The organism is Mycobacterium sp. SMC-2, from assembly GCF_025263485.1.
GTDB lineage: Bacteria > Actinomycetota > Actinomycetes > Mycobacteriales > Mycobacteriaceae > Mycobacterium.
Genome location: NZ_CP079863.1, coordinates 5,603,097 through 5,718,011, shown reverse-complemented (window position 1 = coordinate 5,718,011; position 114,915 = coordinate 5,603,097). Strand labels below are relative to the sequence as shown.

103 protein-coding genes and 3 pseudogenes (2 of these 106 running past the window's edge) are annotated in these 114,915 nt (G+C 65.2%); 59 read left to right on the top strand and 47 right to left on the bottom strand.

Going from position 1 to position 114,915, the window contains the following annotated elements; all coding sequences use genetic code 11:
* The 7 genes in view from KXD96_RS26845 to KXD96_RS26815 are tightly spaced (at most 41 nt apart) and all read left to right on the top strand, a layout consistent with a single transcriptional unit that may run on beyond the window.
* A protein-coding gene (locus tag KXD96_RS26845) for an alpha/beta fold hydrolase (RefSeq protein WP_225601062.1) crosses the window boundary here: on the top strand, positions 1–755 show its 3' portion. The gene continues 154 nt to the left of window position 1, outside the view; 755 of the gene's 909 nt are visible here — the last part of the coding sequence; its start codon lies beyond the left edge, outside the window; it ends in the stop codon at positions 753–755.
* Between the two features lie 10 nt (positions 756–765).
* On the top strand, positions 766–1,623 hold the full coding sequence (gene hpaH / locus KXD96_RS26840; protein ID WP_225601166.1) for a 2-oxo-hept-4-ene-1,7-dioate hydratase: 858 nt from the start codon (positions 766–768) through the stop codon (positions 1,621–1,623).
* Positions 1,620–2,390 (top strand): aldolase/citrate lyase family protein, encoded by a 771-nt coding sequence (locus KXD96_RS26835; protein WP_225601061.1) that lies wholly within the window; start codon positions 1,620–1,622, stop codon positions 2,388–2,390. The genes hpaH and KXD96_RS26835 overlap by 4 nt, the downstream gene beginning before the upstream one ends.
* Before the next feature lie 41 nt (positions 2,391–2,431).
* Positions 2,432–3,604: an acyl-CoA dehydrogenase family protein gene (locus KXD96_RS26830; RefSeq protein ID WP_225601060.1), complete on the top strand. Its 1,173-nt coding sequence runs from the start codon at positions 2,432–2,434 to the stop codon at positions 3,602–3,604.
* Between the two features lie 10 nt (positions 3,605–3,614).
* A complete protein-coding gene (locus tag KXD96_RS26825; RefSeq protein WP_225601059.1) occupies positions 3,615–4,637 on the top strand; it encodes an acyl-CoA dehydrogenase family protein in 1,023 nt (340 codons plus the stop codon).
* The gene (locus KXD96_RS26820) at positions 4,634–5,779 is read left to right on the top strand and encodes an acetyl-CoA acetyltransferase (protein ID WP_225601058.1); all 1,146 of its coding nucleotides are present in this window, start codon (positions 4,634–4,636) and stop codon (positions 5,777–5,779) included. Before KXD96_RS26825 ends, KXD96_RS26820 begins: the two co-directional genes overlap by 4 nt.
* A complete protein-coding gene (locus KXD96_RS26815) occupies positions 5,776–7,215 on the top strand; it encodes a class I adenylate-forming enzyme family protein (RefSeq protein WP_225601057.1) in 1,440 nt (479 codons plus the stop codon). Before KXD96_RS26820 ends, KXD96_RS26815 begins: the two co-directional genes overlap by 4 nt.
* A 53-nt stretch (positions 7,216–7,268) precedes the next feature.
* Here the strand turns inward: KXD96_RS26815 and KXD96_RS26810 are convergent, their stop codons facing one another.
* Positions 7,269–7,910: a TetR/AcrR family transcriptional regulator gene (locus KXD96_RS26810; protein ID WP_225601056.1), complete on the bottom strand. Its 642-nt coding sequence runs from the start codon at positions 7,908–7,910 to the stop codon at positions 7,269–7,271.
* A gap of 125 nt (positions 7,911–8,035) precedes the next feature.
* Between KXD96_RS26810 and KXD96_RS26805 the strand changes: the two genes are divergently transcribed.
* The 3 genes from KXD96_RS26805 (at position 8,036) to KXD96_RS26795 (ending at position 10,723) form a co-directional block, all read left to right on the top strand.
* On the top strand, positions 8,036–9,262 hold the full coding sequence (locus KXD96_RS26805) for a cytochrome P450 (protein WP_225601055.1): 1,227 nt from the start codon (positions 8,036–8,038) through the stop codon (positions 9,260–9,262).
* A complete protein-coding gene (locus tag KXD96_RS26800) occupies positions 9,262–9,462 on the top strand; it encodes a ferredoxin (RefSeq protein ID WP_225601054.1) in 201 nt (66 codons plus the stop codon). Before KXD96_RS26805 ends, KXD96_RS26800 begins: the two co-directional genes overlap by 1 nt.
* Before the next feature lie 151 nt (positions 9,463–9,613).
* A complete protein-coding gene (locus tag KXD96_RS26795) occupies positions 9,614–10,723 on the top strand; it encodes an 8-amino-7-oxononanoate synthase (RefSeq protein ID WP_225601165.1) in 1,110 nt (369 codons plus the stop codon).
* Between the two features lie 294 nt (positions 10,724–11,017).
* Here the strand turns inward: KXD96_RS26795 and KXD96_RS26790 are convergent, their stop codons facing one another.
* From KXD96_RS26790 to KXD96_RS26775, 4 genes are read right to left on the bottom strand one after another with little or no spacing between them, the layout of a single operon-like run.
* The gene (locus KXD96_RS26790) at positions 11,018–11,944 is read right to left on the bottom strand and encodes an SDR family NAD(P)-dependent oxidoreductase (RefSeq protein ID WP_225601053.1); all 927 of its coding nucleotides are present in this window, start codon (positions 11,942–11,944) and stop codon (positions 11,018–11,020) included.
* Entirely contained in the window at positions 11,941–12,366 is a 426-nt protein-coding gene (locus KXD96_RS26785; protein ID WP_225601052.1) for a Zn-ribbon domain-containing OB-fold protein, read from the bottom strand. The genes KXD96_RS26790 and KXD96_RS26785 overlap by 4 nt, the downstream gene beginning before the upstream one ends.
* 2 nt (positions 12,367–12,368) lie before the next feature.
* Complete coding sequence (locus KXD96_RS26780) at positions 12,369–13,166, bottom strand: enoyl-CoA hydratase/isomerase family protein (RefSeq protein WP_225601051.1); 798 nt, start codon at positions 13,164–13,166, stop codon at positions 12,369–12,371.
* Positions 13,163–14,413: a cytochrome P450 gene (locus KXD96_RS26775; RefSeq protein WP_225601050.1), complete on the bottom strand. Its 1,251-nt coding sequence runs from the start codon at positions 14,411–14,413 to the stop codon at positions 13,163–13,165. Before KXD96_RS26775 ends, KXD96_RS26780 begins: the two co-directional genes overlap by 4 nt.
* A gap of 166 nt (positions 14,414–14,579) precedes the next feature.
* On the opposite strand from KXD96_RS26775, the gene KXD96_RS26770 reads away from it, so the two are divergent.
* A complete protein-coding gene (locus KXD96_RS26770) occupies positions 14,580–15,668 on the top strand; it encodes a Gfo/Idh/MocA family protein (protein WP_225601049.1) in 1,089 nt (362 codons plus the stop codon).
* A 33-nt stretch (positions 15,669–15,701) separates the two neighbouring features.
* Here KXD96_RS26770 and KXD96_RS26765 read toward each other — a convergent pair whose 3' ends face one another.
* Together KXD96_RS26765 and KXD96_RS26760 are read right to left on the bottom strand one after the other, a co-directional pair.
* Positions 15,702–16,835: an NDMA-dependent alcohol dehydrogenase gene (locus KXD96_RS26765; protein WP_225601048.1), complete on the bottom strand. Its 1,134-nt coding sequence runs from the start codon at positions 16,833–16,835 to the stop codon at positions 15,702–15,704.
* Positions 16,836–16,853: 18 nt separating this feature from the next.
* Positions 16,854–18,314, bottom strand: a complete 1,461-nt coding sequence (locus tag KXD96_RS26760) for an aldehyde dehydrogenase (RefSeq protein ID WP_225601047.1) — start codon at positions 18,312–18,314, stop codon at positions 16,854–16,856.
* Between the two features lie 80 nt (positions 18,315–18,394).
* Here KXD96_RS26760 and KXD96_RS26755 point away from each other — a divergent pair, with 80 nt between their 5' ends.
* The 3 genes from KXD96_RS26755 to KXD96_RS26745 are packed head-to-tail and all read left to right on the top strand — an operon-like array spanning position 18,395 to position 20,637.
* On the top strand, positions 18,395–18,829 hold the full coding sequence (locus KXD96_RS26755) for a MaoC family dehydratase N-terminal domain-containing protein (protein ID WP_225601046.1): 435 nt from the start codon (positions 18,395–18,397) through the stop codon (positions 18,827–18,829).
* Positions 18,826–19,284, top strand: coding sequence for a MaoC/PaaZ C-terminal domain-containing protein (locus KXD96_RS26750; RefSeq protein WP_225601045.1), 459 nt, complete (start codon positions 18,826–18,828; stop codon positions 19,282–19,284). The genes KXD96_RS26755 and KXD96_RS26750 overlap by 4 nt, the downstream gene beginning before the upstream one ends.
* A gap of 12 nt (positions 19,285–19,296) precedes the next feature.
* Positions 19,297–20,637 (top strand): TetR/AcrR family transcriptional regulator, encoded by a 1,341-nt coding sequence (locus tag KXD96_RS26745; protein ID WP_225601044.1) that lies wholly within the window; start codon positions 19,297–19,299, stop codon positions 20,635–20,637.
* Between the two features lie 16 nt (positions 20,638–20,653).
* Here KXD96_RS26745 and KXD96_RS26740 read toward each other — a convergent pair whose 3' ends face one another.
* Positions 20,654–21,868 (bottom strand): CaiB/BaiF CoA-transferase family protein, encoded by a 1,215-nt coding sequence (locus KXD96_RS26740; protein ID WP_225601043.1) that lies wholly within the window; start codon positions 21,866–21,868, stop codon positions 20,654–20,656.
* Positions 21,869–21,931: 63 nt separating this feature from the next.
* On the bottom strand, positions 21,932–22,792 hold the full coding sequence (locus KXD96_RS26735) for a 3-carboxyethylcatechol 2,3-dioxygenase (protein WP_225601164.1): 861 nt from the start codon (positions 22,790–22,792) through the stop codon (positions 21,932–21,934).
* A gap of 82 nt (positions 22,793–22,874) precedes the next feature.
* Here KXD96_RS26735 and KXD96_RS26730 point away from each other — a divergent pair, with 82 nt between their 5' ends.
* Positions 22,875–23,027, top strand: coding sequence for a hypothetical protein (locus KXD96_RS26730; protein WP_260741917.1), 153 nt, complete (start codon positions 22,875–22,877; stop codon positions 23,025–23,027).
* Between the two features lie 69 nt (positions 23,028–23,096).
* Here the strand turns inward: KXD96_RS26730 and KXD96_RS26725 are convergent, their stop codons facing one another.
* Both KXD96_RS26725 and KXD96_RS26720 read right to left on the bottom strand, forming a co-directional pair.
* Positions 23,097–24,440 (bottom strand): IS110 family transposase, encoded by a 1,344-nt coding sequence (locus KXD96_RS26725; RefSeq protein WP_225601042.1) that lies wholly within the window; start codon positions 24,438–24,440, stop codon positions 23,097–23,099.
* Between the two features lie 291 nt (positions 24,441–24,731).
* Positions 24,732–25,322: a TetR family transcriptional regulator gene (locus KXD96_RS26720; protein ID WP_225601376.1), complete on the bottom strand. Its 591-nt coding sequence runs from the start codon at positions 25,320–25,322 to the stop codon at positions 24,732–24,734.
* Positions 25,323–25,496: 174 nt separating this feature from the next.
* Between KXD96_RS26720 and KXD96_RS26715 the strand changes: the two genes are divergently transcribed.
* Entirely contained in the window at positions 25,497–26,669 is a 1,173-nt protein-coding gene (locus KXD96_RS26715; protein WP_225601375.1) for a cytochrome P450, read from the top strand.
* A 468-nt stretch (positions 26,670–27,137) separates the two neighbouring features.
* On the opposite strand, the gene KXD96_RS26710 is transcribed toward KXD96_RS26715, so the two are convergent.
* The 8 genes from KXD96_RS26710 to KXD96_RS26675 form a co-directional block, all read right to left on the bottom strand.
* A complete protein-coding gene (locus KXD96_RS26710; protein ID WP_225601374.1) occupies positions 27,138–28,058 on the bottom strand; it encodes a TIGR03619 family F420-dependent LLM class oxidoreductase in 921 nt (306 codons plus the stop codon).
* Positions 28,059–28,515: 457 nt separating this feature from the next.
* Positions 28,516–29,331 (bottom strand): SDR family NAD(P)-dependent oxidoreductase, encoded by an 816-nt coding sequence (locus tag KXD96_RS26705; protein ID WP_225601373.1) that lies wholly within the window; start codon positions 29,329–29,331, stop codon positions 28,516–28,518.
* 131 nt (positions 29,332–29,462) lie between these two features.
* Entirely contained in the window at positions 29,463–29,705 is a 243-nt protein-coding gene (locus KXD96_RS26700; protein WP_372459462.1) for a hypothetical protein, read from the bottom strand.
* A gap of 56 nt (positions 29,706–29,761) precedes the next feature.
* Positions 29,762–30,772, bottom strand: coding sequence for a DUF2889 domain-containing protein (locus KXD96_RS26695; protein WP_225601378.1), 1,011 nt, complete (start codon positions 30,770–30,772; stop codon positions 29,762–29,764).
* Between the two features lie 361 nt (positions 30,773–31,133).
* A complete protein-coding gene (locus tag KXD96_RS26690; protein ID WP_225601372.1) occupies positions 31,134–31,343 on the bottom strand; it encodes a hypothetical protein in 210 nt (69 codons plus the stop codon).
* A 5-nt stretch (positions 31,344–31,348) separates the two neighbouring features.
* Positions 31,349–31,804, bottom strand: a complete 456-nt coding sequence (locus tag KXD96_RS26685; RefSeq protein WP_225601371.1) for a Zn-ribbon domain-containing OB-fold protein — start codon at positions 31,802–31,804, stop codon at positions 31,349–31,351.
* Entirely contained in the window at positions 31,801–33,000 is a 1,200-nt protein-coding gene (locus KXD96_RS26680; protein ID WP_260741905.1) for a thiolase C-terminal domain-containing protein, read from the bottom strand. The genes KXD96_RS26685 and KXD96_RS26680 overlap by 4 nt, the downstream gene beginning before the upstream one ends.
* 4 nt (positions 33,001–33,004) lie before the next feature.
* Positions 33,005–34,144: an amidohydrolase family protein gene (locus KXD96_RS26675; RefSeq protein WP_225601369.1), complete on the bottom strand. Its 1,140-nt coding sequence runs from the start codon at positions 34,142–34,144 to the stop codon at positions 33,005–33,007.
* Positions 34,145–34,287: 143 nt separating this feature from the next.
* Here KXD96_RS26675 and KXD96_RS26670 point away from each other — a divergent pair, with 143 nt between their 5' ends.
* On the top strand, positions 34,288–34,974 hold the full coding sequence (locus KXD96_RS26670; protein WP_225601368.1) for a TetR/AcrR family transcriptional regulator: 687 nt from the start codon (positions 34,288–34,290) through the stop codon (positions 34,972–34,974).
* Here KXD96_RS26670 and KXD96_RS26665 read toward each other — a convergent pair.
* A complete protein-coding gene (locus tag KXD96_RS26665; protein WP_225601367.1) occupies positions 34,971–37,430 on the bottom strand; it encodes a CaiB/BaiF CoA-transferase family protein in 2,460 nt (819 codons plus the stop codon). The genes KXD96_RS26670 and KXD96_RS26665 overlap by 4 nt on opposite strands.
* A gap of 1,009 nt (positions 37,431–38,439) precedes the next feature.
* Here KXD96_RS26665 and KXD96_RS26660 point away from each other — a divergent pair.
* Together KXD96_RS26660 and KXD96_RS26655 are read left to right on the top strand one after the other, a co-directional pair.
* Positions 38,440–39,114: a CAP domain-containing protein gene (locus tag KXD96_RS26660; protein ID WP_225601366.1), complete on the top strand. Its 675-nt coding sequence runs from the start codon at positions 38,440–38,442 to the stop codon at positions 39,112–39,114.
* A gap of 258 nt (positions 39,115–39,372) precedes the next feature.
* Positions 39,373–39,726 carry a DUF732 domain-containing protein gene (locus KXD96_RS26655; RefSeq protein WP_372459463.1) on the top strand — a complete coding sequence of 118 codons (354 nt, stop codon included), beginning with the start codon at positions 39,373–39,375 and terminating at the stop codon, positions 39,724–39,726.
* Positions 39,727–39,849: 123 nt separating this feature from the next.
* On the opposite strand, the gene KXD96_RS26650 is transcribed toward KXD96_RS26655, so the two are convergent.
* The 6 genes from KXD96_RS26650 to KXD96_RS26625 form a co-directional block, all read right to left on the bottom strand.
* The gene (locus KXD96_RS26650) at positions 39,850–40,170 is read right to left on the bottom strand and encodes a lipoprotein LpqH (RefSeq protein WP_260741894.1); all 321 of its coding nucleotides are present in this window, start codon (positions 40,168–40,170) and stop codon (positions 39,850–39,852) included.
* 246 nt (positions 40,171–40,416) lie between these two features.
* A complete protein-coding gene (gene istB, locus KXD96_RS26645) occupies positions 40,417–41,232 on the bottom strand; it encodes an IS21-like element helper ATPase IstB (RefSeq protein WP_260737101.1) in 816 nt (271 codons plus the stop codon).
* Positions 41,229–42,779: an IS21 family transposase gene (gene istA / locus KXD96_RS26640; RefSeq protein ID WP_260737107.1), complete on the bottom strand. Its 1,551-nt coding sequence runs from the start codon at positions 42,777–42,779 to the stop codon at positions 41,229–41,231. Before istA (KXD96_RS26640) ends, istB (KXD96_RS26645) begins: the two co-directional genes overlap by 4 nt.
* A gap of 265 nt (positions 42,780–43,044) precedes the next feature.
* On the bottom strand, positions 43,045–43,857 hold the full coding sequence (gene istB / locus KXD96_RS26635) for an IS21-like element ISMyma9 family helper ATPase IstB (protein ID WP_225601307.1): 813 nt from the start codon (positions 43,855–43,857) through the stop codon (positions 43,045–43,047).
* Complete coding sequence (gene istA / locus KXD96_RS26630) at positions 43,857–45,074, bottom strand: IS21 family transposase (RefSeq protein ID WP_225601309.1); 1,218 nt, start codon at positions 45,072–45,074, stop codon at positions 43,857–43,859. The genes istB (KXD96_RS26635) and istA (KXD96_RS26630) overlap by 1 nt, the downstream gene beginning before the upstream one ends.
* Positions 45,075–45,503: 429 nt before the next feature.
* Positions 45,504–46,130, bottom strand: a complete 627-nt coding sequence (locus KXD96_RS26625; protein WP_260741892.1) for a TetR/AcrR family transcriptional regulator — start codon at positions 46,128–46,130, stop codon at positions 45,504–45,506.
* A 1,433-nt stretch (positions 46,131–47,563) separates the two neighbouring features.
* Between KXD96_RS26625 and KXD96_RS26620 the strand changes: the two genes are divergently transcribed.
* The 10 genes from KXD96_RS26620 (at position 47,564) to KXD96_RS26575 (ending at position 58,503) form a co-directional block, all read left to right on the top strand.
* Positions 47,564–48,322 carry an ABC transporter permease gene (locus tag KXD96_RS26620; protein WP_225601308.1) on the top strand — a complete coding sequence of 253 codons (759 nt, stop codon included), beginning with the start codon at positions 47,564–47,566 and terminating at the stop codon, positions 48,320–48,322.
* Positions 48,319–49,200: an ABC transporter permease gene (locus KXD96_RS26615; RefSeq protein WP_225601305.1), complete on the top strand. Its 882-nt coding sequence runs from the start codon at positions 48,319–48,321 to the stop codon at positions 49,198–49,200. The genes KXD96_RS26620 and KXD96_RS26615 overlap by 4 nt, the downstream gene beginning before the upstream one ends.
* Positions 49,201–49,206: 6 nt before the next feature.
* Positions 49,207–50,676, top strand: coding sequence for an MCE family protein (locus KXD96_RS26610; protein WP_225601304.1), 1,470 nt, complete (start codon positions 49,207–49,209; stop codon positions 50,674–50,676).
* 34 nt (positions 50,677–50,710) lie between these two features.
* Positions 50,711–51,739, top strand: a complete 1,029-nt coding sequence (locus tag KXD96_RS26605; RefSeq protein ID WP_225601303.1) for an MCE family protein — start codon at positions 50,711–50,713, stop codon at positions 51,737–51,739.
* Positions 51,736–53,058 carry an MCE family protein gene (locus KXD96_RS26600; RefSeq protein WP_225601302.1) on the top strand — a complete coding sequence of 441 codons (1,323 nt, stop codon included), beginning with the start codon at positions 51,736–51,738 and terminating at the stop codon, positions 53,056–53,058. Before KXD96_RS26605 ends, KXD96_RS26600 begins: the two co-directional genes overlap by 4 nt.
* On the top strand, positions 53,055–54,413 hold the full coding sequence (locus KXD96_RS26595) for a virulence factor Mce family protein (RefSeq protein WP_225601301.1): 1,359 nt from the start codon (positions 53,055–53,057) through the stop codon (positions 54,411–54,413). Before KXD96_RS26600 ends, KXD96_RS26595 begins: the two co-directional genes overlap by 4 nt.
* Entirely contained in the window at positions 54,410–55,570 is a 1,161-nt protein-coding gene (locus KXD96_RS26590) for a virulence factor Mce family protein (RefSeq protein WP_225601300.1), read from the top strand. The genes KXD96_RS26595 and KXD96_RS26590 overlap by 4 nt, the downstream gene beginning before the upstream one ends.
* Position 55,571: 1 nt before the next feature.
* Entirely contained in the window at positions 55,572–57,047 is a 1,476-nt protein-coding gene (locus KXD96_RS26585) for an MCE family protein (RefSeq protein ID WP_225601299.1), read from the top strand.
* Positions 57,011–57,739, top strand: coding sequence for an Mce protein (locus KXD96_RS26580; protein WP_225601298.1), 729 nt, complete (start codon positions 57,011–57,013; stop codon positions 57,737–57,739). Before KXD96_RS26585 ends, KXD96_RS26580 begins: the two co-directional genes overlap by 37 nt.
* A gap of 62 nt (positions 57,740–57,801) precedes the next feature.
* Positions 57,802–58,503, top strand: a complete 702-nt coding sequence (locus KXD96_RS26575; RefSeq protein WP_225601297.1) for a hypothetical protein — start codon at positions 57,802–57,804, stop codon at positions 58,501–58,503.
* A gap of 132 nt (positions 58,504–58,635) precedes the next feature.
* Here KXD96_RS26575 and KXD96_RS26570 read toward each other — a convergent pair whose 3' ends face one another.
* Positions 58,636–59,403 (bottom strand): SDR family oxidoreductase, encoded by a 768-nt coding sequence (locus tag KXD96_RS26570; RefSeq protein WP_260741881.1) that lies wholly within the window; start codon positions 59,401–59,403, stop codon positions 58,636–58,638.
* Between the two features lie 57 nt (positions 59,404–59,460).
* Complete coding sequence (locus KXD96_RS26565; RefSeq protein ID WP_225601295.1) at positions 59,461–60,288, bottom strand: mycofactocin-coupled SDR family oxidoreductase; 828 nt, start codon at positions 60,286–60,288, stop codon at positions 59,461–59,463.
* A 244-nt stretch (positions 60,289–60,532) separates the two neighbouring features.
* Between KXD96_RS26565 and KXD96_RS26560 the strand changes: the two genes are divergently transcribed.
* The 7 genes from KXD96_RS26560 to KXD96_RS26530 all read left to right on the top strand — a co-directional run bounded on the left by KXD96_RS26560 (position 60,533) and on the right by KXD96_RS26530 (position 67,496).
* Positions 60,533–61,582, top strand: a complete 1,050-nt coding sequence (locus KXD96_RS26560; RefSeq protein WP_225601294.1) for a spirocyclase AveC family protein — start codon at positions 60,533–60,535, stop codon at positions 61,580–61,582.
* Between the two features lie 365 nt (positions 61,583–61,947).
* Positions 61,948–62,313, top strand: a complete 366-nt coding sequence (locus tag KXD96_RS26555; RefSeq protein ID WP_225601293.1) for a DUF4286 family protein — start codon at positions 61,948–61,950, stop codon at positions 62,311–62,313.
* Positions 62,313–62,921, top strand: a complete 609-nt coding sequence (locus KXD96_RS26550; RefSeq protein ID WP_225601292.1) for a nitroreductase family protein — start codon at positions 62,313–62,315, stop codon at positions 62,919–62,921. The genes KXD96_RS26555 and KXD96_RS26550 overlap by 1 nt, the downstream gene beginning before the upstream one ends.
* 30 nt (positions 62,922–62,951) lie before the next feature.
* On the top strand, positions 62,952–65,096 hold the full coding sequence (locus KXD96_RS26545; protein WP_225601291.1) for an acyl-CoA dehydrogenase: 2,145 nt from the start codon (positions 62,952–62,954) through the stop codon (positions 65,094–65,096).
* 15 nt (positions 65,097–65,111) lie between these two features.
* Positions 65,112–66,248 carry a thiolase C-terminal domain-containing protein gene (locus tag KXD96_RS26540; RefSeq protein WP_260741876.1) on the top strand — a complete coding sequence of 379 codons (1,137 nt, stop codon included), beginning with the start codon at positions 65,112–65,114 and terminating at the stop codon, positions 66,246–66,248.
* The gene (locus KXD96_RS26535) at positions 66,245–66,655 is read left to right on the top strand and encodes a Zn-ribbon domain-containing OB-fold protein (RefSeq protein WP_225601289.1); all 411 of its coding nucleotides are present in this window, start codon (positions 66,245–66,247) and stop codon (positions 66,653–66,655) included. Before KXD96_RS26540 ends, KXD96_RS26535 begins: the two co-directional genes overlap by 4 nt.
* Positions 66,656–66,674: 19 nt before the next feature.
* On the top strand, positions 66,675–67,496 hold the full coding sequence (locus KXD96_RS26530) for a mycofactocin-coupled SDR family oxidoreductase (RefSeq protein ID WP_085242810.1): 822 nt from the start codon (positions 66,675–66,677) through the stop codon (positions 67,494–67,496).
* 31 nt (positions 67,497–67,527) lie between these two features.
* Here the strand turns inward: KXD96_RS26530 and KXD96_RS26525 are convergent, their stop codons facing one another.
* The 4 genes from KXD96_RS26525 to KXD96_RS26510 all read right to left on the bottom strand — a co-directional run bounded on the left by KXD96_RS26525 (position 67,528) and on the right by KXD96_RS26510 (position 71,069).
* Complete coding sequence (locus KXD96_RS26525) at positions 67,528–68,646, bottom strand: ecdysteroid 22-kinase family protein (RefSeq protein ID WP_225601288.1); 1,119 nt, start codon at positions 68,644–68,646, stop codon at positions 67,528–67,530.
* Between the two features lie 579 nt (positions 68,647–69,225).
* Entirely contained in the window at positions 69,226–69,843 is a 618-nt protein-coding gene (locus KXD96_RS26520) for a TetR/AcrR family transcriptional regulator (RefSeq protein ID WP_225601287.1), read from the bottom strand.
* A gap of 372 nt (positions 69,844–70,215) precedes the next feature.
* The gene (locus tag KXD96_RS26515; protein ID WP_260741861.1) at positions 70,216–70,482 is read right to left on the bottom strand and encodes a hypothetical protein; all 267 of its coding nucleotides are present in this window, start codon (positions 70,480–70,482) and stop codon (positions 70,216–70,218) included.
* An 83-nt stretch (positions 70,483–70,565) separates the two neighbouring features.
* Positions 70,566–71,069 carry a hypothetical protein gene (locus tag KXD96_RS26510; RefSeq protein WP_225601285.1) on the bottom strand — a complete coding sequence of 168 codons (504 nt, stop codon included), beginning with the start codon at positions 71,067–71,069 and terminating at the stop codon, positions 70,566–70,568.
* Between the two features lie 115 nt (positions 71,070–71,184).
* Between KXD96_RS26510 and KXD96_RS26505 the strand changes: the two genes are divergently transcribed.
* Complete coding sequence (locus KXD96_RS26505; RefSeq protein ID WP_260741857.1) at positions 71,185–71,367, top strand: WSD1 family O-acyltransferase; 183 nt, start codon at positions 71,185–71,187, stop codon at positions 71,365–71,367.
* Positions 71,364–72,233 carry an alpha/beta hydrolase gene (locus KXD96_RS26500; RefSeq protein WP_260741855.1) on the top strand — a complete coding sequence of 290 codons (870 nt, stop codon included), beginning with the start codon at positions 71,364–71,366 and terminating at the stop codon, positions 72,231–72,233. The genes KXD96_RS26505 and KXD96_RS26500 overlap by 4 nt, the downstream gene beginning before the upstream one ends.
* A 262-nt stretch (positions 72,234–72,495) precedes the next feature.
* Here the strand turns inward: KXD96_RS26500 and KXD96_RS26495 are convergent, their stop codons facing one another.
* On the bottom strand, positions 72,496–75,972 hold the full coding sequence (locus KXD96_RS26495) for an indolepyruvate ferredoxin oxidoreductase family protein (RefSeq protein WP_225601282.1): 3,477 nt from the start codon (positions 75,970–75,972) through the stop codon (positions 72,496–72,498).
* Between the two features lie 157 nt (positions 75,973–76,129).
* Here KXD96_RS26495 and KXD96_RS26490 point away from each other — a divergent pair.
* Positions 76,130–76,630, top strand: a pseudogene (locus tag KXD96_RS26490) (Lrp/AsnC family transcriptional regulator); the annotation flags it as partial.
* 238 nt (positions 76,631–76,868) lie between these two features.
* Here the strand turns inward: KXD96_RS26490 and KXD96_RS28840 are convergent.
* Positions 76,869–77,096: pseudogene (locus KXD96_RS28840) on the bottom strand (DUF2889 domain-containing protein); the annotation flags it as partial.
* A gap of 263 nt (positions 77,097–77,359) precedes the next feature.
* Between KXD96_RS28840 and KXD96_RS26485 the strand changes: the two are divergent.
* Positions 77,360–78,514 (top strand): acyl-CoA dehydrogenase family protein, encoded by a 1,155-nt coding sequence (locus KXD96_RS26485; RefSeq protein WP_225601281.1) that lies wholly within the window; start codon positions 77,360–77,362, stop codon positions 78,512–78,514.
* Between the two features lie 429 nt (positions 78,515–78,943).
* Here the strand turns inward: KXD96_RS26485 and KXD96_RS26480 are convergent, their stop codons facing one another.
* Together KXD96_RS26480 and istA (KXD96_RS26475) are read right to left on the bottom strand one after the other, a co-directional pair.
* The gene (locus KXD96_RS26480) at positions 78,944–79,720 is read right to left on the bottom strand and encodes an ATP-binding protein (protein ID WP_225601280.1); all 777 of its coding nucleotides are present in this window, start codon (positions 79,718–79,720) and stop codon (positions 78,944–78,946) included.
* Positions 79,717–81,236, bottom strand: a pseudogene (gene istA, locus KXD96_RS26475) (IS21 family transposase). The gene KXD96_RS26480 and the pseudogene istA (KXD96_RS26475) overlap by 4 nt, the downstream one beginning before the upstream one ends.
* Before the next feature lie 450 nt (positions 81,237–81,686).
* On the opposite strand from istA (KXD96_RS26475), the gene istA (KXD96_RS26470) reads away from it, so the two are divergent.
* Together istA (KXD96_RS26470) and istB (KXD96_RS26465) are read left to right on the top strand one after the other, a co-directional pair.
* Positions 81,687–83,237: an IS21 family transposase gene (istA, locus tag KXD96_RS26470; protein ID WP_260737107.1), complete on the top strand. Its 1,551-nt coding sequence runs from the start codon at positions 81,687–81,689 to the stop codon at positions 83,235–83,237.
* Positions 83,234–84,049 carry an IS21-like element helper ATPase IstB gene (istB, locus tag KXD96_RS26465; protein ID WP_260737101.1) on the top strand — a complete coding sequence of 272 codons (816 nt, stop codon included), beginning with the start codon at positions 83,234–83,236 and terminating at the stop codon, positions 84,047–84,049. The genes istA (KXD96_RS26470) and istB (KXD96_RS26465) overlap by 4 nt, the downstream gene beginning before the upstream one ends.
* A gap of 65 nt (positions 84,050–84,114) precedes the next feature.
* Here the strand turns inward: istB (KXD96_RS26465) and KXD96_RS26460 are convergent, their stop codons facing one another.
* On the bottom strand, positions 84,115–84,567 hold the full coding sequence (locus tag KXD96_RS26460; RefSeq protein WP_225601234.1) for a nuclear transport factor 2 family protein: 453 nt from the start codon (positions 84,565–84,567) through the stop codon (positions 84,115–84,117).
* A gap of 132 nt (positions 84,568–84,699) precedes the next feature.
* Here KXD96_RS26460 and KXD96_RS26455 point away from each other — a divergent pair, with 132 nt between their 5' ends.
* Entirely contained in the window at positions 84,700–85,743 is a 1,044-nt protein-coding gene (locus KXD96_RS26455) for a diacylglycerol kinase (RefSeq protein WP_225601233.1), read from the top strand.
* Positions 85,744–85,775: 32 nt separating this feature from the next.
* Here the strand turns inward: KXD96_RS26455 and KXD96_RS26450 are convergent, their stop codons facing one another.
* Both KXD96_RS26450 and KXD96_RS26445 read right to left on the bottom strand, forming a co-directional pair.
* Positions 85,776–86,858 (bottom strand): dihydrodipicolinate reductase, encoded by a 1,083-nt coding sequence (locus KXD96_RS26450; protein ID WP_225601232.1) that lies wholly within the window; start codon positions 86,856–86,858, stop codon positions 85,776–85,778.
* A 23-nt stretch (positions 86,859–86,881) separates the two neighbouring features.
* Entirely contained in the window at positions 86,882–87,703 is an 822-nt protein-coding gene (locus tag KXD96_RS26445; protein WP_225601231.1) for an SDR family oxidoreductase, read from the bottom strand.
* A 193-nt stretch (positions 87,704–87,896) separates the two neighbouring features.
* Between KXD96_RS26445 and KXD96_RS26440 the strand changes: the two genes are divergently transcribed.
* From KXD96_RS26440 to KXD96_RS26430, 3 genes are all read left to right on the top strand, one after another.
* On the top strand, positions 87,897–89,426 hold the full coding sequence (locus KXD96_RS26440; protein ID WP_225601230.1) for an aldehyde dehydrogenase family protein: 1,530 nt from the start codon (positions 87,897–87,899) through the stop codon (positions 89,424–89,426).
* A 223-nt stretch (positions 89,427–89,649) separates the two neighbouring features.
* Positions 89,650–90,444: an alpha/beta fold hydrolase gene (locus tag KXD96_RS26435; RefSeq protein ID WP_225601229.1), complete on the top strand. Its 795-nt coding sequence runs from the start codon at positions 89,650–89,652 to the stop codon at positions 90,442–90,444.
* Positions 90,428–91,117 (top strand): TetR/AcrR family transcriptional regulator, encoded by a 690-nt coding sequence (locus tag KXD96_RS26430; protein WP_225601228.1) that lies wholly within the window; start codon positions 90,428–90,430, stop codon positions 91,115–91,117. Before KXD96_RS26435 ends, KXD96_RS26430 begins: the two co-directional genes overlap by 17 nt.
* Before the next feature lie 18 nt (positions 91,118–91,135).
* Here KXD96_RS26430 and KXD96_RS26425 read toward each other — a convergent pair whose 3' ends face one another.
* Together KXD96_RS26425 and KXD96_RS26420 are read right to left on the bottom strand one after the other, a co-directional pair.
* On the bottom strand, positions 91,136–92,347 hold the full coding sequence (locus KXD96_RS26425) for a CaiB/BaiF CoA-transferase family protein (RefSeq protein WP_225601237.1): 1,212 nt from the start codon (positions 92,345–92,347) through the stop codon (positions 91,136–91,138).
* 43 nt (positions 92,348–92,390) lie between these two features.
* Entirely contained in the window at positions 92,391–93,152 is a 762-nt protein-coding gene (locus KXD96_RS26420) for an SDR family oxidoreductase (protein ID WP_244275311.1), read from the bottom strand.
* A 175-nt stretch (positions 93,153–93,327) separates the two neighbouring features.
* On the opposite strand from KXD96_RS26420, the gene KXD96_RS26415 reads away from it, so the two are divergent.
* The 8 genes from KXD96_RS26415 to KXD96_RS26380 are packed head-to-tail and all read left to right on the top strand — an operon-like array spanning position 93,328 to position 101,310.
* On the top strand, positions 93,328–94,326 hold the full coding sequence (locus KXD96_RS26415; protein WP_225601226.1) for a dihydrodipicolinate synthase family protein: 999 nt from the start codon (positions 93,328–93,330) through the stop codon (positions 94,324–94,326).
* Between the two features lie 15 nt (positions 94,327–94,341).
* Positions 94,342–95,460, top strand: a complete 1,119-nt coding sequence (locus KXD96_RS26410) for an acyl-CoA dehydrogenase family protein (RefSeq protein WP_225601225.1) — start codon at positions 94,342–94,344, stop codon at positions 95,458–95,460.
* Entirely contained in the window at positions 95,457–96,452 is a 996-nt protein-coding gene (locus tag KXD96_RS26405) for an acyl-CoA dehydrogenase family protein (protein ID WP_225601224.1), read from the top strand. The genes KXD96_RS26410 and KXD96_RS26405 overlap by 4 nt, the downstream gene beginning before the upstream one ends.
* The gene (locus tag KXD96_RS26400) at positions 96,449–97,264 is read left to right on the top strand and encodes an enoyl-CoA hydratase/isomerase family protein (RefSeq protein WP_225601223.1); all 816 of its coding nucleotides are present in this window, start codon (positions 96,449–96,451) and stop codon (positions 97,262–97,264) included. The genes KXD96_RS26405 and KXD96_RS26400 overlap by 4 nt, the downstream gene beginning before the upstream one ends.
* Entirely contained in the window at positions 97,264–98,004 is a 741-nt protein-coding gene (locus KXD96_RS26395; protein WP_225601222.1) for an SDR family NAD(P)-dependent oxidoreductase, read from the top strand. The genes KXD96_RS26400 and KXD96_RS26395 overlap by 1 nt, the downstream gene beginning before the upstream one ends.
* Before the next feature lie 2 nt (positions 98,005–98,006).
* Positions 98,007–99,644: an AMP-binding protein gene (locus KXD96_RS26390; RefSeq protein ID WP_225601221.1), complete on the top strand. Its 1,638-nt coding sequence runs from the start codon at positions 98,007–98,009 to the stop codon at positions 99,642–99,644.
* On the top strand, positions 99,641–100,474 hold the full coding sequence (locus KXD96_RS26385) for an acyl-CoA thioesterase II (RefSeq protein ID WP_225601220.1): 834 nt from the start codon (positions 99,641–99,643) through the stop codon (positions 100,472–100,474). The genes KXD96_RS26390 and KXD96_RS26385 overlap by 4 nt, the downstream gene beginning before the upstream one ends.
* Positions 100,471–101,310, top strand: a complete 840-nt coding sequence (locus KXD96_RS26380; protein ID WP_225601219.1) for an enoyl-CoA hydratase — start codon at positions 100,471–100,473, stop codon at positions 101,308–101,310. Before KXD96_RS26385 ends, KXD96_RS26380 begins: the two co-directional genes overlap by 4 nt.
* Positions 101,311–101,985: 675 nt before the next feature.
* On the opposite strand, the gene KXD96_RS26375 is transcribed toward KXD96_RS26380, so the two are convergent.
* From KXD96_RS26375 to KXD96_RS26365, 3 genes are read right to left on the bottom strand one after another with little or no spacing between them, the layout of a single operon-like run.
* Positions 101,986–103,617 (bottom strand): class I adenylate-forming enzyme family protein, encoded by a 1,632-nt coding sequence (locus tag KXD96_RS26375; protein ID WP_225601218.1) that lies wholly within the window; start codon positions 103,615–103,617, stop codon positions 101,986–101,988.
* Positions 103,617–104,861 carry a cytochrome P450 gene (locus KXD96_RS26370; RefSeq protein WP_225601217.1) on the bottom strand — a complete coding sequence of 415 codons (1,245 nt, stop codon included), beginning with the start codon at positions 104,859–104,861 and terminating at the stop codon, positions 103,617–103,619. The genes KXD96_RS26375 and KXD96_RS26370 overlap by 1 nt, the downstream gene beginning before the upstream one ends.
* 1 nt (position 104,862) lies before the next feature.
* On the bottom strand, positions 104,863–106,047 hold the full coding sequence (locus tag KXD96_RS26365) for an amidohydrolase family protein (protein WP_225601216.1): 1,185 nt from the start codon (positions 106,045–106,047) through the stop codon (positions 104,863–104,865).
* 224 nt (positions 106,048–106,271) lie between these two features.
* Between KXD96_RS26365 and KXD96_RS26360 the strand changes: the two genes are divergently transcribed.
* Both KXD96_RS26360 and KXD96_RS26355 read left to right on the top strand, forming a co-directional pair.
* Positions 106,272–107,297, top strand: a complete 1,026-nt coding sequence (locus KXD96_RS26360) for an acyl-CoA dehydrogenase family protein (protein ID WP_225601215.1) — start codon at positions 106,272–106,274, stop codon at positions 107,295–107,297.
* Positions 107,298–107,301: 4 nt separating this feature from the next.
* Positions 107,302–108,468, top strand: coding sequence for an acyl-CoA dehydrogenase family protein (locus KXD96_RS26355; protein ID WP_225601214.1), 1,167 nt, complete (start codon positions 107,302–107,304; stop codon positions 108,466–108,468).
* A gap of 41 nt (positions 108,469–108,509) precedes the next feature.
* On the opposite strand, the gene KXD96_RS26350 is transcribed toward KXD96_RS26355, so the two are convergent.
* Positions 108,510–109,304 (bottom strand): SDR family NAD(P)-dependent oxidoreductase, encoded by a 795-nt coding sequence (locus KXD96_RS26350; RefSeq protein WP_225601213.1) that lies wholly within the window; start codon positions 109,302–109,304, stop codon positions 108,510–108,512.
* A 12-nt stretch (positions 109,305–109,316) separates the two neighbouring features.
* The gene (locus KXD96_RS26345; protein WP_225601212.1) at positions 109,317–110,081 is read right to left on the bottom strand and encodes an SDR family NAD(P)-dependent oxidoreductase; all 765 of its coding nucleotides are present in this window, start codon (positions 110,079–110,081) and stop codon (positions 109,317–109,319) included.
* Between the two features lie 152 nt (positions 110,082–110,233).
* Between KXD96_RS26345 and KXD96_RS26340 the strand changes: the two genes are divergently transcribed.
* Genes KXD96_RS26340 through KXD96_RS26330 form a run of 3 tightly spaced genes read left to right on the top strand, consistent with a single transcriptional unit; the run spans position 110,234 to position 114,269 of the window.
* Positions 110,234–111,904 carry a thiolase C-terminal domain-containing protein gene (locus tag KXD96_RS26340; RefSeq protein ID WP_225601211.1) on the top strand — a complete coding sequence of 557 codons (1,671 nt, stop codon included), beginning with the start codon at positions 110,234–110,236 and terminating at the stop codon, positions 111,902–111,904.
* A gap of 16 nt (positions 111,905–111,920) precedes the next feature.
* Positions 111,921–113,120 carry an acyl-CoA dehydrogenase family protein gene (locus tag KXD96_RS26335; protein WP_225601210.1) on the top strand — a complete coding sequence of 400 codons (1,200 nt, stop codon included), beginning with the start codon at positions 111,921–111,923 and terminating at the stop codon, positions 113,118–113,120.
* Between the two features lie 30 nt (positions 113,121–113,150).
* Positions 113,151–114,269, top strand: coding sequence for an acyl-CoA dehydrogenase family protein (locus tag KXD96_RS26330; RefSeq protein ID WP_260741816.1), 1,119 nt, complete (start codon positions 113,151–113,153; stop codon positions 114,267–114,269).
* Here KXD96_RS26330 and KXD96_RS26325 read toward each other — a convergent pair.
* A protein-coding gene (locus KXD96_RS26325) for an alpha/beta hydrolase (RefSeq protein WP_225601236.1) crosses the window boundary here: on the bottom strand, positions 114,266–114,915 show its 3' portion. The gene runs 289 nt beyond the window's last position; only the last 650 of its 939 coding nucleotides appear in the window; its start codon lies off the right edge, out of view; the stop codon is at positions 114,266–114,268. The two genes, KXD96_RS26330 and KXD96_RS26325, sit on opposite strands and share 4 nt — an antisense overlap.

Genomic DNA, 114,915 nt, shown 5'->3' with positions numbered 1-114,915 from the left:
CGGACAAGCCGCATGCGATCCTGCTGCACGGCACAGGCGGGCACTGGGAGACTTTCGCGCCGAACCTGGCCGCGTTGAGCGAGCACTTCCACTGTGTGGCGATCGACATGGTCGGCAACGGCTTTTCCGACAAACCTGATTACGACTACGAGATCGCGGTCTACGTCGAGCATGTCCTCGGCGTGATGGACCACTTCGGGATGGAGCGGGCGAACTTCGTCGCGATGTCGCTGGGCGCCTGGGTGGCCTCGACGATCGCGGCGCACCATCCCGACCGGGTGTCGAAGGTGATCCTGATGTCGCCGGCGGGCAAGGAGGCGGCCGCATCGAACATGGCGCGAATCCGCGCCGAACGAACCAAAGCCGTCAACGAACCCACTTGGGATTCGCTGCACGCGGTGTTCGCCCACCTCATCGCCGACGAGGCCAACCGCCTGCCGGACCTGATCGGGCTGCGCCGAGCGATCTACCAGCGGGACGACACTCGAGAGAGCATCGACCACCTGCTGATCCTGCAGGACGCCGCGGTTCGCGATCGCAACCTGATACCCGAGGACGAGTGGAAGTCGATCACCGCACCGGTCATGGTGGTCGCCTCGGGTCGCGACCACGGGGTGTACCAGGAGACGGCCACCTCGATTGCCCGCTTGATCCCGCATGCCGAGGTCTTTGAGATGCCTGATGTCCGGCACTGGCCGCATTTCGAAGATCCGGAATCGTTCAATTCAGCGGCTGTTTCGTTCCTCACCAGGTGAGACTGTGCCGATGAGACGGCCGGGGCCCGGCGAGATCGACGAGATCGCTCGAAGGCTGTACGCGGCCGAGCAGAACCGCAAGCCAATCCGGCAGTTATCGCTGGAGTTTCCCGACATGACCGTCGAGGACGCCTATGCGGTACAACGGGCACTGGTCGGACTCAAGGTCGCCGACGGTCGCGTGATCAGGGGCCGCAAGATCGGACTGACCTCCAAGGTCATGCAGCGGGCTGCCTCGATCGACGAGCCGGACTACGGCGCGATATTCGATGACATGTTCATCGAGGACGGCGGCCATGTGGCGCTCGGCCGTTTCATTCGCCCCCGCATCGAGGTGGAGCTGGCCTTCGTCCTCGGTGAAACGCTGCGCGGACCCGGCGTGACGTTATTCGACGTGCTGCGCGCCACCGAATTCGTGACCCCGGCCTTGGAGATCCTCGACGCTCGGGTCCAGATGTCAGACCCCGAAACCGGCCACCTGCGCACGATCGTGGACACAATCGCCGACAACGCCGCCAACGCGGGGCTGGTGCTCGGTGGCCGGGTGTTCCGCCCGCTAGACGTCGACCTGCGCTGGGTGGCCGCGCTGCTGTTGCGCAACGGCACCATCGAGGAGTCCGGCGTCGCTGCAGCCGTGCTCAACCATCCGGGCAACGGCGTAGCCTGGCTGGCCAATCGGCTTGCCCCGCATGATGTTTCGTTGCAGAACGGTGACGTGATTCTCTCCGGTTCGTTCACCAAACCGGTGTTCGCCGAGCCTGGGGACAGCTTCGTCGCCGACTACGGTCCGCTCGGCACCGTCTCGGTGCTGTTCGCCCCCCGCAGCCACCCGCCCGGCGACATCGAGCAGAGCGACCCGGCGCCATGACCTCACGCTGGGCGCAGCGGATCGCCGGTGACCGTCCACGGTTCGGCATGTGGCTCGCCTCGGGCAGCGGGTACATCGCCGAGATCTGCGCCGGATCTGGTATCGACTGGGTGCTGGTCGACCAAGAGCACGCACCCAACGACATCCATAGCACGTTGGCACAGCTGCAGGTACTGGCCGGCTATCCCGACGTCGATGTGGTGGTGCGCCCACCGGTGGCCGACCCGGTCCTCATCAAGCAACTCCTCGACATAGGCGCGCACAATCTCATCGTCCCGATGATCGGCAGCCCCGCGGAAGCGTCCGCCGTCGTCGACGCAACCCGGTACCCGCCCGCTGGTATCCGGGGGGTCGGCAGCGCGTTGGCGAGAGCTTCCCGCTGGAACCGCATTTCTGACTATCTCGTCACTGCGGATGACCGCGTCTCGGTGACGGTGCAGGTGGAGTCGATGGCTGCGCTGGCAGTGTTGGGCGATATCGCGGACGTCGACGGAATCGACGCGGTCTTCATCGGGCCTGCCGATCTAGCCGCCTCCATGGGCAAACTTGGTCAGCCCGAGCATCCAGAGGTAGTGCGTGCCATTGAGAATGCGTTAGCGACGATCGTCGAGCGCGGCAAGAGCGCGGGCGTGAACGCGTTCAACGAGACCCTCGCCCGGCGATACCTGGCCGCCGGAGCGACGTTCGTTCTGGTCGGTGCCGACGTGACACTACTGGCCCGCGGCGCGGAGCAGCTGGTCGCCAGGTACCGGCAGCGCCAGCAATAAGCTTTATTTCTGACTATTGTGTCACCTATACTCGGGGAGCTATGGACCTGAATTTCACCGCCGACCAATTAGAGTTCCGTGAGCAGGTCCGCACGTGGCTCGACGAGAACAAGCCGACCGAACCCAGGCCGCGCGACCACGCCGGCATCCGCCAATACGACCTGGCCTGGCAGCGAATCCAGTGGGAGGGCGGCTGGGCCGGCATCGCGTGGCCCACAAAATACGGCGGCAAGGGACTGACCCTGCTGCAGCAGCTGATCTGGTACGAGGAGTACGCACGGCGCGGATTCCCAGGCATCGACGCATGTTTCGTCGGCCTGTCCCATGCCGGACCAACATTGATCACTCGCGCCACCGACGAGCAGAAGCTCTTCCACCTCCCGAAAATCCTCAAAGGAGAAGTGATTTGGTGCCAGGGCTTTTCCGAACCCGAAGCCGGCTCTGATCTCGCAGCATTGCGTACGAAGGCGGTGATCGACGGCGACGACCTGGTTGTCACCGGCCAGAAGCTATGGACCAGCTTCGCCACCGTCGCCGATTACCAGGAACTGTTGGTGCGCACCGACAACACCGGCGGCAAGCATCACGGAATTACCTGGGTAATCTGCGACATGTCGGCGTCCGGAATCGACGTCAGGCCGATCGAGACCATCGAAGGCGGCGCGGAATTCTGCGAGGTCTTCTACGACAACGTGAGAATTCCGCTGTCCAACGTCGTCGGCGAGATCGACAACGGCTGGTCGGTGGCGATGTCGACGCTGTCCTTCGAGCGGGGCACCGCTTTCACCGCGAATCAGGTGCGGCTTGCCAAGATCATCGAAGACCTCGTCGACTACGCCCGAGACCACGTCGGCCCCGACGGCCGACGGCCGGCCATCGCCGACGACGAGATCGCGCGGCGACTGGCCCGCGCCCGGGCATCGGTGACGTCATTGCGGGCGCTGACATACCAGAACATCTGCCTGGCCATGCAGTCCGAGACACCGGGCCCGAAAGGTTCGATGGTCAAGCTGCTCTATGCCGAGCTCGCCAAACAGATCGGCAAGCTGGCCATGGACATCCTTGGTCCGGGCGCTATTCGGTATTCGTCACGATGGGACGCCGATGGCTGGGTGGGCTATTACTACTACTCGTTCTCGCAGGCGATCGGCGGTGGCACCTCGGAGATCCAGCGCAACATCCTGGGTGAGCGTGTGCTCGGTCTGCCGAGGTAGGGAGGCAGTCATGGACCTGCTGCCCAGTGCTGAACAGCTCGAGATCGTCTTGACCGCATCGGAATTCATCGCCGAACGGATGTCGGTCGAGCAGCTGCGCGCCGACCGCGCCAAGCCTGCCGCCGTGCGGCCCGAGGTGTGGCGCGAGGGCGCTGAGATGGGACTGCTCACGCTTGGGCTGCCGGAGCAATTCGGCGGGTCCGGTCAGCCGTTCGATGATGAGGTGCTGTTGCACATCGAACTGGGCAGGCGGCTGGCACCAGGCCCATTCCTGGCGGGGACGTTGGGCGCACGGGTCGCTGCCGCCTGCGGTGACGCAGTGCTGGCCGGTGAGATCGGCTCGGGCGCAGCGACCGTCGCGCTTGGGGTCTTACGAGGTGACGGCGAGGCGCGCACCGTCAAGGGCACTTTCGACCTGCTCGACTGGTTCGGTGCACGTTATGCACTGGTGTTATCGCGGCAAGGCGCCGCACTCGTCGACATCGCGGTTTTCGGCGAGCCGACCATCGTCGAATCCGCCGACCCCGGTGTCCGGTTGGCGTCAGCATCCGTGACCGGGGCCGTGCCGCTGCACTGGCTGCCCGCCGAGAAGGAGTGGATCTGGGGACGCGCGATTATGCTCGCGTCAGCTTTCCTGACCGGACTGGCGCTGGCCGCCGCCGCCGAGTCGGCCCAACACGCCAAGACGCGCGAGCAGTTCGGCAAGCCGATCGGCGCCAACCAGGCGATCAAGCACAGTTGTGTCGACATGGCGGTGGCCGCTGAGGCCGCACGGGCCCAAACCTTCTTCGCTGCAATCGCTTTGGACAGCGGGCGCGACGACGCGTTGTGGCAGGTTTTGTCCGCATTCACAGTGGCCGGCACGGCTGCCGTCGACAACGCCGCGGCGGGCATCCAGGTCTTCGGGGGTATGGGCTACACCTTCGACAGCAACATGCACCTCTATCTCAAACGTTCCCACCTACTCCGGCACCTGTTCGCCGAGCCCAACGACGTTCTCGCGGAACTGATCACGCAGGACAGGCTGCAGTGACCGTCGCGATTGCCGGCGTCGCGCTGTCCGATGTGGGCCGCGTCAACGAAAAGGGCCCCTACGAGCTGATAGCACAGGCCAGCCGTCGAGCTCTGGCCGATGCCGGCCTTTCACCCGCCGATGTCGACGGCCTGGCGTCTACCGGACAGGGCACGCTGCCCCCAGTCGACGTGGGTGAATACCTAGGGCTGCGGCCCCGGTGGGTGGACTCGACGGCGGTCGGCGGCGCGGCATGGGAGGTGATGGCCTCGCACGCCGCCGACGCCATCACCGCGGGTCACGCCGATGTCGTGCTGCTGACGTATGGATCGACCGCTCGTGCCGACCTCAGAAAGGGATTGCGAGGCGCGAGCATCAACTGGGGTGCGCGCGGACCGCTGCAGTGGGAAGCGCCGTACGGGCACACGTTGATCTCCAAGTACGCGATGGCGGCCCGCCGCCACATGTCTCAGTACGGCACCACCATCGAGCAGCTCGCCGAGGTGGCGGTGTCGGCGCGGTGCAACGCCGCGGACAACCCCGAGGCGTATTACCGCGACCCGATAACGATCGACGACGTGCTGTCGGGGCCGATGATCGCCGACCCGTTCACCAAGCTGCACTGCTGCATCCGCAGCGATGGCGGCGCCGCGGTGGTGATGGTCAACGCCGACCGGGTCAAGGATCTGCGGTCGCGGCCGGTGTGGGTGCTCGGCGCCGCAGAGACCACCTCGCATATGTTGACCTCGCAGTGGGACGACATGACCGTCGGACCCGCGGCGGTCAGTGGCCCGCTCGCCTTCGCCCGAGCCGGCGTGTCGCCGGCCGAGGTCGACGTGGCAGAACTCTATGACGCGTTCACCTACATGCTGTTGCTCACCCTTGAAGACCTCGGATTCTGCGCGAAGGGGGAGGGCGGCGCGTTTGTGGAAAGGGGAAGTCTGCGCATCGGGGGGCACTTACCCACCAACACCGACGGCGGCGGCCTGTCAGCATGCCATCCCGGTCAGCGCGGCCTGTTCCTGCTTGTTGAGGCAGTCCGCCAGTTGCGTGGTCAATGCGGACCGCGCCAGGTGGCGGATGCGAAAATTGCTTGTGTCAGCGGCACCGGTGGCTGGTTCTGCTCAAGCGGCACAATGGTTCTCGGCAACGAGGAGCCATGACAGCGCTGAGTGGTGACTTCGCGAACACCCGCGAGTTGCTGGAGGCCGCAGCCGTGGTGTACGGCGACCGTGAAGCGTACGTCGAACCCGGCTCGCGAATCTCGTTCGCCGAATGGGCGTCGCGCTCCCGCAGGGTTGCGCCCGGGTTGGTCGCCCGTGGGGTCGGCAAGGGCGACGTGGTGGCGCTGCGATTGCCGTCGGGGATCGATTACGCGACGTGCTATGCCGCCGCGGCAACCATCGGTGCCATCACCACCGGGATCAACCCCCGGCTGGGCCCCCGAGAGGTTGGGGCCATCCTCGAGCAGACGGAGCCGGCGCTGGTAATTTCCGAACCCGCCGAGCTGCGCCGCCTTTACGACGAAGGGGGCGACCGATTTCCGGGTGTCCCTGATGTTGAGATAGACGGTCATGACCCCGTCGCGTTGATCTTCTCCAGCGGAACCACCGGCTTGCCCAAGGGAGCGGTGTTCGATGGGAACAATCTACTGGCCGGTGCGGTCTCAGCGGGGGTGATGAGCGCACCTTATGACCGCCGCCTGACCTCTACGCCGTTCGCCCACGCCGGCTACATGTTCAAGTTGTGGGACCAACTACTTTGGGGCACAACGCTTGTGATTCCACCGACGCCATGGTCCGCCGCCGGGATGGCCACCGCTCTGCACGAGGAGCGGATCACCGTCGCGGGTGCGGTGCCCACCCAATGGGCCAAGTTATTGGAGGTGTCGCCGGCCATGTTCCCACATCTGCGCGTGGGCGTGGTTGCGACCGCACCCGCGTCTCCGGAGTTGGTGCGCGCGGTAGCCGACCGCATCGGCGTGCCACTGGTGGTGCGTTACGCCATGACCGAATGCCCGACGATCTGCGGCACCGAGCCCGAAGATGCACCCGACATCCAGTTCCGCACCGTGGGCAGGCCGGCGCCAGGCATGGCGGTGCGGCTGAGTGGCGACGGCGTGGTCGAGGTCCGCGGGCCGTGCGTGATGCGGGGTTACTGGCGCAATCCCGAACTGACCGCGGAAGTGTTGCGTGACGGCTGGTTACGTACCGGCGACTTGGGTGTGGTGCACGACGACGGCACGCTGTCGCTGATCGGGCGCCGTGATGACATGTACATCCGTGGCGGGTTCAATGTGCACCCAGTCGAGGTGGAGCAGGTCATTGCCACACATCCGGCCGTCTCGCGGGCGGTGGTCGTCGGGTGCCCGGCGCCCGTGATCGGCGAGATCGGTGTGGTCTTCGTCGTGCCGAAAGACGCCTCCGCGCCGCCGTCGCTGCCGGAACTTCGGACCCATGTGCATACGCAGCTGGCCGATTACAAGGCGCCGGATCAGCTCATCGTGGTCGACGACATCCCGCTCACCGCGATGTTCAAACCAGACCGGTCAGCGTTGCGTTCGTTGGCCGCGGCAAATGTCCGAGGTCACGGAACGTGAAATTCCCTACGACTCAGTCCTTTCCGGATCCATCCGGCTGCTCGGAAGTGACGTCATTTGTTGATTGTCGGCGGCGCGAGGGACGCGATGAGGAAGGTCCGCAAGATTCCCTCGTCACCGCCGTCTTCGGGCCGGGCCGGTTCGGCGATCAAGCTGAACGCAATGCGGGTGACCCAGTGCGCCATTGTTTCCGGGGACACGTCGTCGCGGACCTGACCGGCGGCGGCTGCGGCCGCGATGCGTTGACCGAGGTTTTCGGCAAGGTCTCGGCGCCACAACTCGGAGGCTTCGGCGGCCCGGAACGTGCGTCCGGCTTCCTGCTCAGCGATCAGCAGCCGCATCGACGGTGATCGTCGCCCGGTCTCCATACCGACAAGGACCGCCTGCACCAGTTGCTCGAGGAACGGCTCGTCGGTGTGCCAGCATGGCTCACCCGCATCCAGGACCTCGGTCACCGCGCGCACGAAACATGCTGCCAGCACCGCATCTTTGTTGGGGAAATACGAGTACACCGTGGTGCGGTGTACGCCGGCGCGGTACGCGATGTCGCTCATCCGCGTGCGGCTGGGCCCGCGGTCGGCGTAGCAGGCCTCGGCGGCGTCGAGCAGCCGATCCCGGGCCTGCTGTTCGTCGACAGGTGTGTCGGCGCCCCAAGCCGTGGCGCGGCCGGGAGCTGACTGTCCGGTGACCGTCATGATCGGCACCTTACCTGTGACGCTTGACCGAGACTACACAATTGCTTAGCGTGTAGCGCACACTACAAAGTAACGCAAACTGTAGTTTGCGACACGTTCTCGCAGTCCACGAAGGGACGATGGTCATGACAGTCGAGCAGGAGGTCTGCCCGCTCCACGCGAACTTCGATCACCATTCGCCGGAATTCCGGGAGGCGCCGCCCCACGCGGCGCTCGCGCAGATGCGCGCGCAGTGCCCGGTTACCCATTCCGAGCAGCATGGCGGCTTCTGGTCGCTGCTGGACTACGAGTCGGTGTTCGAGGCCGCCCGCGACGACGAACTGTTCAATTCCTACCCGTCGGTCGGTGTGCCGGCCAGCACGGCTCCGTTCCCGATCCTGCCGATCGAGACCGATCCGCCGCTGACGAAGAAGATGCGCCAGGTAACGGTCAAGACGTTCGCGCCCGGCGCGGCCGAACGGCTAAGACCGGAGGCGCGACGGATGGCCTCCGAGATGGTCGACGAGTTCATCGAGCGAGGTGAATGCGACATCGTTGGCGAGCTGACCACCCCGCTGCCCGCCAAACTCGTGCTGCACATGCTCGGGTTCGACGAGTCGAAGTATCTGCAGTGGGTGAACTGGGTGCACACCTTCGTCCACGACCGCACCCACGATGAGCAGAAGGCCGCCACCGCGGCCATGGAGCTGTTCGCCGAAATCCACAAGCACATGGCCGAGCGCCGCGAGGCCGGTGAGAATGGCGACGACCTTTTCGGCGAGATCTTAAACGGGCAGATCGACGGCGTCCCACTCGACGACATGCAGATCACCATGTACACCGTGATGATGATGCTGGGCGGCATGGACACCACCAGCGGCCTGACTGGAAATGTGCTGCTGCGCTTGATCAATCAGCCTGAGCTCCGCCGAATCCTCATCGAGCAGCCGGAATTGCTCAAACCCGCCACCGACGAGTTCCTCCGGCATGCCACACCGACCTTGGGGCTGGCCCGCACGGTCTCGCGCGACGCCGACTTCCACGGCCAGCAACTCAAAGCCGGTGACCGCGCCATCCTCATGTGGGCGGCGGCAAACCGCGACCCGGCAGTGTTCGACGAACCGGACAAGATCGACCTGTGGCGCAAGAACAGCCAGAAACACATGGCCTTCGGGGTCGGACAACACCGCTGCCTTGGCTCACATCTGGCGCGGATGATGTTTCAGGAGATGATCTCCGAAATCCTCGAGCGCCTGCCCGACTTCGAAGCCAACGGGCCGGAGGTGATGTTCGAGGACGCCGGTGAGGTATACGCCCCGCGCAGCCTGCCGATCAAGTTCACCCCGGGCAACCGTAAGGAAGTGAAATCCTGATGCCCAGAATCGAATTCGACCAATCCCGCTGCGTCGGACATGCACAGTGTTATGCGGCGGCGCCCGACGTCTACGTGCTCGACGACAACGGGTATCTCCTGCCACCGCCCAGCGTGATCGACGAATCGCTGCGCGATCGCGCGATCGCAGGTGCAAGCGCCTGCCCGGAAGGGGTACTGAAAGTCGTCGACGACGAATAACGGTCGGCTGCACCGTGCGGGCAGGCAAGCGCCCCAGAGCACGCGTGAAATCCCTCGGCGGGGGCCGGCGGCCCATATCCGCAGCCCGCGGCAAGCATTGAACGATGTTTAAGTAAGCTCGCTAGCTGTGGATTTGGACCCGCTTAACTGGATGGACCTGCGTGCCGACGACCGCGTGCGGGCCGGCCTGCGCCGGGAGTTGCGGGCGCGACCACCGCGGACCGGGCTGATCGATCTGGCATCCAACGACTACCTGGGACTGTCACGACATCCCGCAGTGATCCGGGGTGCGATCGAGGCCGTCTGCACCTGGGGCACCGGCGCAACCGGGTCTCGGCTGGTGACGGGTACGACCCTTGACCACGAGCAGCTGGAGACAGAGCTTGCCGACTTCGTCGGCGCAGAGGCAGGCCTGGTGTTCGCCTCCGGGTACGCCGCGAATCTGGGCGTGGTGACGGCCCTGGCCGCTCGCGGAACGCTGGTGGTCTCCGATGCCAGCAGCCACGCCTCGCTGGTGGATGCCTGCCGGCTGTCGAGAGCCAGGGTGGAGGTCACCCCGCACGGTGACGTCGGGTCTGTCGAGCGGCTGCTGGCCGAACGCACCGAGGAGCGCGCCCTGGTGATCACCGAATCGGTGTTCAGCGCCGATGGCGACCTGGCGCCATTGGCGGAGCTGCACCGCGTGGTGCGCGCCCACCAGGCGGTGCTGATCGTCGACGAGGCGCACGGCATCGGCGTACGCGGCGAGGGCGGTCGCGGTCTCGTGCACGAGCTCGGTCTGGCCGGCCAGCCAGATCTGGTGATCACCGCGACGCTGTCGAAGGCGCTGGCAGCCCAGGGCGGTGTGGTGCTGGGCAGCGAGCGACTGCGCAGCCACCTGATCGATACCGCACGGACGTTCATCTTCGACACCGGACTCGCCCCGGCAGCCGTGGGTGCCGCGCTCGCCTCGTTACGGCTGTTGCGCCAGGACCCGACGATGGCAGGTCGGGCACTGGCCCGCGCCGCCGAGATCTCGCGCTTCGTGTCGGTGGCCGAACCTGATTCGGCGGTCGTCTCCTACGTGCTGGGGGAACCGCAGCGCGCCTATGCGGCCGCTGAGGCCTGCCGAGCCGGTGGACTGAGCGTCGGCTGCTTTCGGCCGCCGACCGTGCCAGCCGGCACCTCGCGGCTGCGTTTGACGGCGCGCGCCAACCTAACCGACACCGAGATGGACACCATCGCAACGGTTCTCAGCGACATTCGCGCGGCGGTGGCATAAACCGAGTGGGGCAGCGCCCCAGTTTCGGCTAGTCCGGCCCGGCTTACCCCCTCGGTGTTGCCATTGCGGTTCGGAACGCCGGACGACATCAGAAGGTGCGCAGAAGGTGCGCGTCGCGGGGGGACCCGGCGTTGGCCCGGAACCACCGTAGCGACGGTCAAGCGGTTGCTGGGCCTGCAGCTCGCGATGCGCCTGGCCCCACCGATACCCATCCGGCGGGACGGCGGGCGACAAGCTGGTGCCGCACTGCAGCACTCGCGATCGGCGCGCCGCGCTGCCTGGTGACGCGGGCAGTCAGCCGCCGAGCCGCAGTCCCGGATTCCGGGTGCCGAACACATCAGTCGCCATGATCACACCGAGCTTGTTTGCGTCCCAGCGCTTCTGGCCGCTAGAGACCGTCGCGACCGGATGCCAGCCCTTAAGTAACTGGATGTTCTCCCCGAGCGCGCGGATGACTTGTCCGCTTATGTGGCCGGCTTCCGGACTTGCCAGCCACGCCACCACCGGCGAGCCCAGCGACGGGTCCTTGGGGTCGAACTCGTCCTCGGCGCGTTCGTCGGCTTCGATCGCCGCCGCAGCTCCGGGCATCGACGCGGACATCCGCGTACGGCCACCGGGGCTGATGACGTTGGCGGTGGCGCCGATCGAGGCCAGTTCCAGACTCAGGGTCTGCGTCAGGCCAACGATCGCTGCCTTGGCCGCACTGTAGTTGGTCTGCCCGAAGTGTCCGTGCAGGCCGGCTCCCGAGGTGGTGTTGATGATCCGGCCATACACCTTGGCGCCATCCTTGGCCTTCGACTCCGCACGCCATTGTCGGGTTACCGCGCGGCTGGTCAGCCAGCTGCCCCGAACATGCACCCGCATCACGAGGTCGAAGTCCTCGACGGTCATGTTCCAGATCGCCTTATCGCGGACGATCCCCGCATTGTTCACGAGGATGTCGAGCCGACCCAGCTGGGAGTAGGCGCGTTCGACCGCGAGCTCGACCTGCTGTTCGTCGCCGACGTCGCTGAAATCCGAAACCGCCTCGCCGCCTCGGCTTTCGATGATCTGCACCACCTCGTCGGCGACCTTTCCACTCCCCTCACCGGCCAATGAGGTGCCCAGGTCGTTGACGATCACCGTCGCGCCGTGCTTGGCCAACTCCAGCGCATGCCCACGACCGATGCCGTGTCCGGCGCCGGTGACCAACGCAACCTTTCCGTCGAGTAGTCCTCTCACTCGTCCTCCTTGCTTGCGGTGAAGACCGTCAGATAGGGGCTGTCCGGATCCTGGTCGTCGACGGGCCGGAATTCAGCGGTGACCGCCATTCCGATGCGGAGCTGTTCGTCGGGAACACCCTCGATCATCGTCATCACCCGCGGCCCCTCGGCAAGTTCGACAATGCCCGCGACATAGGGCACCCGGTCGCAGAACGGCGGGAGGTCGTTGACGTACACCGTCGAATACGTGTACAGGGTGCCGCTACCGCTGGCCTGGACCGGAACGACGTCCTCGCTCCAGCAATGTGGGCAAAACGGCCGCGGGTAGTGGTGCACCGTCGCGCAGGCGCGGCAGTGCGCGATCAGCAGCCGACCCTCCCGCGCAGCCTGCCAATACGGTGCGCTGGCCGGGTCGATCACCGGGATGTCGGCACGGGCCATGGTCACCACCCCGTGTAGCGGGTCGGGCGTTTCTCGACAAAAGCCTGCACACCCTCTTGGGAGTCATGCGAATACGACTGGATCTCCTGGGCCATCGCCTCGGCGGTGAATGCGGCGCTGCGGTCGCAGTCGGGGGAGCCGTTGAGCAGGCGCTTGGTGAGCGCGATCGCGCTGGTGGGCGCCGTGGCCAGTCGGCCGGCGAAGTCGGCTACCACGGCGTCGAGTTCCTCGACCGGCACCACCCGGTTCACCAGGCCCAGGGCCAACGCCTCGGCAGCACCCAGCTTTTCCCCAAAGAACGCCATCTCCTTGGCTTTCTGCATGCCGATGCGCCGAGGCAGCAGGTAGCAGCCACCACCGTCGACGGCAAGGCCCCGCTTGACGAAAGATTCTGCGAAGTAGGCGTTCTCGGCCGCGATGACCAAATCGCTGGCGTAGGCCATGTGGGCGCCGAGTCCGGCGGCGGCGCCCTGCACCACGGCAATGACCGGTTTGTTGCAGTCCAAGATGCCGGCCACCAGCTTCTGTGCGCCGTTCATGATGCGCCGCATCGGATCCAGTACCCGTTTGTCGACCGTCTGACGGCGGTCCTGCAACGTGTTCACATCGGCGCCGGAGCAGAAATGTTTCCCGGTGGCGCGCAACACCACAACGCGTGCCCGCTCGTCGGAGTCAGCGGCCGCCAACAGCGCGATGAGGGCGTCGCGGTCGGCGGGTCGCAACGCGTTGGCTGCATCCGGCCGGTTGAGCGTGATGGTCATGACACCATCGGCGACGTCGGACAGGATGGTGGTGGTCATGGCGTGTACGTCGCGTTCAGGTGCTTGATGCCGTTGACGAAGTTGGAGCGCAGCATCACGGGTTCGCCGACTGTTCTGATGTCGGGGTAGCGGTCGTAGATCATCTTCAACGCCACGTTGAGCTCCAGCCGGGCCAGGTGTGCACCCAGGCAGAAATGCGGTCCGGGACCACCGAAGGCCAGGTGATTGTTCGGGGTGCGGGTGATGTCAAAGACCTCCGGTTCGTCGAAGGCCGCCGGATCGCGGTTGGCCGCCCCGTACCACATCACCACCCGGTCGCCCTTGCTGAAAGTGTGAGAACCGGATGCCAGCGTCACCCCGTCGGCGGTCACGGTTCGGCGCATATGGATCACCGGGCTGCCGTAACGCAGAATCTCCTCGACCGCCCGGGGGGCGAGCGCGTCGTAGTCGCTGAGTAGCCTGTCACGCTGATCGGGGTGGTGGGTCAGGATGTGCAGACCGTGGGTCAACGCATTACGCGTGGTCTCGTTACCCGCCCCCACCAGCAGGATGAAGAACTTCGCCAGCTCCTGCGGAGTGAGGTTCTCCTCCTCCGAGGTGACCAGCTTGCTGATCACATCGTTGGTGGGGTTGGCGATGCGGTCCTCGGCGATCCCCTTGAGCAGGTCAATCATCTTGACACTTGTCTCGGTGACGGCGGCCTCGATACCGGCCACGCTTTGTTCGGGCACATATTCCGGGTCCGAGGCCCCCAAAATCACGTTGGTGGACTGGAGAATGAACTGCTCGTGCTCGCGCGGCACACCGAGCATGGTGTCGATGATCCGCAAGGGCAGCAGGATCGCGAAGTCAGTGACGAAATCGCAGTCGCCCGACGCGGGCATCGCATCGAGGATCTCCGCGGTGGTGTGTTCGACCAGGCCGCGCAGTTCCGAGAGCATGCGCGGGGTGAAGCCGCGGGACACAATCTTGCGGATCCGCATGTGCTCTGGGTCATCCATGTCGATGATCGAGCCGCGGTACTCCCGCATCTCCGGTGTCTGGTCGAAGATCTGGGTGCCCTGGCCCGAACAGAAGTCCCCAGGGCGACGGCTGATGTCAACGATGTCGGCGTGGGTACCGACCGCCCAGAATCCCTTGCCTTTCCGCCCGATCGGCACGAAGACCGGCCTGCCGGCGTCACGAAGTCGGCGATACAGCGCGGTGCGTTCGTCGGGGTGGTCCTGCCACCACCCCAGGTCGATGAGCGAGGTGAATTCCAGTTCGTCGGTGTCGAGCGCGTTCACACACCAAATTCTGGCACTCGTGTCACCCTGAGGCAACGAATCGGTACCGGGAAACAATTGAAAGGACACTAATCCAGTGTCAGCCAGCCCCTTGAGCGGACGCAGAATCTAACATTACTGTCACTGTAGGCAGGAGGCGGATCGGTTGGGTGCCAAGGGAGAGCAGATGACGCTGCGGGTCGGTGTGGTGGGGGTGGGCTGGGGCGCCCACGTGCAGGTTCCCGGGTTCCGGGCCGCCGATGGTTTCGAACCGGTCGCCTTGTGTGCGCGCACGCCCGAGAGGTTGGGCCGGGTGGCGGCCAAAGTGGGTATCGAGGACACCTCCACCGACTGGAAGTCGTTCGTGACCCGCGATGATCTCGATGTCATCTCCATTGCCACCCCGACGGTGTTGCACCGTGAGATCACGCTGGCCGCGTTGGAGGCAGGCAAGGCGGTGCTCTGCGAGAAGCCGCTGGCAGGGGAGCTCAAGGCGGCCGCTGAGATGGTGCGCGCCGCAGCGATGTCGGGCCGGCCGACTGCCTGCTGTTTCGAGAACCGCTGGAATCCGGACTGGCTCTCCGTCGCCGATCGGGTCCGCGCGGGTTTCCTCGGCAAGCCTTACCTCGCCCGGGTCAGCCGCAGCGCGTCCTACTGGCATCCCACTCACGCCGGTCAGGCGCGCTGGATGTACGACCGCGACCAAGGGGGCGGCTACCTTGCCGGGATGCTGGTGCACGACCTGGATTTCCTGTGCAGCCTGTTGGGTCGTCCCCAGTCAGTCTGCGCTGAGGTGCGCACCAGTGAGCCGCTACTCGAGTTACCCGACGGGGAGGTGGTGCCCGTCACCGCCGACGACACCGCCGCGGTCCTGATGCGCATGGAGGCCGGCCTGACCGCGATCCTGAGCGTCTCGGTGATGGGTGCCCACGCCGACCACTATCGCCTTGAGTTGTTCGGCGCTGACGGCACCATCATTGGAGACGGCGATCTGCGATCGACGACATATCTGGCGGGGGCCGCCGGCGCCGATGGATTGAGCCCGCTGACGGTCAGCAACCGCGAACCCGCCCACCCGCAGTACCTGCCCTCGGGCCTGGCCGGACACGCTAGCAGGGCGATGGCATTGATGCTCGAGGATTGGTATCCGGCCTTCGACGGCGAGCCGACCACCGCGGCCACCTTTGAAGACGGGCTGCTCAGCCTCGCCGTGATCGACGCCGCCCACCGATCCGCCGAGGGAGGAGGATGGGAGACGGTTCATGTCAGCGGATGAGCGTGCCAGTGGTGTTCATGCCACGCCGGGCTCCTACGTCTTGGACCCCTCACCCGCCGGGTAGATCAGCACGCCGCGGATGTTGGCGCCAGCGTGCATGTCAGCGTAGCCGTCGTTGACCTTCTCCAGCGGATAGGTCCTGGTGACCATCGAGTCCAGATCCACCTGACCGGCGCTGACCAGTTCGAGGATCTTGGGGATATCGGCGCGCGGATTTCCCGAGCCGTACAGCGTGCCGATGATCTGCTTCTCGGTCAGGGTGAGGTCCATCAGGTTGGCGTGGATCTCCCGCTCCAGCATGGGGTGGATGTTGGTGATCACCAGCCGGCCGCGCTTGGCCGTCATGGCCAGCGCCCGGCCGACCAGCTTGCCCTGGCCCACGCCCATCGCACAAATGAACCGGTCGGCTCCCCGATCCCAGGTCGCCTCGGCGACAACGCTTTTGGCTTCATCCCAGTTCGCGGCGGTGTGGGTGGCGCCCATCTTGACGGCTTCGGCCCGCTTGTACTCCGACGGGTCGATCACCGTGATGGTGCGCGCTCCGGCCAGTCGCGCACCCTGCACCGCTGCCGCGCCGATTCCGCCGACCCCGGCGATGACCACCGTGTCACCGGGACGCACCCGCGCGGCGTACACCGCTGATCCCCAGCCGGTAACGAAGCCGCAGCCCAGCAAGCATGCCCGATCCAGCCGATAGTGCTGCGGGATCTTCACGCAACTGGCCTCGTGCACGACGGTGTGGTAGGCAAACGAGCCGACCCCGCACGCCACCGCCAAATCCTGGCCGTGGGCGTGGTGACGAGCGGTCCCGTCGTGAATCTGCATGCCGGAGTAGATCTTTGCGCCCAAGTCGCACAGGCTCTGATGGCCGGTCGAACACGACGGGCACCGCCCACACGACGGGATGAAACTGAACACCACGTGATCACCGGGCTGTAGCCACGACACATGGTCGCCGACGGCTTTCACCACACCCGCGCCTTCATGGCCGCCGATGCACGGCAGTCGGATTGGCATGTCGCCGGTCACCAGGTGATCGTCGGAGTGACACATCCCCGATGCGTGCAGTTCGACAAGTACCTCGGGTGCCTTGGGCGGGTCCAGTTCGATCGTCTCGATCGACCACGGGCTGTTTCGTTCCCACAGCACCGCCGCCTGCGTCTGCATCGATGTGCCCCTTCCGGCCTAGCGAATGACGGCTTGATACTCGATGAAACCCGCGATGCCCTCCGGGCCTCCTTCCCGGCCGATGCCGGACTGTTTGAAGCCGCCGAACGGGCTGCCGAAATCCAGGACCGCGGTCGAGTTGACCGCCACCGACCCCGCCCGCAACTGCGACGCCACCGCCGCCGCCCGGTCGCCGTCGGCCGACCAGACCGCACCCACCAAGCCGTACTTCGAGTCGTTGGCGATGCTCACCGCGGCACCGTCACCCTCGTCGTCGTCATAGGCGATCACAACGGCCACCGGGCCGAACACCTCCTCGCGGGCGATCTCCATGTCATTGGTGGCCGCCACCACCGCGGGGCTGACGAACCACCCCGGCCCCGGCGGTCGTTCACCGCCGGTGAGGACGGTGGCGCCCTCGGCCGTCGCCCGCGACAGGAAGCCCTCCACCCGGTCGCGCGCGGCCTCACTGATCAGCGGACCGATATCCGTGGATCGATCGGCCGGGTCACCGACCCTCAGCCCGGCCACCGCGGTGGTCAACGCCGTCAGGAACTCGTCATAGCGGCTGCGCGGCAGGATGATTCGACTCAACGCGGCGCACAGCTGGCCGTTGTTGCCCATCACCCCACCAACGAGCCCGGACACCGTCGACTCCAGCGGCGCGTCGGGCAGAACGACGGCCGCGGACTTGCCACCCAATTCGGTGCTACAGCGGCGGATCTGCGACCCGCACGACGCTGCGATCTGGGCCCCCACCGCGGTGGACCCGGTGAAGCTGATCTTGTCCACCCCGGGATGGGTGGTCAGCGCCCGACCGGTGGCGGAGCCGCCGTTGACGACGTTGACGACGCCGTCAGGCAGGCCGGCCGCCTCGAGGGCCTCGGTGAGAACGCCGATGCAAAGCGGCGCCTCCGGCGCCGGCTTGAGCACCATCGTGCAGCCCGCCGCCAGCGCCGGGCCGAGTTTGAGTGCGGCGATGAACAGCGGCGTGTTCCAGGGGATGATCGCCCCGACCACGCCCACCGGCAGCTGGTTGACGGTGACGCTGCCACCGGCGGCCGACGGTCGGGTGGAAACGAAAGGGTAATCGCGGGTGATCGCAGCGTAGGCGCGAAGCACCCCCACCGCGGTGAGCACCTGACCGAAGGTGCTCCATTTGCGCGGCGAGCCGATTTCGGCGGTGGTGAGATCGGCCAGCTCGCCCTTGCGGGCGGTGAGCGCATCGGCCAGCCGGTTCAGGGCCTCGGCCCGATCGGCGGGGGAGAAGTCGCGCCAAGGCGAGGACACCAGGGCGGTGCCGGCCGCTGCGACCGCGGCATCGAGGTCGGCGGCCCCGGCGATGCCCACCGTCGCCAGTTGGTGCGCCGTCGACGGCGAGCTCACCGCGAACCGCTCTCCGGTGCCGCCACCCCACTTACCCGCGGCATACGTTGCCGCCAACATCGCCATATCCGCCGATTCTGGCAGTAATGTCATCTTTGTACAAGCTCCCTATAGCTGGATAAGCGTCGAATCACAACTTCCCCGCCGTCACATTTTCTGACAGTATTGGTCAGATGAGCTCATCGCCCGGGTCGCCCGCCGACCCGACTTCCGGACAGCCCTGGGAAGTCATGGTCGAACGGGGCAAGATCGCCGAGTTCGCCGAAGCCACGGCGTCCGGGAATCCCGCCCACCGCGGCCCCGATGCCCTCATTCCGCCGACCTTTCTGACCACCGCCGGCCGCTGGGCGCCCGCCGGTGCGCGGGTAAGCGTTGGCTTCGATCGCAAGCGGCTGTTGCACGGCGAGCAGGAGTACACGTTCTACGCCACGCCGCCGCGCACCGGCGACATCCTGAGCGCTCAGGAGCGGATCGTCGATCGGTACGAGAAACCCGGTAAGCGCGGCGGGACGATGCGATTCGCCACCGTTGTCACCGATTTCCGTGCACCCGATGGCACCCTGATCGCCCAGGCCAAGGCCACGTTCATCGAGACGGCAGGACGATGACCGCCGCCGACATTGCACTCACCGTCGGTGCCGAGGCGCCGCCACGGGAGTTCGGACCCTTGACCCGCCAGATGTTCGTGCGCTACGCCGGCGCGTCCGGCGACTTCAATCCCATCCACTACGACGACGAGATGGCCCGCTCGGCCGGCTACCCGTCGGTCTTTGCCCAGGGCATGCTGATCGCCGGCCTGCTGGCGACCTTCGCCACTGATTGGCTGGGCGTCGCCAACGTGCGCCGCTTCAGCGTCCGCTTCCGTGAGCAGGTTTGGCCCGCCGACGTGCTGCGGTGTGCGGGACGGGTCGCTGACATCGTGACAGAGGACAGCGGCGACAGGGTAACGGTGGAGCTGACGGGGACCCGGCAGGGCGGCGGGATCGCCGTCACCGGGACCGCCGACTTCTTCATCGCGCGAAACGCTTCGGCGGGTGGCGCCGGCGACACGAATCGGCCATAAGCTGGTCAGGCCATGTCCGATGCGTCGATCGTCCGCCGAGCCAGCTACGGACCGTCCAGCCCGGCGGTCGGCATCCGGGGCGCCACCACGCGCAACCGGATCGCCGAGGTGTCACTCGAGCTGTTCGGCCGCCTCGGATTCTTCGACACCTCCGTCGATGCGATCGCCAAGGCCGCGGGCGTCTCCCGCGCCACGCTCTATCAGTACTTTCAGGGCAAAGACGAAATATTCCTGGAACTGCTCGACGAGTGCGGCAGTGCGCTGTTCCGGGTCGCCCGCCGAATCGGCCCACTAGGACCCGATGAGGTGGGCTTCGACAACCTGAATTGGTGGTTGGGCGAGTGGAGCTGGGTGTTCGAGAAGTACTCCACGATGTTCATCCAATGGACCGCGATCGCATCGTCGGACACCAAGGTGGGCCCGACGATCGCGGGCTTCGTGCGCAGCTACAACCACCGCATCGCCGAGCGGCTGGCCGCCTCCGGTGTGCGCGGCATCGATCCGGAAGTTGCGGCGATGACGATGACCGCGCTGGTGCACCGGGTCAACCTCTACGTCCACACCGGGCGCGCTTACGGATACAGCGCCAAGCAAGTGATGGACACCTTGTCGGTGTTCCTACAACTGGTGCTGTTCCCCGAAACGCCAACCGCGGTCCTGTCGAGCCTGCGGTTGCACACAGTCACAGACCCGGCTCGCGGGGTGGCTTCCGTCGTGGTGCCGCCGGCGCCGGACATCACCGGCTTGTCGATCACCGAGCGCAGCGCCGCGCTGAGCCAGCGCGCCGTCGCTACCATTGTCGCGCTGGCCGACGCGGGCGCGGCGCAGTTCCGCGAACGGGGCTACCGGCGCACCAGCGTGGACGACATCGTCGATGCGGCGGCGGTCGCGCGGGGCACCTTTTACAAGTACTTCCGAGACAAGCAGGATCTGCTGGTGGCCACAGCCGCCGAAATCTATGACGCCGCTAAGGCGTTCGCCGACCAGATCGCCAGCATCGACCCGCTGGCGGATGTGCCGACGTTGCGGCACTGGCTGAGCGCCTACATCGATTTCTACGATCGCTACTCGGGCTGCATCGACGTGTGGGTGGAGAACACCACCGATGACCCGACGGTGATCGCCCTCGGCGACAACGGCCAGGTGCTGATGGATATCGGCGTGGCGACGATGCTGATACAGCACCCAGGCCCCTACCCGTTCGATCCGATCATCTCGGCGGTCATCGTTCGCGCCCTGGTGACCAGGGTCCCGCAGGCCGCGCTGGATCTGCCCGCGCCGATCAGCGGCGACAAGGTCGTCGACCTGCTGCTGAGTTGTCTGCGGCGGGGATTCTTCGGGGCGGCCGCCTAGATTAGCCATTCCCCGATCAGGAGAACGTGGTGACGCGCGTTCGGGCCAGCTCAGCGATTTCCTCACAAGAGAAACCCAACCCCTCCAAGATCATTCGGCTGTGTGCACCGAGCGCGGGCACGTCGCCGATTCGTGCCTGCACGCCGGCCAATGTGGCCGGCGGGATAAGCGCCTCCGCCGGGCCGCCGGGTGTGTTGAACCGCCGCCAGCGGTCCCGCCCGGCCAGCACCGGATGGTTCCACACCTGTTCGACGTCGTTGATCCGTGCCGTGGCCACACCGGCCTCGTCGAGCCGACGCTGAAATTCGTCAGCGGTCAGCGAAGCGATCGCAGCGGTGATGATCGACTCCAGCTCCTCGCGGTGCGCCACCCGGTCGGGGTTGGCCGCAAAGCGGGCATCATGCACCAGTTCAGGTCTGCCCAACACGAACTCACACAGCCGCTGCCACTCCGGCTGATTCTGAACCGCCAGCAGCACCGTGCCGCCGTCGCCGGCGATGAAGGGACCGTACGGGGCGATGGTTGCGTGGCGGGCACCCGTGCGCGGGGATTGTTGAGTGCCGTAGTGACCGTAGTACAGCGGTTGTCCCATCCATTCGGCCAGCGCGTCGAGCAACGACACCGATACCGGTCGCACCTCACCGGTGGTGGCACGCACGTACAGCGCGCTGAGAAGCCCGGAAAACGCAAACATTCCGGCGGCGATGTCGGCGATTGAGACACCGGTCCGAGCCGCCTCCGCCGGGGAGCCGGTGATCGACAACAGGCCGGCCTCGGCCTGTACCAGCAGGTCGTAGGCTTTGCGGTCGCGCCATGGGCCGCTCTCGCCGTAACCGGTTATCGTGCAGGCGATCACGTCCGGATGGCGCTTCCCGACAGAGGTGGCGTCCAGGCCCAGCCGAGCCGAGGCGCCCGGCGCCAGATTTTGCACGAGGATGTCCGCGCTGTCCAGGAGGCGATGCACGACCTGCCTGCCCGCGGGTTGTTTGAGGTCCAGCGTCAGCGACTGCTTGCCGCGGTTGAGCCACACGAAGTAGCTCGACTGGCCATGCACGGTGCGGTCGTAGCCGCGGGCGAAATCACCACCATCGGGGCGCTCGACCTTGATCACCCGAGCGCCGAGGTCGGCGAGTTGGCGCGTGGCATACGGAGCCGCCACGGCTTGTTCCAGACTCACCACCGTGATGCCCGCCAACGGCGCCCCGGTCGGATCGTCAGCGTGTCGCGACATGTGTACATACTGTCAGATTTGCTTCTGGGCGGTGCGGCTTGGTGACCCGCCCGTCGGGGTGCCTCAACTCCGAGAGGTGGCGACGGCCATGCCGGTGATCCACTCCGGAACCGGCTCGTAGACCAGTGGTCGAACTGGCCGCCCCCCGCCGGCCGCGCCGGCGGCAACCCACGTCCGGACCTCGTTGGCACCGGCGCCGGCCCGCGCGTGGGCGGTGTCCACCAGCCGCGCCAGCGCCGAGACGTCCCACGTCGACATCGCGTGCAGCACTTCGGCATCCCAGTCCGGGCGGATTTTCGTGCGCGCTTCCGCCATTCCGTCGGCGATCAACCGTGCCCGTTCCTCGTCGCTGAGGTCATAGGTGTCGACCTCCAGGCTCGGCGGTGAATGTGATAGCCCGCCCGTCCCGATCACAAGCACTCGCTGGTCGACACCGTCGAGGAATCGCCCGACCGCCGCCCCAAACTCAGCCACCCGACACCCCGTCGGCAGTGGGGCGGTTGCGCAATTCACCGGCACCGGGATGACCGGCTTGGCATCCAGTGCACCAACCAGGTCTCGAATCGGTTGGGCGAATGCATGATCCAGTCCGATGCCACGGCACACCGCGATGTCGAAGCCCATAGTAAGCAGGTGTTCGCAGAGTTCGCGGGCCAGTCCGGATGCAACCTGCAGATCGCCGGCGGGATGACGCCCTTCGGCGATGATCGACGCGGACAGCGCCACGCCGAATGTTGGCACTACCTGCCGGAACGCTCGGCGGTGATCACCGCCGAACACGATCACCAAGTCGGGATCGAACTGGCGGACGTCGTCGGCGGCCGACGCCAGCGCCGCTCGGAACTTCTGCCCGAACGCCTGCTCGACGTCGCGCTCCTTGCCCGGACTATGGCTTGCGCAGACCACCAGCCGCCGATCAGAAATCACAGACGCCACCTCATCGCATAAGTGACACACATGTTAGAACGGCGTCTGCCGCCGGTCCAACCGCGGGGTAGAGAGGTCGATGCAGCGACACAGCGAAGGGCCGCGACACGTCGGGGCCGCCGCGATAGGTGCCAATCAAACCCTTCGGCCGGTGCGCTTCTCGTCGTTCCTCGGGGCGATAGGTGTGCTGTTCGCCGGCTACGTCTACCTGACCGGAAAATACCGGGGGTGAGTGACGGGCGTCAGCCAGCCCCGCGCAGAGCGTGCGGAGCGCGGTTACGTTGTGGCGGTGTGAGGCGGCTCAGGCGGCGGGTTCGACGGTGACGCGGTAGCCCAGTGCGGTGAGTTGGGCGATGTGATTACGCATCCGGCGTTCGACGTTGATCCGGCTGGTGTGGTAGTCGGATCCGAGGTCGCGGAATCGGGCCGATGGGTCGGAGAGCAACTGCCAGACGATGACGAGGATGGAGCGGGCGACCGCGACCAGTGCTTTGAGCTTGCCGCGGCGTTTGACGATGCGCCGGTAGCGTTCGCCCAGGAAGGTATCGGTCTTGGCCGCCGCTGCGGCGGCCTCACCGAGTGCACCCTTGAGGTAGGGGTTGCCCTTGCCGGTTTTGCCGCCGCGTGTCACAGGTCCGGACTGGATGGTGCGCGGGCACAGTTTCGCCCACGACACCAAGTGTGCGGCAGTGGGGAATTGGGTCATATCCAGGCCGATTTCAGCCAGGATGATCTGCGCTCCGGTCGAGCCGATGCCGGGGATTTCCTCGAGGCGTTCGACGGTGGACAGCCCGCTACCAGCCGTGGTGTGGCCGGTCGGGTTCCCGCCGCTGTCGTTCTCACTGGGTTGGGCGGCCACCAACAGGTCGTCGATGCGGGTGGTCAGCGTGTCGATCTGCGCGGTGAGGGTGTCGATCTGGTCGAGCAGCATCCGCGCCAGTTCGCCGTGGTGGTCATCAAAGCGCCCGTCGAGTGCCTTGATCAGCGCTGGGCGTTTGGTCTTCATCCGAGCCCGGGCCAAGTCGGCGAGCCGGCGGGGGTCACGTTCGCCGGCGATCAATGCTTCGATGATGTCTCGCGCCGAGAGCGTGTTGAGCGTGGAGGCCACCGACGACAGCTTGATTAGGGCGTCTTCGAGCAGTTTCTCCAGCCGCTGCCAGTATCGGGACCGTTCCCGGGTCAGATCCACCCGCAGCCGGGTGTAGTCACGTAGCTGCCGGATCGGGGCCGGCGGCACGAACGACGGTCGCAGCAGCCCTTTCTCGGTCAGCTTGGCCAGCCAAACTGCATCGAGCTTGTCCGTTTTGGGCCGTCCCGGCACGTTCTTCACATCACGGGCGTTAACCAGCTGCACGTCGAGCCCGGCCGCCTCCAGCAGGTAATACCAGATCCGCCAATAGTCCGACGTCGACTCGATCGTGACCTTCTCGATACCCAGCTCGGTGAGCTGGGCGGCCAGCTCGCTGACTGCACCCGTGGTGGCCTCCACGTCCCAGACCTTGCTGACCCGCCGACGCTCCCGCGGAGTGCGCACGCACACCTTGCCGAACGCCTTGGCCACGTCGACGGCGCACACCCGCTCGATGACCAACTCGTGCTCGGCGTCGGGAATCTCCTCCGGCACCGGCGCCTGTTTCCGTTTCAATTCGCTTGCCCTCCAATCGAGTTGACGCACTCTGGCAGCGGGCTGCCCGGGGGCCTCGGTCAAAGGGAACCGAAATTCTGACCGGCGTGCTCGAAGCAACAGTGCGTGACCCTTCCAGGTCGGGCCCCGGCGCCCAGGCTCACGTGCGGGCTCACTGGTCCCAAGGAAACGTCGGCGTCGACGGGCAACCCTAGCCCATTTTCACGCCTGCGAGGCGTCCCGGGAACGGAACTTGGGGCTCACGTGGAGTGTGTCGGGCAGCTCGAGGCCGGTTGATCCCGGTTCCCGGTCTCACTTCACCAGCGCGGGCAGCGCGGCGAACTCTTGCCGGATGAGATCGTCGAGCCCGGTATTAGGGGCCGACAACCATTGCTTGATGGCGCGGTCTACGAGCATCATGCCGATCGCTGCGAGCAGTCGGCACTCGCCGTCGGGGGACGGCAGCCCGCGCCGCTCGGCGATCACCCTCGCCACGGTGTGGGCATTGGCGTCGTGGTTCCTGTGCTCGCGCCCGAGTAGCACCAGCGATGACGCGACCGCCTCATGATACTGACCGATCCGCTTTCGGATGCGCTTGAGCCCCGGTGCCAGTAGGGCGAACGACTCCGCCATCGCCTCGTAGTCCGACAAGGACTCGTCCCGGCCGAGATAGACCGCGCTGAAGGCGTGGATGAAATCGTATTCCCCGGAGAACAGCACCGACTCCTTCGTGGGGAAGTAGCGAAAGAACGTCCGCGGCGACACTCCCGCGGCCTCGGCGATTTCCTCGGTGGTGATCTCGTCGTAGCCATGTGCGCTGAAGAGGTCCAGGGCGGCATCGAGCAGCGCCGACCTGGTCCGGTCCGCATGTTCGTTTCGCGGCGAACGATCGCCCCGCGCCATCGGTCATTCCTCCCGCGTGATCGGTTACTCAAGACAGTACCGCGGCGGCAGGTCTATCGAGGGTCGTTGACAGCGTTCGGTGCTCCAACGATACTTGCCAAGACTGACAGTCTACTGTCACGTTCGTCTTTTCGGCAGGTCGGGGCCGCCGGTTAACGAGAGGAAGTAACGTCCATGGTCGACGTCACCAGGGAAGCGGAGTTCAGCGTCGATGCCCTTCCCTTCAGCGAGGATCGCGCCCGCGCCTGGCGAGAGCTGCACGAACGCGGCGAGGTGGTTCGAAGCGGGGAACAGGCCGTCATGGCCAGTGCAGCGGCCGCCGATTTCGCGGCCAAGCATCCCGAGATCTTCTCGTCAGCAAGGGCTTTCGACCGCATTGGCAGTCCGGTGCCGATGGTTCCGATCGCGATCGACCCACCCGACCACACCCGGTTCCGGCGCCTGCTGGATCCGTTCTTCAGTCCGCGCAAGATGGCCGAGCGCGAGTCCGAGTTGCGTAAACAGGCCGGCGAGCTGATCGATGCGATCAAGATCAAGGGGGAGTGCGAATTCGTCGCGGATCTGGCTGTTCCCTTCCCCTCCCAGGTCTTCCTGACCTTGTTCGGGCTGCCGCTGGAGGATCGCGACAGGCTGGTGCGGTGGAAGGATTCCATCCTGCAATTCACCGATCCGGGCAGCGCCGAGCCGACGCCGGAGGTGCTTCAGCATGCCCTGGAGCTCTACACCTACCTCAGCGAGCACATCGCCGAGCGACGTTCCAACACCGACGGCGACGATCTGCTGTCCGAGTTGATCCACCTGCACGACGAAGGCGGTATGACCGACGCCGAAATACTCGGTCTGTGTTTTCTTTTCGTGCTGGCGGGGTTGGACACCGTCACCGCCGCACTCGGCTTCTCGTTTGCCCGCCTCGGGGTCGATGCCGAGATGCGGGCCAAGATCGCGGGCGATTACTCGCTGATCCCGTACTTCATCGAGGAGCAGTTGCGCGTCGATCCGCCGGTGCCGTTCGCCCCCCGCGTTGCTACCCAAGACGTCGAGGTCGCCGGCAGCTTCGTGGCCAAGGACACCGATGTGCTGATCAGTTACGGTTGCGCCAACCATGATCCGCAGCAGTACGGCGAAGTTGACCAGGTCCATCTCGAAAAGTGTCCACCGCACTTCGCGTTCGGCCGCGGTCCGCACCGGTGCCTCGGCTCCCACTTGGCGCGGCTGGAGCTGCGGCTAATCCTCGAGGAATGGCACAATCGGATCCCCGACTACCGGCTCGCCGACGGTGCCGAACCAAAGGTGCCGTGGCCCAACGGCACGCTCAGCCTCGACGCGGTCCCGCTGGTCATCAGCTGAATCAAGGGAATTGGGGCAGCGGTTTTATTGGCGGGCCGCTGGTTTGGTTAGGCGGTTTCGTCGGATGCTGCGCTCGACGTGTCCGTGGCCGATGGTTTCGTCCGGGGCAATGATGCGGGCTGCACATTCGGTGAGGACGAGAGGATCGTCGGGGAGGTCCCAGTCGATTCCGTTGAGGTTTTCCATTGTTGTCGGTCAGCGTCACAGGCAGGGTATGGATGATCTCGACGTCGAACGTTGTGGTCTGACCAGCGTCACGCGTGATCTTCAGTGGGAACTGCGCGAGCTAACGGCGGGTTGTTGATGGTCTGTCACTGCGGTCACCTGTTCCCATGGCGCCGCAGCGATGTCGGCTCTGAATGACTGCTGAAATCGGCGCGGTCGGTGATGCACGGACCGCGCGGTCGAGACGTTATGGCCGCTCACGGGCACCCTCGACGGCCGAGCGGCCGCCCCGGCGTGGGGAGTTCAATCCACTTTGGGGATCACTTCTTCGGCGACCCACTGCATGTGGTCGAGGTACGCGTTGAAGTCGTCGAGTGCAGGCGGATTGACCCAGGTGTCGGTGACGCCGAATTCGGCGAGCTTGCAGCAGTTGTCGATCACCTGCTGCGCGCTCTGGCCGAACTGCGCGTTCGGATCGTCGATGACGGCGTGCTCCTGGCCGATGGACAGCACCGCGAGACTGTAGAACAGCGAGAATGGCCGGCCGTCGAAGCCGGGCTGAGTGCGCAGGTAGTCCATCTTGGCGGGCAGTTCCTCGGGCTTGGTCAGCCAGGGCGCCCAGCCGTCCCCGTACCGTGCGGCGCGTCGCAGCACCGCGTCGGCGTCGCCGCCCATCCACACGACGGGGTGGGGTCGGCTGACCGGCTTGGGTCCGAAGGCCACTTCGTCGAAGCTGACGAATTCGCCCTCGAAGCTAGGGCTGTCGCTGTGCCAGAGCTCAAACATCGCGGCCAGGGTCTCATCGGCGATGCGGCCTCGCTTGGCGAACGGGACGCCGACCGCGTCGTATTCCTCCTTGAGCCACCCCACGCCCACGGTGACCTGGGACCGGCCGCCGCTGAACCAGTCCAGCGTCGCGATGGACTTGGCCGCGATGACGGGATTGTGCAGGGGAAGGATGGTCACCATCGAACCGATGGTGATCGTCGATGTGGCGCCGGCGATGAACGCCTGGGCGGTTGTGGCATCGAAGTAATGGTTGCCGGACAGCTCGACGTGCCCGGTGGGCGTCAGGTAATGCTCGGGCAGGAACACCATCGAATAGCCCAAGCGCTCGGCCGTCTGCGCAACCCGGGCGATGTCCTGCCCCGTGAGGTGCTGCTCCCATGGCTGCGTGATCGCTGCGACATTCATGCAGTTTGGGAGATAGACAGCGAATCTCATGACGCGCCTTCCTCGTTTTGTGGCCCCGGGTCCGCATGGTGAGTTCGGGCCCTCCGCACCCCGGGGCTATGATCGCAACACTATGGCAGTTGACTGCCAACGGTCAACGAGTCATCCGATCCGCCAAGTTCGGGATTTTCGGTATCGCAGAGTTGTACCGTGGTCGTTGCTAGCGAGTGACAGTTCGCTGTCAATAACGGTCTCAGGAGGCTCATCACCGACACCACCGTCCGTTGACCGATCCCCCGCTGGGCGGCAGCGATCCCGGTCGGCCGTGGACACTAACCAACGTAAGCAGGAACGGCTCGTGGTGTCCGATTGCGCGAAAAGCGGGTGACGCCAGGTGCGTTACAGCTTGAAGGCCCGCCGGGCGCGTCGAGAACCTCGGACACTATCTGGGAAGGCGCGCCCGGATCCGAAACGCGACCGACGACGCCGGCATCGAGCAGTTGCCCAGTCAGCCGGTGGGCCAGTCACAACCGGTCAGCTCGGCGGAGAGCTCCCACAGCCGTCGAGCGCTTTCTGGATCGCGAGCCTTGGCGAGCAGCTTGGTCGGCTTGGGCTTGCCCCACTGGTGGGCGAGCCCGCGAGGTGCAATGTAGGTCCCGTTGGGCAGATTGGTGTGGACGGCCTGGATGGTCGACCGCGCTCCGTTGCTGGGGCGTTGAGCGATGTGCGGCGACAGTACTCTGCCTGCCCACTGCAGCAGGCCCGAGCCGTTCCTGGTGATACCGGAGTCAACCATGCCTGGATCGGCCGCATAAGCGGTGCGGCCCCGTCGAACCAATTCGCAGACGAACAGCAGGTTGGCCAGTTTCGATTCGCCGTAGGCCGCCCACGTGTTGTATCGCCGGCGGTGCCAATTCAGGTCGTCGAGGTGCAGCGTCGCCATCGCATAGTTGCTACTGGCCACCACGACGACGCGGTCACGGATGCGCTCACCGAGCAGACACGTCAGGGCGAAGTGGCCGAGGTGGTTAGTGCCCATGTGCGCCTCGAACCCGTCAACGGTCCGCGTGAGCGGCAGGCCGAGGACGCCGGCGTTGTTGATCAAAACGTCAGCGACGTTGATGGATTCGGCGAATCGTCGCACGCTGGCGAGATCAGCGAGATCGAGCTGGTGGACCTCGACGCGGCCGCTCATCGTGGCGGCGGCCTCCTCGCCCTTGCTCACGGTGCGGCACGCGATGAGCACCTCATGACCCTCGGCCGCCAACGCGGTCGCCGCCGCCCGGCCCACACCGCTGTTTCCGCCGGTGATGATGATGCGCACCCGCGTCCTCCGTCCGCCCGCAGGCGTTAATCAGTAGCGCTTCGCTGACACTGATACACAATCACGAATTACGATGGCTGCGCCGAGCTTTGGGGGGAGATGTTTCTTACCGCGCACGCAGGTCTTGCTGATCAGCAGTGGTGTGTGCTCGGCGGCTGGCGCACGGCTCTGGCCAGGTGTTCGCCGAAGCTGTAGCCGGGATGCCCGTCGATCTCGAGGTGCCAGTAGCGCTTGTCGTAGGTGCCGCCGGGCAGGCACACCAGCGCGGCGAGGGACTCGGCAGGTTCATCGGGCAGGAATACCCACACGACCTGGGTCAGTTGCTCGCCCGAGTCGATCGCCCCAGTCACATCGAGGCTGAGTGTTATCGGCATAGTCTGCTCCTCGCTGCTCAGACGAGACTGATCATCTATCGGGCGGTACTGACGGCCTACAGGTGCTCGATCAGGGCCCGGGCGTCGGCCACGAAGCGCAACAGGTCGTTGAGGTGTGTGCAGGTGCTCGTGCCCGTGAGTTCCTGGCGTACCCGGAAATGCAGGTCGCTCAACGTCATCCCGGTAATCCGGCGCGCGCTGGCGACGGCGCCGGGACATTCCTGCCAAGGCAGAACGCGCGGAACCGCGTCGGATTGCAGGATCAGCCCGCTGCCCGGATCGACGACCGCGGTGAGGCTGTATTCGTGGATGATCGTTTCCTGGCCGTCGCCGCGCACGTAGGTATCACGGAACATGGCGTCGATGCTGACCGTGGGGGCAGTGTCATTCTCTGCGACGTCGAGGCGCCGGCGTCGGCGCATACCATGAATCGGCAACGGCGCCATGTCGTGCCAGCCCCCTGGGTCGGTGGGATCATCGAGATCGGGGGCGACGGGACCGGTGACGATCGCGGGGTCTCCGGCTTCAAACGACGACATCAGCAGTCCGCCGGTGACGAAACCTGCGCACTGATCGGCCACCGGCAGATAGCCGGACTTGACCATGTCACCCAATACTCCGGATGCCGATAACGCATGACCAGAGATCAAGGTGGCCACCGGAATGTCGTCGAGCAGGGTGTAGAGCAGCTCACGGCGCTGGCGCAATTGCGGTGCGACCTTGTCGACAGCGGCGCGGAAACCGCTCATCGCCGGCGCTCCCGCCAACCGTGACATGCCGTCGATCGCTGGCCGGGTGTCGATGCGCTGAACAACGCGGGGCACCATGTCGATCGTCGCAGTCAGTCCGGCCCGCCCGAGTTCATGCACCGACCCATCGCGAGCCGTGAACAGATCTCGGCCGTTGCCCAGCAAATACACCGGATCCAGCGAATTGTCCTCCCGCGTCATGTCTATCGACGTCGTACGCCGGACCGAATGCGGCCGCCGTGGTGGCGTGCCGGTGGTGGGCTGGTGGGGACCGTGCAGTGGATGCATCGGGAAGCCCGGCGACCCCAGATCGGTCAGTGCCATGCCAGATCCCGCCTGAACGCGTTCATCGCCTCACGCGCCATCACGCCATGCTGACGCCCTTGATCCTCAATAATTCGTCGAGGCGGTGCCGGCCGCCCTCGTCGCCCAATCCGCTCATCCCGATCCCTTCGAATGGCCGCGTCAGAGTGAGATTTGCCCCGTTGGTGACGAGGTCCCTTGGCGAACCGCCACTTTGGGTATGCCGCGTGGGCGATGTGCACCGAGGGATTGACGTGCCGTTCGACGTCAAGTGTCGAGTCGGTCATTGAGACTCCCGTCTGCCTGTAGACCCCAAAGCCGCGCCGGCGATACCCCGCAGGACCCGGACCGGCGGCACGTGTCGCGTCGCGGTGGTCTACGTGCTGATGCTGCCGGTGTGGATGCGGGCCTGGCGCAATCCTTCCTGCGGATCGTCGACCTCAATGGCCCATGTGCCGCAGGAGCAGGAGGCCCGATAACTCCCGTTGTTAGGCACGATGGCCTGCCCATCGCAGGAGCCCCCGGTGTTGGCGACGCTGCTGAGGAACTCCAGGGGTTTTTCGTGCAGGGCACTGTCGTCGGACATGGTCGTTACCCCCCGTCCCGATTGGCAGAAATGGTGCGGAATACCGGCAGCATCCACCCGTCGGCGATCGGTGTGAAGTCCACATGCACTCGCATCCCGATGGTCACATCGGCGGGAGCGACGTCAACAATATTGGATATCAGCCGCGCGCCCGGCGCGTCGGGCAGGTCGAGCACGGCGGGCACCAACAACAGATCAGGCATTCCCGGGAAGCCGTGGACCACCGCGAAGCTGTAAACCGTTGCATCCCCGCTTAATTCGGGCCAGTTGATGTCGCGGGACTGGCATTTGGGGCAGAACGGGGTTGGCGGCAACCGGAACGTGCCGCAATCGGCACACTGCGGTACCACGAGGCGGCGCTGTTTGGCGGTCTCCCAGAAGGGTTCGGTCGTCTTGTTGACCGCGATGCGGATGTGTTCGCCGGGGATTGTCGTTGCCAGGGTCGTCGTTGGCGCATTCATGCCGCACGTCCCAGGATCAGCCCGCTGACCGGCAGACTGGCCGGCCCGCCTGTTACTAAAGCCAGGTTGGCGTCGGCGACCTGGTTGATCGCGGTGCCGCGCATCTGCTCGACTCCTTCCATGATGTGGGTCATCCCGATGATGTAGGCCTCGGACAGCTGGCCGCCGTGGGTGTTCACCGGTATGGAGCCGCCGTGATAGCGGATCGCACCGCTTTCGACGAATGGTCCGCCTTCACCCTTCTCGCAGAAGCCGTAATCCTCGAGCTGCATCAGGACCATCGGAGTGAAGTGGTCGTAGAGCAGTGCCACATCGATGTCGGCGGCGGTGATGCCGGCCTGCTGATATAGCCGCTCAGCGATCGGCTTGTTGCCCGACGAGGCGAAGTACTCGTCCGGCATTCCCATCCACGCGAATGCTCGGCCCCACTCTCGCACACCACCGTGCGCGGCGGCGACCACCGGTACCGGAGGCTGCCGTAGGTCACGCGCCCGGTCCATGCGCGTGGTGATCACCGCTACCGCGCCGTCGGTCTCCTGACAAAAGTCGTACAGGCACAAAGGTTCTGCAATCATGCGCGCGTTGAAGTAGTCCTCCACCGTCAGCGGCGCCCGGTGTATCGCCTTGGGCCGGTTGGCCGCGTTGGCCCGTGTCGAGATGGCGATTTCGGCGAACGCCTCCCGACGGGTGCCGTACAGATACATGTGCCGACGGGCCAGCACCGACATCAGCTGCCCGGGACCGAACAGCCCCGACGGCTGCAGGAACGAGTTGATCGGGTCGGGCTCCATCGCCGAAAACACCGATCCCAGGCGCTGCTTGGACTGCTGCAGGGCCATCAAGGTCACCACGACGGAGGCGTCGCCGGAAACGATCGCCGCTCTCGCCAGACCAATCGCGCCGGCCGAGCCGCCGCCGCCCGACGTCAGCGCCGCGGTGAACCGGACTTCCGGAATCCCGAGGGTCTCCATGAAGTCGGCGGTGTCCATCTTCTCGGTGTAGCCGGCGCTTGCGCCCGAGTAGTAGGCGAAGCCATCGATATCCGTGACGGTCAGACCGGCGTCCTCGCAGGCGGCCAGGATGGCCTCACAGGCAAGCTCGGTCGTCGTTTTCGGTAGGGACTGACCGCGCTTGTAATAGGGCGTCGCGCCGATTCCGACGATCGCGACGTCGCGCAAACCGGAGAAGTTCGGCACGGGCTCAGACGGTTTCGTCGCTTGGGACCGGAGGGACATCCGGGAACAGTTCGTAGAACGTGCCCTGGGTGATTCGCAGCCGGGTCTCGTCGTTGACCCCGTCGAAAAGCTGTTTCAGGGTGTCCTGGGTATGCCCGAAAGTGCCTTCCATGTGCGGGTAGTCGCTGCCGAACATCACGTTCTTGTAGCCCATGTGTTCGTAGGCCGCGACCGCGGTTTCATCATGCTGGAAGGAGGCATAGACCTGGCTGTACAGGATTTCCTTGGGTGATCGATCCAGCTTTGGGCGCACGGCCATGTGGTGCTGGCGATACCCCTCGATCATCCGGTCGCCCAGGAATGGAACCCAGGTAGCGCCGCCCTCGGAAATCAGCATCCTCAGATTCGGGTGCCGATCCAGCGCGCCGGAGGCCACCATTTTCATCGCCGCGCGCTGGCCGGAGAACGTGGTTTCGGTGTAGTTCATCACCGCGCCACCCGGACCGCGGTAGACCAGGCCGGCGCCGCCGGTCGCACCGCCGACCGTCATGTCCACCGGATCTGTGCCGATGTGGAAGGCCAGCACCATCCCGGCCTCCTCGGCCGCCGCCCACAGCGGTTCCCAGTCGTTGCGGTGCCAGTCCGGGGCGCTTGGATGCGGGGTGGTCGGCAAGAAGACGGCCTTGAAGCCCTTGTCGGCGGCCCACTGCAACTCCTCGACCGCGTCATTGACGTCGAGGATGGACACCTGCGCGGTCACGACGTAGCGCGGCGACACCGCGGCGATTTCCTCCAGTGCGTACTCGTTGCTGGCGCGCATGCAGGCCTTGAGGAGCTCGGGGGTGCGGAAAGTCGACGCCCACATCCCCAGCGAGGGGAAGATCACCTCTCCCCAGACGCCCTCCTTGTCCAGGTCGGCGAGGCGCACCTTGGCGTCACGGATGCCCTGCGGTTTCATGCTTTCCTCGACGAACTTCACCATGGCCGACGAGGGCAGCTTGCGGCGGAAGATCTGACCATCGACGTGGACGGTTTCCCACTCTCCGTCGTCGTCCTTCTCCGCGCGTGGTGTCAGTTCGGCGAGCTTCTTGGGCAGTCGGGATTGCCACAGGTTATCGGGTTCGATGAAGTGGGAATCGCCGGAGTTGGTCCAGATAAAGCTCATTTAATCCTCCAGGGCTGTGGGGGCTGTTGCCTCGATGGTGGCAGCTTCGGGTCACGAAGTCCAGAGTTTTTAATGACGAAGCATTATTATAGTGGCTCACATGTCAGGGTCGATAAGACTGTCGTCACGTCAAAGGGGGTCTGATGGCACAACCGGGAACCGACCTGCCGGCAACCGCGCGCCGTCGTAACGCCTCGGGCGAATCGACCCGCGTAATGCTGATGGAGGTCGCGGAGCGGCTGTTCGCCACGCGGGGCATCGAAGCGGTCACCTTGCGCGAGATCCAGGAGGCCGCCGGCCAGTCGAATACCTCGGTGATCCGCTACCACTTCGGTTCGCGAGACGGCCTGATCCGGGCTTTGATCGGTTTCCGGCTGAGCACATTGGGCACCGAGCGGCAGGAAATGCTGGCGCGGATGCGCGACGAGGGCAAGGAAGCCGACCCCCGCGCGGTGGTATGGCTGCTGGTACGTCCGTTGGCCAACAGCATCGAGGCGGGCCAGATGTTCGTGCCGTTCCTGGCGCGACTCAGCGAGGATCCGCGGGCCCGTACCGACTACTGGCCCGACCACGTCGATGACGACTGGACTCAGGAGCGACTCGAAGAGCTCGTCGAAGCCGCACTGCAGGACCTGCCGGAACGGGTTCGGCGCGGCCGCACCTTCCAGCTCTACATCAGCCTGCTCAACGTACTGGCCGAGTCGGCGCGGTCGGGTCATGGGATCAATGAGGCTCAGCTGCACAACTACGTCGACGGATGGGTCGGCATGCTGACCGCGCCGGTGTCCTACGAAACCCGCGGGCTGTTCGCCGAGTCCCCTGATCGCTAGGCGCCGCCGGCGACGATCTTGCGAGCGTGCAGATCGGCGATCTCCGCCTCATCCAGCCCGATTTCGCGCAGCAACGCGTCGGTGTGTTGTCCGATGGTGCAGCCCGCGTCGGCCTTGGTGCGCGATCGTGAGAATCGGTACAACGGCGCCAGACGGCGGTGCTTTTCGAAGATCGGGCTGTGGGCCACCACCGAATATCCGGCCTCGAAATACGCGTCCGTCTGCAGCACCGCCTCGGAATTACGCTCCACAACTTCCACACAACCGACGTCGTGGGAAGACAGCTCGTGTTCCCATTCCAGCTTGGTCTTGGTGGCGAACACCGAGGCCAGCGCATCGGCCAGCGCTTCGTCGTTCTCCGCCCGCGACGTCGCTGTAGCGAACCGCTGGTCGGCGTACAGGTCGACGTAGGGCGACATCGCCTTGGCGAGCGCCGGCCACTCGTGGGCGAGCGGCGCCGCCAGGAAAACCCAACCGTCGACAGCGTGGTACATCCGATACAGCGCATTGAGCCCGTAGAAGTTCTCGTCAGCCACCTCTGGTTCGGGTCGGCCGGCGTATTCGGTGTTGTTGGTGATCAGAGCCTGCAGCGTGGTGCCGAGCATGGTGGTCACCATGTTGGGCAGCTCGATTCCCCGACGTTTGGCATAAAGGCCAACCAGCAGCGCCGAGGCCACACCGAGGGCCGCGATCCCATCGGCCTGCACTGCCGGCGTGGCGCTGCCGGCGTGCAGTGTCACCGCTTTGCGATGGACGTCGTCGAGGTCGCCAGGGCGTTGGGCGGCATTGCGGCTGTCGATCAACGACAGGCCCGATGCCGCTCCGATGGACGGGGCATAGGCGGCCCGGTGCGCGTAAGGCCCAGCGAGCCCGTATCCGGAAGTGCTCAGAAATACCAGGTCCGGGTTGATCGCTTTGAGCGTCGCCTCGTCCACCTTGGCGCGCTTGGCGGCCTCGCCGCGGAAACACTGCAACACCATGTCGGATCGTTTGGCGAGCTCGTAGACCAGTTGCAGGCCCTCGGGCTGGGTGAAGTCGACGGCGAAGCTCTCCTTGCCCTGCAGCACCTTCGCACCACCTGCTTCCGGGAAGGCCACCAGGTTGCGGATGTTGTCGCCCTCAAGCGGCTCAACCTTGATCACGCGCGCACCCAGGTCGGTGAGCAAAGTCGCGCCGTAGGGGCCGGCGAACATACTGCCGAACTCCAGGATCGTCACACCCGCCAACGGCAAGGTGTCCATGTCCCCATCCGAACTGGCCGCGTACGTGGGCGCCGGGAGGCCGGATATCAACAGATCGTTGTGTTCGCCCAGGCGGGGCGCCGGTCGCAGCGTGGTCAGCGGCTTGCCGGCGGAGTGGATCAGCGTGGACGGCTGGCGCACGGGTCCCAGATCGGGATCGGTCACCGTAACGCTGCGGCCCTCGTGGACGACCTGCGGGTGATCCAACGCCTCGTCTGGCGTCCGGAACAGTTCGCCGCTGAGGTCGTGGTTGGCGCTCATGGCCGCTTCCCACTCAGCAAGGGACCGGGCCCTGACCCGCTCGATCATCAGGTCCCACCACTGTGTGCGCAGCTCGGCGGTAGGCAGCATCGGAAAGCCCTGCCATTTCGGGTTGGCTAGCTCGGACAACAGATCGAGCTCGGTGAGCCAGGCCGCCATCAGCGTCGGTGATACCTGGGCGAACTGTAGCCAGCGCCCTTCCTTGGTGGGCGCCACCAGCAGGGCGTAGATCAGGTACGCCTGCGGGCGTCCCTGATCGTCGTAGGCGGCGTCCATCGGCTCGAACGCGCCAGGGTATCGCTCTAGCACCATCTCGTAGAACCAGTTGTACGGGTCCATCGACGCCATCCCGGTGACGAGATTGGATTCCACCACCTGACCGCGACCACTGGAGTCCCGCTCTATGAGTGCGGCCAAGATCGCCTGGACGGCGGCCTGCGCGGCTCCCCACGTTGCATAAGGGAACGAAATGTAGGCGGGTCCCAGCCTGCGAGTGAGGTCCCGTTTCTCGTGCATGACACCGGTCTTGGCCATAACTAAGGCTTCCCAGCCTTTGTAGTCGCGCCGCGGGCCGGTCGAACCCCACCCGGTGATCGTGGCGACCACCAGGCGCGGATAGCGCTCGGACAGCAGGGCCGGGGTCACGCCGAGGCGCTCGGCGGCGGCTGGGCGCAGGGTGCTCACCAACACGTCGGCGCGTTTCAACAGCTCCTGAAACCGATTCAGGTCGGCGTCATCGTGAAGATCCAGCGTGACGCTGCGCTTGCCGCGCAGGAACCCCGGCCATCCGGGCAACTGCCGTAGGGGGCTGCCGTCGGGCGGCTCAACCATGATGACGTCCGCGCCGCAGTCGGCCAGGAACTGGGTGGCCTGCGCACCTGGAAGCGTCGTCGAGATGTCGACAACGACCACACCGGTGAGTGGGCTCCTGGACTCCTCTTCGGCTGCCGCCATGATCGCTCCCTCTGTGACGGCCGGGTGTGTGACGCACGGATGTGACCGATGCCACGCCAGCTTGGCAGCGCCGGAAGTTAATGTCAATCCATTACTTCAATGGGCCCCACCGTAAGCCGGCGGTGGCGACCCGCTCGTGACGAGCAAAGCGTTGAGATGCAGCGCGGAGCGTCTCCCGCCAGCGGCTCGGTCCCGAGGGTCCTGAGGTTCCGCGTCGCGATACGGGAATCCGATTTCTGTTGCATCCGCTGTCACATCAACGACAGCCCGCTTCTCATCAACCTTCGTGCTCGTCGACTGACTGGCCGTCAGGATGCGGCGCCAGACCTTCACCGGTGACACCTATACCGCTTCCCAATGCTCGCCGCCGCGTGGACGCCATCTGACAAGTACTGCCCCTTCACGGCTTTGCCGGGGCTGCTCACACCCGCCCGGTCGTCTCCCCGGCCAGCTGCCCGCAGCTTCCAAACCCCTGCTGCGATGGCAACCCGCGATGTAGGACTCGCACCTCCACCCAAACAACAACCGCCTGATGGCGCACGCTGGCGTCGTAAGCATCAGCGAGGCCGCCTCAACTGTCGGCGCCATGAGGACAACAGCCGGTTCAGTAGTTGACTGGCTCGACACGGCTCTCAGCGAGGACCCGCACGGCGTCAGCCGCAACATATCTCGACATCCGAGGCAACGTATCCAGCCAGTTCCAACCTCGGCGCAGCCTCACCGCCCCTCAACGCAGACAAGTCCTGGCCCGACGATTCACTGGTCACATTGGTCAAGTACGTGGACGGCATCTGGGTCAGGTGTATTGAGTCGACAAGCAAGGCCGATCGTCGCAAAACGGTTGCGCGGAGTGGAGCCGGCCGCCTACCGTAATCAGATAAACAAATAATTAGATCCCGGCCACGGTGGCCTGACAGATCGCACCGCACCACCTTGGTGCATGAGGCAGTACTTGGTTGCAATAACTCCGCCATCCGCTACCGCCTGGCGACTAACAAGGAGGATTCACATGCGGTGTGGGCCGCTGCACCTGCCTGCCTTGATCGCCGCCGGCGCCCTGCTGGGCATCCCCGCCGCGCATGCAGATGGTGACAACAACACGCTCATACCGAACAATAAGCGACTCAACGACGGTGTTGTCGCCAACGTCTACACCGTGCAGCATCAGGCAGGCTGCACGAACGACGTTAGGATCAACCCGCAACTGCAACTTGCTGCGCAGCGGCACACTGAGGATGTGCTGAACAACCGCGCCCTCGATGGTGATGTCGGTTCGGACGGGTCTAACCCACAAGACCGCGCCAATGCGGCCGGTTTCCATGGTCCGGTGGCAGAAACGGTGGCGATCAATCAGTCGATCGCAATCAGCGGCAATGACTTGATCAACCGGTGGTATTACAACCCCGACTATTTCAAGATCATGTCCAATTGCGCCAACAGCCAAATGGGGGTCTGGTCGTTAAACAGTCCGGATCGTACCGTTGTGGTTGCGGTCTACGGACAGCCACAAGCCGCTGCCTCGGGGCGGGGCGGAGGAGCAACGCCGCTAAACACCGACGGGCAGAACGTTCCGCTCGACCCCAGTCCCGACTATGACGCTAGCGATGAACTCGAGTTCGGCATCAACTGGCTGCCGTGGATCCTGAGGGGCGTGTACCCGCCGCCGGGCAATCCTCCCGAGTAGAGCAGGAGTGGTCCGTCGTTGGCGAACGCGTGCCAGATTAAAATCTTTCGTCGGGGACGAAACCCGCGCCGGCGCCGGCGCTGCCGCGAGAGTGGGCCATGGAGCGCTCGACGACAAAGCGGAGAATCTATGATCGTCGCCGCTCCGATTTCGCCGTTTGCCCGCGACACTATGTTCCCGGCGGAGCCAGGGCACTGGCGCCGCTGCGCGGAGACGAACGTAGGCAAATATTTTGCTATTAACCTGCTGAAGCAGCAGATGCGGTCGTTTCAAGTCGTTGTCGCGGCGGCCTTGGCGATGGGCGGCACTGCTGTTGCGACCGCTCCGAGCGCGGGGGCCGACGCTGTGGCGTATCTGCTCAACGTGACGGTTCGACCCGGGTACAACTTCGCGAACGCCGACCAAGCCCTCGCCTATGGTCACGGAATATGCGACAAGATCGCCCGAGGCGACGGTTATCCCAGCATCGCGCGCGACATCAAAGCGGATTTCAATACGTCTGACGAGTATCAGGCGACATACCTGATAGCCCAGGCCGCCCAGGAACTGTGCCCTAGCCTAATTTGGCAGCTGCGGAATTCGGCGGCGAACTACGTTCCGCCGCCGCCCTGAGCCCTCCGATGCCGTAGCCATCTTTGCCGCACAACATGACGTCGTGGCAAGCGGGTTGTCGACGGTGTTGGCGCTGAAGACTGCACCGCCAACGTAGTTCCGGCCAAAGGTAGCCGGGCCGCGCTAACAGCCGACCTTGATTGTGAACGTGCCGGTTGCCCTCAAGCTGGGGTTGCCGGTGTCGAAGCCCTCGGCACGTCCACGGATGGTGTAGGTGTAACTATGCAGGCTTACGTCGGCGGCGCCCTGGAGGCCTTGGGCGTAGCTGCCGGTGAAGCCGCCCAGATCGCTGATGTTGACCGACTTTGCGGTCAGCGAACTTTCGTTGGACACAAACGCCTTTGTGCCCATCGCATTGTCACCGGTAGTAACCATAGTGACCGATCCCATCGGTATGCACTTCACCGTGTGGGTCTCGGGAAGAGCATGATCGTTGATCGTCACCTGCGCGGTTCCCGCGGGCAATGTTCCCGGCGGAGGTGCGGCTGCGGGAGGCGATGACGAGCATGCCCCGACACTCGCTGCTATCAAAACGATTGCGGACAGGTTGCTGAACCGCTTCTGCACCAGCGCACCTCACTCTTTTGTCGCTTGCCAGGGTGATGGGACCACCGTTTTGCCATGAGCATGGGACCGGTTGTTTCCGGTTGCTGGCCGTGGGGTGATGGTGACTGATGACCTGGCTGCTGGTCAATTCGGCTGGTCCGAATTGACCGGCTTTCGAGGACGGGGTTTCTGGCGTTGCCGGTAGGACTCGCCCTCGACGACGAGTTCGTAGGCCGCGGATTGGAGCCGGTCCATCGCCGACTGGGCCAGGAGTGGGTCGGCCATCATGGTGAGGATCTCCGGTGGTTCGCGGTTGCTGGTGATGACCGTTGATGCGGTGCGGTGGCGTTCCACGATGAGCTCGTAGAAGTCATTGGTCTCGGTGGCCTCAAGCCGGTGCAACGCGAGGTCATCGATGATGAGCAGCTCGACGCGGTGTAGTTTGCGCATCTCGTCTTCATAGCTGCCGTCTAGCCGTGCTCCGCGGAGGCGTTTGAACAGTTTGTCGGCGCGTTCGGTATGCACGCTGTGGTGACGTCGCACGGCGATGTGGCCTAATGCGTTGGCCAGGAACGTTTTTCCGACTCCGACCGGTCCCATGATGAGCACGTTGTAGGCGTCGGCCAGAAACCGCAGCGAGGTCAACTCTGCCCATAGTTGGCGGTCGTAGCTGACCGCGGCGGTGTCATCCCAGGCCTGCAGCTGCATCTGCGGATCCAATTGTGCTGTCTTGGCGCGGCGGGCGGCGGACTCGCGGTCGCGGCGGGTGACCTCATCGGCTAGCAGCATTTCCAGGAAGTCGTGGTGTGGCAGCCGATTCGATCGTGCCAGCGCGAGCCGTTCGGGCAGGGTGTCGAGCAGGCGGCCGAGCTTGAGGCGGCGCATCAGCGCTTTGAGGTCTGCAGACACCTCGATCGGCTTGACCGCGGGGGTGGCATCGGGGCGGCGGGTTGTGCTCATGAGGGCCTGCGCACCGCGAAGTCGGTGGCCGCGCGGACGAACCGCGACGCCTGCGGCGGGTTCGGGATCAGCGGCAGCTGTGCGCCGGCACCGCGGGTAAGCATGCGCTCGATCAGCCCGACGTCGATGACCTCGGCGTCCAGCGCGCGCTGGCAGGCGTCATCGACCGCGTCGGCGCCGTGGCGGCGCACCAGTCCCAGGAGTCGGTAGACCTGGCGCATCTTGGTCCACGGCAGCGGATGCTCCAGCACCGCCGCCGCGTAGGCGCCGACATGCTGCCCGTGTGCGGATGCCTTGCGCTGCAAGGTGTTGATATCTCGCATCGCATAGACCGACACCTCGGCCGGTAGATCAGCGGGGTCGGTATGGCGGCGTCCTGGCGCCATGACCGGATGGACCTTGATCAGCTCACCGCGCCAATACAGCTTCACCGTGCGCGCATCCACCCGGGCATCCAGCCGGCGCCCAATCAGCTCACCGGGAACGCTGTAGAGCGCCTTGGCGACCTGCACGTGCCGATCGGGAGCCACCTTGGGCCGGCTCCAGGTCGGGATGTCGAACACCTCGTCGGGTGCCGGTTTGAGGTGGGGTAGCTCGTCGGTGGCGAATACCTCGGCCGGGCGCAGCCGAGTGGTGCCGTGTATCCGCATCCCCGCCACCTGCCCACACCACTGCTCGGCTCGTGCCCGGCAGTCACTCAGATTCCGAAAGTCTTCTCCAGCAAAGAAATTCGACCGAACATATTGGACACAGCGCTCAACCCTAGGCTTGTCGCGCGGGCTGCGGATGCGGGTGGGGTCCACGACGAAGCCCCGCGCCTGAGCGTATTCGCGGAAGGCGTCATTAAGTTTCGGATCGGTCGCATCAGCCTTGTCGACGATGGCCTTCATGTTGTCGGGGATCGCCACCGCGAACACCCCGCCGAAGAATGCCCACGCGGCCTCAAACCCGGCGATCACCTCGTGAAGCGTCTGCCGGTAGGTCGGCCAGACGAACATGTGCCGCGAATACACCGCAGTGAAGATCAACCCCTGCACTACCCGCCGGCGGCCATCCGCGGCATCAGTGAGCATTCCGAGCCGACCGAAATCGACCTGCAGTTCAGCACCGGGCTCGCAATCGGCCACCGGCACCGTGGCCTGCCGAATCCCGAACCCCAATTCCGTTGTGGCATAGCGATGCAACGTTCGATACGACACCACCACGCCCCGACGCCCAAGCAGCGTGTGCACCTTCGTCAGAGTCAAGTCTTGCTTCAGCCACGCCTTGATCTGCTCGTGCTGGGCGGCGATGGTCTCCCAGGCCTGGCTCTTGCCGTTGGGCCGACTCGGCCGCACGCCGGCGATCACCGCCGCCAACAGCTCGTCGGTCAACTGACACCCGTCGCCGTCACGGTCCAGCCCGCACGCGCGGGCGCGGTCCACATACCGGCGCACCGTTTTGCGGTCCGTGCCCGATAACCGGGCCACCTCGCGCAACCCATGACCCTGCAGCCACAACCGCAGCATCTCCCTGACTTCGATCACCGACACCTCCCGGTAGCTCATTCGGCCAATACAGCGGCCGAGCAACCGGAAGCCCCCAACGCCACGCCGGGGTGGTCCCATAACTGGCAAAACAGCTAGCCAGATGGTCCCATCACTGGCAATCGGGTGGTCCCATGCTCATGGCAAAACCGGCGCCGAGCTGGTCCCTTATTCCTGGCAGCCGACACTCTTTCGCCATCATCCCGACTTCGCACTAAGAGCAAGGTCTGTCGGCCCCGGTCGAATTTTGAGCAGTTTCTTCCGGTCGAAAACTGAGCAGGTTTGTTTACGGGGTTGAGTCTGCCTGACGGTCGGCTTCGACGGAGGGCAGGGACTCGATTGCGGTGTGTTTGATGCGGTAGCTGGCCCCTTTGAGGGCGATGACGTCGGCGTGGTGCACGATGCGGTCGATCATCGCTGAGGCGATGGTGGCCTCGCCGAAGACCTGGCCCCACCGGGAAAACGGCAGGTTAGAGGTCAAGATGATCGAGGATTTCTCGTATCGGGTGGACACCAGTTGGAAGAACAGGTTGGCCGCTTCGGTGTCGAAGGGTATGTAGCCGACTTCATCGATGACGATCAGCCCGATGCGCGAGATTTTGCGCAGCTCGGAATCGAGGCGCCCGATGCGGTGGGCTTCGGCCAGCCGGGTGACCCAGCCGGTGGCCGCCGCGAAGGCGACCCGGTGCCCGGCCTGGGCGGCTGCGATCGTTAACGCGGTCGCCAAGTGTGTTTTGCCGGTGCCCGGTGGTCCTAGCAGCACGATGTTGCGGGCTTCGGCCAGCCAGCCGCCGGCTTCTAGGCGGGCGATCTGTGCGCGGTCGACGTGGGGTTGGGCGGTGAAGTCGAAGTCGTTGATCGTTTTGATCGCCGGGAACCCCGCATAGCGGATGCGTTGCCGGGCACCAGATTCGGCCCGGGCATTGGATTCCACGGCTAGCACGGCAGCCAGGTAGTCCTCGAGTGACCAGCCCGCAGCGCGGCCTTGTTCGGCCAGCCGCCCGTAGTGGGCGGCGATCCGCGGGGCTTTGAGCAGCCGGGATTGGTGGGCGATCAGCTTGTCCGCCTCCCCGGGAACGGGAGCGCGTTTGGTGGCCATCAGGCGACCTCCCCGGTCCCAAACAGCGCGTCATAGGCCCCTAGATCGGCGACTTGGACCTCCACGTCCATGTGAGCACCCGCCGTCGGGCGGTCCCGGAAGTTCTCCCGCATGATCGCCGCCGCGGCCAGATGCTCAGGATCACCAACCAATCCCGCGGTGCCCCAGAGCCGTTGGTGGTCAGCGACCACCCGCTCACCACAGCGGGCCATCACCCGATCCAGCGATACGGACACGGTGATCATCCGACCGATCGCCTCGGGATGCACCGAATAGGCGTTGCCGCCGATGCTGACGTAGTAGTCGCGACCCAGCCGCGTGGTGATCATGGTGCCGGTGGCCGGGGCCACCGGCGGCAGCGCGGCCATCGCCTGCAGATCGGTGCCCAGCGCCTGGGCGGGGATCATCGTGGTCGTAGCGTGCCGGCGTGGGTTGGCCACCTGCGCCAGCCACTGCGCGAGCTGGGTGTTGAAGTCCGCAGGCGAGCAAAACCGCCGACCCGGCAGAAACGACGACCTCAAATAGCCGTTGACCCGCTCGACGAGCCCCTTGGTCTCCGGATCATAGGGGCGGGCCTGGATGAGCCGGGTGCCCAAGACTCCGCAGAACCCGGCCACCCCGTCGGCAAGCCGACCGCGTTGACCAATCCCGGCCTCGTTGTCCCACAACAATGTTCGCGGCACCGCGCCGATGCACCCCGAGAGCAGCTGCCACATGCCGCCCAGCAGATCCCCGGTGACCCGCGACGGGATCATCATCGCGGCGATAAACCGCGAGTAGGCGGCCACCATCACCAATACGGGAAACGATCGCAGCACTCCGGCATGGTCGGGCACCACCCGGCCGGGCAGCCACAGATCGCACTGCACCTGCTCACCGGGCAGATGCACCAGCCGGTCGCACGGATCAGCCGGGGCGTACTCCGGGCGAATCCGGGCAACGTTTTCCCCAAACCACGAGTGCCCACCCGTCCAACCCACTCGCTCGGCGATCACCGTCGCCGGCATCCTCGGATACGCGCTGAGCACCGCTCGCACGGCTGGCTCGAACTGCGCCCACGCCGAGGTCGTCACCGGCGCCCGCTCATAGCGCGGCGGACTATCCGAACCCAGCGCCTTGGCCACAGTGTTGCGTGACAGACCCAGCCGTCGGGCGATCGCAGCCTGCGACAACTTCTCCGACCGATACAGCCGGCGGATCTCAGCCCAATCCTCCACAGTGATCACTCTCCAATCGAAGGGTGCTCACTTTTCGACCGGAATCACCTGCTCACTTTTCGACCGGAACCGACAAGGTCGCCACCGCTCGGCGGCAGATCGCTCAGCAAGGCGAGCTGTCGGTTTGGTTAAACAACGGTATCCAACTTTGGTGTCATGGTCACCGGCCATCGCGATGCATTCCTTGACAACCACATTGGCCTTTGGGGCCGATGCGGGCGGGCCCGACACAGAGGTTGGCGATGCTAGTGATCAGCCAGGTTTGATGGTCGACGAGGAGCGGCGCTACGTGAACATGAGTCCTGTTGTGAAATTGGCGCTTTCGACCTGATGCTGCGACACGGATCGCCGCGTCGTCCTAGCGAGGACAACAAGATTGAAGAGCGGACAGGTTGGCCGCAACAGCCGTGACTTGACATCGCCGAGAGGCTATCGCCGAGGGTTGAGTGAGGCGACGAGCAGGTTGCGCAGCACGCCCTCGTCACCGCCGTCCTCGGCCTTGGCGGGTTCAGCGATAAGGCTGAAGTTGATGCGGACGATCCAGCGGGCGAGGGTGTCGGCCGGGAGATCTCGGCGAATATTGCCGGCGGCGGCAGCAACCGCGAGGCGACGGACCAGCGCGTCAGCGAGTTTGGCTCGCCACAACTCGGAGCCTGCTGCGGCGTGATAGGCCGCACCGACGGCTTGGTGGTCCTCAACTAGTGAGCGCATTATCGGTGAGCTGCGGGCGATGTCGTTTCCCCGCATGCATGCGGCGAGGAGCTGATCGAGAAAAGGCTCGTCGGTCTGCCAGCATTGTTCGACGGCTTGCAGGGTAGCGGTGAGTACTCGCACGAAGGAGGCCGCCAGCAAAGCGTCTTTGCTCGGGAAGTAGTAGTACAACGTCGACCGGTGCACGCCCGCGCGCCGGGCGATGTCACCCATCCGGGTACGGACAGGCCCCTTGTCGGAGTAGCAGGAATCGGCTGCCGTCAGCAACCGTTCGCGCACCTCGTGGTCTGCGGGCGAGTCCGCACCCCGTAGCCTCGTGCGACGTTCTCTGGGGTGGGCGGTCACACCAGCACACTACGGACTCGGTGGTATGCCGGTGACGCAATGGCGACAGCCGGACCACGGCTCGGTGGCTGTTTACTTGCGATGCGAGGGGTCTGCGGCAGTCTCGCGGTGGCGCTACCGAAGGTTTCCGGCAGGCGACGCTCACCGACCCCCAAGTGCCTGCTCGGGAACCCGGCGATGAAGGCAACGCCGCATGCAGGCTATATCCGACCAGCTAACCGGGTAGCAACTGTCAAGCAGCGCGTGACTCGCTGTGGCTCACCAGCGAAGAGATTCTTCAGCAATGCTCCGAAAAAAGAGCTAACGGTACAATCCGATATATAGATAGATATTTAGCCTTCGGGACGTTCTTCGCTCGGCGCTTTTGTGCACAGGATCACCTCGTCCCCGACGACACAATAAGGCCGAGACGGAATGCCCGGTTACTCGTAAGCAGCGGTTAATTGCCCCCGCGTGCGACGGGGTGTGCAGTTGGTGGGATGCACTACACGACCAGATTTGGCGCCCGGAGGAGTCGAGGCCGTGCGTGCCGGTATTGAGTTCGTAGCCGTGCGGTCGGGCGTAAGCGCAGCTCAGAGCTTCATCAGTGTGTCGACACGCGCTGACGGGTCCTCGACAGTGCGACGCATGCGACCCGGTGGGACCGGCCAGTCTGCACACAGTGTCGCTCAGAAGCGGGCTGTTGGGGCGGCAATGCACGTCATACATAACCACTTCTTTGGGCTGATTTACACCACCATCCTTTGGGGCTTAGGGCGTATCTGATGTGCGATAAAGGACGCCCTGGTGGCGCTAACTTCGCCACGAATCCCATTGCTGAGCAGTCAATAAAGTAAATCAGCCGGAACGATGGTTATAAATAGATCTGCGAACGGCGTAGTTCCCATTTGTTGAGTGTTATTCGAAATTAATATGCAAATTTATGCGTCCTACAGCAAACGTCTCTCCGGAAGAGCGCCCGCGTTGCGGCGGATGCTCTGCGTGGTCGCGACCAATACAGTGCGACGCAGTCGACTAGCCGTCCTTTGGCGGCATCTACGAGGTCTGACGGGTACAACGCTACTGGGTGGGTAGCGAACCCAGCCAGACGCGGTCGCGCCGATCGCCGGGGATTGCGACATTACGGCCAAAATTGTCGGAATCCACAGCAAACCGTGGTAGTTGCACAGGCGCCGGTAAGCGGGTTCGCCCGGAATGGGCCATTGTCGATGTTGCTCTGCCTTAATGTCATGGTGTAGCGTCCCGCTGTGCTGTGGGCCACACTGTTAGATAGCCGGCGGCTTGTCATTACGCTGCGCGGGGAGGATTCGTCATCTAATGTCAGCCGGGACTAGTTACAAACGAGTGCGTTAGTGGTGGCGACAGACACAGAGCCTATTTCGGTCGCCGCCGGTGCACCGACGCGCGCCGTGGCCTCCTCGGGCACCGGCCGGATGAGTGTTGCCGGCAAGCCGTTACGCGAGGTTGGCAGTTACTTCGCGTTGTCGCTCGACATCCTGATACAGATGATGCGCCCGCCCTTCGCGTGGCGCGAATTTGTCCATCAGGCTTGGTTCGTGGCTCGGGTATCGATCGTCCCGACCATCTGCCTGTCGATTCCGTTCAATGCGCTGGCCGTTTTCATCATCAACGTTCTGCTGGTCGAGATCGGCGCTGGCGACGCATCCGGCGCTGGCGCTGCGCTATCGGGCGTCGTCTACATCGGCCCGATAACGACGGTGCTGGTAGTTGCCGGTACCGGTGCGACCGCGATGTGTGCTGACTTGGGCGCTCGTACCATCCGCGAAGAACTCGACGCGATGCGGGTGATGGGAATCAACCCCGTCCAGCGCCTGCTGGTACCCAGGGTGCTGGCGCTTTGCCTCAACGGGTTACTGCTGAACTCGATCAACACCATTGTCGGGCTGGTTGGCAGCTTTTTCTTCTCGGTCTACTTCCAACACGTCACTCCGGGTGCGTGGGCGGCGAGCCTGACGCTGCTGGTCAAGATGGCCGACACGTTCATCGCCTTCTTCAAGGCGGCTCTGTTTGGCCTGGTCGCTGGCACCATCGCGTGTTACAAGGGCGTCACCGTGGGTGGAGGCCCCCAAGGTGTCGGCAACGCGGTCAACGAAACTGTGGTGTACACGATCATGGCGTTATTCGTGATCAATATCGTGCTAGTCGCCGTCGGTACGAAGGTGACGATGTGAGCGCAGCCCCCGCCCCACCCACGCTGAGCGCCGTCCCCGCGCCGCCGCGGTTAGCACGGCTGACAATCACCGTGCGCGGTCTGATCGACGGGTGGAACCGGCTCGGGAACCAGACCGCGTTCTATGTCAAGGCGCTGGCCCTGACGTGGGATGCGATCGCCCGCTATAAGGCCGAGACGCTGCGCCTGATCGCCACCATGAGTCTGGGCGTCGGTGCGCTGGCCATCATCGGCGGCACCGTGGTGGTCGTCACCACCTTGGTTATGTCCACCGGTTCCTTTGTCGGCATCCAGCTTTACCGATCTTTATCCGATATCGGCGTGGAGGCATTGAGCGGTTTCGCCTCGGCCTACATCAACACCCGGTTCGCCGCGCCGCTGACCGCAGCCATCGGCCTGGCCGCGACCATCGGCGCTGGAGCCACCGCACAGATGGGCGCAATGCGCATCAACGAGGAGATCGACGCGCTCGAGGTGATGGGCATCCGCGCGATCAGCTACCTGGCCTCCACGCGGGTAGTGGCGGGTGTGCTGGTCACGGTTCCACTGTGGTGCCTTTCCTCGTTGGCGGGATATCTGGCGACCCGGACGCTTGTCGTCGTCGCCTTTGGCCAGGCTCCCGGGGTCTATGACCACTACTTCCAGACCTATTTGAAGCCGACCGACCTGATTTGGTCGCTGCTCCAAGTCATGGTGACGGCAACGGTGGTCATGCTGGTGCACACCTATTACGGTTTCAACGCCTCAGGCGGCCCGGCCGGCGTCGGTGAAGCGGTCGGTCGCTCGGTGCGCGCCTCATTGGTCGTGGCGGCATTCCTGCAGTTAGCTGTGGCGATGGCCGCCTACGGGGTGTCCGGCGACTTCAACCTGTCTGGGTAGCGACCGATGAAAAAAATACGACGTGAGGCTGGCCTTCCCCCGGCACTCTGGACCCTCATCCTCTTCGTCGCGATCACCGGCCTGATCGTGCTCACGCTGGCGATGTTCAACAGAGATCTCAGGCCATACGCCAGGGTGACGCTCACCTCGGACCGCTCGGGCCTCATCATGGAACCCGGTGCAAAAGTGAAGTTGCGCGGCGTGCAGGTCGGCCGGGTTACCTCGATTCAGCCAGGCGATCCGGTGACGCTTCGGCTCGAGCTGTACCCCGACCAGCTTAAATACATTCCGGCCAATATCACCGCCCAAATCACCGCCACCACGGCGTTCGGCGGGAAATACGTCGATCTGCAGGTTCCCGACAACCCGAGCCCGAAACGGCTGGCGGCCGGGGCAGTGGTGAGATCGCGCAACGTGACGACCGAAGTAAACACGGTGTTTCAAAACCTGGTCGCGGTGCTCAATCAGGTCGACACACCCAAGCTGAACGCAGTGCTCACCGCGTTGGGAGACGGGTTCCGCGGCAAAGGTGAAACCCTCGGTGAGGCCACCACCGACCTCAACGAAGTCCTGAAGGCTATCAATCCCCGCAGCGAAACGGTCCGTAGCGACCTGCGCGCATTCAAGGGATTCAGCGACACCTACAGCGCGGCCGCACGCGACATCGTGACGGTGCTCGACGCGGCCAGCACCACCAGCGTCACCGTCAGCAGCAATGCCCGGGCGCTGGACTCGTTGCTGCTCAACGTCATCGGGCTGTCGAGCAGTGGCACCAACCTGATCGGGCCGAATAAGGACAACCTGGTGCATGGAATCAACCTGCTTGAGTCCACCACTCGGCTGCTGATGAAGTACAACCCGGAATTAACCTGCACGCTGGTAGGCGGAAAGAACGTCATCGATTCGTTTTCCGGCGTCGCCGGCGGCAGCAACGGGTATTCGGTCATCCTCGACGTCGCTTTGCTCCTCGGCGACGATGCGTACCGCTTTCCTGACAACCTGCCGATCAACGGGGCCAAAGGTGGGCCTGGGGGACGGCCGGGTTGCGGATCCTTGCCCGACGTCGCCAAAAACTTTCCGCAGCGTTACCTGGTGACCAACACCGGGTGGGGGACCGGGTTGGACATGCGACCGAACCCCGGCATTGGTTTCCCGGGATACGCGGACTATTTCCCGGTTACGCGGGGAGTGCCGAAGCCGCCCAGCCTTCGCCATCCGGGGGGTGCGGCACCCGGTCCGATCCCGTATCCGGGCGCGCCACCGTACGGGGCGCAACAGTATGCGCCGGACGGAACGCCGCTGTATCCCGGTTTGCCTCCGGCGCCTCCGCCGGGCATGCCGCGCGAACCGGGTCCACCGCCGGCGGGGTCGGAACCGTTCGTGCCGCCGGTGCCGGCCGGGACCCATCCCACCTGCGGAATCGTCACCCAGGAGTGCGAACCGCTGCCACCGCCACCCTATGGCCCGGCGCCGTGACCGCCGACTGCAGACGCGTTAGAGGAAGGCACTGATGCGAGACAATTTGGCAGGAGCGCTGTGGCGCCTGGCCGTCTATGTGGTCGTGGCTCTGCTGGGCATGTTCGCGCTGATCGGTGTTTTCGGGCAGCTCCGTTTTCAGGCTGAGAAGACCTATAAGGCCCAGTTCGCAAATGTCTCGGGTTTGGCGGGCGGAAACTTCGTCCGCATCGCTGGTGTCGAGGTCGGCAAGGTCAAAAACATCACCATTCAGCCCGACTCCACGGTGCTCGTCGAGTTCACAGCGGCCGACTCGGTAGTGCTCACCGAGGGTACGAGGGCCGCTATCCGTTTCGCTGATCTCACTGGCGGCAGATATGTGGCACTGGAAGAGGGCGCGGGCGCAGTCAAGCGACTTTCTCCGGGTGCGACGATCCCGCTGAGCCGTACCGAGCCGGCGCTGGATTTGGATGCGTTGATCGGCGGCTTCCGGCCACTATTCCGTGCGCTGGACCCCGACCAGGTGAACAAGCTGACCGGTCAACTGATCACGGCCTTCCAAGGGCAGGGCGGCACGATCGGCTCATTTCTCACCCAGGCGGCGGCCCTGACCAACACCTTGGCCGACCGCGATCAACTGATCGGTCAAGTCATCGTCAATTTGAACAGCCTGCTCGGTTCGCTCGGCGGCCAAAGCGGCCAGTTCGCCAAGGCCGTCGACTCACTATCTGAACTGGTCGAAGGTCTCACAGCTCGCAAGCAGGACATCAGCAACGGAGTGGCGTACGCCAACGCGGCCGCCGCGTCGATCGCCGACCTGCTGGCGCAGGCCCGCCCACCGGTGAAAAAGGTTGTGCACGAAGCGGATCGCACCGCAGGGAACGTGCTGGCCGACCACGAGTGGTTCGACAACTACCTCAACAACTGGCCCGACGCGTTGCGGATACTCAACAGGCAGGGTATGTACGGAGACTTCTTCAGCTTCTACTTGTGCGATATCGTCCTCAAGCTCAACGGCAAGGGCGGCCAGCCGGTGTATGTCAAGCTGGCCGGTCAGGCCACCGGCAGGTGCACGCCGCGATGAAGACTTTTTCCGAGCGCAATCCGTTCATCGTCGGCGCCATCGGCCTGGGTGTCGTTTTTGCTCTTATGTTGCTGTCCTTGAACTACGACAAGCTGTTGTTTTTCAACAGGGACAAGACTTACTCGGCGTACTTCGCCGAGGCGGGCGGCTTGATGGCCGGTAACCACGTTCAAGTATCGGGTTATCGCGTCGGGCAGGTCTCCAGCGTCGAGCTGGACGGACCGCGCGTACTGGTCAAGTTCGAGGTCGCCAGGAATGTCCGACTTGGTGACCGTACCGAGGCGGCGATCAAACTCAGGACCGTGCTCGGCAGCAAAGTCCTCGAGATCACCCCTCGTGGAGAGGGGCAGCTGACCGGACCAATACCCCTTGACCGGACCACGCCGGCCTATCAGCTACCCGACGCGCTGGGTGACCTTACGGCAACGATCAGCGGCCTCAACACCGACCAGCTTTCCAATTCGCTGGCCGTGCTGGCCAATACCTTCTCCAACACCTCGCCTGACCTGAAGGCCGCGGTGCAGGGGGTAGCGCGATTCTCGCAGACGTTAGACGAACGCGACAGTGCGCTGCGAAACCTGTTGAGCAACGCCAACAAGGCGACCAAGGTGCTGGCCGAGCGTAGCGACGAAGTGGCCAAGCTCGTCGCTCACACCAACGCGCTCCTGGTGCAGTTGAGAACCCAAAGCAACGCGCTGGACCAAATCTCCAATAATCTCTCCGCGCTGGCCCAGCAGCTCAAAGGGTTCATCGCCGAGAACCGCGACACGTTGAAGCCTGCGCTCGACAAGCTCAACGGTGTGCTGGCGATCGTCGACAACCGCAAGCAACGCGTGCAGAAAGCGATCGTAGGGCTAAATAGATACGCCATGGGCCTCGGTGAATCGGTCTCCTCCGGGCCGTTTTTCAAGGCCTACGTGGCCAACCTTTTCCCCGGACAGTTCGTGCAGCCATTCATCGATGCGGCCTTCTCCGATCTTGGCCTGGATCCGAATGTGCTGTTGCCCACCCAGCGCGCCGACCCGCAGACCGGCCAGCCGGGGACACCGCCACTGCCGATTCCGTTCCCGCGGACCGGCCAGGGCGGGGAACCGCGCCTGACGCTGCCCGACGCCATTACCGGCAACCCGGGCGACCACCCGTGCGGTTCACCAGGTTCGCCCTCGCCAGGACCTGGCTGCTATCCCTACCGCGAGCCGCTACCCGCGCCGCCACCGGGCGGGCCGCCGCCAGGTCCGCCCGCGTCTCCGGGTCCAGGCGAAGGGCAGTCGAGTCCGTCGCCGGGACCCTCCCGGCCGGGTGAAGGGGGTGGACAGTGAGCTCCCGCAACGCAAAGATCGGCGTGGCCATCGCTCTGGTAGTGGTGCTGATCGGCGGCATCATCACCGTGCTGCGGTCGGCGGCCGGGATCGGTCGCACCACTGTCGTCGGATATTTCGCCAACAGCACCGGCCTCTACAACGGTGACAGCGTCGTTGTTCTCGGCGTGCCGGTCGGCAAAATCGAAAAGATCGAACCACAACCCAATGACGTGAAGATCACCTTTTGGTACAACGACAAATACAAGGTGCCTGCTGATGCCAAAGCGGTGATCCTCTCACCGTCACTGGTGACGCCCCGGTCCATCCAGTTGACGCCCGCCTATACGGGCGGCCGGGTGATGGCTGATCACGCCGTGATCCCGCAGGAACGCACCGCGGTTCCGGTGGAATACGACGACTTTCGCCAGCAGCTCGAGAAACTGACACAGGTACTGCAGCCGACCACTCCGGGTGGGACCAGCACCCTAGGCGCATTCATCAACACGGCAGCCGACAACTTGCGGGGCCAGGGCCCAGACATCCGTGACACCGTCATCAAACTGTCACAGGCGATTTCGGCGCTCGGCGATCACAGCAACGACCTGTTCAGTACCGTGAAGAACCTGTCGATCCTGGTCTCCGCGCTGCACGACAGCAGCGACTTGCTGCAACACCTGAACCAGAACCTGGCCGCGGTGACGGGCTTGCTGGCCAACGACCCCGACGAAGTCGCGCACGCTGTTCGCAACCTCAACGACGTGGTTGACGACGTCCGCAGCTTCGTGGCCGACAACCGCGAGGCACTGGGGACCACCTCGGACAAGTTGGCGTCGGTGACTCAAGCCGTGAACGAGAGCCTTGATGACGTCAAGCAACTTCTGCATGTCGGCCCGACCGCGTTCCAGAACTTCCTCAACATTTACCAACCCGCACAAGGGACGCTGACCGGCGCCCTGGCCTTGAACAACTTTGCCAACACGATCCAATTCCTCTGCGGAGCAGTGCAGGCCGCTTCGCGTCGAGGCGCCAAGGAGTCAGCGAAGCTGTGTGTGCAGTATCTGGCGCCGATTATCAAAAACCGCCAGATGAACTTCCCTCCGCTGGGCGAAAACCTTTTCGTGGGAGCCGCGGCGCGCCCCAACGAACTTACCTACAGCGAGGACTGGCTGCGCCCGGACTATGTTCCCCCGCCGCCACCGGGATCTCCGCCCGCGCCGGCTAGCCCCGCACCGCCGGCCGATGAGACACCGCCGGCTGGCACCCCGCCGCCGGCAGCCGACGCGTCGACGCAACCGCCGCCCGCACAAGCCGCGCCGACCAACCCCGCCGCCGGACTGCGCGGAATGATGGTGCCGCCCGGAGGTGGACAATGAGGCCGTCACGGCTTAGGAGTCGCGCAGCGGCGGCGCTATTGGCAACGTTGGCGCTCGCCTTGCTGTCTGGCTGCGGCTTTCGGGGCCTGAACTCGTTCACCCTCCCGGGAACCAAAGGCGGCGGATCGGGTTCATACACGATTCAAGCTCAGATGCCCGACGTGCAAAACCTGCAACAGAATTCCCGGGTCCGGGTCAACGATGTGACGGTCGGCAACGTGATCAAGATCGAGCTGCAGGGTTGGCATGCGCTGGTCACCATGACGATCGACGGCGATGTGAACCTCCCGGCCAACGCGACGGCCACCCTCGGTCAAACCAGCCTGCTCGGTTCGGTGCACGTCGAACTGGCACCGCCCACCGGGGTGGCGCCGCAGGGCAAGCTGAGAAGCGGATCACTGATCCCGCTATCGTCGGCTGGCGCCTACCCGTCCACTGAGCGGACACTGGCCGCCGTTTCACTGCTGCTCAACGGCGGCGGCCTGGGCCAGATCCAAGACATCACCAAGGCGTTGAGCACCGCCTTTTCCGGGCGCGAACAAGATTTGCGAAGCCTGCTCGAACAGCTCGACAAATTCGTCAGCTATCTCAACGACCAAAAAAGCGACATCATCGCCGCAACGGACAGCCTCAACAATCTCGTCCGCCAGTTCGCCGACCAGAAGCCGGTAATCGACAAGGCCCTTAAGACCATCCCGCAAGCGCTGAGCGTCCTCAAAGACGAGCGAGACAACCTCGCCGACGCGCTCGGAGAAGTGGGCAAGTTCAGCGCGCTCGCCGCCGACTCGGTCAATAAGACCAAGGAGAACCTGATCAAAGAGCTGAAGGACCTTGGCCCCGTGCTGCAATCGCTGGCCGATGCCGGGCCGACGTTGACCCGCTCGCTGGGTTTCTTTGGAACCTTCCCCTTCCCCACGGAAACGCTCAGCAAATGGTTGCGCGGTGACTACGCGAACTTGACCGCGGTGATCGATTTGACGCTAAGTCGGCTCGACGCGTCGTTTTTCACCGGCACCCGGTTCGAGTGCAATCTAACCGAGCTCGAGCTGCAGTGGGGCCGTACCATCGGCCAGATGCCCAGCCCCTGCATGGCGGGCAGCCAGTACAACCCCGGCAACCCGTTGGTCGTCCCTTACCACTTCGACCAGGGGCGCTGACATGCTGCATCTGACGAAGCGCACAAAAATTCAGCTCGTAGTTTTCGCGGTGATCAGCCTTACCGCTGCCGCGATCATGTTTTTCAACTTCATGCAAGTACCGGCCGTGTTCTTCGGGATCGACCGCTACACGGTCAAAGTGGAGCTACCCCAGGCAGGCGGACTCTACCGGGGCGGGAATGTCACCTACCGAGGCGTCGAGGTGGGTCGGGTGCAGGCGGTACAGCTGACTCCCACGGGTGCCGAGGCGGTGCTCCAGTTGGATTCCGATACCCACATCCCAGCCGACCTCAACGCCCAGGTGCACAGCGTATCGGCTGTTGGCGAGCAATACGTTGAGCTGCTGCCCCGCAGTGCGCAAGGGCCATCACTGAAGAACGGCGACGTAATCCCCCTTGACCGCACGTATGTCCCACCGGACATCAACTCGCTGCTGGCAGCGACCAACCGCGGTCTGAGCGTGATCCCACGCGACAACCTGAAAACCGTGGTCGACGAGTCCTATGCCGCGGTGGGTGGCCTCGGCCCGGAGCTTTCCCGCCTGGTTGATGGGACGTCGAAGCTGGCCATCGATGCCCACAACAACCTCGACGCGCTCGTCACCTTGATTGACGGGTCCAAGCCGCTGCTGGACAGCCAGACTCAGTCATCAGATGCGGTCCAGGCGTGGGCCGCCCACCTTGCGACCATCACCTCTGAGCTGCGCGACAACGACCCTTCGGTCGCGGGTCTGCTGCGCAACGGCGCGCCGGCGGCCGCCGAGGCCCGGCAGTTGTTCGACCGGCTGAACCCCACGCTGCCGATCGTGCTGGCCAACCTGGTCAGTGTGGGGCAGGTGGGCGTCACCTACCGCGACAACCTCGAATCTCTGTTGGTCGAGCTGCCCCAAGGCACTGCCGACATCCAGGCGATCGGGGTGGCCAACCGCAACACCAAGCAGGATTACGTCGGTGCTTTTCTGAGCTTCAACCTGAACCTCAACTGGCCGCCGCCATGCACCACCGGATTTCTGCCGGCCCAGCAGCAGCGTGCTGCCAGTTACGAGGACTACCCGGATCCACCTAAAGGCGACTTCTACTGCCGGGTGCCGCAAGACTCGATGCTCAACGTGCGCGGTGCCCACAATCTGCCCTGCGAAACACGCCCCGGCAAACGCGCGCCGACCGTCAAACTGTGCGAAAGCGACCAAACCTACGTTCCTCTCAACGAGGGCTTCAACTGGAAGGGTGATCCGAACGCGACGTACTCCGGGCAGGGTGTCCCGCAGTTCAGGCCGGGCGAGGAGCCGCCTGGGCAGGTCCCCCCGCCGTCGCCGCCGGGTCCCTTGCCACCGCCGATAGCAGCCGTCCAATACGATCCCGCCACGGGCATGTATATAGGCCCAGACGGCCGGATGTACACCCAAGCCGACCTGGCCCGCGGCACCAGTAAGGAGCAAACATGGCAAAGCATGCTGATGCCCCCCAAGAGGCACTGAGCGAGACGGGCCTGGCAGAAACGTCCCAATCCGCCAGCCACGCTGACGTGGATTCATCGGAATCGGTCACCGCCAGTGAGACGAATGCCGAAGCGGCGCCCGCCTCGGAGACGGCGATGGAGGGGGCCGACGAAGTCGACGACTACGACGCCCCGGTTGATGACGACGTCGACGGCGATTCCGCCGACGCTACCCCGGTCAAAAGGCCCAGGTCGCCAGTGCTCTTGGCAACCCTATTGGGGTCGGTCATCGTTGTCGGCTTGGGGTCGCTGGCCGGCTGGTTCGGGTTCCAGACCTATCAGTCTCATCGGGCCCAGCAGCAGCGCGAGCTGTTAGTCCAAGTCGCACGGCAAGGCGCGCTGAACCTGACGACAATTGACTGGCAGCACGCCGACGCCGACACCCAGCGCATCCTGGACTCAGCGACCGGCACTTTCTATGACGACTTCTCGCATCGGTCCAAGCCCTTCATCGACGTCGTCAAGAAAGCGCAGTCCAAGTCGGTAGGAACAATTACCGAGGCGGGCCTGGAGTCACAATCAGGCAACGAAGCCCAAGTGCTGGTCGCTGTGTCCGTCAAGACCTCGAACCTCGGTGCGGCCGAACAGGAGCCGCGGCATTGGCGGATGCGAATCATTGTGCAGAAGGTCGGAAACGAGGTGAAAGTCTCGAACGTCGCATTCGTACCGTGACGGGGCTGCACCCTGGCCAGCGCCGATGATCAAGCCCACAAATCAGAAAAGGAACCATCGCAGTGCGGGTTATATCCGATTCTGCCGTAGAGCAGGACCAAGCGCAGGTCGCCGACGAGACAACACAGCAGGTCGATGCTGAGATGCACGAAGCCGAAGAGACCGGCGACGGCAGGGAAGCGGCCGATACCGAAGACGTTGCCGAATCGGAGGACAATTCCTGCGACGATGCTGAAACAGAAGATCCCAAAAGCGTTGAGCCCCAGGCACGTAAGCGACGGATCGCGTGGTCGCGGATGCTGGCCTTCGGGGTGCTGCCGGTACTGGCGTTGCTGATCGCGGCGGCCGTCGGCTACCTCAAGTGGCAAGACGCGTTCAACCGTTCGTCTGAGGCGGCCGGCATCGAGTCGGTCGGCGCCGCCAAGGATTCCACCGTCGCGATACTGTCCTACCAGCCCGACAGCGTCGAAAAGGACCTAGGCCCCGCCCGCGATCGGCTGACCGGCAAGTTCAAGGACTCCTACACGCAGTTGATCCAGGACGTGGTGATACCAGGCGCCAAGAAGGACCACATCTCGGCAGTCGCTACCGTTCCCGCCGCCGCCTCAGTGTCGGCGACACCAAACCACGCGATCGCTCTGGTGTACGTCAACCAGACTGTGACCGTCGGCAACGATGCGCCCACCGACACCGCATCCACCGTCCGGGTGACTATGGACAAGGTCGGCAACCGGTGGCTGATCTCAGCATTCGACCCGGTCTAAGGGTCGGATGGCACAGGCGGATACTTCAGCGCGGGCTGACAGGGTCGTGGAGGTTTGGTACGAGGCGCAAGCTGCGGCGCACCGATGCCGGCAAGCTGTACACGGCCTGTTGGTCAAAACGCGCGGTGGCATCTAGAACGCTGACCGGTGCAGGCCGCCGTCGACTTCGATCCAGCTTCCGGTGATGTAGCCCGCCGGCTCCGAACAGAGATAGGCGATGAGCGAGGCGATCTCATGCGGCTTGCCCATCCGTGCCGCCGGCACTCGGGCCTTGGTGAGCATGAACTCGCGTCGTTGCTCCTCGCTGCCGGCCCCCAGATTCTTGTCGATGTAGTCGATCGCGTTGTCGGTTTCGATCCAGCCCGGCGCAACGGTATTCACCGTAACGCCATAGCGGGCGTATTCGTCGGACACAGTCTTGAGCAGCCCGATCGTCGATGGGCGACTGGTGTTGGCGACCGCATGATGGATGTTGCCGGCCGGCTCCTTCGCGGTGGCCGAACCGATGTGGACGAACCGGCCCCATCTGGCGTCCCGCATGCCTGGCAGCACAGCCCGGAGAAGGAAGATCTGGCTCATCGTGTGCAGTTCGAATGACTCGCGATAGTAGTTCACGTCGGTGATGTCGCCGAAGTCGCCGGGCCGCTGATACTTTGCCTGACCCACGACGATGACCGGTGGCCCCCACTCCGTACGAACCTGGCGGACCGCGTCGTCCACCTCGTCTTGATGGCTGACATCGGCCGCGATGCCCGTTGCGATACCGCCCTGCGCGCAGATCGCATCGACCGCGGCGTCGATGTCGGTTCTGCTGCGGGCGAGCACCGCCACCCGACAGCCTTCGGCGGCAAGAATTTTGGCGACCTCAAAGCCGATGCCCTTGCTGCCGCCGACGACCAATGCGGGCTTGCCGGTGATGCCGTAGTCCACGTCTGCGCCTCGATAAACCAGGATGGGCTAGCGCCGCACGTCCATTCCTGCGTCCACCTTGAGCAGGCTTCCGGTAAACGACCGCCCGGCGTCAGAGATCAGGAACAGGATCGCGTTGCTGACGTCCTTGGGCTCGATCATCGGAAGGTCCGGCAACGCCGTCTGCATTGCGTTGACCAGGTGGGGGTTGTCCTCGATGACCTTGAACAGGGCTGGGTTCTCAGTGATCATGGGCGTCGCGCAGTTGGTCGGAGCGACTGCGTTGACCCGGATACGATCCGGCGCAAGCATATTCGCGTATGCGCGGACGAGGCCGGTGATCGCCAGCTTGGACATCAGGTAGGCATCGGAGCCGCCGCGGCCGTCGGTGAGGTCCAGCAGTGCAGCCATCGAGCTGGTCGCTACGAGGTTGCCGCCCTGGCCCCGTTCTTTGAGATGGGGGATCGCGACCTGGAATGCGTTCCAGACGCCGATCAACATGATGTCGATGCCGAGACGAAGCGCTTCGGAGGCGTCACGTTCGTCGGGGTTGGTCAGGATCACCCCGGCGTTCGCGATGACGGTGTCGATATGGCCGAAATGCTGCACGCCCGCGTCGAACGCTCCCTGCAGAGCGGCCTTGTCGCGAACGTCGGCGGTACGGAAGATCATCTCCTGCCCGGTCTTCTCGACCAAGCGCGCGGTCTCCTCCAACTCTTGGGCCGTTCCCAGCTTGTAGGGCACCACGTCGAGGTCTCGACAGATGTCGACACCGACGATGTTCGCGCCCGCCTCTGCGCACATCACAGCGTGCGAACGGCCCTGGCCGCGTGCGGCACCGGTGATGAATACGACCCGACCATCGAGTACCGCCATACCCTGTTCCTCCCTGTCGATTCGATTGTTGATTGACGGGGACGCGGCATTCAGGTGCATGGCCGACCAATTGCGGTCAGCCGTCCCACGAACGGAATGCTACGCCGAGGAGCTAAAATCATACAACTATTTCTCTAATTAGCGGATTGACACACGCGGCGATCTTAAGGGAACACCCATTGACTTCTGTGACAGTCGACTGTCATATTTGGGTAGTCTCAATGCGCCAAGGGGGGCGTAAGCAGTGACAGATCTGGAGAGTCCCGCCGTCACCGGCCACGTCGAGCCGACAGCAGCGCAGCCCGCGAGGGTTAAAACCATTCGGCCAGTGCTGGTTTGGTCGAGCATCGGGGCTATCTGTATTGTCTTCGCCACCTACGTCTACGTAGCCTGGGTCGTTTCCGGCGACGCGGCACCGGTCGAGCCCGGCCCCGATCCGATCCCGGCGGGCACGCGGCTCGCCCTCGCCGCCTTCCAGATCGCCTGCCCAATTCTCGCGGTGGGCGCCATCGGTTACGTCGTGTGGAAGAGTCTGCGTGAACGGCAACTCTGTGTGGAGGCAGCCGTCGTGATTGGGTCGGCGATCGCCTGGTGGCACGACCCACTGATCAATTGGCTGCAGCCTGCGTTGTTCTACAACGCCGGGCTGGTGAATTTCGGTAACTGGACAGAGAACATCCCGGGCTGGCTAAGCCCGGACGGGCGGCTGATGGCAGAGCCGGTGCTGGTGATCGGGATGATCTACCTCTGGATGCCGCTGGCCATGGGCGTGGTCGGTCGCTGGGCGATGCGACGAGCCCGGCGCCGATGGCCGACACTGGGTCCGGTTCGCACGTTCTGTTGTGGATGGCTGGCAGTGTTTGCGATCGAGTTCCCGATGGAGATCTTCGCCGTACGTCATAGCGTGGTGGCATATCCGGCGTCCATCCCGGGCCTGACGATGTGGGCCGGAACCATTCACCAACTGCCGCTCTACGGTCCGATTTTGTGGTCGCTGGTACTGACGTCCAGCGGTGGGTTGATGTTCTTCCGGAACAAGCAGGGCCGGGTCCGCGTCGAGGGCGGCATGGACACCCTCCGGTGGGCGGGACCGCGATCGAAGTCGGTATTGCGGGTGTTGGCGGTCACCGGATTCCTGCACGTGGTGGCGATCGGGGTCTACGACGTTCCGATCAACCTGACCGCGCTGTATGCCGGACCGACGGACACTTACCCTACCTATCTGCGCACGAAATTCTGCGGCCCGGGTACGCCACGGGCGTGCCCGGATGGCACGCGGTTCAACGACCGATAGCAGCGCCTACTTCAGCACTGCTCGCAGTGCGGCAAACCGTTGCCGGACGAGGTTGTCCAGCCCGCGCACCAATACCGATAAGGACTGGTTGACTGCCCGCGCGACTCGCAGCATTCCCATCGACGATGTCGCCCCGGCGAAAAACACAGCGAATCGCACCATGAGGCTTCCGATTCGGTGGCCGGATTTCGCCGAGGTCCTCGCGTGACGGCGAAACTTGTCCCTCGCGACAGGCGATGGGCCGCAACGAGACCCGTCGCATCCTCCCTCGAACGTTCCGGGCTGACTGCGCGTTGACTGTGGCAGTCGACTGTCATAATGTGATCGCGACGGGCTGTACCAGCCCAGTCAGAAAGGCGTAACCCGTGGCCGAGAACCTTTTTCTTGTGCTCACCAACCCCGTGCAGGGCCAGGACGAGGCCTTCAACACCTGGTACGACACCCAGCACGTGCCCGAGGTTCTCGACGTGCCCGGCGTGGTCGCCGCGCAGCGTTACGACCTCTGCGAGATCACCGTACCCGAGGACGAGGACCTACCGGCGCAGTTGCCGCCGCCGACCCACCGCTACCTGGTGATCTACGAACTGGACCGCGACCCTGACACCGTGATGTCAGAGTTCCTCAAGCGAGTTATGGCGGGCAAGTTGACGCTGCACGAAACGCTTGACCTTGGCACCATATCCCTGACGGGCTGGAAACCCCGGGGCGAACGCCGGGTGGCTGATCAGTAGTGGGCGACCTGTTGGCCGTCATGCGCGCCCAGCGTGCCTGCCGCCGGTTCGACCCCGACGCCGATGTACCCGACTCCGATGTCGAGCAGATCCTGGCGGCCGCGGTGCACGCCCCTAGTGCCGAGAACACACAGCCCTGGGCATTCGTGGTGGTCCGCGATCAGAAGACGCGGTCGCTACTCGCCGACTGGTGGACCGAGACGTGGAACGCCGGCGGGGGCGACTTCATCCGGAGCAGCCTCGACGACAAGGCGCTGATCGCCGACCTCGAATACGGCTTCAGCCGGGGAGGATTCGCGGCGGCCCCGGTCGTCGTCGCGGTCTGCGCGGACACCGAACGCGTTGCCGAGATCTACGCGCCGTCGTCGATCTACCCGGCGGTGCAGAACCTGCTGCTGGCCGCGGCGGACCTCGGCTACGGTTCGTGCTTGACCACCGGGCTGACAACGTTTGGCGTCGACCGCGTCCGCGAACTGCTGGGACTGCCCGACACCTTGCTGCCGATGGCCGCGGTCTACCTCGGAGCACCCGCGAAAAAGCTGTCACCGCCCCGCCGCCGTCCCGCGACCTCGGTGACCTTCCGGGAGCGGTACGGCAACACCTGGTGATGACCGAATGACGAGAACGGAGCGCTGCCAATGCCTTTGGCGATAACCGAAGATCACCGCGCGCTCGCCGAGGTGGCCAAAGCGATGGTGGCGGGGCGCGCCGGGACGGAGTGCGCCCGCCGCATCTTGCTCGACGCCCCGGCTGGCGGCCGTTGGTGGCTCGATGACGGACTGTGGAAAGAGATCGTTTCCACCGGCTGGCTGGGCCTGCACATCGAGGAGCGATTCGGCGGCCAGGGCTATGGGCTGCCCGAGCTGACCATTGTCCTGGAGCAACTTGGCCGCGCGGCGATCGGCGGACCTTTCCTGCCCACGGTGGTCGCATCAGCGGTAATCGCTGACGCCGGCACCGAAGAGCAGCGCGAGCGGTGGCTGCCCCGCTTGGTGTCCGGTGACCTGGTAGCAGGCATCGGCACGAGCAGCCAAGCGGTCCGAACCGATTCTGCGATCTCGGCCGACGCCGTCACCGCCCTGACCGAACGCGAGGCCGATGTCTTCCTCGTCCCGGTGGGAGACGACCTGATACTGGTCGAAGCCGGCGAATTCGTCACCGTTCGCTGCACCGACTCCGTCGATCTGCTGATGCGGCCGGTTGCCGTTCTGGGATTGTCATCGGCGCCCATCGCCGACGTGTTCCCGGGCGCAGCCAAGGCGGCGGCCCGGATGATGCGCCTGCTCGCCGCCGCAGAGGCCGTCGGCGGCCTAGCCGCATGCACCGAGATGGCGACGACCTATGCGGCTGGGCGCGAGCAGTTCGGCCGGCCGATCGGCTCGTTCCAGGCCATCAAGCATCACTGTGCGAACATGCTGGTGGACACCGAGCTGGCGGTGGCGGTCACCTGGGATGCCGCCCGGGCCCGCGGGCCGGAGGCCGAGCTGGCCATCACGATGGCGGCCGGTCACGTGCTGCCCGCCTACCAGCGGGTGGCGCTGCAGAACGTGCAGGTGCACGGGGGTATCGGCTACACCTGGGAGCACGACGCGCACCTCTATGTCCGGCGGGCGACGGTGTTGCTGACCTTTCTCGACGGTCCGGAGGTATTGCGCGACAAGGTCATCGAACTACAGAGCCGAGGGCTGCGGCGGCATCACACCGTGGACCTGCCACCCGAGGCCGAGCAGTACCGGCGGGCCGCACAGGAATTCCGTGATGAGCTCGAGCGAGCCGACGCCGCCGAAAAGTCCAAGCTGTGGGCCCGCAGCGGTTACCTGGTCCCGCACTGGCCCAAGCCGTATGGCCGGGGCGCGGACTCCATTGAGCAACTCGTGATCGAGGAGGTGCTCGAGGGTCTCGACAAGCCGAATCTTGGACTCGGCGAATGGGTAGTGCCCACGCTGCTGCAACACGGCAGCGCCGAACAGATCGAGCGGCTGACCTGGCCAAGTCTCGAGGGCGAATTGCGATGGTGCCAGTTGTTCAGCGAGCCCGGTGCCGGTTCGGATGCCGCCGCGGTGGCGACCAAGGCCAAGAGGACCGACGGCGGTTGGTTGGTGACCGGCCAGAAGGTCTGGACTAGCGACGCGATGAACTGTAAGCGCGGGCTGGCCACCGTGCGCACGGATCCGAACGTGCCCAAGCACAAAGGCATCACGGCGATGATCATCGACCTCACGGCGCCGGGCGTCCAAATCCGCCCACTCAAAGAAATCACCGGCGAAACGCTGTTCAACGAGGTGTTCTTCGACGACGTCTTGGTGCCCGACCGTGACGTGGTCGGCGCCGTCAACGCCGGCTGGGGTGTGGCGATGGCGACGTTCGGCAACGAACGGGTGTCCATCGGCGGTGGTTCGGTGACCATGGTCGCCGACGAGTTGGTCGATCTGTTGGCGCGTTACCGCGTCGGCGATCAGGGCCTGGCGCGAGAGGTCGGCGCTGTTCTCATCGAGGCGTATTCGCTTGCGGCGCTTAACCTTCGGCAGGCCACACGGGCCGTTTTCGATGCCGGTCCCGGGATAGAGGGCAACATCGCCAAGCTTTTCGGCGCCGAACATGCCCAACGCGTCGCGGAACTCGCGCTGCGCATCGCCGGACGGGCCGTTCTCACCGGCGCTGAGGGCAACATCCCGCACGACTATCTGTTCAGCCGGTGCCTGACGATAGCGGGCGGAACGTCGGAGATCGTGCGCAACTTGATCGCCGAACGCATCCTGGGTCTGCCGCGTGAACCCAAGTAGATCGGAGAATCCTCGATGACCTGTGCCATCGCCGGAATCGGACGCACCACCTACAGCCGCAAGTCCGGCCGCACCACCCGGGGCATGGCCGTGGCCGCCTGCCGGGACGCAATCGCCGACGCCGGGCTTACCCCAGCCGACATCGACGGGATTTGCACCTACATGGTCAACGATTCCGAGCAGCCGATTTTCGTCGGATGGGCGCTCGGCATCGACGAATTAGCCTGGGCGAACGCCATGTACGGCGGCGGCAATTTGGTGGCCGACCAGATCGCCACCGCCGCAGCCGTGATCGAGGCCGGCATGTGCCAAGCTGTGCTCGTCTACCGATCGCTCAACGGCCGCTCGGGATACCGCTTCGGCCATATTGAGGGACCGCTGCAGGTGCAGCACGACGACCAGTTCGACACCGCATCAGGGTTCATGGTGCCGCCGCAGTGGTTCGCGATGTGGGCCCGCCGGCACCAGCACGAGTACGGCTCGACGTGTGAGGACCTCGGCCAGATCGTGATCACGCAACGCAAACATGCCGGACCCAACGAACACGCGCTGCGCCGCGAACCGCTCACCATGGACGACTATCTAGGCGCCCGCTGGATCAACGAACCCTTCCGGGTGCTGGACTGCACCTCGGAAGTCGACGGCGCAGTGGCGATCTTGATCACCCGCGAGGACATCGCGCGCGATGCCAAGCAGCCACCGGTGTGGTTGGTCGGATCGTCGAATTCCCAGAGCGGGGCAGGCTGGACGGAATGGGACGATCCCACCGAAATGTATGCGCGCACAGCCGGTCCGAAGATCTGGGACAAGACCGGGCTGAGTCCCTCAGACATGGACATCGCGTGCATGTACGACTGCTTCAGCTACACCGTCATGGCGACGATGGAGGGCTACGGTTTCTGCGAGAAGGGCGAGGTCGGGAAGTTCTTCTCCACCGGGCGCGCGACCTATGGCGGCGACGTGGTGGTCAACCCGCACGGCGGCTTGCTGTCCGAAGGCTACATCCATGGGCTGAACCACCATTACGAGGCGGCGCTGCAACTGCGCCACGCCGCGGGTGCGCGCCAGGTGGACAATGCGCAACTGGCGCTGGTCACCGCCGGCGGCGGGCCCTTCGGCGGGGCGAACGTTTACAGCAAGGAGCACCCGTGACGAATCCCGCACTGGCGGCACCTGTTCCGGTGCCCGACCCCGACTCGGCACCCTTCTGGGAAGGCCTGAAGAACGGCAAGTTGATGATATGCCGCTGCGACGACACTGGGAAGTGGATACATCCCCCGTTGGAACGCAGCCGGTACACGGGAGGCCCCGTGCATTTCGAGGAGGTGAGCGGTGACGGCACGCTCTTCAGCTACATCGTGGTCCGCCAGGCCCTCGTTCCGGGCCGGGTGCCGCCTTACGTCGTCGGGCTCGTCGAACTGGCCGAACAGCCGGGCCTACGGATCAACGCCGTCATCGACGCCGATCCGGCCGATGTCCGGATCGGCCAGCCGGTAGAGCTGCGCATCGTCGATCTCGGGGAAAGTGGTTACCGCATACCCCAATTCGTTATCAAGTAGCCAGCATAGGGAGCAGCCCATGGGCAGAATGGACGGTCGCGTCGCCTTTATCACCGGCGCCGGCAAGGGCCAGGGCCGATCCCACGCAGTCAGATTGGCCGAGGAGGGGGCTGACATCGTCGGTGTCGATATCTGTCGCCAACTCGACGGCGTGCTGTATGCGATGGCCACACCGGAAGACCTCGACGAGACTGTCAACCTGGTGGAGAAAACCGGTCGGCGGATGATCGCCCGCCAGGCTGACGTCCGCGACCGCAAAGCACTTCAGGCCGCCTTCGACGACGGCGTAGCGGAATTCGGCTACATCGATACTGTGGTTGCCAATGCGGGGATCCTGTTGAACCGGGTGGACGAACCCGATCCCGAGGCGGCGTGGGAACTCGGCATTGGCGTGCTGCTCACCGGTGTCTGGAATACCCTTCAGATCGCCAGCGCCCACATGCTGAAGTCCGACCGTGGCGGCGCCATCGTGGCCACCAGTTCGATGGCGGGTCTGAAGGCCCTCACCGACGGCAGCGGCGGCGCGGATGCCTACGCCGCGGCCAAGATCGGCGTCACCGGACTGGTGCGGGCCTACGCCCAGCGCCTGGCAACAAAGAACATCCGCGTCATGGCGATCGCGCCGACCGGGGTCAACACCTCCATGATCATGGAGAACCCGGCACTGTTCGAGGTGATCGCCCAGCACGAACATCTTGCCAAGGCGATGGCCAATGCCCTGCCGGTCACGGTGATCGAACCGGCCGACGTCTCCGAAACCGTGTTGTTCCTGGTATCGGACAGTGGCCGGTACTACACCGGCACAACGCTAATGCTCGACGCCGGCATGAATATGACCTGAGGCGGCCTAGTGCTGGTCTGGCGCCGCAGGATCAGCTCAATAGCTTGCCGGTGCCCAGGTCCAAATAGGCCTCGGCGAAGCGGCTAAGCACCGCGTTGACGACCTCGACCGAATACATCTGGTCGGGCGCGATCGCCCACATGCAGAAGCCCCAGGCGGGGCTCTGGCGAAACGCGGCCCACATCGCTTCGCGGTCGGGTACCGAGGTGACACCGGCGTCGAGCAGCCGGCCGCGGTAATTGTCCAGCAGCTCGCGCTCGTGGGCCCGCCGAAGCTCCGGCGACAGCGCGCCGATCAACGCATAGCCGACGTCGTGTGACCACGAGCCGCGCCGAACCAGCTGCCAGTCAAGGACGCCCATTTGGCCGTTGGGCAACGCATACGTGTTGCGTGGATGTGGGTCGCCGTGCAGCAGCGTGATCGGATCGCGGGCCACCCGCTCCTGGAGTCTCCAGAACGCCGCCTCCATTCCGTCCATGTCGGTGCCCGCGGCATCGAGCAGCGCCTTCTTGTACGGGGCCTCGATGAGGGCGCGGATAATCGCAAACCCGTTGTCGCGCAGGAAGTCTGCGAACCCGCCGGTGACGGGATGCTGCAGCCAGGACAGGTCGCCGCCGTCGGCCAGCCGCGGGCTGCCCCAGAACGGGGCATGCACTCGGCTCAACGTTGCCAGCAGCGCGTCGACCTGCTCGACGGAAAGCCCGGCTACCGCGTCGGGGACCTGTGCGCCGCGCAAGGTGATGTCCTCGCCGATGATGAGAAACTGCGATGGACCGTCCAGATGCTCGGCGAAGTACGTCGTCATGGTCTCGACGTCCAGGTCCGGACGAAGGTCACGGTAGAACCTGGTCTCGTCGTCGTACAGCACGGTCCCGCCACCCCCTTCGGACAGCGATTCGTCGAAGGCCTCCGGCAGTTCGTGCACCGTGCTCAATTGCGTTTTGACGAAGAGCCGCTGCGGAAGCCGGGTATTTGGATCCGCATAGGTCACATCGAAGTGCAAGTGCGAAGTGGTGCCCTGCCAGGTGTGCCCCACCGTGACGCCGGTTACCGCCACGTCAGGGTCGTGTCGGCGCAAAAGCGACGTCAAAACATCGGGCGTCACGTCATCGGCTGACTGAAGCATGACTCGCAGGGCTTGGCCGGTCATCGCAATCCTCATCGTCGACCTCAAGAATGACAGTTGACTGTCACGTTATCACCGAAGCATAGGTAAGGAGCCTATTTGGCGCCTGCTTAGAACGGTTGACTAGGCGTTGACCCGTAATTGGGTATGGGTCTTGAGGGTCCAGAGTCCACTGATGGTTTGGACGCTGTAGTTGATGACGTCGCCGCAGCGGCGGCATTGGCGGAGCATTTGTCAGTCTTCGAGCCGGCGATGACATGTTCGACGCGGGCTCTGATGCGGCGATAAGTGTGGTAGAGGTCATTGCGGATGATGCGGCCGGTCTTGTCGCGCCGCGGCGCAGTGATCGACGTGATGCCGCGGTAGCCGCCGTCGCCGAGGACGACACGGCCGTCAAGAAGGTGTGTCACAGTGTGCGACGGGCAACCACAACGTCGTTGCGGTTACCGGGCCAGCAGCGGTCCACGACAACGACCCGGTGGGCTTGGGCGCAGGTGAATTCGCCTTGCTTGCCGAGCAGATCGTCGCAAACCGATGCTGAACGGGGAAACGATCGGACCCAACGGTGCGCTGCGGATGGCGCCCCGCTAACCGGGGTGAAGGTCAGCTGGCCTTCGCGCGTGGTCGCCGGTTGGCTCGCTTTGTGGTCGCCGCCGGCGGCACGACGCGAAACAACGCCGTGATCATGGTGGGCACCTCGTCGGAGCGGTCACCGGGCAGGAACAGGATCGACATGACGCTGCGCAAGAACAGCTCACCGAGTTGGCGCTTCGTCAACGCCCCACTGAGTACCAGCGGCGATTCGTCGGCGGCCGGACCCAACGCCGCGGTGACCGCGTCGACGAGTTTCGGGAATGTCTCGCGAATAAACCACAACGTGAAATCGGGTGCTACATCGAGCATCCGGACGAAATTCCCACCGGCGGCGCGGTTGGCGATGATGGTGTCCAACACCACCTGGACACGGGCGGCAGGGTCGGGGTTGGCCTCGATCGCAGCCGCAAACGCGTCGGCGACACCGTCTTCGAAATACCGGCCCAGCGTGGCCAATACATCGTCTTTGCTGGTGAAGTAGCGGTAGAAGGTGCCGCGGGCTACACCAGAGGATTCGCAGATGTCACTCACCGAAAGCTTGTGTATCCCTTGCCGGGTGATCGCCTTCATCGTGCCGGCCACGATTTTCTCGACGGTCTTCTCCGACCGCTGATCACTTCCAGCCATGTGTCATTTCACCTCGTTAGCAAGCCACTCAGCCACGGAATGGGCCACGATTGCTGCGTCTTTGTGACCGACCGGAACAACCTGATCACTTGATGTGCTACTTGTCTAAGTATGGCTCATGCCGCATCAATATCTGGGACCGGCGCGCGCCGATGTGAGCAAACCCACGTTCACCGCGTCACCTGCCTCACCTGTGCAGGCAGGAATGGCAGCCTCAGGTCACTCGCTCTCCCACGGTACTTGCGGAGTAGCCCGATACCCTCGATTTCCGTCTCGGCGACATCGCCAGGTTACAGGAATCGGCCGTCCTCACGGCCGACACCGGCGGTCGTCACGGTGAAGAGCAGGTCACCGCAACGCAACTCGACGCGCTCATTGACACAGCTGATCAGTTCGGGCAAGGACTCCGCCAATAGTGTGTTGGGCCACACCGCCGATCAACAACGCCAACGCGTCCGCGTTGGTGGTGAGTAGTGCCGGCACCGCACAGCCGTCCGCGACGTCGAGGGCGGTCAAATACTCTGCGGTAGCGACCGCCTTGCCGATCAGCTCCCGGCCCGTGACGGACCCGAACGCGTCGGCCACGGCCGGCCAGTCGCTGCCGGCATGGACGTCGCTGATCCGTTCCAGCCACCTCATGCGCGTTCCAGGAGGGATCAAGCACGACAGATCCAGCCCGGTCATACGTCGGCCCACACCTGGAGGCAGACCCAGATCCGTTGTCAAACCTCGGAATCCCAGCTTGTCACCGAGGATGTGAAGCTGCCGCCGAGCTTGGCAACGATCCACGGTGGGAGGCGCTTTGGCATTGGCGTCGGCACTATGCGGGCGCCGCGTTCCTTCAGCAGAGCTTCGTAGGCCATGGTGTCCCCGTTGAACGGCGACCCCTCACCAGCGATGAATCCGTATAACTCACAGCCTTCCGGGCCGGCCTCCCATGGGCCGAATACATCGCCCCACTCGAGCATGATGTGAGTGCCTGGCCCGCAGACCACGTCACCGCAGCGAAGCTCACCCGACAGGATGAAGTTGCTGTGATCGCCGGTGTGGCCATGTCGGGGTGAGATGGCTCCCGGATCCCACTTGTTCCAGAACGCGAAATATCGCGGCGACATCTCGATCCACTTCTCCCAGATCGACGCCGTGCGACCGTCGTCGAATTCGTACCGCAGCATCTCCTCGGCCGGAACGTCGTCGAGGTGTTTGATCGACGGACCACCCCTCATAGCCGCACCACCTTTCATGCCTTGCGGGCTGCACAGATCGTCCGGTCGTGACACAATCTGTCAAGAATGTTATCGGAGGGGCGGATTCGGCCCGGTATCCGATGGGATGCGCCTGATGAACATCGTCGTCGGCTACGAGGGTGAACTCAGACTGTTTTTCACCGCCGACCGCGACGGGCTCCCCGATCCGTGGCACTACAAGCAGTGCATACGCGACGCATTCAACAGCTTGCGCGATGTGGCGCGCTCACATCAACCAGTCCGGTCAGTCCGCAAACACCCGAAGGGGACCTCATGACAACACGCCAGCCGGCAGTTCCCGGGCGGCCGGCCGTCGGGTACATGCGTCTGCGACGGCAACTGCTGGAGCTCAGGGCTCCGATGGAGGCGGCAGCTTATGTCCTCACGCGGTCGATTCTGACGAGGCTGCACTCTGCGGGCGAGCCACACGCGGTTCTCGTGTTGCCCGGCGGCATGGGCGGCGACGGATCCACAGCCCACCTGCGGTGGGGTGTTAGCGGGCAAGGGTATTCGGTTCACGGCTGGAACCAGGGCCGCAACCTCGGACTCGACCAGACGCAGTTGGCGGGCCTGCGGGGCCGGGTCGACGACTTGTACGCCCTGCACGACACCCCCATCACCGTCCTCGGCTGGAGTCTGGGTGGTATCTACGCCCGCATGCTCGCCCGGGATCGGCCCGAACGAATACGTCAGGTGATCACGCTGGGCAGCCCATTCCGGATGCTCGCCCACGACCAGTTCGCGCACATACCCTTTGGGCGCCAAAACTGGGAGCGATTCGTTGCACGGCACTGCGCAGAGCTTGACCTGTTGACGGTGCAGGAGCACGAACGTCCCCCACTGACGGTGCCCGCGACGGCGGTGTACAGCCGCAACGACGGCTTCGCCCCCTGGCACTTGAGCATCGACGAGACCGGCCCCAACGCCGGTAACCCGTGCGCCGAGAACGTCGAGGTCCGCAGCAGCCATATCGGCTTGGCGTCGAACCCCGCCGTGTTGGCCGTCATCCTTGACCGCCTCGCCCAACCCTGGGGTCAGTGGAGGCCGTTCAAACCGATACCGGCCATGCAGCCGTTGTATCCGCCGCCTGCGACCTGGATTCATCCGCATCAGCGGCAAACCCGCAAAGACAAACAACGGTGACTGTTCCAGGCCAGTCGCCGCCGACCTGCGTAGACACCAACAGGCCGCAACAGCCGTCGTCCTGATATCCGGGCGCTTCGGCCCCAACTCGAAACGAGCCATCGGCAAGGTCGGCGCAGGATGACGACTCTGGTCGGCTCCCTGGACGTCGGCCGCGCGCGGCTAAAGCGGATCTTTTCCGGGCAGAGCAGGGGATGTGTATGAGGGTTGGCAAGTTCCTACGTGGCCTGGGTATGTGTTGCGCAGGTTCCGGAGACACCCGTCACGGCAACAACGGCGGGGTATCGATTCCGAGTTCGCCCAGCCGTGTGAAATAGCGCTCCAGATTGTGCATCTTCACTTCTTCGTACCCGCGGATCAGTTCGGGGGCGCGAGCAATGGCCACGGCCCTGCCGTAGTTCTCGGCGGTGAGCGACGACAAGAGTTCGAGGATGGTTGTCTCGTAATGTGCGGCGAGTCGACGCTCCAGGCGTCGCATCCGCGTGTGACCGAACGGGTCGAGAACCGTGCCCCGGAGGAACTTGCCCTTCGCTAACAGCCGCAACATGAAGTGTGTGCGGGGCCCCAGGCTGATCTTCTTGCGGCGCCCGAGCGCCTTCAGCAGCGGCGGATGCAGCTTGTAGGTTAGCTTTCCCCCGCCTGGGACCTGACTTTGGACGAAGTGCCGGAAGTCGGAGTCGGTCAGCATTCGCGCCACCTCGTACTCGTCCTTATAGGCGAGAAGCTTGAAGAAGTACCTGACCACCGCCTCGGAGAGATCGGTGCGATCGGTGATGCCGCGCTCCCGATTCCACGCCTGCTGTACCACGTTGACCAACCGCGCAGCAGTGCGATTGCCTTGGTAGGCAACAAGGTCCGCGGTGCGGCGTGCCAGTGTGTCGCGGGTCGTGCCCATCACCGTGCACGAGTCGAGCAGGCGGCTGGGTGTCGTGACGTTGCGTCGGGGTGGCCGTCCCGACGGGGCGGTGGCGCCCTGAAAGGCCTCGGGGTTGTCCACCGCAACACGTCCCCACCGGAACGCGTTCTGATTGGCCTGCACGGCGACACCGTTGATGGCGATCGCCTCTTCGATCGCGCTGGCGCTGATAGGGATTGCGCCGAGCTGATAGGCGGCGCCGACGAGCAGGAAGTTGGCCGGTGTCGTGCTGCCAAACAGGTGCTCGGCGGCGCCGAGCGCGTCGAACGAAATCAGCGAGCGGGTTTGCACATCGAGCCGAGACAACAGGGCGTCGGTGGCCGGATAGCCGACAGCGCTGTTGTAAACCATGTCGCCAGTCGGAGTTTGACTGGTCGAAGCGACCCCGATCGTGCGGTCCGGGCTGCCGTAGCCGACGTTAGCTGCGTCGACGGCGGTGAGAAGGTCGAACGCGAGAACGCAGTCGGCCGTAGCCGGGCTGATGCGGTTGGACGACTCAACGGTTTCGTTGCTCAGCCGCAGGTGCGATGTCACCGGACCCGCCTTCTGGCTCAGGCCGGTCTGGTCGAGCCCTTCAACGTGTAATCCGTTGTGCAGAGCGGCCATCGCAAGCACTTGGTTGACGGTCACGATCCCGGTCCCGCCGATGCCGGCCAGAAAGATGTTGTAGACACCGTTGATGTCGATTCGCTTCGGATCGCTGACCGTCGGTGGCGATGGAGCCTGCGGCGGCGCCGTTGCGGGGCGTGACCGCGGAAGTTCCACCGTCACGAACGACGGGCAGTTTCCGTCCAGGCACGAGTAGTCCGTGTTGCAGGTGCTCTGATCGATCTGCGTTTTTCGCCCCAGCTCCGTCTCGATCGGTTGCACCGACAGGCAATTGCTTTTCACGCCGCAGTCGCCACAGCCCTCGCAGACCGCCTCGTTGATCACGACGCGGGTCCTGCGCTCGGGCAACTTGCCGCGCTTGCGTTTGCGACGGGCTTCGGCCGCGCACTGCTGGTCGTAGATCAGCGCGGTGACCCCCTTGGTGTCCCGCAGGAGTCGCTGCGCCTCGTCGAGGCGATCACGGTCCCAGACCAGAACGCCTTTGGCGAACGATGCACCCTTGTGCCGCTTGGGCTCATCGGCGCAAACGATCACCTTGGTGACACCGTCGGCGATGAGCTTGTGTGTCAGCTCAGGCACCGTCAGTCCGCCCGCGACCTCTTGTGCGCCGGTCATCGCGACCGCGGAGTTGTACAGGATCTTGTAGGTAATATTGACTCCCGCGGCTACGCAGGCCTGCACTGCCAGCTGGCCGGAATGGAAATACGTTCCGTCGCCGACGTTTTGGAAGATATGCTCGACATCGGTGAAGGGGGACTGGCCGATCCACTGCGCGCCCTCGCCGCCCATCTGGGTGAGCCCGGTGACCTGAGAGTCGGTGCGCGAGGACATCGTCACCAGGGTGTGACACCCAATACCGCCGCCGGCCAACGAGCCGTCCGGGACGGCGGTGGAGCGGTTGTGCGGACAGCCCGAGCAGAAGTACGCGGTGCGCTTGGTGGGCAGCACGGTCAGCTCGAGGCTGGGCGGTGGCGGAGCGGCCAGGGCCACTCGCCCCTTCAGAACCGTGCGTAGCGGGCCGGTCAAACGGGCGGCGGTCAATTGCCCGTTCGGCGGAATCAGGGTGTGCCCGTCGAGACCGCGCTTACCCAGAACCTGCGGCGCGTCGCTGCGTCCATACAGAATGTCCTTGACCTGGAGCTCGACGAACGCGGTCTTGTCCTCGACGACGAGCACCTGCTCGACGCCACGGGCCAGACGGCGCACTTTCTCGGCGCCCAGCGGGTAGGGCATGCCAACACGCAGGATCCGAATTCCCTTGCGCGCGACGTCGTCTTCGGTCAGGTCCAGGGCGGAAAGGGCCTCTCGGACCGAGTCGTACGCGGTGCCGACGGCCACGATCCCGAGCCACGCATGAGCCGGATCCACCTCGATGGTGTCGATCTCGTTGGCGGCATTGAAGGCCTCGACCATCGCCCATCGGGGCCCATATAGATCGGCCTCGGCCAGCACACTGTCCGGTGGTGCGGCAGGTATGTGCTGCCGATACGACCAGGGCTGGCCTTCCCACTCGATCGACGGAACCGTGATGCCGAAGTCGGTGAAATCTCTGTCCAGAGTCCAGACGCCGTCGGCCACGTCGGCCACGATCTTCAGCGCGGGCCAGCATCCCGATGCGCGGGACAACGCGACGCCGTAGAGGCCGAATGCAACGATCTCTTCGGCATTGCGGGGAAAGAAGATGGGCATGGACAGCGCCGCCAGTGAGCGTTCACTCGCCACGGGGACGCTGGACGATTTCGCCGCCGGGTCGTCGCCGACCAGGGCTAGCGCTCCGCCGCCCGGGTTCGCGCCGTACATGACAGCGTGGCGCAGTGCATCGCTGGCACGGTCCAGACCGGGGCCCTTGCCATACCAGACGCCGACGACGCCGTCGTAGGAGCGGGTACCGGCGGGCAGTTCGAGCTGGCTTCCCCACACCGATGTGGCGGCGAGCTCTTCATTCACACCAGGGACCAGGCGCACGTCGTGTTCCGATGCCAGTTCGGGCAGGCTCGCCAGCAGTTGGTCGAGCCCGGCTAGTGGGCTGCCCTGGTAACCCGAGACAAAGGTGGCAACCCGCCGACCTGCGCGGGCATCGCGTTCGTGTTGCTCGACTAACTGCCGTGCGATGGCTTGGACACCGGTGAGTAGCACCGGACCGGAGTGCGGGCGATACCGGGCAGCGAGGGTCGAGTCGATGACCACCGACTCGATGGTCTGCGTTGTCGTCATAGCGTTTCACCGCCCATCGGTTCAGTTGTCACCACACAGCAGGTGATTCGGACGTATACATAACTGTGGCTCTGATGGATAATCGGGTCAACTAATCTCATATCAACTATTCGGAATGGTCAGCCAGTGGGCTGCGTCATGTTTTGGGGTGAGTGAATTGGTCAGCATCGATCGACTTGATGCCGAGTTGCTCGAGACGCTTACTAGCGATGCGCGCGTGGGTGTGGTGGAGCTGGCATCGAAGCTAGGGATCTCAAGAAACACCGTGCAGTCGCGACTGAAGCGGATGGAAGAGGGCGGGTTACTCACCGGTTACCGACCCGAACTCGATCTGGCCCGGGCGGGGATATCGACCCAGGCATTCATTGGCCTCGAAATACAGCAGGGTCGACTCGCGTCGATCGTGGCGGCGCTTGCCGCAATGCCTCACGTGCTGGAGGTCCACGCCACGACTGGTCGCGAAGACTTCCTGGTCCGCGTCGCGACGCAGACACAGGCCGAGTTGCAGGAGCTCATTGAGCAGATCCTGTTGATACCAGGGGTAGTTCACTCCACAACGACGTTGGCGTTGACCACGCCGTTGCCCTACCGGACGGTGCCGCTGCTCAAAGACGTCACAACGGGCTCGGGTTGGGGACGTTCGACTCCTGCACAGAGGGCAGTAACTCCACGTCGACCAGCGGATGCGCCCACCGACGGCAGCGCAGCCAACGGACGATTGGCTAAGGAACGGGGTGCCGACCGTCGACGTTGACATCGAACATCGCAGCGTTGCCGAAGTTGTCGATGAACCCTTCTTTGGCTTGTGATCCCAGACATGGCCCACCTAGTAAGCGATTAGAAGAGTGTCCACGGCATTGCGGCAGTCGACTGCCATCGGGCGTATAGCAGCGGGATCAGGGCCGGGCGTCGGCCACACTCCTTGGGAGATCGTTGAGGTGGGTACACGTCGATGTAGCGACCAGTTCCTTGCGCACCCCGAAAATGCAACTCGCCCAACGTCATACCCGTGATGCGGGTGGCGCTGCCGACGGCGCCGGGGCATTCCTGCACGGTAGGATCCTGCGTGTCACACGCGAGTCCAGGTCGACGCCGCTGTTCGGGTCCACAGTCGCACCAGGGGTCGACCCCCGTGATGGTTCGACGGATTGGGTTGGTGCCGCAGCACGGTACGTGGCTAAGCCCCTCTAGATGGCAAGGGCTTCAGCAGGTCGATCAGGGCGAAATCATGTTGACGAGCTAAGCATGTATGCTTCGTTGGCCAATACGGCGGCGGCGCAACGCCCCGCTGTCATTCAATCGAAGTAGGCACCGGCATTCGTGCGGGCCTTGGCTGCGCCCGTATGGCCGTACAGCTCCTGGTACATACCGCGGTGGAAGGGGATCGATGATCGCGGCACTAAGCGATGAAGAGTCCATGCTGGTCGAGACGGTGCGGGCGTTCATCGACCGTGAGGTCAAGCCGACGGTGCGCGAGGTGGAGCACGCCAACGAGTATCCGGAGCCCTGGATCGAGCAGATGAAGCGCATCGGCATCTACGGACTGGCGATCCCGGAGGAGTATGGCGGGTCGCCAGTGTCGATGCCGTGCTATGTGGAAGTCACCCAGGAACTTGCGCGCGGGTGGATGAGCCTCGCCGGGGCGATGGGCGGCCACACCGTCGTCGCGAAACTGCTGGCGCTGTTCGGCACAGAGGAGCAGAAGCAGAAGTATCTGCCAGTGATGGCGACGGGCCAGATGCGCGCGACGATGGCGCTGACCGAGCCGGGGGGCGGCTCGGATCTGCAGAATATGACAACCACCGCCCTTCGCGACGGTGATGAGTTAGTGGTCAACGGATCCAAGACCTGGATCAGCAATGCCCGCCGCTCCGGGCTGATCGCGCTGCTCTGCAAGACCGACCCGAACGCGACGCCGCGGCACAAGGGCATCTCCGTCGTCCTGATTGAGCACGGCCCGGGCGTGATCGTGTCACGCGATCTGCCCAAACTCGGCTATAAAGGCGTTGAAGCCTGCGAACTGACGTTCGACCACTGCCGCGTGGCGGCGTCGGCCGTCTTGGGTGGCGAGCCGGGTCGGGGCTTTTCGCAGATGATGAAAGGCCTAGAGACCGGTCGCATTCAGGTGGCGGCGCGCGCGCTCGGAGTCGCAACGGCGGCGCTCGAGGACGCGCTCGCCTATGCACAGCAACGGGAGAGCTTCGGCCAACCGATCTGGAGGCACCAGGCTGTCGGCAACTACCTGGCCGACATGGCGACCAAGCTCACCGCCGCTCGCCAGCTAACCCGGTATGCCGCCGAGCGGTACGACAGCGGTGAACGCGCCGACATGGAGGCCGGCATGGCAAAGCTGTTCGCGTCCGAGGTTGCGATGGAGATCGCGCTGAACGCGGTGCGCGTCCACGGCGGCTATGGCTATTCGACGGAGTTTGATGTCGAGCGCTACTTTCGTGATGCCCCGTTGATGATCGTCGGCGAGGGCACCAACGAAATCCAGCGCAACGTGATCGCCAGCCAGCTCGTCGCGCGCGGCCGGTGTTGACGAAACGGATGTTGATGGCTCCGCCCTCGCGGCAGCGCACCGGGAACCTAACGCCACTTGTGGGTCGGACACAGTCCGGCTCGCGCTTCAGCAGGTGGCTACTAAGTACACCGCTCAAGGAACCGAGCACAAGAAACACTTGTGCAGACACACAAGCAACCCTTGTCAGTTGATCCGTTGGCTACACAGCGGACGGGCTAAGGATGCGCCATTCGAGGACCAGGTAGGTGCACTGGACGCAGTGACAGCTCGGTTCAGGTGTGAATTTCGGGGGCGGGAAATGAGACGCCCGCGGCATGTCAATGGACAGCTGAAAGTGCCCGTCGGCGGACATGAGAACTGCCGGTTGGTGGCCAATAAGAACTGCCCGGTGGCGGACACGAATCTGCCCATGAGGGTGATGCCCGCCACCGGTCGGTGAGGCCGTTGTCAGCTCAAGGGTTTGACTCCTTTCCCGTGCAGGGCTTGGGCCAGGCGCACGGAGTCTCCGCTGGTCTGGCATAGGTGTGCGTGATGCAGCAGGCGGTCGACGGTGGCGGTGGCCAGCGTCTTGGGCATCAGCTCGTCGAACCCACTGGGGTGCAGGTTCGAGGAGATCGCCACGGACTTGCGTTCGTAGGCTGCTTCGACGATGCGGTAGAGCCCTTCGGCGGCATCGGCACCGACCGGCAAGAGCCCCACGTCATCGATGACGACGAGCTCGGCGCGCACGATCTTGGCCACCGCCTTTCCCAGAGAGTCATCGGCACGGTGGGCGCGCACGAGCACCCCGATCTGCTCGAGGGTGAACCACGCCACCGGCATCCCGGCCTCGATGACTTTCTGCCCCAACGCTTCGAGGAAGAATGTCTTGCCGGTGCCGGCCGGCCCGCAGACGACCAGATTCTCGCGGCGCCCCACCCATTCGAGGGTCTGTAGCGCTTGTTGGGTGGGCAGCGGGATCGACGAGGCGCCCGGGTCCCAGGCGTCGAAGGTTTTCCCAGTCGGGAATCCGGCGGCTTTGCGGCGGGCGGCCAACATAGAACGGGCGCGGCCGGCGACTTCCTCGGTCAGCAGCGCTTTGATGACCTCGGTGGGGTCCCAGCGTTGAGCGCGGGCGGTGGCCAGCACGTCGGCGGCGATCGCGCGTGCGTGCGGCAACCGCAGGGCCCGCATCAACGTCTCGACCTCGGCGGGCAACTGCGTGGCGGTCGTGGTGGTGTTCATGGCTGGTCTGCTGCCTCAGTCACGTCGATGATGGTGCGGCCGAACAGGTTCCACCCGGCCGTGCCTTGAGCCAGAGAGATGTCCTCACCGGCGCCACGACGAGTCGGGTCCAGACCTTTGGCCGCCAGGATGGAGTCCAGATCGCCGGTGGCGAACCGGCCGTGCACGGCGGCATGACCGAGCGCCCAGTCGACATCGGCGCGGCCGGCCAGCGCGGACAGTTCGACGGCGTGGGCCATTTTCTGCAGGATGCGTTCGGTGCCGACGGCGGCGGCTTCTTTGAGCCACACCGCCGCACCGGGGCCCAACGCCAGGAAGGTCTGTTCACTGGCGGTGCGGGCACGGACGCGGTAGTCCCCAGGCACTTTGTCGCGGTGGCCGGGGAAATGGGCGTCGTCGATGGCCGGGCTGCCTGGGGTGGCACGGGGTGCCGAGCCACCTCGATGGGGCCGCCGTCATCGAGGGCGCAGATCACCACTTCGTCGGTGCCGTCGTGATGCCTGATCCACACCGTCTGCCCCAATAGTGTTGCCGGTAGCGAGTATTGGCAATGCTCGAAGGTGACCATCGGGGCGTTGTCGGGAACCCGCCGTGTCACTCCCAACGCGGCGGTGTGGGGCAGGTCGGGTATCGCATGCAGGGCGGGGCGTTCTGCGGTGAGCATCTCGATCGGACGTCGGCCCGTGGCGCGGTGCACCCGGGCGTTGATCTCAGCGACAAACTCCGCGCAGGCGGCCTCCACGTCGGCGAAACTGTCGTAGTGACCCAGCAGGTTCGTCTCGGTGGGCACAATGTCGGCTTTGGCGAGTTTGACCGCGTTCTCCACGCCACCTTTGCAAGCCGGGTCGGCGGGTTCACAGGTCAGCACCGAGATGCCGTAATAGCGGCCAAAGGTGACTGCGACGCGGTTACGGACCGGGACTCCGGCGATGTGTCCGGTGGTGACGGTCTTCTCGTTGTCGGTGAGCAGGTAGGTCGGGGCACCGCCGACGATGCGGAAGATGCGGTCCAGGCCGGCGAAGACACTGGGTGCGGTGCGGTCCCGCAACGCGATGACCACTCGGTAGCGGCTCCACGCCAGCCACGCCACCAACAGCACGATTTTGCGGCCGGCCACCAAAGGGCCGTCGGCGAAGTCGTACTGCAGCCACAGTCCGGGCTCGGTGATCCAGGGCCGATGCACGCGTGTATTGCCCAGCCGCCACTGCGCTTTGACCTCCGCCAGCGCCCGGCGAGTGGTGCGGTCGGTGCCGGTGTATCCCAACGCCACCAGCTTGTCGTGGGCTTTGTCGCCGCGAATCTTGCCTTTCGAATCGGCGACCCAGCCCTCGAGCAGGTCGCGCCAATCATCGATCATCCGGGCCCGCCGCGTGGCCGGCGGCAGGCCAGCGTTGCGGTCCTCGACCGCTTTCTTCACGGTGTGATGCGAGCACCCGCACAACTCGGCCGCAGCGCGGTAGGACCCGGTCAGGTCGTAGGCATTGAGTATTTCCATGAGTTCTCCATCAGACTTCAAGTAGGTCTCTCCTGGGGTTGTCGATCTCGACTAGGCATCGACATCGAAACCGCAGGAGAGGCCGCCACGGCGCTGACGCGCCGAAGGGCATCAGGTAGGTCTGGGCAGATTCATGGCCATCAACGGGCACTTTCATGTCCGCCAGTGGGCAGAACTTATTGGCCGCGAACGGGCACTTTCATGTCCGCCAGCGGGCAGTTTTTCATGTCCGCCGACAGCGGCATCGCACCACCGACTCAGCATCTTGAGCATGGCGTCAGGGTTGTAGATGTCCTCCTCGCGCGTGTCGGCTGCCAGGAATAAGGGACCAGCTCGGCGCCGGTTTTGCCATGAGCATGGGACCACCCGATTGCCAGTGATGGGACCATCTGGCTAGCTGTTTTGCCAGTTATGGGACCACCCCGGCGTGGCGTTGGGGGCTTCCGGTTGCTCGGCCGCTGTATTGGCCGAATGAGCTACCGGGAGGTGTCGGTGATCGAAGTCAGGGAGATGCTGCGGTTGTGGCTGCAGGGTCATGGGTTGCGCGAGGTGGCCCGGTTATCGGGCACGGACCGCAAAACGGTGCGCCGGTATGTGGACCGCGCCCGCGCGTGCGGGCTGGACCGTGACGGCGACGGGTGTCAGTTGACCGACGAGCTGTTGGCGGCGGTGATCGCCGGCGTGCGGCCGAGTCGGCCCAACGGCAAGAGCCAGGCCTGGGAGACCATCGCCGCCCAGCACGAGCAGATCAAGGCGTGGCTGAAGCAAGACTTGACTCTGACGAAGGTGCACACGCTGCTTGGGCGTCGGGGCGTGGTGGTGTCGTATCGAACGTTGCATCGCTATGCCACAACGGAATTGGGGTTCGGGATTCGGCAGGCCACGGTGCCGGTGGCCGATTGCGAGCCCGGTGCTGAACTGCAGGTCGATTTCGGTCGGCTCGGAATGCTCACTGATGCCGCGGATGGCCGCCGGCGGGTAGTGCAGGGGTTGATCTTCACTGCGGTGTATTCGCGGCACATGTTCGTCTGGCCGACCTACCGGCAGACGCTTCACGAGGTGATCGCCGGGTTTGAGGCCGCGTGGGCATTCTTCGGCGGGGTGTTCGCGGTGGCGATCCCCGACAACATGAAGGCCATCGTCGACAAGGCTGATGCGACCGATCCGAAACTTAATGACGCCTTCCGCGAATACGCTCAGGCGCGGGGCTTCGTCGTGGACCCCACCCGCATCCGCAGCCCGCGCGACAAGCCTAGGGTTGAGCGCTGTGTCCAATATGTTCGGTCGAATTTCTTTGCTGGAGAAGACTTTCGGAATCTGAGTGACTGCCGGGCACGAGCCGAGCAGTGGTGTGGGCAGGTGGCGGGGATGCGGATACACGGCACCACTCGGCTGCGCCCGGCCGAGGTATTCGCCACCGACGAGCTACCCCACCTCAAACCGGCACCCGACGAGGTGTTCGACATCCCGACCTGGAGCCGGCCCAAGGTGGCTCCCGATCGGCACGTGCAGGTCGCCAAGGCGCTCTACAGCGTTCCCGGTGAGCTGATTGGGCGCCGGCTGGATGCCCGGGTGGATGCGCGCACGGTGAAGCTGTATTGGCGCGGTGAGCTGATCAAGGTCCATCCGGTCATGGCGCCAGGACGCCGCCATACCGACCCCGCTGATCTACCGGCCGAGGTGTCGGTCTATGCGATGCGAGATATCAACACCTTGCAGCGCAAGGCATCCGCACACGGGCAGCATGTCGGCGCCTACGCGGCGGCGGTGCTGGAGCATCCGCTGCCGTGGACCAAGATGCGCCAGGTCTACCGACTCCTGGGACTGGTGCGCCGCCACGGCGCCGACGCGGTCGATGACGCCTGCCAGCGCGCGCTGGACGCCGAGGTCATCGACGTCGGGCTGATCGAGCGCATGCTTACCCGCGGTGCCGGCGCACAGCTGCCGCTGATCCCGAACCCGCCGCAGGCGTCGCGGTTCGTCCGCGCGGCCACCGACTTCGCGGTGCGCAGGCCCTCATGAGCACAACCCGCCGCCCCGATGCCACCCCCGCGGTCAAGCCGATCGAGGTGTCTGCAGACCTCAAAGCGCTGATGCGCCGCCTCAAGCTCGGCCGCCTGCTCGACACCCTGCCCGAACGGCTCGCGCTGGCACGATCGAATCGGCTGCCACACCACGACTTCCTGGAAATGCTGCTAGCCGATGAGGTCACCCGCCGCGACCGCGAGTCCGCCGCCCGCCGCGCCAAGACAGCACAATTGGATCCGCAGATGCAGCTGCAGGCCTGGGATGACACCGCCGCGGTCAGCTACGACCGCCAACTATGGGCAGAGTTGACCTCGCTGCGGTTTCTGGCCGACGCCTACAACGTGCTCATCATGGGACCGGTCGGAGTCGGAAAAACGTTCCTGGCCAACGCATTAGGCCACATCGCCGTGCGACGTCACCACAGCGTGCATACCGAACGCGCCGACAAACTGTTCAAACGCCTCCGCGGAGCACGGCTAGACGGCAGCTATGAAGACGAGATGCGCAAACTACACCGCGTCGAGCTGCTCATCATCGATGACCTCGCGTTGCACCGGCTTGAGGCCACCGAGACCAATGACTTCTACGAGCTCATCGTGGAACGCCACCGCACCGCATCAACGGTCATCACCAGCAACCGCGAACCACCGGAGATCCTCACCATGATGGCCGACCCACTCCTGGCCCAGTCGGCGATGGACCGGCTCCAATCCGCGGCCTACGAACTCGTCGTCGAGGGCGAGTCCTACCGGCAACGCCAGAAACCCCGTCCTCGAAAGCCGGTCAATTCGGACCAGCCGAATTGACCAGCAGCCAGGTCATCAGTCACCATCACCCCACGGCCAGCAACCGGAAACAACCGGTCCCATGCTCATGGCAAAACGGTGGTCCCATCACCCTGGCAAGCGACACGCGACCACTGGTTGTCTCCCGCGTATTCAAGAAGAGTCCACGATGGCACCGAGTAGGGCCCATTCCCGTCGACGTCGGGCATATCGTTGCCGACGGCGAACACCACCAGCCCGTCTTCCTCGTTGAAAGTGCGCCATAGCACGGGGAATCTCATTTGCGGCCACGCGGTCATGGCCGGGATGAGCCACTGCTTGATCTCGTCGCGCCCGTGGTAGGTCCCCAAGAAGTGCTCTACATACAAGGCATCCTCGGTGAATAGTTCGCAGTAGTCGTCCCACTGCCCGCTGCCCTGGGCGGCAACGCTGAGTGCAATGAAGCGGTCATGGGCAGCCGTTAGTTCCTCGCGTGAATACGCCACTGGACTCACTTTTCTGTGATCGCCGACCGAGCTGGGGGCGATGGTTGTCAGCATGTCGGTGATGAGCAGCCGAGGTTACTTGACCGGGATTTGCAACTGTCATCAAAAGCAGACTATATCCTCCTTTGTGTAGAAGGATGTTTCCATATACGGCGCCCGTGGGCTGACCGAGATCGGAGCAGCTTCATGACCTTCCAGGTCGTTCAATGGGGAACGGGAAATCTGGGCACCCTGGCGGTACAGAGCATCCTCAAACATCCGGACCTCGAGCTGATCGGCGCGTGGGTGTCCTCGGCAGAGAAGGCCGGGCGCGACGTCGGGGAGCTATCCCGGGTGCCGCCGATCGGCGTGCTCGCCACCCAGGATGCCGACCTTCTTATTGCCGGTGACGCGGACTGCATCTGTTATGCCGCCGACAGCATGGGGCGAGAAGGGGCCGTGGTCGACGACTGCGTCGGGATGCTGCGGGCCGGCAAGAACGTCGTCAATGTTTCCGATCCGGCGCTGGTCTATCCCAAGGCGAAAGGCAAGGACGTCTTTGACCGCCTGCAGGAGGCATGCCTGGCGGGCAACGCGTCGTTCTACACCAGCGGGGGAGACCCGGGGTGGGCCGGTTTCGGGCTGGCGCTGGCGCCGCTCACCGTGGCCCAGCAGGTTCGCTCGATCAGGCTGTTCGAGATCTACAACTACGGGCCGTGGAACAACCCGCAGCTGGGTTTGTACGGTTTCGGCGAGGCCGACACGTCGTCCTCGATGATCCTCTTGCCCGGTGTGACGGCCAGCATTTGGGGACCCTCCGTCGCCATGTTGGCCGACGCGATGGGCGTGACGCTCGACGGCATCGACGAGGCGCACCACGTCATCCACGCCGACGAGGACTTCGAGATCGCCTCGGGGCGCATCGCCAAGGGCACTGTGTCGGGCATGTCCTTCGAAATCAGGGGGATGGTCAACGGCGAGGCACGCATCGTGATCGAGCACATCACCAAACTGCGTCGGGAAGACTTCCCCGAGTACGGCCTCGACGACTGCTACCGGGTAGTGATCGACGGTGAGCCCAACATCAAGGTGGATATGTCGCTCACCTCGGACTTCGGCGACAGCACCCATGCCGGCTACATTGTCGCCGTCACGCCGGTCACCAACGCCATTCCCGCGGTCTGCGCCGCGCCTGCCGGGGTACTGACCTACCTAGACCTCCCGCCGCATGGTGCACGCGGCCTGCTCTGACATCAGTCCCGTTCGATCGCGGGTCGACGGGGTCAGCTGAAGGAGCCGGCGGCGCTGATCATGGGTAGATCGAGAAACGAGCAGACGCCGAACGGAGCGGCACACACGGTTGGGATCGAATTCACGACTCGCGCTGCTGTTGCCACGCAACCCGCCTTGGTCGGGTCGTCCTCGTCGAAGATGACTTCGGCAGTGAATGATGGTGTGCCGTCCACGATTACGCGGAAGCCCCCGGAACCGATCGACGGCCAGTGCGGCGCCACGTCGGGATGGATTCGGGTGATGTGTTCGACGGCGATCCTGGCTTCCGCGCCGATGATGCCGAGTAGCTCGAAGCGGTATCCGGCCACGGTGCCCTTGCCTATCGGTCCCATGGGAACCTCGAAGTCCTCGTCGGCGGCGGCGAGGTCGACCACGGCCGTGAGATCGTCGAGTGCCACGCCCAGGGCGTCGGCAAGCAGGAGGACCGGGCCACCCATGCCTGCCGCCAGGATGTGTTCGGCGAACGCGTTGCCAAAGCTCGGGTCGCAGGGTGCGCCCCAGATCCCGCCGTGCCCGACGTGGTAGTTGGGCTGGTCATACGTCGCATAACTGAGGCACTCCTGCGCGCGGATCGACCTGATGTCGCGGGAGATGCTGCTCAGGCTGAGTGCCAGTGCATCGCACATGAAGCCCGGTTCGATGCCGGTGCCGAAGAACGTGGTCCCGCCCGACTCAGCCGCGAGGCGCAGGCGATCGTAAACGTCGTCGCCGAACGCCTGCGGGTTGGTCAGCCCGGAGATGCCGGTGGCTACGACGTTCTTGCCGCTGGCCAAGAGTCGGCACATCGTATCGACGCTTTCCCAGCCGTCGGTGCCGGGCTCCTTGGGGGACCCGGTGGGCTCTGCCGCCATGTATACGACGCAGTCGGCGGCCATCGCGACGAGATCGTCGACATCATGGGTGGCGATCGGTCCATCCGACGGCAACCCAGCCAGCTCCCCGGCGGTGCGCCCGATATTCTGCTCCCGTTTCACCCACACCCCGACGACGTCGAAAGCCGGGTCCTCGAGCAGGAAACGCAAACTGTGTGCCCCGGTGTTGCCGGTACCCCATTGGATGACTCGGTGCGGCACGGCAGCAACCCCTCGTCCACTGGTCACGGAACGTCACGATCCAGCGGAAGCGGTGGCTGGCCGGACTGCACGGCGCCGAAAAATCCACCGTCGGTCACCAATGCTTCGCCGTTGATGTAGCTCGATCGGGGGCTGTTGAGGAAGATCAGCGGCCATGCCTGTTCCTCGGCGGTTGAGCGCCGCCGGATCGGGCCGACGAAGGCGTCGATGACATTCTGCCCGGCGAATTCCACGAAGTGGGGCAGCATCGCGGTGTCCGTGGGGCCGGGGTTGATGCAGTTGAGCCGGATGCCATCGGTGATCAGCGTGGCGGCCCCGGACGCCACCCAGGCGTTGATCGCCTTCTTTGAAAACGGGTATGCGCCGACCGCCCCCATCTCCTCGTGGGCCTCGCACCACTGCTTGCCCTCGTCGAATCCGTCGGTGGACACGAGTTCCATCAGCTGCTCCAGCTCCAGTTGCCACCCCATGGCGGCATTGGATGCGACCACGGCGATCGCACCGCCTGCTGGAATCTTGGGCAGGATCAGGTTCACCAGATGCCGAGCCCCCACGAAGTTGACCAGCATTACGTCCAGACCGGAGAACGGGGGCCCAGGTAGGCCTGCGCAGCCGAAATAGCCGTGGACCGGCCCGTCGATGGACTCGGCTGCCCGCTCGATGGATGCGCGGTCACGCAAGTCCACCTCGAGCGCCCGGTCGACCGACGCCTCGGTAGGCCGCACGTCGAGCGCAGTGACCCGCGCCCCCAGCTTGGTCAAGATCGTCGCCGTCGCGGCGCCCATGCCGGACGCGGCACCGGTAACCACCACGTGGCGCCCCGCATATCCCAGTACGTCTTCCATGTTCCCTCCAACCAAGGTGACCGCGAAGATAATGACTGCCCATAAACAGATATAGCAGGTGCAGAAGCAGGAACATAATATTCTCCATATAGGGATACGCTGCTAGCGTCTCCTGACATCGGCACGTCTGCGGCAGCAGGCCTGACTGGGCGATGCAGCGGGCGTCAAATTCTTGAGAGTGGAGGTATGCGCGGTGAGTGAGCGGTGGGATTACGACGACATGTTCATCGACGGCGCCTGGACGGCCGACGACACGGTCGGGGTCATCGAAGTTATCGACCCGGCCACCGAGGAGGTCATCGGCTCGGTTCCCGATGCGGGCCTCAAGGCCACCCACGCGGCGATCGCGGCTGCTCGTCGGGCGTTCGACGACGGGCCCTGGCCACGGACGTCGCCTCGAGATCGGGCAAGGGTCCTACGCCGATTCGCCGCCATCCTTGATGAGCGCCACGATTTCCTCAAGAAGCTGGTGGTGGCCGAGTCAGGGTCGGTCGGCTTCCTCGCCGACATCATTCAGGTACGCGGCACGATTGACATCGCCGAGTGGGTTGCCGAGGCCATGGAACTCGCGGTGCGCTGGACCGAAGTGTCTCCGCCGGCCGGCGGGCCGACCGGAATGGCCGGACACGCTGTGGTGCGGGAGCCGGTCGGTGTGGTCGCCGCGATCACACCGTTCAACTTTCCGTTCTTCCTCAACATCGTGAAGGTTCTGCCGGCCTTGGCGGCCGGCTGCACCGTGGTGCTCAAACCGCACCAGTGGACGCCGCTGGACGCATTCGAAATCGCAAAAGCAGCTCAAGACGCCGACCTTCCGCCCGGCGTGCTCAACGTCATCGCGGGTGGCCCGGAGGTCGGCGAGGAGATGACCACTCACCCGCTGGTCGACATGGTCACTTTCACCGGCTCGACCGCGACCGGGCGCGCCATCATGGCGGCCGCCGCCCCTACGGTCAAGCGCCTGCAACTCGAGCTTGGCGGCAAAAGCGCATCGATCGTCTTGGATGACGTCCCTGAAGACCATGTCGCCAACATGGGCATCATCACCTCGATGATCCACGCCGGGCAGGGCTGTGCCATCCAGACCAGGATGCTGCTGCCCGAGCACCTGCTCGACGCCTACGTGGAGGCAGCCAAGAAGTCGGCGGCGTCTCTCAAGGTCGGCGACCCCCGGGAGCCCGACACGCTCATCGGCCCGTTGATCCGAGAGCGGCAACGGGCTCGAGTGGAGGCATACGTGCAATGCGGTCTCGATGAGGGAGCCGAGCTTGTCTTTGGCGGCAAGCGTCCCGAGCACCTAGCCAAGGGGTTCTTTTACGAGCCGACGCTGTTCATCAACGCCCGCAATGACATGCGTATTGCTCAGGAGGAAATCTTCGGTCCGGTCCTCACCGTGATCACCTACAAGACCGAACATGAAGCGATTCGCATCGCCAACGATTCGATCTACGGACTCGGCGGCGGCGTCATCGCAGGTAATACCGCGCGCGGATTCAACGTCGCCCGTCAGATCCGGGCCGGAAACGTCTCGGTGCAGACGGTGGGGTCGCCCACCGTCAATGCCGAGGCTCTGGGCAGTTCCGGTCCTGGCTGGTCGGCCAACCAGCCCAGCGGGGTGGGCATCACTGGTGTCTTCGGCGGATTCAAGCAGAGCGGCATCGGCAGGGAATGGGGCCACCACGGAATCGAGGAGTTCACCGAACTCAAATCCATTGCCTGGAGCTGAGTTGCAATCACTATCACGTATCCGATAGGCAGGCTGGCTCAGCTCTAGCATGTTAACCTCGTCAGACAGCACCTTGGCGTTTCGCACTGGTAGAACATGATAGGCGTCATGCAAGGATTCGGTAGACGTCAGCGGAGGGCGTGAGGGAGACAATTGGCGTCGTCTGTCTCTGAACGAACCTGGGGTCTGCCACTTCACGAGAACCAGGTTGTTGAGGGCGTGCATGACTGAGCCACTGAGCACGCCCCGTGCCTTCACCTATCAACACGATGGGTTGACGCTGGCGTATGCGGAGATCGGCGACGGACCTCAGCCGATCCTGTTCGTCCACGGCGCGACCGCGACCGGCGAATTCGAGTGGGCTGAGCTGGCCGCCGCACTGGGTCCGGGTTATCGCTGCATCCTGCCCGATCTGCGCGGCCACGGCCGATCGGAATTCCGGCCGACAGCCACGACGGGGACCGCGGTCCGTTCCGACCTGCGCTATCTCATCGAGTACCTCGGCCTGGGTCGCCCGCACATCGTGGGTTTCTCCTACGGCGCGGAGATCGCGCTCACGCTAGAGCTGGAGGTCCCGGGAACGGCCCAATCTTTGGTTCTCATTTCTCCGGGGACCGGACGCCCCAGCGATTACCGCGCTCCGCGGCTGGAGCATCTGCACCGTACGTGGCCCTTCGCGCTAAGACGCCTGCATGAGGCCACCCATGGCCCCGAGCACTGGCGCGACCTGGTCACGGCGCTACACGAGGACAGCGTGTCTTGGCCCGAATTGAGCGATGAGGCGTTGGCTGGCATCGCGTGCCCGATTCTGTTGATGGCAGGCGAGCGGGACGAACCCACGCGTCAGCAGCAGGGTCGGCGGTTCGCGCAAGTCAATCCGCGGGCACGATTTGTCGAGGTCGCGGGCGCGGCGCATTCGGCCCACCAGAAGTGCCCAGATACGGTCAGGGGAGTTATCGGTGACTTCCTGGCCGAAGTCGACCTTGAGAGAGCGGAGCGTCATGGCGCGGTCAAGTGAGCTGAAGGCGACGAAAGATCATCAACCGGCGGAGGCGCCCGTACCGAGTTGGCAGAAGGACAGTGTCGATCGTTCGCTGCGCAACGCCCGCGCGCGTGCCCAGGCCCGCAGTGATCGCTTCGTCTCGGCGGCGATAGAGCTACTCGGGGAGAGAGACGAGAGCGACTTCACGATTCAGGACGTCGTTGACAAGTCGAACATGTCACAGCGGACCTTCTACACCTTTTTCGATGGCAAAGACAGCCTGCTGCTGGCGGTGTACGAGACGATTCTGCGGACTACGGCGATGCCGATGATCCGGGAGCGGTGCGAGGGCATCGCGGATCCCGTGCTGCGGGTGCGGGCCTTGATGGAGGCACTGTCCGAAATCACCGCGATGCCGGCCCGACTGGCGCGCGGGCTCAGTGTCCTGCACCTGCGACTGGCCGAGTCCCGCCCTAACGACCTCGCTTACGCCTTGGAACCCTTGCATTCCTTCATCGTTGAGTTGCTCGAAGGGGTTGCTGATGCCGGCTTGCTGCGGGACGACGTCCCGCTGGCCACCCAGGCTGCGCTGCTTCAGGAACTGCTGTTGGCGACGTCGCACTCCGCGGTGCTGTCCGGTGGGCGCGCGACCAGCGTCGATGACCTGTGGGCTTTCTGCTCAGCGGCCATCCTCCGCGTGGCAACCTGACAGCCGTGGCGCCACCTGCTAGGTCACCGCGCCACTGATCTTGAGGTCGATCAGTTCGTCGTCGGACTTGCCGAGAGCCCGCAGAATGTCGTCGGTGTGCTCAGCGAATTGCGGTGCCCGCGTGAGCTGTACCGGCTTCTCGTCGAACTGGACCGGGTTGGCGACCAGTTCCCGCGGAGTGCCGTCGCTGTCGAGCACTTCGGCGATCAGGCCATTGGCCCGCAACGCCGGGTCCTGGCCCACCTCCCACGGGTCTTGCGCGATGGCCCACTGGCCTTCCATGCCGGCGAACCGGGTGACCCATTCGGCCAGCGGCCGTGCGGCGAGTACCTCCTGCACGATCTCGGCCGCCGCCATCGCATTGGCCATTAGTGCCTCAGCGGTGGAGAATCGCGGGTCGGTGATGAGGTCCTCGCGGTCGATGTGCCGACAGAACTCGGGCCAATAGCGCCCGGGTTGGAGCATGGCCAGGACGAGCCAACGGTCGTCGGCGGTCCGGTAATTGCCGACCAGCGGGTTCGTCGGCGCCGAGTTGCCGGGAGCGCGGGGCGCCGGCGGGCCACCTTCTAAAAGTGCGAAACCCACCGGGAGCGCGTTGGCCCACGCGCCGACCCCGAGCAGGGATACATCAATGACAGAAGTCTCACCGGTGCGCTGCCGGGCGAACAGAGCGGCGGCGATACCCCCGGCGATGGTCATTCCACCCAGCGAATCACCGTAGGCGCCCGCCGGCATCTTGCACAGGCCGCCGTAGTCCACCGGGGTGGTCCCCACCGCGCTGCCGGCTCGAGCCCAGAAGGCGGTGCTGTCGTATCCGCCTTTCTCGCTGTCGGGGCCGCTGTTGCCGAAGCCGGATCCGCGGACGTAGATGATGTCCGGGTTGATCTTGCGGACGTCGTCGAGTTCGATGCCCAGCCGTCGGCGTGCAGCGGGCAAGAAGTTGGTCAGAAACACGTCGCTGGTGCGAATCAGTTCGTGCAGGACCCCCAACGCCCCGGGCTGCTCCAGCGCCAGGCCAAGGCTGCGTTTGCCCCGATTGGGGTGTTCCATCAACGGTGCGAAGGACCCGCTGCCGACCGGCATGCCCATTAGGGCGCTCAGGCCACGCTGAGCGTCACCCTTCTCCGCGTGTTCGACCTTGATGACGTCGGCGCCCCAGTCGGCCAAGACCGCACCCGCGGCCGGGACGAAGGTGAACTGCGCCACCTCCAGCACGCGGACGCCGTCCATCGGTCGAATCACTTTGTCTCCTTCGCGGTTTCGGCGGGGCGAGTCAGCTGCTCGCCGGACGGACGTGGACCACGTCCATCATCACTTCACGTGGCCGGGTGATGACGTCGTGGAGCACGTCGGCAACGGTGGCCGAGGTGAGCAGGTGGGTGCCGCTCATCCGGGTGAGGTAGCCGTCGGCTTCCCACAGCGGCCAGGCCTTTTCGAGGTCGCCCGGGCCGAAGTTCTCGTGGATCCCGGTATCTCCGACCGCACCCAGAACCACCAGGGTCACCCGGATGCCCTCTCGTCGCAGCTCTTTGCTCATGGCTCCGGTGAAACCGTTGAGGCCACGCTTGGTGGCGGCGTAAAGGGTCATCATCGGCATGTCGTCGAGGGTGATCTCCGAGGAGATGTTCATGATGTCGCCGCCGCCGGCCGCGCGCAGCAGCGGAATGGCCGAGCGCGTGGTGTAGATGGGAGCCACCAGGTTGGTGTTGATCGTGACGGCGATGTCTTCGTCGCTGGCTTCTTCGATCAGCCGAATCCGGCTGGCTCCTGCGGAGTTGATCAGGACGTCGATGCGGCCGAACTGCGCTGCGATCTGATCGAAGGCCGCGTGCACATCGTGGCTGCTGGTGACATCGGTGACGATGGGGACGGCGCGGGGCCCGATGATCTCGACGACCTCATCGAGAAGCAATTTGCGGCGGGCCAGCAGCACTACCGTCGCGCCTTCCCGCGCGAGGCGAATTGCGGTGGCCCGCCCGACGCCCATCGACGCGCCGGCGACCACGGCGACTCGGCCCTCCATGCTCTGCGACATCACGCTCCTCATGCTTGCCGTCTGCGGCTGTATCGAAATACGCGGATCATGGTGTATTTGCTGCGCACTTGTTCCTTGCACGCAACGCACATATCGTTCTACCATGACGCGTACGTGATAGTCATCACCTGGCCCGAGAAACTCGCGTCCGGCAATAGTGCAGAAGGAGTCGGTTGTGGTCACAGGTGTCACCGGCAAAGAGGCGAAGGACTGGGCGTCGGAGCACCTGTGGGGCAACTGCAGTTCGCTCTACACCCCGTTCTGCGGCCTCGACGGCGACGAAATCGACTACGCGGCACTGCGTGCGTTGGTACGGCACTGCCTGGTCGAGCTGGACCAGGACGGTATTTGGCTTACCGGCGGCATCGCCGAATTCTGGTCACTGACCACCGACGAACTCAAAGAAGTAGTCCGCGTCGCCATCGAGGAGGCCCGCCGGGTCAAACCCCACGCGCTGGTGCAGGTGATGTCGAGCACCGACACCGCCAAGCAGGCCGTCGAGCTCACGCTGAACGCCCAAGAGCTGGGCGCCGACATCTGCTACATCCTGACGCCCTATTTCGAATGCTCCGGCAAGCCCGGTGTGCTGGAATACCTGCGCTACGTCGCCGACCGCACCGACATGCCGCTGGGCTTCTTCAACTCCCACTCGACCGGGCTGGTCCTCACCCCCGAGGAATGCGTCGAGCTCTACCGTGAGATCCCGGCACTGTGCGGACTGAAGAACGGGCTGCTCGACGCGGAGCACAGCCTCGCGATTCACAAGCTGGCCCCGGAAATGGTGTTGTGGGAAGCGGCCGACGAGGCCGGGATCCGGTTGGGGATACCCCACCCGGGAGCGCTGGGCTCGGCGCTCTACCTCTACGAAAAGCCGGGCGCGCTGCTGTTCAGCGAGTGGCGAGCGCTGCTGGTGCAAGGCGATTTCGAGCGCGCCGACACCTTCGCGGCCGAGACCGGTTTGACCGCCATGCGCGAGGCGAGCCGCCGCTATCAATCCCATCCCGCCCGCCCCGGAATGTTCACGCACTGGGGAGCCGGGTTCAAATTCGGCGCCTCGTTGCTCGGACTCCCCGTCGGCGACCACCCCGCCCGGCCGCCGCAAACTGCGTTCCCCGACGACCTGAAGCAGCCGATCCGTCAGGCCTATGTCGCCTCTGGGTTCATCGAGTCCTGAGAACGGAGAGCGGTAGTGGAGGTGCGCGAATTTCGCGCCGGGGTGCGAGCCTGGATCGACGAGGTAGGAGAGCCGCTGGTCCCCGCGATCGAGGACCGAAGTGTTGACGCCCAGCTGAACCACCAACGTCGAGTGCAGCGGCTACTTTTCGACGCCGGGTGGATGCGCTGGGGATGGCCGACCCGGCTCGGTGGCCTGGGGGGCTCGCCGATCCTGCGCGCCGTCCTCGGCGAGGAGCTCACCAGCCGAGCACTGGTGCACACCACATCCTGGTCGATGCACGAAGTGCTCGGGCCGGCGGTGGCCGAGTTCGGCCGGCCCGAACTGGTCGAGGAGATCTTCCCGCGACTGTTACGCGGCGAAGAGTTCTGGTGTCAGGGATTCTCCGAGCCCGACGCCGGCAGCGACCTGGGATCGATGCGGACGACCGCGCGCCCGCGCCCCGACGGCTGGCTGATCAATGGCGAGAAATTATGGACCAGCTGGGCGCACCACGCCACCCGATGCATCGTGTTGGCCCGCACGGGCGGACCCGGATCGCGGGGTATCAGCGCATTTCTGGTGGACATGGACACGCCGGGGGTGACCGCGAGTCCACTCGAGACGATGGCCGGTGTCGACGAATTCTGCTCGACGTCGTTCGTCGACGTTGAGGTCCCCGCGCAGCGCCTGCTCGGTGAGCTCGACGCCGGCTGGCGGGTCGCACAGTTCATCTTGTCCTGTGAACGCGGCCCGATCTTCTGGCAGCGCGGTGCCTGGCTCGCCCACCATCTCCGTCTGCTCCTCGACACCGCACGCGATGGAGCGTCCGCGTCGGCGCTCGGCGAGGCCTATCAACTGTTGTGGGCCTTCCGCGCCACCTCAAAGAACACGCAGGACCGCATCGCTGCGGGTGATCTGCCCGGACCGGAAGCCTCGGTGGACAAGATCATGATCGCCGCCGCCGATCAGGCCGTATTCGACGCGGCGCGCGAGCTACTGCGCGGCGGCATGGAAATCGATGACACCGCGCGCAGCCGGGCATGGCGCCGCGAATGGGCCTACTCGCGCGCCGCCACCATCTACGGGGGCACCAGTGAAATTCAGAAAGACATCGTGGCTTCCCGGCTGCTCGGATTGCCGAGAAGCGCGTGACTGAGGCCCAAACCATCGACGCCGCCGAGCGGGCACTGCTGGCGACGACGATCCGCGGACTGGCGGAGGAACTCGACGGAGCCGAGCTTGCGCAGGCACTCGATGCGTTCGGGTTCGCCGCCCTGCTCGCCGAGGCGCCCCGAGATGCGGTGTCGGCGCTGTTCACCGCGCTCGGTCGAACCGGATCGATGTCGACGTCGCTGCAGGATGTCCTGCTGCGACCGCTGGCCGAATACCTGCCTAGGGCGACGACAGGATGCAATGTCGTGCTGCCGGGCATCGGTGCCGATCTTGTCGGCGCGGCCGACGGCGAGCTGCTGGCGGTGCGTGGCCTGGTCATCGGGGCGCAGCCGGCCCCGAGATATCTGGCGCCGGTCGCGATCGGCGGTGAGCTGGCCTGGATTGGCCTGCAGGACTCCTCGGGGGTCTCGACCCGGCGGATCGATGGTCTTGATCCGGCATTGGCGATGACCGAAGTCACCGGCGTCGAGGTGCTGGCCGACGTGATCCTGGCGGGCGAGCAGGCCGTTGCGGCCTGGGATGCGGTGGCGACGGCAGGCCGGCTGGCACTGGGATATCAGATCATCGGTGCAGTCGGCCAGATGATTGACCTGGCCGTCGACCATGCCCGCAGCCGAGTGCAGTTCGGCCGGCCTATTGGCTCCTTTCAAGCGGTTCGCACTCGCCTGGCCGACGCATACGTCGCCCGCGAGGGCGCCGCCGCGGCCCTCGCGGCGGCCTGGGACGCGGACGACGCCGTTTTGGCGGGTCTGCTGGCGAAGTCGTTGGCGGGGCGTGCAGCCCGTATCGCCGCCACCCAGTGCCAGCAGGTGCTAGCGGGCATCGGCTTCACGGCCGAGCATCCCTTTCACCGCTTCTTGGCCCGCGCGCTGGTGTTGGATTCGGTGCTGGGTTCGGCCAGCGAACTGCCCACGGTGATCGGTGCCCATTTGATTTCGGTCGGGGCGATCCCCCGGCTGGTGGACCTGTGAGCGGCGGCGGCGATCCGTCCGGCACGGATGCCCATCCCGCGGTCGTCGTCGACCGTCTCGGGTCGGTGGCGTGCGTGACCTTGGCCCGGCCCGAGAAGGCCAACGCCATGGATACCGAGATCACCGATGCCCTGCTCGCGGCGATCCTGGCGCTGCGTGACGACCCTGACGTGCACGCGATGGTGCTCACCGGTCAGGGCGACGCGTTCAGCGCAGGCGGGGACTTCGAGACCATCCGCGCGATGCGCGATGACCGCTCTCTGCGCGACACCGTGCTGGCTGCCCACCAGGAGCTGTTCTGGGCAATGACGCGCCTGCCGTTTGCGACCGTCGCCGCCGTCAATGGCGCTACGGTCGGTGCCGGCGTCACGGTAGCGCTGCTGTGCGACCTGGTCGTGATGGCCGAAGACACCTTCCTCAGCGACCCCCGGGTCTCGCTCGGACTGCTCGACGGCGCCGGCGGGCTCGTGCTCTGGCCCCTGCTGACCAGCCTGTCCGCCGCCAAAGAACATCTACTCCTGGGAGACCGGGTCAGCGGCATCGAAGCCCATCGCCTGGGACTGGTGAACCGCGCGGTTCCCGCCCCCGACGTGTTGGAGGAGGCGCTGCAGCTGGCCGAGCGTCTCGGCGCGCTCCCACCGCAGGCCGTCCGGCAGGCGCGCCATCTCCTGAACTCGCACATCGATCGGGTTGCCGCGATCCTGCCGCACTGTGCCCGCGCCGAAAGCGAGTGCTTTGACACCGAGGAGCATCGGGTGTTGCTGGAGCGGCTGAGCGCACGAGTGGCAGCCAAGAACGCGAGTACCCCGTAATGGGCCGTGTCGCATTGGTCACGGGCGGCACTCGCGGGATAGGTCGTGCGATCACCGACCGGCTGACACACGCCGGTGTCGCGGTGGCGGCGGCGTACGCCCGCGACGACGTCGCCGCGCACGCAGTGCACGACGAGGCTGCGCGGTGCGGGGCCATCGTGACGCTGCATCAGGCCGATGTCGGGGAGCCGTCATCCTGCCAGCGGCTCGTTGCCGAGGTGCTCGAGCAGCACGGGCGGCTGGACTACTTAGTCAACAACGCCGGGATGGTCAACGAGCAACGGCTCAGCGAGGTCAGCCCCGAGGACTGGCAACGACAGCTCGCGGTCAACCTGTCGGCGGCGTTTTTCCTCAGCCAGGCCGCACTGGCGCACATGAGCCAGCAGCGTTTCGGGCGGGTGGTCAACATCGGCTCGGTCACGGCGCTGCTGGGCAGCCCGGTGCAGGTCGCCTACGGCGCGGCCAAGGGCGGCATCGTCGGCCTGACCAGATCCTGCGCCCGCGCCGTCGCCCGCAAGGGCATCACCGTGAACTGCGTGATCCCCGGCAGCTTCGACACCGATCTGTCGGCCGAGCTGGTGTACACCGACCGGGATACGGTGACGTCGATGATCCCGGTCGGGCGCTGGGGCCGTCCCGAGGAGCTGGCGCACGCCGTCGCGTTTCTGCTCGACGACCTTGCCTCCTACGTCACCGGCGCGGTCCTGACCGTCGACGGCGGAATGAGCATGGGTGGATGAGGATGAACCGAACTCGACTCACCGCAACCGATATCGTGGCGCCGCCGGTGGCTCCCGACCGCCTCGCCGAATACTGCCGCTTCGGCTACATCAGCGACCAGACGATTTCTGCGTCGGTCGTCCGTGCCGCCCGTCAGTGGGGCTCACAGCCGGCCATCATCGAAGGCGGCCATCAATTGACCTACCAGGAGCTGCTCGAGGTGGTCGAACGTGCCGCCGCGTGGCTGGGCGGAGTGGGTGTCGGGCCCGGTGACGTGGTCTGCTGGCAGACGCCGAATTGGTGGGAAGCTCACGTGCTGGGTCTGGCGGTGTGGCATGCCGGCGCGGTGAGCTGCCCGATCGCCCCGTTCTACCGGGAACACGAGCTGCGTCAGGTCATCGAGCAGGTACGGCCGGCGGCTGTGGTGACCACCGAGACGTTTCGCGGCTTCGCCCACGCCGAAGCGTTCGACGACCTGCTCGTGGGGGCCGGTCTCGCCGACGTCGCCCGCGTCGTGCTGCGGGGAACCCGGCCGGGCTGGTCGCCATTCGACGTGGTCGTCTCGCACGGTCACCGCCAAGAATCCGCCACCGTCGCGGCCGATGATCCCTGCCTGATCCTCTTCACTTCTGGGACCACTTCGGGCGCCAAGGCCGCGGTGCACTCGTCGCGCACGTTGCTGGCCGAAACCCGCCAGCTCGCTGGTGCGTGGGGCCTGTCGTGGGAGGACGTCGCCTACATGGCCGCCCCGCTGCAGCACATCACCGGTGTGCTCAACGCAATGACCATCCCGCTACTGGTCGGCGCGTCTGCGGTGCTGGCCGACCGGTGGGAAGCCGACGTCGCGGTGGCCGACATCATGCGTCACCGGGTGACGTATTCGGCCGGGGCGACGGTGTTCCTGCAGGAATTGACCGACGCCGCCCGCGCCGCCCGCGTGCACCTACCGCTGCGGATGTTCGCCTGCGGCGGGGCGGCGGTGCCGCGCGCGGTCATGGAACGCAGCGAAGAGCAAGGGATTCCGGCCGCGCGCGTGTACGGCATGACCGAGCTTCCGACCGTGACGGTGATGAACCGCGCGTATCCATTCGACCTGCGCGCCGAGACCGATGGCGCGATCGCCCCGGGGGTGCAGGTCCGGGTCGTCGGGACGGATGGCGAGCCGCTGGCCGCGGGCTGCGCAGGCGAACTGCTGGTGCGCGGACCGGAGCAGATGCTCGGCTACCTCGATCCTGACGCCAACCGGGCGGCCCTCGATGACGCGGGATGGTTCTCCACCGGGGATGTCGGCCTCGTCGACGGCGCCGGCTTCGTCACCATCACCGGGCGTGTCAAGGACGTCATAAACCGCGGCGGCGAGAAGTTCTCCGCCCGCGACATCGAAGACCTGCTCGTCAAGCACCCGGCAGTGCGCCACGCGGCCGTAGTGCCCGGACCCGACGCAAGGTTCGGCGAGGTGCCCGTGGCGTTCGTCGTGTTCGACCAGCCGGGCCAAGCGTCGGCCGAAGACCTGTCCCGTCACCTGCACGCCACCGGACTGGCTCGCCAAAAGACCCCCGTCGCATGGCATTTCGTGGATGCCTTGCCGATGACGCCGTCGGGCAAGGTCAAGAAGTTCGAGCTGGTCGCAACCACGAGCATGGAGGAAAGGCTGGGATGAATCTCGATCAATTTCGCGCCATGCTCACCCTGGGCGACGACACCGACGGCCGCACCGTGCTGCCCGTTCCGGACCCGGGCGTGGAGCGGATATTCGGCGGACAGATCATGGCTCAGCTCATCGTGGCCGCCGCACCGCCGGGATCGGCCAAGGCGGTGAAGTCACTGCAGATCGCGTTCCCCCGCGCCGGACGGGCCGCTGACCCGTTGTACCTGGACCTCGAGCAAACCCACGACGGCCGCTCGCTGGGGCATCGGCGTGCGGTGGCGTGGCAGGGCCAGGAGTCCCACCGCCGGGTGGTCGCGACCGCGTCGATCCTCGTCGACCGCGCCGACCCAACCGAGCAAGGGTATGACTACCAATACAGCGCCGCGGCGGCCGGTGATCCGATGGCCGCCAAACCCGTTGACTTCGCGGTGATCCCGGGCGAAGCCCGCCTGATCGGCGATGGCCTGGATGTCGAGGACGCCGTGGGCGCGGACCTGGCGTTCTGGATGCGCTGCCCGGACTTCACCGATACCGCGCTTGCCCAACCCGTCATTGCCTACATCTCGGACTGGCCGCTGATCGGCACCCTGCTGAAAGCCGTGCCCGGGGTCAGCCAGCGCGACGCCCACGTCAGCGTCCAAACCGGCGTGGTGACCCATTCGGTGTGGTTTCACCAGCCGTTCGACGTCGCACAGTGGCTGCGGGTGCAGATCCGTGGCGTGCGATTGGTGGGTGGCCGCGGCTTCGGCACCGGAGACGTTTACACCCAGTCCGGAACACATGTCGCGTCGTTCGCGCAGGAAAGCGTCGTGAGGACCCCCCCGAAAGGAATGCAGCCATGACAGCTCAACACTTCGTCCGCTATGAGGTCGACGATCGGGTCGCGGTCATCACCCTGGACCGCCCCGAGGCCGCCAACGCCCAGACCCCGGGCATCCTCAAGGATCTCGACGTTGCCTGGCGGCGCGCCGACGAGGCCTCCGAGGTTCGGGTCATCGTCCTACAGACCACCGGTAAGCACTTCTCCGCCGGGCACGACATGTCGGGCACCGATCCGTCGGCCGACGGGCGCAGCCTGAGTCCGCAGCGGACCGACGGCAAGCTGCTCGCGGAGACTTACTACGACTGGGAGACCCGCGGCTACCTGGAGTATGCGAAGCGCTGGCGCGACATCCCAAAGCCGTCCATCGCCGCGGTGCAGGGCAAGTGCATCGCGGCCGGGCTGATGCTGTGCTGGCCGTGCGATCTCATCGTCGCCGCGGACAACGCGCAGTTCTCCGACCCGGTCGGCCTGATGGGCATCATGGGCGTCGAATACCACGCCCACACTTGGGAACTCGGGCCACGGAAGGCGAAGGAGATGCTGTTCACCGCCGGTTCGGTGACGGCCGAGGAGGCGCTGCGATGCGGGATGGTCAACCACGTCGTACCGCTGGACGACTTGCGTTCCGCCACAATGGATCTCGCTCACCGCGTCGCTCAGACCGACCCCTGGGCGCTGCGAATGGCTAAGCGGGCGGTCAACCACACCCTGGACACCATGGGCTTCTCGACGGCGATCGCCTCATGTTTTGACATGCATCATCTCGGCCACACACGGGCGCTCGCTGCGACTAGCGGACAGACCGTCGTTATGGCCGACCTGGAACGGATGAAGGCCGCGGGCCGCAGCAAGTGATCAGGGGCGAAGGTAGGGGTCAGTTTGAATGAGCCTGGTCTGGGACGTGCGGCGCGTGCGGGTGGAAAGTTATGGCTGAGCGCTCACGAAGACGCCGCCCAGCCGCCCAAACACGCTGGCAGCGTCCATCGTTGGCAATGCTGCCGGGATCCGATCCCGCGCGGTGCGCTTACTTCTTCGCTGTTTCTTCTGTCCGGTCGACGATCTTGACGTCGATAGCGGCTTCCTCGCCGCGTCAACGCCCTTCTCCTTGCGGTTGGTTGGCTACAAAACACTGAACCCGCCTCACGGCATCGTTCGGCTTGACTCCCATATCGACCAACCTCAGAGCTATTTCGTCCGGGGAGACGCCCGAATTGAGATCCGTTGCGATCACAAGAATGCTGGGGAACCAATCTTCTACACTTACCCCCGGCGGTGGGGGCTTCGCGTCGCCTCCTAGGCATTGAACGTAACCGTTGATGCCAGTGTCAGCGTGAGCAGACGACGCCCCCATCAGCAAGCCCGGCGCGACGAGCAGAGCGGAGATGGCCATGCCGACCGCCGCAGCAACGTAGCTGGAACGCAAGCTCAAACATACCCGGATATCGATGGCTAACCGCCCTTCAGTCGTTTGCTGGCCGGTTGGCGGAACCCGCCGTAGCTGCCGGGCGTCTTCGCCCCCGAAGCGGACTTTCAAAATGACCCACCACCCAACAGCCTGACCAGCCCCTGGCGGTCGAGCTTGCCGGTCGGCAGCATTGGTAACTCGCTCTCGTCGAGGATCGCGATGACCATCGGCACCTTGAACCCGGAGAGGTTGGCGCGGGCGTGGGCGGCGACGGCGTCGGTGGACAGTCGGGCGCCGTGCGCCGGCACGACGGCTGCTCCGACGACCTCGCCGCGTACCGGATGGGGCAGGGCGACCACGAAGCTGTGCAGCACACCCGGCATGGCGTCCAGGACCGATTCGACCTCGGCCGGAGAAACATTGGACCCGGCGGTTTTGATGAGGGCGCTGGCGCGACCGGTGAAGTGCAAGTGCCCGGCGTCGTCGAACCATCCGCGGTCCCCGGTGTCGTACCAGCCGTCGGCGGTGAACACCTCGTGGCGTTCCTGTTTGTAGATCCCGCTCATCAGGATCTGGCCGCGCACTTGGATCTGGCCCTCTTGCCCTGGCGGCGCCTCAACGCCCGCGGTGTCCACGATTCGGTGTTGCACGAGCCCGGGCAGTGGGATCCCCCAGGAGCCGCGCCGTTGTGGGGGCAGCGGGGTGTCGGGCACCTCGACCATGGTGTGCGGGCCGCCGGTTTCGGTCATGCCGAGCAGGTTGGGGGTCAGTTCGGGTTCGCTGGGTCGGCGTTCGGGTGGCAGCGCCTGCAGCATGGTGCCGCCCCTGACGCTGGATAGGTCGCGCTTGGCGAAGTCGGGGTGGTCGGCCATGGCCTGACTGGCCTGTGCCCAGCACGAGATGAAGGTGGCCCGCTCCCGTTCGAGCAGCGCCAGTGTGGCACCGGGTTCGAAAACATCTTGGGCCAGGATCGCGGCTCCGGTCGAGAGTGCCTGCAGCACAACCATGGTCAGTCCGCCCACCCAGAAGAACGGCATGGGGGAGTAGATGCGGTCGGCGGGCGTGACTCCGCGGTGCTGAGCCAGGATGGCCGCGTGGCGCACCAGGCTGGCGTGGGTGTGCGCGACGGATTTCGGTAGTGCCGTAGTGCCCGATGTCGTGACCAGCACGAGCTCATCGGACGGTCGGACCTCCTGTTCGGCGGAACCTGTCAGCGGCGCGACCGGGCCGGTACTGCCCGGCCACGGCGTCGTCCACGCCCGGTCGCAGGCGGGCCAGACGTGCACCCGGCGCAGGTAGGGGACGGCGGCAAGGGCGATCGCCGCGTCACCGTCGGCCAGGCCGGGCAGCGCGTCGGCTACCCGCGTAACGAGGTCGTGGCTCGCGATCGACCGGCCCATCAGGAGCACCTGGGTGTCGGTGTGGCGCAGCAGCCTGGCGAGCTCGGCGCCCGGAGCGAATGTCGACAGCGGGACGGTGAGCGCGCCGATGCGTGCCGCGGCCAACCACGCGATGAGCCATTGGGCGCAGTTGGGGAACAGGATGCCGACGCGGGTTCCCTTGCCCACGCCTGAGGCCAACAGCGCGTCGGCCAGTGTTCTGGACTGCGCGTCGGCCTCCGCAAAAGTCAGCCGCTCCTCGTCGGTGACCAGGAACTCGCCGTCAGGCTTCGTGCGCCGCCGTGACAGCAGCTCGGGGACACTGCCCGGCAGGCCGGGGGGTGCCGGATCGTCCGACGCGGTCTGCGCCGCGCCCATCAGCCGACGTGCACCGGGACGTGCGAATAGCCGGCGACGTTGGACATCGTCACCCGCCGCAACCCGTCGGTGTTCACCGTGAAGCGCGGCCAGTGCTCGCGGATTGCGTGCAACGCCACCCGAGTCTCGAGCCGCGCTAGCCAGGAGCCCAGGCAGCTGTGGGCGCCGTATCCGAAAGCCAGGGTGGTGGAGCCGCCCCGCCTGATGTCGAACGCGTCGGGTTGGTCGTAGGCTCGCGGGTCGCGGGTCGCGGCCCCGGTAACCAGCAGCGTCGGAGATCCGGCCGGAATGGTGCCGCCGTCGAGTACCACATCACGGGTGGCGAACCGGCCCTGATACTGCGAGGGCGGGTTGAGCCGCAGCATCTCCTCGATGGCTCCCGGGATCACGCCGGGGTCGGCGAGCACCAGCTCCCACTGCTCGGGATTGTGGTGGAAGGCCACAACTCCGTTGCCCACCAGCTTGGTGACCGTTTCGCTGCCCGCCGCCGCGATCAGCACCGCGAACGTGGCGATGTCCTCGTCGGTGAGCCGATGCGTCACCCCGGACTCGTCCTCATAGGTCGCGTCCACCAGCCTGCTGATGATCAGGTCGTCGGGCTGGCGGCGTTTCTGTTTGGACAGCTGCAGGAAGTAAGCGTTCATCGCCATCGAGTCGGCGACGCCACTTTCGGTGGCGAAGGGGTTGTTCGGCTCGCGGTGCAGGAACCCGTCGGTCCAATGCCGGATCTGCTGGCGCTCTCCCGGGGGGACGCCGAGCATCGAGGAGATGATTTCGACCGGGAACAGCGCCGCGAAGTCGGCCACGATGTCGAAATCGTCTTCGCCCTTCAAAGCGTCGACGTAGGACGTCACGACGTCGGTCACCAGCGGCTCCAGGTTGGCGATCGCCGCCTTGGTGAAGACCTGGCGGACCAGCTTGCGAAGCAGTTCGTGTTCCGGGGGATCCATGAGGATCAACATCTTGAGCTCGTCGAACCTGCGGCGCATCGACAGTGCGTCCAGGGTGACCCCGTAGGCGCTGCTGAATGTCTCCCAATCGCGGTGGGCGGCAACGACATCCTCATTCCGGGTCAGGGCATAGAAATCCCACCGCTCGCTGTAGTACACCGGCGCCTCGTCGCGCATCCAACGGTAGGTCTCGTAGGGGTCGTCGAAGAAGCTGTCGGAGTACGGGTCGAACTCCATCGGGGAGCCATCCTCGCGTGGTTTGGTGGCCGATCCCGCACCGTGGTCGGTCGACATCTCAGGCGTCTATCCGCATCATGTTCGACAGGGTGCCGCCCATCACCATGGCGATCTCGGCGTCGCTCAGCTCCGGGTGACGGTCGGGGTAGCTGAGCGGGTCGGCCAGTCCCTCCGGATGCGGGTAGTCGGAGCCGAAGAACAGGTGATCGATCGGCACCAGCTTCGCGAGTTCGGCCACGTTCTCCTCCCAGAACGGATTGAAGTAAATGCAGCGGTGGATGGCCTCGACCGGATCCTCGCTGTAGAGCTGCGGCATCTTCTTGCGGGTGTCCCTGAGGTTCTCCAGCAGCCGCGGCAACCAGGTAGTTCCGTTCTCCACCATGCCGATCCGGAGCTCCGGGAACCGCGTCAGCAGTCCGTGGCAGGCCAGCGCCGCGACCGCGTCCTCGGCCGGGTTGCGAGCCAGGCTGTAGTAGGAGCGGAACGGCGAAGGCTGGAACGGCCGGAACTCGCCGGAACCCTCCCAGTCGTTGGCGTACCGGGAATACCCGCTGTCGGAGGCGTGCATGATGACCAGCACGCCGGTCTCGACGACCCGCTTCCAGAACAGGTCGAATTCGGGCAACGCGAACGACCGCGGGCCGTGCAGCCCGGGTACCGGCGCCGGCCGGATCAGGATGGCGCGCGCACCGCGCTCGACCACCCAGTTCAGTTCGTCGATGGCCTTCTCCACGATCGGCAGGGTGATGATTGGCGTGGTGAAGATGCGGCCCTTGTAATCGAACTGCCAGGTCTCGTGCAACCACTGGTTCAGGGCGTGAATGATCGTGTGAGTCGCCTCGGGGTGCTCGCGGAAGCGTTCTTCCACCAGGCTCGCCAGCGTCGGGTACATCATCGACTTGTCGATGCCCTGTTCGTCGAGCAGCGCCAGGCGGGGCGCTGGTTCACGGAACGCAGGAATCGACTCGATCGCTTTCCCCAGAATCTCGCGGTGCGGTTTGCCTTCGGGATTGCCGTTGTGGAAGTAGTCCTCCTGGGCTCCCGGCGCAGCGACCTTGTCGAAGGTCGGGTTGGGGATGTAGTCGCTGATCTGTCCCAGGGTGGCGATCTTGGTGCGTCCATCCACTTCCACGTACCGGATTGCGCCGTGGTACTCCGGCGGCAGGAACTGGGTGAGCGCATCGCGTGTCTCGTACATGTGGTTATCACCATCGAAGACCGGAAATCCCAATCGCGACGTCATTGAACTCCTCCTCGTGCGCGGCCAAGCATGCGATGCCGAATGGCCCCACTCAACCAATGTGACAATTAGGTGTTGCGATTGACTCTAGCATTGAGTGCAGAAAAAGAGGATATAAGTTTACTTTTTCGTCGTGCTTCAGTCCGCGACCCGGTAACGTTCCTTCTGCGACGGTGCTTGCGTGTTGCCGAATGTCGAGCATTGTCACGATCGCCAGGAGGAATTAGGTGGATCTATCGCTGACGCGGGAGCAACGCGCGGTCCGGGACGCGTTCGCGGCCTTGTTCAGGAAACAGGCCACGCCACAGCGGGTGCGTAGCGGAGAGCCCACCGGTTTCGACCCGCTGCTCTGGCGGCATTACGCCGATATAGGTGCGCTGGGTATCGGAGTGCCCTCGGACTGTGGGGGCGGAGACGGCGGCCTCCTCGAACTGGCCTTGGTGGCCGAAGAAGCCGGCCGACGCCTCGCCCCGATCCCCATCGCCGAGACCGCGGCCGCGGCCCGAGTGTTGGGTCGCCTGCGCGAGAAGGAACTGCTGGTAACGGTCCTGAGCGGATCGGTCATCGTGTCACTAGCCACCCAGCCCGGCTCGGCCACGCCCCAGTGGTTAGTCGACGGTGCAATCGCGGACGCTGTGCTGGTTCTCGACGGAGACTCATTGATGTACGTGCGCCGCCCGGACGGCCTGCCCAAGACCGCACACCGCAACCTCGGCGGACTGTCGCTGGCCCAGTGGCACACCCCGGGCGCAACCACCGTCCTCACCGAGGGCAGCGAGGCGCGCGCGATCTTCGACACCGCGGTCGACGAGGTACGCGTGCTGCGCGCGGCGGCGCTGGTCGGGTTGGCCTTCGAGGCCGTAGCGATCGGCTCCCGGTACGCGATCGTGCGCGAGGCGTTCGGCCAGCCCATCGGCATGTACCAAGCGGTCGCGCATCCGTTCGCCGACGCGGTCACCGCCCTGGATGGTGCCCAGCTACTGGTCCGCAAGGCCTGCTGGGCAATGGATTCCACGCAGGACGACGCCGCCGCGTTGGCGGCGATGGCGTTCGTGTTCGCCGCCGAAACGGCCTACCACGCGGCGACGCACAGCCTGCACGTCCACGGCGGATACGGGTTCATGGAGGAATACGACATCCAGCTGTACTACCGCAGAGCCAAAGCGTGGGCGGCGGCGTTCGCCGACCCGCGGCGCGAGCTGCTCACTGTTGCGGACCGGCGGTTCGGCCCCGTGACGACCGAGGGTCGGTGACGCGATGGACTTCAGCGAACCTGAGAACTCGGCCCGAATTCGGCGCGAGGCGGAAGAATTCACCGCCGAACATGTCACCCGCGACGTCATCGAACACGAGCGCCGGACCGGCGACGGCGTTGATCGCGCGCTAACCCGCAAGCTGGGAGAGCGCGGCTGGATCGCCTCGGGGTGGCCGGTTGCCGAGGGCGGCGCCGGAATGGATCCGTTCGAGGCGGCCGCGCTGTGGAACGCATTGCGCAAAGGGGGAGTGCCGACCGCCGGCCCCGGAACGACCATGCTGCCGGCCAATGCCATCCGCGCCACCGGTTCGGCGGAACTCAAAGCCAGAATCCTGCCAGGCGTCGCCGCCGGTGAGATCCTGATCTGCCTGGGCTACACCGAGCCGGCAGGCGGCTCGGATGTGTTCGCGTGCGCGACCCGGTCTCAGCGCGATGGCGACGAGTGGATTGTCAACGGGCAGAAGATCTTCACGACGTTCGCCCATCTTGCCGACTACTGCTTCCTGCTCACCCGCTCGCAGCCCGGATCGGTGGGACCGCGGGCCCTGACGATGCTGCTGGTACCGCTGGATACGCCAGGTATCGAGATCCAGGCGGTGCACACCATGGGTCACGAGCGCACCAACATCGTGTTCTACAACGATGTGCGGGTTGCCGACGCGAACCGCGTCGGTGAGGCGCACGAGGGCTTCGCGGTGATGCGGGCCGCGCTCGAGGCCGAGCAGAATGTTGCCCCCGGTTCGCGCACGGGGTGGGTCGCTGACGATGCACTGGAGTTCGCCCGCACGCACCGCGGACCCGACGGCGCCAAGCTGATCACCGATGTCCTGGTCCGCGAGCGCCTGGCCCGGATGGCGATGGAGGCCGAGGTGGCGGACCTGCTGGACTTGCGGGTGGCCTTCCTGGATGCCGAGGGGGACAAGCCGGGACCGGTATCGGCCTTATTCGGTCCGGAAAGCTATGTGCGCGCGTCGGCCGCGGCGATCGACATCAGCGGGGCCGCAGGGATGATCGACTGGACCGATCCGCAGAGCGCGGTAGACGGCGCCTTGGACGCGCACTACCGGAGTGCGGTCGCGACAACGATTTACGGCGGGTCCAGTGAGGTGCTGCGCAGCCTCATCGTGGAGAACCGGCTGGGATTTCCGCGCAGCCGTCCTCGGCGGTGACGTGCGCGCCACCCGGACAACACGCTGAGAAGGCAACGCGCTCAGAGGAAGTCACTGCCACCGTCGACGTTGATGTGAGTGCCGGTCATATACGTGTTGTCCGGTGACGCGCAGAACGCGATGACGGCGGCAACCTCGTGAGGCAGCCCGAGCCGGCCCAAATCCACCGACATGCCGTGACCGCGCCCCAGCAGTCCGAAGGCACCCACGGGGTCATCCGTCGCGATCCCGGCGGAGGCGAGCACCGGCCGTGCCCAGTCGGTGAGAATCGGACCCGGGGCGACGGCGTTGACCAAGATGGCATCGCTGGCGAGACTGCGGGCGAGGTTCTTCGTCACGCTGAGTAGCGCGCTCTTGGCCGCGGTGTAGCTCACCAACCCCGCCGACTGGTGCTGCACTGACATCGCGGTCACGTTGACCACTCGGGCCCACTCAGCGGCTCGCAGCAACGGCAAGGCCGCACGCACACATCGAACCGCGGACAACACCCCCTGGTCGAATGCCGCCATCCACTGCGCGTCGCTCAGGTCCTGAAAGCGACCCGCCCCGGTCGGACCGGCGGCATTGACCAGCACATTGAGTCCGCCCCACCGCACGCCAACCATCGCAAAGACGGCGTCGACCTCCGACGCCGAGCTCAGATCCGCGTTCAACGTCAGCACTTCCGGGCTGCCGGCGTTCGCCAATGCCGTGGCGGTCTCCGTCAGCCGGGCTTTGTCCCTGCCGATGACGCCGACCCGCGCGCCCTGTTCGGCGAGGCACACCGCGGTCGCGAGTCCGATGCCGCGGGTGCCCCCCGCGATCACCGCGGTGGCATCGGCGAACCCAAGATCCACGATGCTCTCCTGTCACTTCGGCGCGAACCGTTGGCCGGCGTCGAGGCGGATGGTCGCGCCGTTGAGCATCTGGTTCTCGACGATGGCGAGCGCCAGGGCGGCGTACTCATCGGGCCGGCCCATCCGATGCGGGAAGGCCGCGTCGCGGGTCAGCTCATCGGCCATCGCCTCGGGAATTCGCGACGTGATCCCGGTCGCGAACAGGCTCGGCGCGATTGCGGTGACCCGAATGCCGAGTTTGCCGAGATCGCGGGCCATGGTCAGGGCCATGCCGGTGATGGCGGCCTTCGCGGCACTGTAGGCGACCTGGCCGATCTGCCCTTCGAACGCCGCGATCGAGGAGGTGTTGACGATTACGCCGCGTTCGTCGTCGTCGGGCTCGTTGCGACTCATGTGCCAAGCCTGTAATCGGTTCAGATTGAAGGTGGCGATCAGGTTGAGCTCGATGACGGACCTGAAGGCGTCCAGGGAGTGAGGCCCGCTCTTGGACAGCGTGCGCGCCGAGACCCCGCCCCCCGCTGTGTTGATCGCGATGTGCAGGGCTCCCAGGTCTTCCACGGCCGCTTCCAGCGCGGCCTCCACGCCGTCGCTGTCGGTCACGTCGCACGGGTGAAACGACGCGCTAGCGCCCAGTTCCTTGGCCACGGCGGCGCCGTCCGCCGTCGGCAGGTCCAGCACGGCTACTCGTGCGCCCCGCTCTGCCAGCCGTTCGGCGGTCGCCCGTCCCATGCCCGAGGCGCCCCCGACGACCACCGCGGCGCTGTCCTTGACCTTCACACCAACCCCTGTCTGCGGTCACGACTGATTGTCCTCCTACGAGGTCATCACAGTACAGATAAGTAGAGTAACGCTCTACTGCTATGACTGATCATATATTCGTAATCTGTTACGGTTCGTGTCGGTTGTCGTCGGTTGTGAGCGGAGGTGTGATGACAGAGCCCGGCCCCGGCGAGCAGGTTGTGCGGCCCTTGCCCCAAGCGAGCATCGACAGCGAAGCGTTCTGGGCAAGCGGAGCCGACGGGCGGCTTCGGATCGCCCAATGCCAGGCGTGCAGCCGGTACCACCACCCCCCGCTTCCCGTCTGTCCGCACTGCCGCAGCGTTGAGGTAACAATGACGCCGGTGTCGGGACGCGCGACAGTCGCCGGTTTCACCGTGAACCATCAGCAGTGGCTGCCGCGCTTCCCGCCGCCCTATGTCGTCGCCGTCGTCGCTATCGCCGAAGACCCGTCGGCCCGGCTCACCACGAACATCGTCGGCTGCGAGCCCGAACACGTCGCCATCGGCCTGCGGGTCAAGGTGGTGTTCGAGCAGCAGGACGATATCTGGATTCCACTGTTCGAGCCGGATTCCGAGGCCGCCGATGCCGGCCCGGTCCCCGGGCCCCGTGATCTCACTCGCGACGTGCGGCCCATGTCGTCCACCCGCAAGTTCGAAGACAAGGTGGCGCTCACCGGGGTCGGCAGCTCGACGATCGGGCGTCGCCTCATGGTCGATCCGCTGTCACTGACCGTGACGGCGTGCCTGCGCGCTGTGGCCGACGCCGGCCTAACGCTGGACGACATCGGCGGCTTGGCCACCTATCCGGGCGGACTTGCCGGGGGGATGTCGGAGGGCGGGGTCACCGCGGTCGAGGAGGCGTTGCGCATTCGGCCCACCTGGATTGCGGGTGGGGCTGAAGTTCCCGGGCCCAGCGGCAGCGTCGTTTCCGGCATGCTCGCCGTCGCCGCCGGACTGTGCCGGCACGTGTTGTGCTTTCGGACAGTCTGGGAATCGACTCATACCGCCCTGGCCAGGCGCGCGAAGTCCGTGGGAGGGCACAGCCGGGCGTCGGGCATGTTCGAGTGGCGCGCGCCGTTCGGCGCCATGTCGGCAGCCAACTGGATCGGGGTCAACGCTTCGCACTACTTCTGGCGCTACGGTGGCGACCGCGCTTCGACGCTGGCCCCCATCGCCCTGACGGCTCGCGCGAATGCTTCACGGAATCCGGCGGCGATCTACCGCGATCCCCTCACCCTGGACGACTATCTGTCGGCGCGGATGATCAGCTCGCCGTTCGGCCTCTACGACTGCGACGTGCCGTGCGATGGGGCGATCGCGGTGATCGTGTCATCGATTGACACCGCGGTGGACCGCCCGAAACCTCCGGTGCTGGTTGAAGCGGTCGGTACCCAGGTGCTCGACCGGATCTCTTGGGACCAGGACACTCTCACGCACGAACCGCAGGTGTTTGGTCCCGCGACGCATCTGTGGACCAGAACCAGCCTGCGGCCCGACGATGTCGACGTCGCCGAGCTCTACGACGGATTCACCTTCAACGCCGTCTCGTGGCTGGAGGCGCTCGGGTTCTGCGGTCTCGGTGAGGCCGGGGATTTCCTCGACGGCGGAACGACGATCGCGCTGGACGGGAAGTTGCCGCTGAATACCCACGGCGGTCAGTTGTCGGCCGGACGGACCCACGGCTTCGGCTTTTTGGCCGAGGCCATCGCGCAACTGCGCGGCGAGGCGGCCGAGCGACAGGTCGCCAACGCCCAGGTTGCGGTCGTCACTACCGGGGGCGGAACGCCCGGTGGGGCGCTGCTGCTGCGACGGGGGAACTGATGCGGAGGACGGACGGATGAAGCTGGAACAGGATCCGGAGATCGAGGGTTTCCGCGCCGAGGTGAGAGATTTCCTCGAGAAGCACCGCCCGCCGGTGCGCACGATGGGTAAAGCGGGGGTGCGTGCGCCCGACTCCGAGGACATTCCCGCCCTGCGGACATGGACCGCCCAGCTGTTCGAGGCCGGATATGTGGGCGCTGACTGGCCCGTCGAATGGGGCGGTGTCGGCACCAAAGACGCACTCCGCGCGACCGTCGTCGGCGAAGAAATGGCGCGGGCTCGGGTGCCCACGCCGATCGGCGCCGGCCTGCTGGCCGCCGCGGCCCTCATCCACTGCGGGCGGCCCGACCAGCAGAGGCGCTACCTGCCCCGGATCCGGACCGGCGAGGACATCTGGTGCCAGCTATTCAGCGAGCCCAGCGCCGGCAGCGACCTGGCGAGTCTGGCCACCCGCGCGCGTCGCGACGGCGATGACTTCGTCGTCGACGGTCAAAAGGTCTGGACCACCAACGGCCAACACGCGCAACTCGGCTACCTGTTGGCGCGAACCAACCCCGATGCGCCCAAGCACGCCGGCATCACCGCGTTCGTCCTGGACATGACGAGCCCGGGCGTCGACGTGCGGCCACTGCGTGAGATCACCGGCACCAGCGACTTCAACGAAGTCTTCTTCGATGGTGTGCGGATACCCGCGGACAACGTGCTCGGCGGCGTCGACCAAGGCTGGAAGGTCGCCACCACCAGCCTCGTCGAGGAGCGCTCCAGTGTGGGCGCCGCGGGCATCATCCAGTTGCGTGCGGTGCGCGATGCGGTGGCGATGGCACGGTCGCTGCGACGCGGATCCGCCCCAGCGCTGGACAGTGATGCCGTCCGCCAAGACATTGGTCGGCTCTACACGGCCGCGCGGGTCAGCGTTCGGCTGGGCCAATACAACTTGTCGCGCGCGTTGAGTGGCGAATCCGATCCCGGCGACGCTCCGCTGGCCAAGGTGCTCTACAGCGAGACCAATCTCGCGCTCACCGAGTTCGGGCTCGGGCTGCAGGGCACCGATGCGCTGCTCACCGAAGACGACCCCGAGGCGATCGCGGGCGGCTGGTGGCAGGACGCCTTCCTTTATTCGCGGGCACTGACAATCGCCGGTGGTGCCAACGAGGTATTGCGCAACATGATCGCCGAGCGCTCGCTTGGATTGCCCAGGGAACCGCGCGGTTCTTGACGTCTCCGGAGGTAAGTCGTGGATTTCACCATGAGTGATGAACAACGGATGCTCCTGGAAAGCAGCCGCAAGTTGCTGGCACGCGAATCGCCGATCAGTCGCGTGCGCGAACTCGCCGATCAGGATGAGCACGGCTACGACGACCGCGTGTGGCAGTTGGGCGCGGAACTGGGATGGGCCGGGCTACTCATCGCCGAGGAGTATGACGGTTTGGGGCGGGATCTGGTGGACGTCGCGCTGATCGCCGAGGAACATGGTAGGAGGGTGCAGCCGGGCCCGCTCATCGGTAATGCCCTTGCGGCAGTGGCGATCTCACAGTCGGGACGCCACGACCTGTGCTCGGAGATATTGCCGCTGCTGGCCGGTGGCCGGGGTGTCGCAGCGTGGGCCTTCGCGGAGTCGCGCCAGCCGTGGGACGCCGACGAAGTGGGCGCGGTGGCTACCGAACACGCCGGGGGCTTCCGGCTGCGCGGCATCAAGGTCGCCGTGCAGGACGCCGACGGCGCGGGCTGGATTGTGGTCACCGCCCAACTGGGGGGTCGCCTGGCGCAATTCCTCGTCGACGGACGGGCCGCGGGGATCGGTATGCGGCGACAGCGCACCCTCGACATCACCCGGCGCCTCGACGAGGTCGAGTTCGACGATGTAGCGGTACCGTTGTCGGCGCTGCTGCACGCAGGCGAGGCGGCGGAAGCGGCGGTGGCGCACCAAAATCGTTGTGGCGCAGTTCTCGTCAGCGCCGACAATGTCGGTGTCGGTGAAGCCGTGTTGGAGATGACCGTCCAGTACGCAAAGCTGCGGGTGCAGTTCGGGCGCCCTATCGGTAGCTTCCAGGCCGTTAAACACAAGTGCGCGACGATGCGGATGTGGCTGCAAGCCTCGAAGGCCGCGACCTATTACGCGGCGATGGCCGTGGCTGCCGATGCGGATGATGCCGAGGAAGCCGCCAGCGTCGCCAAGGCTTACACCTCTGCGGCAATCGCCGCTCTGACCAGCGAAGCCCTTCAGGTGCACGGCGGTATCGGCTTCACGTGGGAACACGACCTGCATCTCTACCACCGCCGGGCCAAGGCGAACCAAGTCCTATTCGGTGATCCCTACCTGCACCACGAGCGGCTCGCGGCGGCGCTGGAAAAGGCGACCGCCTAGCCGATAGTGCGCTGGCCGAACTGGCGCGCCAGCCAGTCCGCGCTGTCGCGTGCCGCGGTTCGAGCCACCGCGGTGTCGGCGAACATGTCGAAGCCATGCACGGCGCCCGCGTAGACGTGCAGTTCGGTGGGTACCGCCGCCCGGCACAGTCGCGCCGCGAAGTCGATCGACTCATCACGCAGGCAGTCGGCCGTGCCGACACCAATGAAAGTCGATGGCAGACCACTTAATTCGGTCGCCCGCGCCGGCGCCGCATCTCCTGGCACGTCTTCGGTGCGATACCGGTCACCGAGGTAACTGCGCCAGCCGAACGCGTTGGATTCCCGGGTCCAAACTGGCAATCCTTCGAGCTGGCTCGACGTGGTGAGGCCGCGGTCATCGAGCATCGGATACTCCAGGTATTGGAATGCCAAGGGGACGTTCGCGCCGTCGCGGCACCGCAGGGCCAGGCCGGCAACGAGTGCCCCACCGGCACTGCGTCCGCCGATCCCGATCCGCTGCCGGTCGATGCGGAGATCATCGGCGTGCTCGACGATGAACCGCAACCCGGCCTCGCAGTCGTCCAGCGGTGCGGGGTAGGAAGCTTCGGGTGCCAGCCGGTATTCGACGCTGATGCAGACACAACCCAATGAGCGGGACCACTCGA

Bases quoted from the DNA above. Each gene is read 5' to 3' on its own strand.
- KXD96_RS26620 (WP_225601308.1), top strand. From the start codon at position 47,564: ATGAGTGTTGCCGGCAAGCCGTTACGCGAGGTTGGCAGTTACTTCGCG.
- istA (WP_260737107.1), bottom strand. From the start codon at position 42,779: ATGAGCTACCGGGAGGTGTCGGTGATCGAAGTCAGGGAGATGCTGCGG.
- KXD96_RS26800 (WP_225601054.1), top strand. From the start codon at position 9,262: ATGCCCAGAATCGAATTCGACCAATCCCGCTGCGTCGGACATGCACAG.
- KXD96_RS26670 (WP_225601368.1), top strand. From the start codon at position 34,288: ATGGCACAACCGGGAACCGACCTGCCGGCAACCGCGCGCCGTCGTAAC.
- KXD96_RS26500 (WP_260741855.1), top strand. From the start codon at position 71,364: ATGACAACACGCCAGCCGGCAGTTCCCGGGCGGCCGGCCGTCGGGTAC.
- hpaH (WP_225601166.1), top strand. From the start codon at position 766: ATGAGACGGCCGGGGCCCGGCGAGATCGACGAGATCGCTCGAAGGCTG.
- KXD96_RS26380 (WP_225601219.1), top strand. From the start codon at position 100,471: ATGACAGCTCAACACTTCGTCCGCTATGAGGTCGACGATCGGGTCGCG.
- KXD96_RS26355 (WP_225601214.1), top strand. From the start codon at position 107,302: ATGGACTTCAGCGAACCTGAGAACTCGGCCCGAATTCGGCGCGAGGCG.
- KXD96_RS26375 (WP_225601218.1), bottom strand. From the start codon at position 103,617: ATGGGCGCGGCGCAGACCGCGTCGGACGATCCGGCACCCCCCGGCCTG.
- KXD96_RS26590 (WP_225601300.1), top strand. From the start codon at position 54,410: ATGAGGCCGTCACGGCTTAGGAGTCGCGCAGCGGCGGCGCTATTGGCA.
- KXD96_RS26710 (WP_225601374.1), bottom strand. From the start codon at position 28,058: ATGAGATTCGCTGTCTATCTCCCAAACTGCATGAATGTCGCAGCGATC.
- KXD96_RS26460 (WP_225601234.1), bottom strand. From the start codon at position 84,567: ATGCTGACAACCATCGCCCCCAGCTCGGTCGGCGATCACAGAAAAGTG.
- KXD96_RS26485 (WP_225601281.1), top strand. From the start codon at position 77,360: ATGATCGCGGCACTAAGCGATGAAGAGTCCATGCTGGTCGAGACGGTG.
- KXD96_RS26585 (WP_225601299.1), top strand. From the start codon at position 55,572: ATGCTGCATCTGACGAAGCGCACAAAAATTCAGCTCGTAGTTTTCGCG.
- KXD96_RS26425 (WP_225601237.1), bottom strand. From the start codon at position 92,347: ATGGACGGCGTCCGCGTGCTGGAGGTGGCGCAGTTCACCTTCGTCCCG.
- KXD96_RS26495 (WP_225601282.1), bottom strand. From the start codon at position 75,972: ATGACGACAACGCAGACCATCGAGTCGGTGGTCATCGACTCGACCCTC.
- KXD96_RS26785 (WP_225601052.1), bottom strand. From the start codon at position 12,366: ATGGCCCGTGCCGACATCCCGGTGATCGACCCGGCCAGCGCACCGTAT.
- KXD96_RS26390 (WP_225601221.1), top strand. From the start codon at position 98,007: ATGAACCGAACTCGACTCACCGCAACCGATATCGTGGCGCCGCCGGTG.
- KXD96_RS26665 (WP_225601367.1), bottom strand. From the start codon at position 37,430: ATGGCGGCAGCCGAAGAGGAGTCCAGGAGCCCACTCACCGGTGTGGTC.
- KXD96_RS26655 (WP_372459463.1), top strand. From the start codon at position 39,373: ATGCGGTCGTTTCAAGTCGTTGTCGCGGCGGCCTTGGCGATGGGCGGC.
- KXD96_RS26745 (WP_225601044.1), top strand. From the start codon at position 19,297: ATGTCCGATGCGTCGATCGTCCGCCGAGCCAGCTACGGACCGTCCAGC.
- KXD96_RS26520 (WP_225601287.1), bottom strand. From the start codon at position 69,843: ATGGCTGGAAGTGATCAGCGGTCGGAGAAGACCGTCGAGAAAATCGTG.
- KXD96_RS26805 (WP_225601055.1), top strand. From the start codon at position 8,036: ATGACAGTCGAGCAGGAGGTCTGCCCGCTCCACGCGAACTTCGATCAC.
- KXD96_RS26765 (WP_225601048.1), bottom strand. From the start codon at position 16,835: ATGCAGACGCAGGCGGCGGTGCTGTGGGAACGAAACAGCCCGTGGTCG.
- KXD96_RS26795 (WP_225601165.1), top strand. From the start codon at position 9,614: ATGGACCTGCGTGCCGACGACCGCGTGCGGGCCGGCCTGCGCCGGGAG.
- KXD96_RS26530 (WP_085242810.1), top strand. From the start codon at position 66,675: ATGGGCAGAATGGACGGTCGCGTCGCCTTTATCACCGGCGCCGGCAAG.
- KXD96_RS26510 (WP_225601285.1), bottom strand. From the start codon at position 71,069: ATGAGGGGTGGTCCGTCGATCAAACACCTCGACGACGTTCCGGCCGAG.
- KXD96_RS26370 (WP_225601217.1), bottom strand. From the start codon at position 104,861: ATGTCGACCGACCACGGTGCGGGATCGGCCACCAAACCACGCGAGGAT.
- KXD96_RS26610 (WP_225601304.1), top strand. From the start codon at position 49,207: ATGAAAAAAATACGACGTGAGGCTGGCCTTCCCCCGGCACTCTGGACC.
- KXD96_RS26830 (WP_225601060.1), top strand. From the start codon at position 2,432: ATGGACCTGAATTTCACCGCCGACCAATTAGAGTTCCGTGAGCAGGTC.
- istB (WP_260737101.1), top strand. From the start codon at position 83,234: ATGAGCACAACCCGCCGCCCCGATGCCACCCCCGCGGTCAAGCCGATC.
- KXD96_RS26835 (WP_225601061.1), top strand. From the start codon at position 1,620: ATGACCTCACGCTGGGCGCAGCGGATCGCCGGTGACCGTCCACGGTTC.
- KXD96_RS26430 (WP_225601228.1), top strand. From the start codon at position 90,428: ATGGCGCGGTCAAGTGAGCTGAAGGCGACGAAAGATCATCAACCGGCG.
- istB (WP_225601307.1), bottom strand. From the start codon at position 43,857: ATGGCCACCAAACGCGCTCCCGTTCCCGGGGAGGCGGACAAGCTGATC.
- KXD96_RS26540 (WP_260741876.1), top strand. From the start codon at position 65,112: ATGACCTGTGCCATCGCCGGAATCGGACGCACCACCTACAGCCGCAAG.
- KXD96_RS26720 (WP_225601376.1), bottom strand. From the start codon at position 25,322: ATGGCGCGGGGCGATCGTTCGCCGCGAAACGAACATGCGGACCGGACC.
- KXD96_RS26445 (WP_225601231.1), bottom strand. From the start codon at position 87,703: ATGGAAGACGTACTGGGATATGCGGGGCGCCACGTGGTGGTTACCGGT.
- KXD96_RS26700 (WP_372459462.1), bottom strand. From the start codon at position 29,705: ATGCCGATAACACTCAGCCTCGATGTGACTGGGGCGATCGACTCGGGC.
- KXD96_RS26780 (WP_225601051.1), bottom strand. From the start codon at position 13,166: ATGACCACCACCATCCTGTCCGACGTCGCCGATGGTGTCATGACCATC.
- istA (WP_260737107.1), top strand. From the start codon at position 81,687: ATGAGCTACCGGGAGGTGTCGGTGATCGAAGTCAGGGAGATGCTGCGG.
- istB (WP_260737101.1), bottom strand. From the start codon at position 41,232: ATGAGCACAACCCGCCGCCCCGATGCCACCCCCGCGGTCAAGCCGATC.
- KXD96_RS26330 (WP_260741816.1), top strand. From the start codon at position 113,151: ATGAGTGATGAACAACGGATGCTCCTGGAAAGCAGCCGCAAGTTGCTG.
- KXD96_RS26750 (WP_225601045.1), top strand. From the start codon at position 18,826: ATGACCGCCGCCGACATTGCACTCACCGTCGGTGCCGAGGCGCCGCCA.
- KXD96_RS26545 (WP_225601291.1), top strand. From the start codon at position 62,952: ATGCCTTTGGCGATAACCGAAGATCACCGCGCGCTCGCCGAGGTGGCC.
- KXD96_RS26455 (WP_225601233.1), top strand. From the start codon at position 84,700: ATGACCTTCCAGGTCGTTCAATGGGGAACGGGAAATCTGGGCACCCTG.
- KXD96_RS26715 (WP_225601375.1), top strand. From the start codon at position 25,497: ATGGTCGACGTCACCAGGGAAGCGGAGTTCAGCGTCGATGCCCTTCCC.
- KXD96_RS26515 (WP_260741861.1), bottom strand. From the start codon at position 70,482: ATGAGGTGGCTGGAACGGATCAGCGACGTCCATGCCGGCAGCGACTGG.
- KXD96_RS26525 (WP_225601288.1), bottom strand. From the start codon at position 68,646: ATGACCGGCCAAGCCCTGCGAGTCATGCTTCAGTCAGCCGATGACGTG.
- KXD96_RS26825 (WP_225601059.1), top strand. From the start codon at position 3,615: ATGGACCTGCTGCCCAGTGCTGAACAGCTCGAGATCGTCTTGACCGCA.
- KXD96_RS26565 (WP_225601295.1), bottom strand. From the start codon at position 60,288: ATGGCGGTACTCGATGGTCGGGTCGTATTCATCACCGGTGCCGCACGC.
- KXD96_RS26480 (WP_225601280.1), bottom strand. From the start codon at position 79,720: ATGAACACCACCACGACCGCCACGCAGTTGCCCGCCGAGGTCGAGACG.
- KXD96_RS26605 (WP_225601303.1), top strand. From the start codon at position 50,711: ATGCGAGACAATTTGGCAGGAGCGCTGTGGCGCCTGGCCGTCTATGTG.
- KXD96_RS26365 (WP_225601216.1), bottom strand. From the start codon at position 106,047: ATGACGTCGCGATTGGGATTTCCGGTCTTCGATGGTGATAACCACATG.
- KXD96_RS26660 (WP_225601366.1), top strand. From the start codon at position 38,440: ATGCGGTGTGGGCCGCTGCACCTGCCTGCCTTGATCGCCGCCGGCGCC.
- KXD96_RS26395 (WP_225601222.1), top strand. From the start codon at position 97,264: ATGGGCCGTGTCGCATTGGTCACGGGCGGCACTCGCGGGATAGGTCGT.
- KXD96_RS26675 (WP_225601369.1), bottom strand. From the start codon at position 34,144: ATGAGCTTTATCTGGACCAACTCCGGCGATTCCCACTTCATCGAACCC.
- KXD96_RS26755 (WP_225601046.1), top strand. From the start codon at position 18,395: ATGAGCTCATCGCCCGGGTCGCCCGCCGACCCGACTTCCGGACAGCCC.
- KXD96_RS26580 (WP_225601298.1), top strand. From the start codon at position 57,011: ATGGCAAAGCATGCTGATGCCCCCCAAGAGGCACTGAGCGAGACGGGC.
- KXD96_RS26385 (WP_225601220.1), top strand. From the start codon at position 99,641: ATGAATCTCGATCAATTTCGCGCCATGCTCACCCTGGGCGACGACACC.
- KXD96_RS26600 (WP_225601302.1), top strand. From the start codon at position 51,736: ATGAAGACTTTTTCCGAGCGCAATCCGTTCATCGTCGGCGCCATCGGC.
- KXD96_RS26815 (WP_225601057.1), top strand. From the start codon at position 5,776: ATGACAGCGCTGAGTGGTGACTTCGCGAACACCCGCGAGTTGCTGGAG.
- KXD96_RS26770 (WP_225601049.1), top strand. From the start codon at position 14,580: ATGACGCTGCGGGTCGGTGTGGTGGGGGTGGGCTGGGGCGCCCACGTG.
- KXD96_RS26740 (WP_225601043.1), bottom strand. From the start codon at position 21,868: ATGTCGCGACACGCTGACGATCCGACCGGGGCGCCGTTGGCGGGCATC.
- KXD96_RS26420 (WP_244275311.1), bottom strand. From the start codon at position 93,152: ATGTCGCAGAGCATGGAGGGCCGAGTCGCCGTGGTCGCCGGCGCGTCG.
- KXD96_RS26810 (WP_225601056.1), bottom strand. From the start codon at position 7,910: ATGACGGTCACCGGACAGTCAGCTCCCGGCCGCGCCACGGCTTGGGGC.
- KXD96_RS26335 (WP_225601210.1), top strand. From the start codon at position 111,921: ATGAAGCTGGAACAGGATCCGGAGATCGAGGGTTTCCGCGCCGAGGTG.
- KXD96_RS26730 (WP_260741917.1), top strand. From the start codon at position 22,875: ATGCAGCGACACAGCGAAGGGCCGCGACACGTCGGGGCCGCCGCGATA.
- KXD96_RS26505 (WP_260741857.1), top strand. From the start codon at position 71,185: ATGAACATCGTCGTCGGCTACGAGGGTGAACTCAGACTGTTTTTCACC.
- KXD96_RS26760 (WP_225601047.1), bottom strand. From the start codon at position 18,314: ATGACATTACTGCCAGAATCGGCGGATATGGCGATGTTGGCGGCAACG.
- KXD96_RS26685 (WP_225601371.1), bottom strand. From the start codon at position 31,804: ATGAATGCGCCAACGACGACCCTGGCAACGACAATCCCCGGCGAACAC.
- KXD96_RS26690 (WP_225601372.1), bottom strand. From the start codon at position 31,343: ATGTCCGACGACAGTGCCCTGCACGAAAAACCCCTGGAGTTCCTCAGC.
- KXD96_RS26435 (WP_225601229.1), top strand. From the start codon at position 89,650: ATGACTGAGCCACTGAGCACGCCCCGTGCCTTCACCTATCAACACGAT.
- KXD96_RS26340 (WP_225601211.1), top strand. From the start codon at position 110,234: ATGACAGAGCCCGGCCCCGGCGAGCAGGTTGTGCGGCCCTTGCCCCAA.